The organism is Planktothrix serta PCC 8927 (genome assembly GCF_900010725.2).
In the GTDB taxonomy this organism is placed as follows: Bacteria; Cyanobacteriota; Cyanobacteriia; order Cyanobacteriales; family Microcoleaceae; genus Planktothrix; species Planktothrix serta.
Genome location: NZ_LR734844.1, coordinates 115,344 through 230,686, shown reverse-complemented (window position 1 = coordinate 230,686; position 115,343 = coordinate 115,344). Strand labels below are relative to the sequence as shown.

Sequence of the window (115,343 nt, the reverse complement as noted above, 5' to 3'; positions counted from 1 at the left end):
CAAATGCGACATTGACAATAAAATAATTGAAAATTTTGACTTAATTGCTCTGCAAGCTTTTCCCATGAGGAAGAATCAGATGATGAAAAAAGAACATCTACAATGTTCACAAATTGGGTTAAAAGTTGATATTCACAGCGTTCAATAAATTGTAATTTTCCCTTGACTGTTAACCAGGGAATCGCAGCAGAAATCCGATCCCTTTTTAAAGGTAATAAAGAGATTAAATCAGATTCTATTAAAGTAATGAGATGATCTCGATGGGCTAAACGCAATAAAGAACAACATCGGGCATGAGTATATTGAATTCTAAATCGTTCTGGTGAAATAGCCAAATCCTGAATCGGAGTATTTTTCCAAGGGTAGCAAATTATTTCTTCTAACCAATTCGCCATTCCCTGATCCGTTAACACAAACTGAAGCATTCCCGACGGGAGAAGCTCGAAGGTAAAATCCCCTAAATGAAGACTTCTGAAGTTAGTCAGGATCACTTCAGCAAGTTCAAAGGTCGATTGATGCAACTGGGAAGCCGATTTCAGTGCGATCGCCGATCCGTATATTACCTGTGTCGGATGTTTAATTCGATTTACGAGAATTTCCTGAGAATCAACCGTATCAATCCCTTGGGAATGTAAACTTTGTCTCAGTTGTATCCCTAACCGTTTTGCCAAAGCGGGCGTAACTATTGGACTTCCCCCCAAACTTGTGTAAATCTCAGCTATTGCAGCCAACCCTGTAGAAACGGGTCAAGAATTTTTTGGGCAAAATTCCCGAAAATGGTTCGTCATCCTTCTCAAAATGGATGTGTTTTTTGTTACATTGGTTAAAAGATCTAAAATCCCTGTGTCTCAAGTATAAAATACACCTTTGGGAATAGACCGTCAATTCTGTGAACCCATTCAAAACCCGACTAATTTGGGGGTAGATCAGCCTCTCTTCTGACTTTTACTCTGATTAACAATTTTTTAATTACCAGATCTCATGATGCAGTCATCTTCGATCACAGCCGATTCCAATCGACCGTTTCTAACCTGGCAACGGATTACAGATTGGGCGCAGGAACATTACCGTTGTCGAAGTTTCAGTAAAGATGAGCGAATTCCGGCTCGTCCAGGATTACTGTATTTAGTCCAACGGGGTGCAGTGCGATTAGTGGGCAGTGCTCAACTGGAATACGCCAAGGGTAAACCTAATGCCAAACCCCGGAATCGCAATTTAGATGAAGCCTTTTTAGGTTTTGTCGGTGCTGGTCAACCTTTTGAACTCGTTGCCCAGTCTCCCTTTAGCCTGCAAGCCTATAGTCACGCCGACGATACCACCGTGTTATGGATGTATTGGCATGATTTAGATAATTGGCCCCATTTTCGTCGGGAAGTTCTGGATGCCTTTCGGTATCAACATCAACGAAAATTACTCTGGTTAAGCACCTTGGGTCAACGTCGTACTATTGACCGACTCCTAGGATTCTTGACCCTACTGATTGAAGAATATGGGGAATATTATGCCAGTGGTAATGGGGATGATGGATTTAAAGGTTATCGTTTACCTTGGTCATTAACTCATTCTCAAATTGGTAGTGCCATCGGTTCCACACGAGTCACCGTAACCCGTCTAATGGGAAAACTCCGTCAACAAGGATTAGTTTATACTCAAGACGATAACTTAATTTGTATCCCCATTGAATCCGAAGACCCCAACAAAACCCTTGACTTAGAAGAAGAAGATACAGGCTTTGAGGAGGAATAATCAGTAATCAGTTATCAGTTATCAGTAATCAGTGATCAGTAAAGAATAAATACTAATCTGTTGATTAAGTCGGAGTTTGTGAACTGTTTCCTGTTGATCAGTTATCTCTTACACTGATTACTGATTACTAATTACTGATTACTGATAAAACTTGCCGTAACTGACTTGTTGCTTGGGTTTGAGCATTAGACATTTCCAGCAATTGATTCAGTTCGGCCGTTGTTTGATCCAAATGTTGCCGAACTTGATTCCAGGAATCTTGAATCGGTTGTAACATTTCCTGATACAAACTGATTCGTCCTCCCAGTTCCGCCACCCTTCGTTGCTGTTCGATCCAACTTTGATCTTGAGTTTCTAACTGTTGGCGGGTTTGTTCTTGTTGTTGAACTTGACCATTCACCTCCGTTTGCTTTTGATCCAAGCTAGAGCGCAATTGTTGGAGTTCCGTTTCCAAGGTTTGGAGTTGCTGTTGTTGTTCCCGTTGTTGAGTTTCCAAATTAGCAATCACCGATTTGAAATCAACCGCACCTCCGGCGGTAGCCGGAGATAGACCTTGACGACGGAGTAAGACCGTTTGATATTGGGTTTTATGTTCCTCCCGTTCTTTCAGAGTGCGCCGCTGACCGACCAAGGTTTCATTCAGCATTTGATAGGCATCTTGTTCATCGCTTAATTCCGTCTGTAAACTCTCTCGGTCTGCATCATTTGCTGATTTGAGTTTTTCTTGAAGTTCCCCAATATCTTCGAGCTTGTATCTTAATTCCTCCTCTTGTTCTTTAACAAAACCAGACCACCGATCCCACTCCTGTTGCAATTTGTGGACTTCCGCTTGTAATTGATCTAAGGGCATGGCCTCCAACGCTTGAACATCCACTTTCACGCTCACGGCGACGGGATCATCCTCAGATTGACGAGAGGCTAATTCTTGTAACTGTTCTAATAAAGTTTGACGGTTTTGGATGAGTGTTTGTAAGGTTTGGGCGTAGTCCTGTTTCGTTTGCAGTAATTGTTGTTGGGAGGCCAACTCAGAACGGTTTTGGATCAAAGCATCCTGAGCTTGCTGCCATTGCTGCCATTGTTGTTTAAGGGTCGGGGTGGTATTGTCGAGAGTTTGTTGAAGTTGTTCAGCCTCCGAACGTTGTGCTTGCAACCGTTGCTGATATTGTTCCAGCCAACTCTGAGCACTCGTAACTCGTTCTAAGGACTGATGGAGTTGGGTTTGTAAGGGTGAAATCGAAACCGGATTAGACAGTTGATTGAGCAAGCTCTGAAGACGTTCTGACTGTTCAGAACTCAAAGAGGGAGTGGCCTGTAACTGAGCCTGTTGTTCTTCAAGTTGTTTTCGTTGATCTTGTAACTGTTGGCGAGTGGTTTCAATATCTTGACGAGCTTGGTCAATTTCAGAACGCAGACGGCTACTGTCCTCCCTAGAGCGATCAATTTCTTGACGTTGCTGTTCGAGTCGTTCTAATTCTTCCTCCAGTTGTTCCATCTGTTCTCGTCGGGCTTCCATCTCCATTTCGCGGCGATTTAATTCCTGACTTTGGTAAGTCAACGACTCTTTCCACTGTTCAATTTCTTCTTGTTGGGTTTTAAACTTTTCTTGCAACCGAGAAAAATCTTGGAGAATCCCCACGAGTTGCCGTGCAGCTTCTTGAATACGCTGTACCTGTTTACCCGTATTCAGATCCACTAATACTAAGGTTCCATCCTTAAAGTTGTTCGCATCCTCAGCAAGGATGATCTCATCTCCTGAGACAGCACTCCAATTGTTTTCACCTCGCTGACAAGCCAATAGCTTCAGTTCAGTCCTACCGCCACCGAGACCAAATTTGCTACTCTGCTTTTGTACTTCCGCTAAATAGAGCATCGGCCCTTTATCCTCTTGAGGTGTTCAAGCACTATTTGTTCGCTGTCTTAATCATAAAACCTTCTGGGAGTAGCCGTTAACAGTTAATCCATGAACACTGCACCTTGAGGGTTAAAAAAAGTCTAGCCCACTTTGACATTCCCACCCCTGAAGGAGATGGGATTCTTGAAAAATTGCTCCCTTAAATTCTGTCAACCCTTAATCGCTAAATATCCGGTGCAGAAGTGGCTGTCTCTCCTAGAATATAAGGAAAGCCTTGATTTCATGATCGCAATGGGGGAAAGGTTCGGGGGAATGAGAGGATGTACATCAACTGAAACCGATTTGCAGGAGGCAACTTGCTAAATGCAAGGCTCTTTAAACGAAATTGATATTCGCAGTATTTTGCAACTGATTGAGCTTGGCCAGAGGACTGGAGAACTCATGGTAGAAGCTTACAGTTCATCCCAGGTGACGACTGAAATGGAACGCCATCCCAGCCGTTTAACTGGACAATGTTGGTTAGTGTTCTCTTGGAATGGTCGGATTATCTATGCGGGTCAAAGCGAAGGTAATCTCAGGAGATTACACGATTATTTACGGCGCTATAAAGCTGAAACCATTCTCGCTGAGTTAGAAGTTCCGTTTATCGCTTCGGTCAATGCTCCAGAGTATGGGTATTTATGGGTATTACTAGAAAATCAAGTTATTACCCCAGCCTTAGCTCGCAGTATTGTTCATTGTATGGTTCAGGAAACTCTATTTGATCTGCTGAGTTTACATCAAGGGGCGTTTATTTTTGAAATGGGATCAGGTTTAGCCCCCCAGTTAACTACCTTAGAAATTAGCCCGTTATTAGCTAATATTTTCAAACAAGTTCAGGAATGGAAGAAATTCCATCCCCATATTACCTCGCCGAATCAATGTCCCTTGATTCCTGATCAATCAAAATTACAAAAAGCAGTACAGCCCCAAGTGTTTGAAACCCTCAATCGTTGGGCCGATGGCAAAACCTCGATTCGTCAAATTGCCCGTTATTTACATCGAGATATTGTCGTCGTGACCAAAAAAGTGATTTATCCTTATGTCCAACAGGGATTGGTACAACTATTAGCTCCCTATCCTGAAAATACCTTAAACGTCCCCGAACCCTTCATAGATCGGAATCGCACTCCTCGAATTGTGTGTATTGATGATGATCTGGTGATTCGGCAAACGGTTGAAATCATTTTAAAAGAACAGGGCTATGAAGCCACCGCTATTGGTAATCCTTTAAAAGCATTGAGTTTAGTCTTTCAACTTAAACCCGATTTAATTCTTTGTGATATTGCTATGCCCGAATTAAATGGTTATGAAATCTGCGCTATGTTACGAAATTCTACCGCTTTTCGTCAAACTCCGATTGTGATGTTAACGGGAATTGATGGATTTATTGATCGCCTTAAAGCTCGAATGGTTCGAGCTACAAATTACTTAACTAAACCCTTTGGAGATGGAGAGTTATTAACCTTAGTCGAAACCTATATAGGGCCGGGAAAAACTCTGAATGCTTCTATAGAAAGAGATTTAGAAGATGAATTCATGAGTGAGTTAGAAACCCTTTGACATTCCCCCGAATTCTATAGGGGAAATAACTCAGACAACAACCTCCAGAAAAAAAACAGAGGCTCGATAAATCCTAGCCGTCAAAGATTTGTATAATATAAAGTCGTTAGCGTTGTTAAGAGAACACCAGCAAACTGACTCTATGGGTTTATGAGTCAGGAACTATACTTGAAATCAAACAATATGTTAAAAAAACTGAGTGATCATGACCATACCGATGGGATTGACAACTGAAGACATCACCGAACGAGCAGATGCACAATCATTCCGCCGATCCGCCCTTTTCAGTTTTATCCCTCTCCCTGGGGGAGTTGCGTCCCGTTAACCTAAAAAATCTGCCAGACAGTATGAATAAAGTTATGGTCGTGGAAGATAGCGTCACCCAAAGGGAGATGATTTGTAATCTTCTCAAAGATAGTGGCTTACAAGTTAGTGTCGCTAGTGATGGTGTAGAAGCTTTGGAACAAGTGCAAAAAAACTGCCCCGATTTAATGGTGCTAGATATTGTTATGCCTCGGATGAATGGCTATGAACTCTGTCGTCGCCTTAAATCCGATCCTAAGACCCGAAAGATTGCCATCGTTATGTGTTCTTCTAAAGGGGAAGAATTTGATCGCTACTGGGGGATGAAACAAGGAGCAGATGCTTATATTGCTAAACCCTTTCAGCCCACAGAATTAGTCGGAACTGTTAAACAATTGCTTAGAGGGTAGGTGAAAAACAACTATGGTGGGAAATCCTGATTTTTTAACCGGGCCAGGAACAGACAGTCCAGAATTTCAAGAGTTGGAAACCCCCGAAGGCGAGCCCCATTTGCGGTTTTTCGTGCCTTCAGGGAATGAATTTGCCCTTCCCGCGATTGGAATTCGAGAGGTGCTATTTCAGTCCCCAGACCGCATGACTCCGATTCCCAATGTTTCCCCGCTATTACTCGGAACCTTCAACCTCCGAGGTCGAGTGATTTGGGTAGCTGATTTAGGTCAATTTTTAGGAGATTCAACTCCTCTGAACACAGACCGAACCGAGATCCATGTAATTGCAGTCGAAGACCAAGACATTATATTAGGGTTAGCAGTTGATGCCCTCAATGACATGGCATGGCTTGACCCTGATAAAATGCAAATGCCCACTCAAGTCAATGATAGTATGGCTCCTTTTATTAAAGGAGAGTGGCAACTGGGAAATGCAGGTGAACAATATCTGCGACTCCTAGACCAAGTGGCAATTTTGCGATCGGCTCGCTGGGCAACCTAACCCGCCACAGGCAGGGTTCATCCCATAACCCAGAGGATGTTGATTGTTAATTGATTATAAAACTGTTTAAGCTAAACCTTTTAAAGCGGGAAATAGATATCCCCTAAGAGGGTTCTTTAGCCCAACGGGTGAACTTCTAGTTCCAACTGAAAACGGAAGCACGGGTATTATGATTAAACAATCTAGTATAGACCTCATTACCTCGGTATGATTCCGTTCCTACATTGAAATCTTAACTTTTAAGCCATACAACACTAAACTTTAAAATCAAAAGGGGAATCGCTCATGGCAACAAGCACAGACTTCCTACAAGAATATCAGCAAACGGAGGAAGCATACTGTCAGGGAAATTACGAACAGGCGGCGGCGCTGGTTTACCAACTGGTGGAAGATTATCCAGAAAATCCATCGGCTCGTCTTTTGTGCGGTCATATCTATGGCTACGGCTTACAACAGTATGATGTAGCCCGTGATCAGTATATCGCAGTCTTAAACTTAACTCATGATGCCGAATTACTCGAACAAGCTAACCAAGCCTTAGCAGATACTGATCAATACTTAGTGGACTCTCCTAGGAGTGCTTTCAACGATAATCCCGATTCTCAAGCGGTTTTTAATGCGCTTTTGGATGAAGAAATCGAGGGTACGGATGTTGATTTCACCGAAGATTTGAGTTGGATAGAAGAAGAAACAAATGGTTCCGCAAAGGTCACATCTGGGATGAATTTATTCAAGTCTAATGTAGACTTGGAATCCCCCGATGTTGATCCCACTCACCCTCTCAATGGCAATCTCATGAATGGATTAAGTCATGAGGTAGACCTGGAGGATTTCAACGATTTGCAGGAAAATTTTGATTTCCAAGAATTAGAGAATTCTGAATTAGACTCATCGGTTCCTGACCTGGGCGTTTCGATGGGTGTTTTAGAGTTAGAGAACTTGGACGATGAAGCCGAAAATTTCCATCAAAATGGGAATCAGTCTCCCCTTGATGAAGCTACCGATAATCCCTTTACCTTAGAGAATGACCTGGAGGAAGGAACAGAAATTTTAAACCCCTTAGACGATCACGTTTCTCTCACCCAATTAGATCCGTTTATAATGGAAGAAGATGACGAGCAAGCATCTTCCTCGCCTTTTATTTTCGATGAAGATGAATCAGCCGTCAGTGATATTGAACAGTTAAGCGGAGATTTATTTTCCTCTGATGATGACCTATTAGATATTCTCAATTCCTCAACTCCCAGCACAGAGGATGATAACCCTGATGTTAATTCACTCCCTACCTTTGATGAGTCAGAGATGGATTATCCGCCTCAACCCACTCAGTTTCTCGACCTGGATGACCTGGACAGCGATGGCATGGGTGGCCTCGGTGAGCAACAACAGGAATACCAATCTGACCCTGAAAATAACAGAGATCTCAATGGGGTTAATCATGAGTCCTCTACCGCTCGTCCTGAAAGGGTTACGGCTTCATCTTCCGTTAGTTTTGAAGAAGAACTCGATGATATTTTTGCACCTCTAGAAGATGCGGTTGAGCCATCGGTGGAGTTTGTCAGTCATGAACCTGTATCCCAGAATGGGAAAAAATCTAGCCTGGAAACTCCGCTATTTGAGGAAGATGAGTTTGACCCCGATTTCAATTTAGGTTTTACTTGGACTGCGGAACCCTTCGTTGATGATGCCGATAATGCTGTTCCCTTACCCAATGAACCTCCTAACATGACGGCGAACTTTAAAGGGGTGGATGCTGATTTTTCCGGTACGGTAGAAAGCAACGAAGAGGAAACCCTGTTGACCAATAATGCTCTGCATCATTCCTATTTTTCTAATCCTAGATCTGCTGCTTCAAGCTCAACAGCTAATGGTGCGTTCGGTGCCCCTGATGTGGATGAGAAATATGAGAAAGATGAGGAAGATGAGGAAGATGATGATGGGGTCTTTGATGCTATAGATATTCCCAATAGTTTTGATCTTGAACCCTTGAATGAGGATACCTTTGGGGACTCCTTTGATTTAACTCCTGAGATGAATGACATGAGTAGCCGTTTTCAAAATGGCAAAGCTCCAGCACTCACGGAGAATGATTTCTTAGAAGATTTTGAAGAGTTTGATGACGTTGCCGATTTTAATATGACGGCAAATGGTGATCAAGATCTTTACATGGATTCAGACTTTGGCAACCTAGAGGGTCAATTTGCCAACACTTCTAACAATAGCACCCTCGATAGTGATAGTTCATCCATTCGGGATGATGAGATTTTTAATAGTGCCTACACAGCATCGGCTGTGACAACCTTAAGCCCCGATTTAGGGGATATGATGGATACAACGGTTACAGCAGACCAAGGGCCATTCTCCTTCTTGGAAAATACCTCCCTTAAACGTAAACCTTTATATACAGCCCTAGGAACGGGACTCGTTACCCTAATTTTAGTCGCAACAACTACCAATATTGCCACTCGGACGGCTTCGTTGGAAAATAAACGAGAAGTTGTGGATTATCTGCGAGTCACAGGATGGTTGATGACCACCGTAGCCGGGGCTACCAGTTTTCTAGCGGCTTGGGGATTAGGCCGCATCAGTGCTCAACAAATTACTAAAGCTACAGACAATTTACAAGCTCAATTTGATGCGATTAGTAAAGGCAACTTAGATGCCCGCGCGACGATTTTTGCAGAGGATGAGTTTGGCAGAATGTCCGCTAAATTTAACCATGCTGCTCAATTTATTCAAAATATTACACGAGAAGCTCAACGTAAGGCTAAGGAACAGGAAGATGCTAGAGATGATTTACATCGTCAGGTGATTCGGCTGTTGGATGATGTGGAAGGAGCAGCACGGGGAGATTTAACTGTAACGGCAGAAGTCACGGCTAACGTTTTAGGGGCGGTGGCGGACTCTTTTAACTTAACTATCCAAAACCTGCGGGAAATCGTTGTTCAGGTGAAACAAGCCGCCCGTCAAGTCAGTAAGGGGGCCACCGATAGTGCGACCTTCGCTAAGGATGTGGCTGGAGATGCTTTCCGACAAGCGGAAGAACTGGCTGCTACGTTAAATTCGGTACAGGTGCTCACTGATGCGATTCAACGGGTGGCTGAAAGTGCCCGGGAAGCCGAAGAAGTGGCGCGTTCGGCGGCGGCGGTAGCCACCAAAGGGGGGGAAGCGGTACAAATGACGGTGGCCGGGATTCTGAAAATTCGGGAAACCGTAGCAGAAACTAGCCGAGAAGTCAAGCGTTTAGGAGAATCATCTCAAGAAATTTCTAAGATTGTGGGGCTGATTTCTCAAATTGCTTCCCGAACTAACTTACTCGCCTTAAACGCTAGTATTGAGGCGGCACGGGCTGGAGAGGCGGGTAAAGGATTTGCCATCGTTGCTGATGAAGTCCGACAGTTAGCGGATAAATCGGCGAAATCCTTAAAGGATATCGAACAAATTGTGATGCAAATCCAAAGTCAGACTAACACGGTGATGATGGCAATGTCCCAAGGTCATCAACAGGTGATTGAGGGGACTCGTCTGGCCGAACAAGCGAAGCGTGCTCTTGATGACATTATCCAGGTGACAAACCGGATTGATGTGCTGGTGCGTTCAATTACGGCGGATACTGTTGAACAAAATGAAACCGCCCGCGCCGTCGCCCAGGTGATGCGAGCGGTTGAACATAGCGCTCAAGAAACTTCTCAAGAAGCCCAAGGTGTCTCTAGTGCGTTAACTAAACTGGTCGGTGTGGCGCGAGACCTCCTGACTTCAGTGGAACGCTTCCGCGTTGATGCTTCAGAGAAAAGTTAATCAGTTATTCGTTCAGGGAACAGGGAATTACGAATTACGAATTACGAATTACGAATTACGAATTACGAATTACGAATTACGAATTACGAATTACGAATGGGGAATAGTTTTATTAAAAACTAATAAAGCTAACAGTTAACAGTTAACAGTCAACAGTCAACAGTTAACAGTTAACAGTTAACAGTCAACAGTCAACAGTCAACAGTCAACTGATATGCAAATTGAACAGCAACAACGGATTATGGGCTATTTTATTGAGGAGGCAAAAGACCACCTCAATACGATTGAACAGGGATTACTGAATCTACAAACAACGATTGAAGATCCAGAACTGCTCAATGAAGTATTCCGAGCCGCCCACTCGGTAAAAGGTGGTGCCGCAATGTTGGGACTCAATAGTATTCAACAAACGGCTCATCGCTTGGAAGATAGTTTTAAGGTTCTCAAGGAAAACCGTCTTCCGACTCAATTTGTTGATCAACAATTAGAATCGTTATTTTTACAAGTTTTTGATACTTTACAAGCTTTGATTGATCAATTATCAGGGCCTTATGGGTTAACAGAAGAAGCTGCTAGTGCAATTTTGCAGGATGTTGAGCCTGTTTTTGAAGCGTTAAATTATCATATTAAAAATGTGGTGCAACAACAGGGGGTGAGTAATCGACCGCCTGAAGTCGAGACCCGTCCGCCTGCACCGCTTTCTCGTGGGATGAATTCGGGTGTTGTACCAGGGGCAAATCCATCGAAGTCCCGCGAAGAAACGACGGTTAGCAGTGCTAAGGATTTGGTGTTTGGGAGTGATGTTCCTGAACGGTTGCGAGAAATGTTGCAACAGTTCAAACAACCAGAAACACCACAAACTCGTCAAGCGTTAATTGAAAGTTGTCGGAGTTTGGCGCGGGGGGGAGAATTATTTGATTTACCCAATTGGGTTAAATTTATTGAAACGTTGGAACAAGCGATCGCTAATCCTGATAATACTTATCGGAGTTTGGCTCCCGTGGTTATTAAGTCAATTAAAGAAGCTCAAGAACTCGTTTTAGCGAATCGAGAGGGAGAAATTGTTATCACAGAGTCGATTACCAGTCTTTTATCTAAACCCGTAACACCGCCAAAGGCGCAAAAATCCCAATCTAAGACTCCATCTCCTTCGTCATCCCGGACTTCTAAGGCTTCAAGTCAGCCCAAGGCTTCTGGGACAAAGGGAGCGGGCAAGTCGGGAGGAACTGCTGCTAAATCGAGTCCATCGAAGTCTGGGAATACCAAGAAGAAATCCCCATCGAGTTCTTCGACTCTCACGAACCCTTTGTTAGATGCTAACTGGTCAGATTCGGCGACAAATCCCAGTAATACCCCCAGTCACGATTACAGAAAAAACCCTCAAAATGGCCCGGAAATTACCCAGGAAGAATATAACAGCCTCAAGGATTTATTTGAAGGTTTGGATGAATGGGATCATACTGCTGATGAGGGAACAACGGAGACTCTGACGGGAGCGGAGATGGCGGCAGATGCCCTGGAGGGAGACTTTTTCGATTTGCTGGAGGAAAAACAAACTGGGTTTAATAAGGCGGAAGCTAAAGGTTACAAATCACCAGCAGAGGGGGGCATTAAACCCAGAGAAAAGTCGGCAGCGGCTTCTCCCGTTACCTCTAATGTTGATGAGGATTTAGCGAGTTTCTTCGATAACCTCACCGATGCGGACTCGGCTCTACCCGAAACTCTGACGGTGACACCGCCGATGATCGGAGAAATAAGACAGAATCAGCCTGCACTAGGTTTTGATGATTTCTTTGATCAATTGCTAGAGATTAATCCCGATTTTTCGGGTACGGTAGATGGGGTTTCATCAGGGGGTTTTGGATCTACTTCTCCTGAGCAAATCACGGATTTATTGGAGGATGCGGAAAGTTTGGATGAACTGTTTGACCAGTTTGACCAACAATCCCAATTCGGTTTAGAGACGCACCTTTCGCCGCAGGTGAATGCTGATACCCAGATGGCGGTGTTGGAAGTTACGACTGAGGAAGATTGGTTTGAGGAACTTTTGCAAGGTGAAATGGGTTCTGAGGTGGAGGTATCGGTTTCTTCTACTATAAAGCGATCGCAGGATGAGAGTCCTGAAGGACTCACTACGAGGCAGGATGAGAGTCCTTCAGGACTCACTACGAGGGTATCCCAAAATTTGGAGGCGATGGCTAAAACGAAGCCCAGCCTGGAACTACCGGATGATGATTTTGCGAGTTTAGATGCTTTGCTCGGTGAAGGGTCGGGAAACAGTCAGCCTACCGTACCGGAAAAATCGGCTTCGGTAACGACGACAGAAGAGGAGGATACTTTTTCTAATTTAGATGAGCTTCTTCAATCTCCTGTTGCTGAACCTTCAAAACCTAGTTCTTCTAAGTCACCTAGTCACGGTCGTGGGCAAGTTCCTTTGAATACGGAGTCGCTGTCTTCTGAAGATGATTCAGATTTTACTGCGTTAATCCGATTAATTGAGGATACTCCGCCTCGTTCTCGTTCGGCTTCTGTTCCCAGAGGGACGTTTGCGAAACCGATTGCGGAACCGATTGTTAAGGTGCCGGTGAAACAACTGGATAACCTCAGTAATTTGATGGGGGAACTGGTGGTTAACCGTAATAGTTTGGAACAAGATCAGGAACGGATGCGACAGTTTTTAGACAATTTGCTGCATCAGGTTTCTCTGTTGGGGGATGTGGGTCAACGGATGCAGGATTTTTATGAGCGATCGCTTTTGGAAATTTCCCTGCTGTCTCACCGTCGCAAACCTTTTTGGTCTGGTCAAACGGCTTCGATTCATGATGATGACCCGAATACGGATTTAGACTCAACGGAAATGGATCATTTTACTCCTTTCCATACTTTGTCTCAGGAGATTATTGAGTTAATTGTACGGGTACGGGAGTCGTCGGCGGATATTGAGTTCTTGGTGGAGGAGGCTGATCAGGTGACTCGGGAGTTACGACGGATTACTACGGCGTTGCAGGAGGGGTTAAATCGGGCACGGATGGAGCCTTTTGGGAGTGAGGCGGATGCCCTCAAACGTCCGGTGCGGGATATTTCAATTAAGTGCGGCAAACAAGCGGAGTTGTTTGTTGAGGGTCGAGATACTTTAATTGACAAGATGTTATTGGGCAAATTGCATGATCCGTTGATTCATTTGGTTAATAATGCGATTACTCACGGAATTGAGCCTGCGGATGTGCGGACGGCGGCTGGAAAGTCGGCGGTGGGTAGAATTACGATTCGGGTGTTTCATCAAGGGAATCAAACGATTATTGCGGTTTCGGATGATGGGGGTGGGATTGATGTTAGTCGGGTGAGAGATAAGGCGATTCAGAAGGGGTTGATTACTCCTGAAGAGGCTCAAAATATGAGCAATCTGGAGATTTATGATCTGTTGTTTTTGCCTAATTTTAGCACTAAGGATGTGGCGGATGAGTTCGCGGGTCGAGGGGTGGGGATGGATGTGGTGCGAACGAGTTTAACGGATATTCGGGGGGCGATTACAACGGATTCGACGTTGGGGAAGGGGACGTCGTTTACGATTCGGTTGCCTTTGAATATGAGTATTTCCAGGGCGTTATGCTGTGTGAGCGATCGGGTGCGGATTGCTTTCCCAATGGATGGGGTGGAAGATATGATTGATGTTCCCCGTGAACAGATTCGGGTGATGGAGGATGGTAGTAAGGCGTTGGAATGGCGGGGGACTATTTTACCTTTGCGTCATTTGCGGGAGTTGTTGACTTATCAGCGCCATTTGGGTCGGGGGAATGTGTATGGTGCGAATGCTGAGGAGGATATGATTTCGGTGATTGTCCTGCGGTCTTCGAGTAGTTATTTGGCGGTGCAGGTGGATCAGGTGTTGATTGAACAGGAAATTGTGATCAAACCTCTGGAGGGGCCAGTGCCGAAACCGATTGGGATTGCGGGGGCGACGGTGTTGGGGGATGGTCAAATTGTGGCGATCGCTGATGTGTTGGAACTGATTGATCTGGCGATGGGTCGGATTCGCAAGGATGCGGCGGGCAAGATTTGGCAGATGGGTAGTGCGACGGCTGAGGTGCTCCCGCAGAAGTCTGAGCCGACGGTGTTGATTGTGGATGATTCGATTACGGTGCGATCGCTGCTCTCGCTTACGTTTGAAAAATCGGGTTATCGAGTTGAGGAGGCGCGTGATGGTAAGGAAGCTTGGGAAAAACTGAAATCGGGTTTACCCTGCGATATTGTGTTCTGCGATATTGAGATGCCTCGGATGGATGGGTTGGAGTTGTTATCTCGGATGCAAAAAGATCCGGCGTTAACGAATTTACCGATTGCGATGTTAACGTCTCGGGGTGCGGATCGTCACCGTCAAATGGCGTTTAATTTGGGGGCAAGAGGTTACTTTACTAAGCCTTATTTAGAGGAGCAGTTATTGGAAGCGGCGGGACGAATGTTAAAAGGTGAAGTGGTTGGAAATACTTTGGTTACTGCGACTCAATAACATAGATTGTACGGTGGGCAAAACCCACCGTCGAAAGGTTTTGAAGACGGATAATCTGCAAGTGTGAGGGGAAATTGTGATCAACTGAATTTCACGCTCACCAAAAAATAACCACCAAATCAGTGTGGGACTGCGATCTCAATAGCCCCAAATTCTCGATCTTCCATGCCACAACCGTAACAAATTTTAAGAAAGTTTACATAAAACTGGAAAAGGTTGACAACAGCATAAACTGAACTGTGATTTGATTTGACTGCCAAATCCGGGCTGGTTGGCGAGGGGCGCAGCGAGTTTTTCTATTCAACTTTGCTACTAAGTTGGGGGTAAAGAAGATGGTAGAATACACTTTGCCACTCATTATGCCTTGAAAATATCAAATTCTTGTAAATGCTGTTTATGTCAGTTGGGAGAAGAGCGTTGATGAAACGATTGAGTCGCCTGTTGGCTGTGTTAGTTTTGATAGTCGGTTGTCTAGGATGGACTGGACATCAAAGTGCTGTAGCCACAAACTTGAATGTGATGCAGTATGGGGTTGCTTCTCCGATCTTAGCAACGGAAGCCCCTCGGAAAAATCGTGTTGATGAAAAAATGGCTAAGGTTCGCAATAAATTGGACTTAAATAATAGCGACCTGCGGGATTTTCGTCAATACAAAGGAATGTTTCCGAAGTTAGGGTCAATCATTATTAAGAATGCGCCATACAATTCCGTTGAAGATGTATTGAAAATTTCTGATTTGACAGAAAAACAAAAAGAAATTCTGCAAAAGAATTTAGATAACTTTACCGTAACTACTCCTGAGTCTGTGTTTATCGAAGGCGACCAACGGTTAAATGTTGGGGCTTACGACTAGGCTATTCTGGGGATTTAGTGTCAGAATGTTCGGTGTTCGGTGTTGATTTTTATAAGAAAAACCCAGTCGCCGAGAGGCAACACGCCTTGAACAGTAGATGAGGAATTTAGACGGATTGCTCAGATTTTACGGATGATGTTAACAGGTTTAAAAAAAGTTAACATGATTTGTAAAGTCAGTTTAATCCGTTTAAATTTGTCTGGAGAGTGTCCAGATCTTATGACTTGAAACCAACCCTTCATCCTGGCACTAGCCCATGACCTCTATGGATGTTTCCTTAACTTCTGACCTGCCCTTAACTTTTGATGTCTTGGTTGTGGGTACAGGGGCGGCGGGGTTATATACCGCCCTGTGTTTACCCCAACATTTGAGTGTTGGCCTAGTCAGTAAAGATATTTTACCCCTGTCAGCGAGTGATTGGGCGCAGGGGGGTATTGCCGCCGCCATTTCAACGGATGATTCTCCCGGTCTCCATTTAGAAGATACGTTGAAAGCTGGGGCGGGTTTATGTGAACGCTCTGCGGTTGAGTTTTTAGTTAATCACGCCCCTGAATGTATTCATCGTTTAGTCGAATTAGGCGTGGCTTTTGATCGGCATCAAACCCAGTTAGCCCTGACCTTAGAAGCCGCCCATTCCCGTCATCGCGTCCTGCACGCCGCCGATACCACCGGACGCGCAGTAATTACAACCTTAACTGAGCGAGTCTTAGAACAACCGAATATTAAAATTATTTCTCCAGCCTTTGCCCTAGATTTATGGATGGATGCCTCTGGCCAACGTTGCCAGGGTATGAGTTTAATTCAAAATCAGCAGATTTATTGGGTGAAGGCGTCGGCTGTTGTGTTGGCAACGGGGGGAGGTGGTCAAGTCTTTGCTCATACCACTAACCCCGAAGTTAGTACGGGGGATGGAGTCGCCATCGCTTGGAGAGCCGGGGCCTTACTGCGAGATTTAGAGTTTTTCCAATTTCATCCCACCGCTTTAACCCAACCTGGGGCGCCTCGGTTTTTAATTAGTGAGGCGGTGCGAGGGGAAGGCGCCCACTTAATTGATGCTGAAGGTCGGCGGTTTGTGTTTGATTATCATCAACAGGGGGAATTAGCGCCTAGAGATGTGGTGAGTCGGGCTATTTTTAACCATTTGCAACAGTTACGTCAAATACCGGGCGCGAATGCGGAACAAGTTTGGTTAGATTTACGGTCAATTCCCCCAGACAAAGTTCGGTATCGGTTTCCGAATATTATTCAGGTTTGCCAACAGTGGGGGATTGATATTTTGAATCAACCGATCCCCGTCACCCCAGCAGCCCACTATTGGATGGGGGGTATTGTTACCAATAACCAAGGTCAAACCTCTATTCCTGGTCTCTATGCGGTGGGAGAAACGGCTAGTACGGGGGTACATGGGGCTAACCGTTTAGCGAGTAATTCTTTGTTAGAATGTCTAGTGTTTGGCGCTCAACTGGCATCTCTTGAAAATCTCAATCTCGGTGCACCGGAAGTTAGGGCTGATGATCAGGTTTCTTCCCCAAAAAAGGTGAAGTCATTAATATTACCTAGCGACCATTGGCAGGAACAATATGCTACGATTAAGACAATTCGATCCCACTTGCCCGATGTACTCTGGCAAAGTGCCGGAATCTGTCGCCAGTCTGATCACTTGGAGGAGGGATTAATTCAGGTGAAAGCATGGTCTCAAGAATTTTTAGCTTTACCCCTTAGCCAATTTTTATCGGGTTTACAACCGTATTCCTCTGATGATCAGGAAATTCAGGGGATAGCAGATTATGACTTAAAACAGTGGGGGGAAACTCGTAACTTACTGAATATTGGTGAGTTAATTTTGAAGAGTGCAGCGTTTCGTCGAGAAAGTCGCGGGGGTCATTATCGACAAGATTATCCACAGTCAGACCCAAGCTGGCAAGTACATACTTTAATTCAAGGAAATCAAACCTGGAAATCACCGCCTGTTGTAGGTTAAGTCCGTGAGCCAGAACCTTCTCCTTCGGGAGCATCTCCGGTGGGAGGAGGAGCATACTGGCAGATGATCCATGAGGTATTCAGATGGTTGTGAAATTGAGAAAAATCAACTTGGGTGGTCGCCCCTAACCTTAGCACGATAGCAAAAATTAGGGCAACACTTAAGGGCCAAAGGCTAACCCATGCTAGTGTTTTTAGTGTTAGGCTAGAAACCACAATCGTTTTACCCCCTAATTAAACTTTGGATATTTCAACCAGGGCAGCCAACGATAACAAAACTGCCTTAATGGTTCAAGTATATCAATTATATTCCGTATTTACACTGAGTTATCCGTCAGAGTTGTTTACAACCCACTTCATTCCCACATTTTGACAAAGTTGATGAGCTAAATGGACTTAGGAACTAGCAAACTCATACAAATTTTTTCCGGTGGTTTTAGCCCGATACATGGCTGTATCCGCTAACTTAATTAAAGTTTCGAGATCTTGAGTATCGGTAGGATACATACTAATCCCAATGCTAGTAGTAATCAAGATCCGGTGTCCTTCTAAAATCGTATCTTGAGTAATCGTATCGAGAATTTTTTGGGCGACTCTAGCCGCGTCCGACTTACTGGGAATACCCGGAAGAATGACCGTAAACTCATCTCCTCCTAAGCGGGAGACGGTATCACTTCCCCGTAGACACCCCTTGAGTCGGTCACCCACGGTTTTAAGCAGTAAATCTCCAACTTGATGTCCTAAATTATCGTTGACGTGCTTAAAGTCATTTAAGTCTAAAAACAACAGCGCGACTAAACGATTTTGACTGGTGGCCCATTCTATTGATTGGCCTAAGCGTTCCTGAAATAGGGTACGGTTGGGAAGTCCCGTTAGGGGGTCATGTTCGGCGGAAACCCGCAATTCAGCATTTGAGCGCTTCAGTTCGGCGGCAATTTGTTTCAAATTATCTTCTAATAGTTTACGTTCTGTAATATCTCGAATCACACCGACTAAAAATAAATTTCCCGCCGCATCTTGGTGAAGCGATCGCTTCGTAGCAATATAATGGGTAACACCATGAGCATCGGTTAATTGTTCTTCGTTTTCCTGTTCCCAAGTCGTGTGAAATGCCTGTTCATCCTGTTGGCGAAAAAGCTCCGCTTCATATTTAGGAAAAAGTTCCTCATCACGTTTTTCCATTAATACTTTTAAAGGATAACCGACAAACTTACAATAGGCTTGATTCAAGACAATTTTTTGATGATCTTTATTTTTCACAAAAATCGGGTCAGGAATCGTATTAATGATACTTTGTAAAAATTCCGTAGAACGTTTTAACTGTCCTTGTAAATGAGCAAAATGGGCAATAATTACTCCCGCAGACCCCACTAAAGCCAGATTAGCAGGAATCACAGGAATCCACCACCCTCCTAAAAAAGCCAGGTAAGTAGTTCCGGTTATCCCGATGGTAATTAAAATAATTAAACCCAGAGAACGACGGGGGGATTGTTGTTTCCAACTTAAAGCCGCCCCGACCCAAGACCAGCCGAAAATCCACAGCCATTCTAAAGGTTCTGGCCAGACTTTAATTAAGGTGCGACCATCTAAAACAGCACTGATAATTTGACTGATTAATTGAGCTTGAAGCTCAACACCATAAATAGGGATAGATGCTTTAAAAACCCCATCACTATAGGAAGTAAATTCTAAATCTTTAATGCTAGAGGCGGTAGAACCAATTACAATAATTCGATTTTTCAACTGTTCAGGAGGAATACGGTTTTCCAGAATATCTCGCATCGGAATTGTGGGGAATGTCCCCCCTGGCCCTCGCAGGTTGACTAAAAATTGATAACCCGTATTGCTGGCTCTGATATAAGCCCCATCATTGGGTTTAAACCAATGAAAAACCGTATTTCCCAGCATGAGTTCCTGGGGATTTTCGGGGGAAGGTTTGTCTTTAATGCCTTGTTCTTTAAGATAGATTAAAGCGATTTGTAAAGCAAAACTGGTCTTAATTTTGCCATCTTTCCCATTAATATATAATAAACTACGTCGAACTTTTCCATCTGCATCTCGCGCGGAATTATTAAAACCAATTTGATTGGTTCTGGCTAAAAGTTTAGGAGGATCAACCTTAGAATTTTTCTGGGTTTCTAAAAATTCAATCCCAATTAAATTCGGAATTGTTTTAAACGCTTTTTCTAATTCCGCTTGTCCGGGTTCAATGGGTAAATCTCGATAAACATCTAAACCAATGACTCGCGGTCTCGCTGTACTAATTTTCTCTAAAAGTTGAGCTAGAATTCTATCAGAAGTCGGAAATCCATATTTCTGTAAATCTTGTTCATCAATCCCAATAATCACAATTCGCTGATCAACAGCTTCGAGGGGACGCCAACGAAAATATTGATCAAACAACGCCCATTCTGAGGGTTGCAATATTCCTAAAAGTCGAACTAAAATTACGGCTCCTGCCACACTAGACGAAGTAACTAATACTCGGCCTTCTTGAGATAACCAACGTTTTAAGGCAGGAACAACTTGACGACGAGAACCTTTAAGTCTCTTAAACATCTAACGCAACCATCCTGCTTCTGTATTGAATCAGTTATCAGTTACCAGTTAGATGACTGATCACTGATGACTGATTAAAATGTAGAGAAGGCACACCAAAGAACTCGATCAATATTTAAAGTTTTGTTGACCCTGATAGTTCGATAATTCAGCTAATTTTTCTAAGGGTTGGATTCCTGGATAGAGTTGACCCTGAATTTCCCAAGTTGGAATTCCTTGAATCCCGGCTTTTTCGCAAAGTTGGCTTTGGGAATTTTTGCCGTCGGGAGCGCACTCAATATAATTAATCATAGCAAATGCTTCTTTACCCAGGAGTTGCTTTTGATCATAACAGTGGGAACACCAATAAGCCCCATATTCCTTGGCTCCGGTTTGGGTAAGGTGACGAGCTAAGGCGATTTCTGCTGGCCCGGATGTGGTGGTAATGGCTAACCCCACTTTGCCATTACTGTCCGTGACCGCAGAAGGGTTACTGGCGACATTAACGCTATTGTATAAACCGAGGGCAACAATTCCCGTAATCATCGCCACCCCCAGACCCGATAACCAAAGTTGACCGACATCTTCCCAAGTCTGCCCGATTAACGTTAGAACAAATAGACCCACACAGAACAGGGCAGAAGCAATACAGTAGGGACAAAACGCTTGAATTTGAAAAAACAGCAGATACATTAAGTAACTACTAAAACACACCATTGCGGTAGTCACAAGGAATAGCAGAAACCCCGTCTGAGTTTCAACGGCTTGGCGACGGGATTTTTGAGTAACCGGGTTCAGGGTCAAAGGCGCAACAGCCAGAAGCGCAACCGTTAGATAGGCCAAAAATCCAAACACAGTTAGGGGTAAACCCAAGATGCTGGCATAAGGACTATTGAGAACCTCATTACAGCCGGAAGTGGGACAAACTGCCGTCCCACCCATCAGTTTAATTACCGTCAAATAGATATTTTCAATCACACCCATCATTGCGATCGCAATGATAATAGGGCGTGACCAGCGATGAATCCAAGGGGTAGAACGTCCGCGCATAAATCAGTTATCAGTTATCAGTTATCAGTTATCAGTGTAAGAGTTAAGTGTAGAGACGTGCCATGGCGCGTCTGTACGAGTTAATCAAGAGATTAATAATTATCTTGACTAATAACTAATTATTCTTTACTAATGACTAATAACTGATTACTGATTACTGATTAACGAGGCTGGAGGCGTTTTTTCTTCCTTGACCCAAGGATGAGATTGGGCTTGGACTTCTAAACTGCGCCGGGTCGTTTCCACGAACTGACTAACGCGACTGGGATCAATCGGTTGATGAATCCGTCCATGGCGTTTCAAGGAACTGGACACAATCACCCCATCAGCCGCTTGCATCAGGGTTCCCACATTTTCCCAACTCGCCCCACTGCCAATAAACACCGGAGTTCCCATCGCAGCAGCACGAGCCAGTTCTAAATCTTCTAAACTGGGGGGACTCCCAGTAGACCAACCGGACAGAATCACCGCATCGGCCAAGGCCCGTTCAATGGTTTCTTGGACGGCCGTTGTCAAGTTTGGAGATCCCAAAGGGCGACCATGTTTAACTAAGACATCAGCTAAGATTTTGACATCACTGCCTAATTCTCGGCGATAGCGCAAGAGTTTATGGGCGTGACCTTCGATGATGCCTTGGTCAGTGGCCATGACTCCGTTTAATACATTGACGCGGATAAACTGAGCACCTGTACAAGACGCAATGGCTAAGGAGCTTTCAGCATCGTTCCGCAGCACATTAATCCCCAAGGGCAGCGTGACTAAGTTCATAATTCGCTGCACAATCAGAGTCATGGCACTGATCACGGCGGGATCAACTTGGTCTTTGGCAAAGGGGGCATCAAAAAAATTCTCAACGATAATGCCGTTAACCCCGCCGGATGCCAGGGCTGTTGCCTCCTGTTCAGCCCGGTCAATAACTGTTCTCAGGTTTCCCCCCCAACGAGGAGAAGTCGGTAGAGGCAACAGGTGTACGACACCGATAATAGGATTTGGAGTTTTAAAGATTTGATCTAAGTCCACAGATTTACATAAGCTCCCCAAAATTTTGCAGCTTTACCTCTATGCAGAGTACAAGCAGAGGATGGTGAGTCTCAAAATGAATAAAAGACAGTACATTTTAGAATTCTATCGTTAAAGTGTGGAGGTAGAGAGGTGAAAATTGCTCTAGTTTTGTTAAGTCTCCTGTTTGGTGTGTTAATAATCGTGGAAATCGGGTTACGGATTCGTTTTGGGTTCGGTTCTCCCGTGCTTTACTTGGGGGATGGGGAAATCGGTTATTTATTGGCCCCGAATCAAAAAACCCGTCGTTATGGCAACCGGATTGAAATTAATCAGTATTCGATGCGAAGTGCGGCGATTACTCCCCTTCCTTCCCCTAAAACCAGGCGAGTCCTGCTTTTGGGAGATTCCTTGGTAAATGGGGGATGGTGGACAGACCAATCTCAAACCCTTTCGGCCTTAATCACCCAACAACTTCAGCCTGCTTTGGGAACGGGGGAAAATCTGGAAATCCTGAATCTGGCGGCGAATTCCTGGGGGCCACCGAATCAACTGGCCTATTTACAACGGTTTGGAACTTTTGGGTCAGAAGTGATTGTTTTGTTGATCAATACCGATGATTTATTTACCCATCCCCCGAATTCTGGGGTTGTAGGACGCGATCGCAACTATCCCGACACAAAACCTCCTTTAGCGTTAGTGGAGGTATTTAATCGCTATTTAAAAGGGTCTGAACCCATTCCAGAAGCAAAACAACCTCAACCTTCTGACCCGGTGGGATATAATTTAGAGAAAATTCAACAGATTCAAGCGATCGCTACTCAAAATCAGGCCGATTTTATATTAGCAATGACTCCTTTATTACGAGAAGTGAGTGAACCCGGATCACGGGATTATGAAATTAAAGCTCGTCAACGATTAACGGAATTAACCCAAGCTAAAAATTGGATTTATATTGACTTTTTACCGTTATTTAAACAGACTTCACAACCCGAAACTTTGTATCGAGATCATATTCATTTAAGTCCCTCTGGTAATCAACTCGTCAGTGAAATAATCAGTTATCAGTTAACAGTTAACAGTTATCAGTGAAAGAATCAGTTATTAACTCTTAACTATTAACTCTTAATTCTTAACTCTTAACTGATGACTGATAACTGATGACTGATAACTGATTCGGTTTCTGCCAAATCCCAAGCTTTACCATCTAATGCCATTTGTTCGATTAAACTGGCTAATCGTAATGCTTTTAAGGCTTGTTCGCCACCAACAGAGGGTTGATTTCCACCCCGAACACAACTGACAAAATGTTCTAATTCCGCGTGTAGGGGTTCAATATTACTCGTATGAACTTTTTCAATTAATCCATCTTGACGATAGAGAACTTGACCATAATCCGTAATATAATTAGCCGTTGTTTGTCGATGAATTAAAATTTCATTATTCAGAAAATCGGCTTCTGTTAAAGAATTTTTGCAATGGGCAACAATAGAACGCAATTTGCGATGGGTAACTTTACTACTAATTAAAGTAGCAACAATCCCATTCGCAAAACCCAGAGTAGCCGTCACATAATCTAAATAACCAGAGTCAGAAGCTCGGCTACCACTGGCTGTTAATTTCACAACCGGAGCCTCCACTAAATCCAGCATTAAATCAATATCATGAATCATCAAATCCAAGACCACCGAAACATCATTAGCTCGGTTAGAATAGGGACTCATGCGACGGGCTTCTAAAGCTAAAACTTCTTCGGTTTTTAAAACTTTACTGAACTCTTGAAAAGCCGGATTAAACCGTTCAATATGACCGACTTGTAAAATTCTTTGATAATCTGCTGCCGCATTCACTAACAATTCAGCTTCGTTAATACTCGCAGCAATCGGTTTTTCAATTAAAACATGAACCCCGGACTGTAAACAAGCCATGCCAACGGTATAGTGTAACCGAGTGGGAACCGCAATACAGACCGCATCCACCAAAGGTAAAAGATCTCGATAATCTTCAAAAAATCGGACACGATACTTACTAGCGGTATCGAGTCCCCGTTCAACATTGACGTCGGCAACTCCAACGAGTTCCACATCTTTGAGCATACTCAAGACGCGGGTATGATGCTGCCCCATGTTACCAACCCCAATTACACCAACTTGGATGGGGTCAAGGTGATTTCTCACAGTCATAGCAGTTGAATATCCGACGGACATCCTATTTTGCACTCCTCCATTCTCCTCCACCACAGAAATTAAGCCGATGGGCTATTCTCTGGATGTAAATCCATCCAGATACTATCACAGCCTCCTGTTTTGTAAAGAAGTTTTAATTAGGCGTTGGTAGTTGGGGGTTGACGGTTGACGGTTGACCGTTAACCGAAGGTAGAATTGTTCCAACCCCACATCGAACCTTTGGCGTCAGCGAATTCAATATAAATTCTATTGGCGGGAATGCCGAGAGTTTGATTGATTTTTTGACAAAACTCTTGACTCATGGCTTTCGTTTGGTTGGGTTGCATTGTGCCAACACTTTTAATTTCGATATAGCAAACTGGGTCAGTAGTTCCCGCAAATGTCATCGGAATCTCAGCCTCAAATGCTGTCATTACATAGGATTCTGGTTTATCTAAATGTTGGGCTACCGCAGAAGATAGACTTTTTAATAAAGTCTCAATCTCAGATTTTTCTGGTTTGGAAATAGAAGTTTTAACTTGAATTAAAGGCATAATAACTAAGAGTTGACTGTTGACTGTTGACGGTTGGCAGTTGATGAGGGAGGACGCTCCCCCTACTCTCTCTTATCCTCCGTAATTCCAGCCTGTACTGGCGAGGTTGAGAATTTCGGCTTCTTTGTGGACGCCTGTGGCGATGACTTCTCCAACGAATACAGTATGGTCGCCGTGTTCAACCGCACCGACGACTTGACATTCAACGTAACCCAAGGCTTCGGAAATAATCGGACAACCCGTTTCTCCCAGGTAAAATTCCACATCCTCGAATTTGTTTCCGACTCGATGTTGGGGTTTAAAGAATTTCTGGGCGATGTCTTTTTGACCTTCGGCGAGAAAGCTGAGGGAAAAAACACCACTGGCTTTAATCATGGCGTGGGATTTAGAATCATTTTTAACACAGTTGACGACTAAGGGCGGTTCAAAGGAACCTTGTGTCACCCAACTGGCGGTAAAACCATTAACATCATCCCCCTCTTTCACCCCACAAATATAGAGAGCGTGGGGAATTTTACGCAGAATTGTTTTTTTAGCGGATTCGTCTAACATAATATTAATGGGGTAGGTCGTCGTTTTACAGGAATTAGTTTAGCAAAAAATCAGGATTTAACACGGCATTACCCCTAAAAGATAATCCCATTGATTCACAGAATGATTTCTGGTGATATCAAAGATTAGCCCATCGGACTCGGCGAAAACCTCTTGAACTTGTGGAAATTCTCCGGTTTTATTAAACGTTAAAATTTCATAGAGTTTTTGATTTTTATAAATTGTTTCTCCTAATTTAACATAAAATTTAATCATGCCTCCGGTGATTGAATAATAGTATTGCAGTTGTTTTTTGGGAGTCAGACTTATAATCCCAGAAAATTCGATTCCAATCTTTGCCATTATAAGGATTATATCGACCGCAAGAAAATTGATGCGATCGCTGATTTACACTCAAGGGATTACAAACTGGAACTAACCAAATTTCTCCGGTTAATTGATCTGGATCTGAATTTGTTAAAAATTTAATTAAATCATGAATAACAGCATTTCCACTAATTTCAGCCCCGTGTAATTTAGATTGTAAATAAGCTTTTTTGCCCGGTTTTGAACCTTTGAATTGATAGACTTGGAGAAATAAGCGATCGCCAGAAGCTAGTTTAACCAAGGGAATTGTTAAAATCTTAGGATTCATAAAATTATTAAAAATAATGATAATTTTGAAATTTTTATGTTAATATAAGGTTCAAGGTTTTGCCTTAAAAACGGGTAACGAAACCGTAAAAATACTATTGATAACAAAACCACCCTGACGATTGACCCTAGGAGATTTTATCTCAATCAGGCAGTTTTTATCAGACTTTCTCCAACTTCTCTGTAAATCAAGCTAGAATTTAGGCACAATAAGATTAGCTTTATCATTTAGATTCTTGTGTCCTACTCTACCCAAAACGATCCCCAACTGGATCTCAACAGCCTATTTCCGTTTCCCCTGGACGATTTTCAGTACAATGCCATTCAGGCGTTGAATGGAGGGAAATCCGTTGTCGTCTGTGCACCAACGGGGTCAGGAAAAACGTTAGTGGGGGAATATGCCATCCATCGGGCGTTACAGGGCGGGCGTCGGGTCTTCTACACTACACCCTTAAAAGCCTTATCTAATCAGAAATTTAGGGACTTTCGAGAGCAGTTTGGGTGGGAAAAAGTGGGGTTACTAACGGGGGATATTTCCGTAAACCGTGACGCCCCGGTGGTGGTGATGACAACAGAGATTTTCCGCAATATGCTCTATGGTACGCCGATTGGAGAGGTAGGAACCTCCCTGGAAGCGGTGGAGGCGGTGGTTTTGGATGAGTGTCATTATATGAATGATCGCCAACGGGGGACAGTTTGGGAAGAATCAATTATTTATTGTCCCCGTGAAATTCAATTAGTGGCGTTATCCGCAACGGTGGCCAATAGTGAACAGTTAACCCACTGGATTTCCCAAGTTCATGGCCCAACAGAGTTAATTTATTCTGACTTTCGGCCCGTGCCATTACAATATCATTTTTGCAATGTTAAAGGCTTTTTTCCCCTATTAGATGATGCCCTCAAAAGAATTAATCCTCGCCTCAAAGAGAAAAAAGGCATCCCCCAACGGGGAAGACGAAATGATGTTCCGAATTTAGCCGCCGTTTTATCCCACTTACAAGAACGGGATATGTTACCTGCTATTTATTTTATCTTTAGTCGCAAAGGATGCGATCGCTCTGTCGCCGAAGTCCGTCATTTATCCTTAGTCAATGAAGCGGAAACAGCCCTATTAAAAAAACGAATTGATGCGTTTTTAGCTTCCAGTCCTGAAGGCGTTCGCGCGGAACAAGTTGAAGTTTTATATCGAGGAATTGCTGCTCATCATGCCGGATTATTACCGACTTGGAAAGGGTTAGTCGAAGAATTATTTCAACAAGGGTTAATTAAAGTAGTATTTGCCACAGAAACCCTCGCTGCTGGGATTAATATGCCCGCTCGAACTACGGTAATTTCAAGTTTATCGAAACGCACCGATGATGGTCATCGCTTATTAAAACCCTCTGAATTTTTGCAAATGTCAGGACGGGCGGGACGGCGTGGGATGGATATTGAAGGCTATGTTGTCACCGTACAAACTCCCTTTGAAGGGTCAAAGGAAGCCGCCTATTTAGCAACTTCTAAACCCGACCCGTTAGTAAGTCAATTCACACCCAGTTATGGCATGGTTTTGAATTTATTACAACGCCATTCTTTAGAGCAAGCCAAAGAATTAATTGAACGCAGTTTCGGACAATATCTATCGACAATTAACTTAATTCCTGCCCAACGGGAAATTGAAATCATGCAAGCAGAATTGGCGTTAATTGAAGCCCAATTTGGCTTTCGTGGCGAACAAAATATGGCAATGTTAGAGGAAACCTTAGCCAGTTTTGAAAAAATTTATGAACGGTTGCGAGAAGAACGTCGTTTATTAAAACTGTTACAAAATCAAGCCGAAGATAGTCGCATCCGACGGATGGCGGTGTCGATGGAGTTGATCGAATTAGGCACTATTGTCGGCTTACGCGGAAAACACGTCCCGACAGCCCGAAGTTTCGATGCTGAGCCCATTCCCTCGGTGTTAGTGGCAAAAACCCCCAGTTCGGGACAAGTCCCCTATTTCCTGTGTTTAGGGCGGGATAATCGTTGGTATGTGGTGAGTTCGGCGGATATTGTGATTTTGCAAACGGAATCTAAACGGTTAAATGTCGATTATTTGGATATTCCTAATATTCCGTTTAAATTAGGCCAATGTCGCAAAGGGGATCAGTTGACCGTGGCGATGGCTCAACAAATTCCTGATTTAAGTTTATCAGAATCGTCGCCCGAAATTATTGCCCAACAGCAGCAAGTGGAACGGTTAAAACTAGAATTAGATGCCCATCCGATTCATGATTGGGGTAAACCGAATAAACTATTAAAACGATGGCAACGGTGGGCAGAATTAGATGAAATTATTCAAGAACGTCGCACGGAATTAGAGGATGATTTAGCCCATCATTGGCAAGAATTTTTGGCTTTAATTTCAATTTTGCAATACTTTGAAGCTTTAGATGAATTGAAACCAACGGATTTAGGACAAGCAACGGCGGCCTTACGCGGTGACAATGAATTGTGGTTAGGGTTGGTGTTAAAGTCAGGGATTTTTGATGATCTTGACCCCCATCATTTAGCAGCAGCTTGTGCGGCGTTGGTGACGGAGGTTTCTCGTCCCGATAGTTGGACACGCTATGAGTTATCGGAAAATGTGGAAAATGCTCTGGGACGGTTGCGGGGGGTTCGTCAGGAGTTGTTTAAACAGCAACGACGCTATCGCGTGGCGTTACCCATTTGGTTAGAACGGGATTTAACGGGTTTAATTGAACAATGGGCCCTAGAAACGGATTGGGTAGAGTTAGTTTCTAATACCAGTTTAGATGAGGGGGATATTGTGCGAATGTTCCGGCGGACGTTGGATTTTCTATCACAAATTCCCCATGTTCCCCATTTAAGTGAATCCCTCAAACAAAATGCCATCCGCGCCCGTCATTTAATTGATCGATTCCCGATTAATGAAGCGGTAGATTAAGGAGGAATTAAAAACCCGGTTTCAGAGAAGTTGCCGGGTGTACAACAAAAAATATGGAAATGTTTTTGAGTTGGAAATATTACCTCATCTCTAATCTGTTAAATAGGAGAAGTTTTATTAATTTCTAGAATTTGTTAAAATAGCCCTATCCTATGGGTTACAGTCGGCAACGTAACCCATAGGATACCCAACTGAATCATCAATTAAATCAAAGCGTTATAGAGCAGCAACAACCATTCCAATTTTACGGTATTGTTCAGCCGCATTTTGACAAGCTGTAGCACAGCTTTGGCAATGGGAATTATTGTGTTTTTGGCATTCTTTAGCGCAAGCTTCACAAACTTCTAAACAAGTCTGACACAGAGGTGCAATAAAGCGAGAACCGCGACTCATAAACCCTGCAATTGTCCAACATAATTGAGAACAATCTCGACATAAACGAGCGCACTCTGCCATATTTCCGATACATTCATCGGCGCAGTGTTCACACTCAACTGCACATTGTAGGACAATTTCCAGCCCAGATTTATTATTGTGATGAGCCATTTTTTTCTCCAACAAAAATAAGTTTTACTAAAACTACAGTTATCAAAGACAGAAAATTATCTCCTCTTTCTTAAGGAATAGATTATTAAAAATAGGAATTTATTTATACAGCATGGAAGACTAGGTAAATCAGGTTCTCTACCTAAATACAGATACAACATCTTGATTTAATTCCATACAATATCCTCAACCCAGACTGAGGATAATTTGAGTGAGTCAGAAGCACAATGATTTGGGAGAACAGGCTTTAAACAAACTGGCAGAAATGACTCTAGCCAGTCAATTAGATGAAGTTGAAGAACTGGATGTTAATGTTAATACTGATCCGATTAAGTTAGTTGAGGGTCAAGTTGATTCTGCCACAATTTCAGGAACTGGAATCGTGATGAAAAGTGACTTGAGAATGGAGAAAATGGAACTCACAACTGCGGAGATTTCTATTAATCCCCTGAGTGTTGCTTTCGGACAAATTGAACTGAATCATCCCACTCAAGCAACGGCTGAAGTTGTGTTAACAGAAGCGGATATTAATCGCGCTTTTAATTCTGATTATATTCTCAAAAAGCTGCGGGGTTTGGAAATTTCAATTGAGGGAAATCAGGAAATAGTTGATACTCAAGCTGTTGAATTTAAACTTCCTGGTAATGGTCGATTCTTTCTCCAAGCTTATCTAATTTCGCAACCCAAGGGAGAATCCTCAAAAATTGCATTTACAGCCTTACCGGATATTAGTTCAGATCGCAAAACGATTCAACTCAAGGATATTCAATATTCTCAAGGAGAGAATGTTTCTCCTGAATTAACTCAGGCTTTAATTGATGAATCTAGCGAACTCTTAAATTTAGATAATTTCAACTTAAAAGGGGTAAATCTTTGCATTCAACGCTTAAATTTAGAGGATCAAAAAATCACATTGTTAGCAGAAGCTGATGTTGAGTCCTTTCCATCAGCGAGTTAGTTAAGGTTGAATTTTAGGATCAATCTCAGAAATTTACCTACATTTGCAATTGGAGATCAACTCATGACACGCATTACTCATTTAGAACCTTTAATTGAAGGCAACGAACGGGAATATTATGATAGTGGAATTCCCAGTAGTGTTGCGATTTTAGGACATCCTCTACATCCTTTTATTGTCACCTTTCCCATTGCATTTTTAACAACAGCTTTATTGACAGATATTCTATTTTTATTCACCAATTCCTCATTTTGGGCAACCGCATCATTTTGGTTAATTACAGGTGGAATTCTAACGGGAATTTTAGCAGGATTAACAGGAATGTTAGATTTTTTTAAAATTCATCGAGTCCGAGAACATAAAGCGGGATGGATTCACATGGTCGGTAATATTGCCGTTTTAGTGTTATCAGGAATTAGTTTATTTTTACGGTGGGATAATATTATTGATAGTATTGCTCCTTGGGGAATTATTCTTTCTGTAGTTGTAGCGGGACTGTTAGCAATAACAGGGTGGTATGGTGGCGAATTAGTATATCGCCATAAAATTGCTGTGATTGGGGATGGAAACCCTCACCAACCTTAAAAACATTTAGACCAGGGTGTGTTATCAAAAGTTTTAAAAACTCCTAATGCACCCTAAATTTATTCTCATAAACACTTCAACAAAAGACAATCATTATGGACAGTTACGATGTTATTATCATTGGAGCAGGTCACAACGGTTTAACCTGTGCCTCTTATCTTTTAAAAGCGGGATACAGTGTTTTATTACTGGAAAAACGTTCTGTTCCTGGGGGGGCTGCGACCACAGAAGAAGCCATTCCCGAAGAAGCTCCAGGGTTTAAATTTAATCTGTGTGCGATTGATCATGAATTTATTCATTTAGGGCCAGTTGTTGAGGAATTAGAACTGCATAAATATGGCTTAGAATATTTATTTTGTGATCCGATTGTATTTTGTCCTCATCCTGATGGCAAATACTTTTTAGCCCATAAATCCATTGAAGAAACCTGTGCTGAAATTGGACGCTATAACGCCAGAGATGCAGCTAAATATCGAGATTTTGTCGGATTTTGGCAACAGTTTATTAATGCAGCTATCCCAATTTTTAGTGCTCCTCCTCAATCTGTTATTGATATTGCTGGAAACTACAATATTAGTCAACTTAAAGATTTGTTTTCTGTTCTGGGTTCTCCCGAAAAAGCTCTCGATTTTGCTCGAACCATGTTAAGCAGTGCTGAGGACTTATTAAATGAATGGTTTGATGAGGAATTTCTCAAAGCACCTTTAGCTCGGTTAGCATCAGAATTAGGAACTCCTCCTTCGCAAAAAAATCTCGCCGTCGGTGCGATGATGATGACCATGCGACATCATCCAGGAATGGCAAGACCCAAAGGCGGAACAGGAGCATTAGTTCAAGCATTATTAAATTTAATTCAAGCTCATGGAGGGGTAATTTTAACCGACCAACACGTTGAAAAAGTATTAGTTGATGATGGAAAAGCTATTGGGGTTAGAGTTGCCAATGGTAAAGAATATCGAGCCAATAAAGGGGTAATTTCTAATATTGATGCTAAACGATTGTTTTTGCATTTAATGGATGCTGCGGATGTCGATGATGCTGATTCTGAATTGCGAGAACGGTTAGAACGTCGGATTGTTAATAATAATGAAACGATTCTCAAAATTGATTGTGCATTATCCGAACCTTTGCGTTTTGAACATCATAATCATCGAGATGAATATTTAATCGGTTCTGTATTAATTGCTGACTCAGTTAAACAGGTAGAAATTGCTCACCATGATACCACTTTAGGCAAAATTCCTGATGCTGATCCATCCATGTATGTTGTGGTTCCAACTATGCTTGATCCCACAATGGCTCCTGAAGGAAAACATACCCTTTGGATTGAATTTTTTGCCCCTTATCAAATAGCTGGAGCCGAAGGAACAGGGTTAAAAGGAACAGGTTGGACAGATGAATTAAAACATAAAGTCGCGGATCGAATATTAGATAAATTAGCGGAATATTCCCCCAATTTAAAACAATCAATTATTGCGCGTCGGGTTGAAAGTCCGGCAGAATTAGGGGAAAGACTGGGTGCTTTAAATGGGAATTACTATCATATTGATATGACTTTAGAGCAAATGATGTTTTTCCGTCCGTTACCCGAATTAGCTAACTATCGCACCCCCATTAAAGGGTTATTTTTAACCGGAGCCGGAACTCACCCAGGCGGTTCAATTTCGGGCTTACCCGGTCGCAATTGTGCCAGGGTATTTTTATACACTCAACAACCTGTTTCTCAAACCTTAACAGAGGCTTATAAGTCTTTGCAATCCATTACCAATTCGGTATTAAAAAACCCCTAACTTTTTTCCCAATTATATAGCAGGGAACAGGGAACAGGGAACAGGGAACAGGGAATACCGGAGGAAAAGAGTTAACCGTCTAGGTTTCAGTATCAGTCTATGTCCTAACTGCCTTGGCGGTTGCTATACTTAAAATAAAGCCCCAATAGAACGCCCCATATTTTCTAGTTTCATGGCTTCTATTGCGGCTGTTGGTTCATAACCACAGTGAACCATACAATCTGTACATTTGGGATTACCGCTTGATTTTCCGTATTGTTCCCAGTCGGTTTTTTCTAATAATTCTTGATAACTGGAATAATACCCTTCATTTAACAAATAACAGGGTTTTTGCCATCCTAAAACACTGTAACTGGGACTTCCCCAAGGGGTACAATCATAATCTTCTTTTCCCATTAGAAAATCGAGGAATAAAGGATTATGATTAAAATTCCATTTCTTTTTCCCAGATTGATAGGGAGATAAAATTTCTCGGAATAAGGCTTTGGTTTGTTCCCGTTTTAAGAAATGTTCTTGATCCGGTGCCCATTCATAACTATAACCTGGAGAAATCATCATTCCATCTAACTCTAAACTTTCCAGAAAATCAAAAAAATTCTGCATTTCTTGAGAACTGGCTCCAGAAAATACGGTTGTATTGGTCGTGACTCTAAATCCTTTAGATTTGGCAACTTTAATGGCTTGAACTGCAATTTCAAACACGCCTTCTCGGTCTACACATTGATCATGATGTGCTTTTAACCCATCTAAATGTACACTAAAGGTTAAATAGGGAGAAGGTTTAAATTTGTCTAAAGTCTTTTCCAGTAAAATTCCATTTGTACACAAATAAACAAATTTTTTGCGGGCGACTAACCCTTGAACAATTTGATCAATTTGGGGATGTAATAACGGTTCACCCCCAGGAATAGAAACCACAGGTGCGCCGCATTCTTCCACCGCTTTAAAACAGTCTTCTGGGGTTAAATTTTGCTTGAGAATTTCTTTAGGATGTTGAATTTTTCCACAGCCAGAACAAGCTAAATTACAGCGAAATAACGGTTCTAACATTAACACGAGGGGAAATTTTTTTCGCCCCATTAACCGTTGCATAAACAGATATTTGCCAACAGCGATCGCTTGTTCAATTTGAATGGCCATTTTTCTCCTTTCACCAGAAACTTATTCTAATATTTAACAGTCAACAGTTAACATAAACCAATTAACGGCATCTTTCAAGGCGGTTTTAATATCAGATTGAGGTAAACCCAATTCTCGAACCGCTTTTGAGGCATTATAATACATCGGTTGTCTTGACATTTTCACGCCATCTAAGGGGATAGAAGGGGATTTACCGAGTTTTGCTAAAATCATTTCATCGACCCAGGAAACGCTTAAAGGAAGCCAAATCGGGATTATTTTTTGAGGGGCAGATAAACCTGTAATTTCTGATAATAACTCTAAAAATTCTTTTAAGGTTAAATTTTGATGACCTAAAATATAGCGTTCTCCAGTTTTCCCTTTTTCTAAGGCGAGTAAATGACCTTGGGCCACATCTCGAACATCAATAAAATTTAATCCGGTATTCACATAAGCAGGCATTTTTCGGCGAAGAAACCGCAATATTAATTCCCCTGTCGGCGTAGGTTTAATATCCCACGAGCCAACAGGGGTACTGGGATTGACAATCACTATATCCTGACCTAATTGTACTGCATAATGCGCTTCTTGTTCTGCCCAATATTTAGATTTTTTATAATATCCGACTAAATTCTCAACCGGACTTTGATAAGTTTCATTCACAGCAACGCCCGGTTTTACCCCAATAGCTGCGACGGAACTGGTATAAATAGTTCGTTCAATTCCCGCTTTTCTAGCAGCAGCTAAAATATTACGAGTTCCGATAATATTATAGCGCTCTAATAAAGGTTTATCCCTTTGCCAAAGAGAATAATGGGCTGCACAATGAAATAAAACCTGACAGCCCTTTAAAGATTGATATAAATTAGAATCCGTTAAACAACCTTCAACAATTTCAACCTCTAAGTTTTTTAAATTATCTAAATTACTCTCAGGACGAACTAACACCCGAACGTCATAGTTATTTTTCAATAACAGTCGCACTAAATTCGCTCCAATAAACCCCGTCCCACCCGTTACAAAAACTTTCATCATCTCTTAGTGTCTTAGTGTCTTTGTGTTTATTAACTCTATTTCTTAAATCGGTGTTTAATTTTCAACCCTTGATCTTCTAACAATGTATTTAAAACAGGAACGACAATTAAACTTAATAACGTAGAAGTCATTAACCCCCCAATAATAGCAACAGCCATCGGTTGTCTTAATTCTGCCCCTGCTCCTAATCCTAACGCAATTGGTAACATTCCTAAAATCGTTGAGGAAGTGGTCATAATAATCGGTCTTAAGCGGACTGCGCCCGTTTCAATAATAGCTTGATTTCGACTCATGCCTTTTTGACGGAGTTGGTTAACATAATCCATCAGTAATAACACATTTTTATCTAATAATCCTAACAGGAAGATTAAGCCAATTAAAGAGATAATTCCAAAAGCACTTTGAGTGACTAATAATGCTAACATTGCCCCAACTAAACATAGCGGAAGTGTTAACCCAACTACCGCAGGTTCAACCCAACGACCAAATAATAAGAATAGTAACCCTAACATACAAACTACAGAAAAAATGAGAGTAACAAGAAAGCTATTTAAAACTTGACCAATTCTAGCAGAATCTCCGGTTAATTTTAACGTTATCCCATTAGGAATTAAAGGTTGAGCAATGTTAAAAACTTGATGGGTCGCATCTCCTAATAATTGACCTTGACTTAAGTTAGCGGTAACATAAGCAGCCCGTTGACCATTAAAGCGTTCAATTTGGTTAATCTCATTAGATATATTTTCTTCTCCTGTCGCCCGAACATCTACAAAACCAGGTAATTTTGCGACTTTTTCTTGAATAGCTTTCGCAGTATTTTTTAAAAGATTAACATCATCTCCAACTAACACAATTTGTAAAGGTTTCTCATCTCCTGTTTCTACAAATTGAATATCTTCGACACTGACAGTTACGTTATTAATGGGGGGTAAATTAGAACGAATTTGGTCTTGAGTTTCTAAGGTCGTAAATTGACGATTATTTTTTAATTTAACATAAATTCTGCCTTTATTCGGTTGTCCTTTAATTCCGGCAATGGTAAAGGCTTCTTCCACATCGGGAGTATTTAAAACAACGCTTTCTATTTTGTCTCCTGTCGTCCGAGTTTTTCTCAAAAATAATTGAATCGGATTTCGAGCTAAATCCGTTAACCAATCAAACGCTCCCTGTTGTTGAAACATATTTGTTTCGACCGTTGGGGTGTCTGTAGGAGTTTCTTGGGTTTGAAAATTTTTTTGAACCTTAATATTAGAAATTTGAGGTAAAGGATAGGAATAATTAATCACAAATTCTCCTCGGTCTAACCGAGGTAAAAAGCCTTGAGGAACAAACGGAATTAAGGCTAAACCTGCAATAAAACTCAAAATAGCGATTAAAATAACCCGTTTACGATGGGTCAGTGACCATTGTAATAATCGACGATAAGTTTCGATAATGGGGTTTGGTTTAGGAGGATAATTTTCGGGTTTATTTTTGGCAGGTTTTAACCAATAAACTGCTAAAACTGGAGACAAAGTTCTAGCGACTAATAATGATATAACCACAGCCGAAGAAATCGTTAAAGCAAAGGGTTTAAAAAACTGTCCTAACGCATCTCCCATAAAGGCAACGGGGAGAAAAACCGCTACAATTGTTAAGGTGGAAGCTGNGATCCCCCTAAATCCCCCTTAAAAAGGGGGACTTGGATCTCCTGTTCCCCCCTTGTTAAGGGGGGTTAGGGGGGATCATTGACTTGAGATCAGATAAGCGTGAATTCGGGTTTGAGCGCCTACTTCTAGCGTTAAGTTGACACTAATGCTTGGCACGTCTCTACAATAGTTCACTGTATCCGTCCCTTATGCTAAAGCCGGAACTTTGACGCTGAGATGGGGATAAAGGGGAAAGCGATCGCATAAATTGGCCACTCGTTGACGGCAAGCGTCCTTAATGGCTTCATCGTCGGGGTTCAACAGTCGGTCAGCAATAATATTGCCAATTTCAATAAATTCTGTTTCTCCCATTCCCCGTGTTGTCATCGCGGGTGAACCCAATCTTAACCCACTGGTGACAAAGGGAGATTCAGGGTCAAAAGGAACGGTATTTTTATTGGCAGTAATATTAACATCACTGACCAGCGCATCCGCCCGTTTTCCCGTCATGCTAACAGAACGTAAATCCACTAACATCAGATGGTTATCTGTGCCATTGGAAACAATTTTTAAGCCTCGGTTTTGTAATTGTGTTGCTAAGGCTTTCGCATTGGCAATCACTTGACCGGAATAGGTGGTAAATTCGGGCTTGAGTGCTTCCCCAAAGGCGACGGCTTTCCCAGCAATCACGTGTTCTAGGGGGCCACCTTGGGAACCGGGAAAAACGGCTTTATCCAATTTTTTGCCCAGTTCGGCATCCCGTGTTAAGATTAACCCCCCTCTTGGCCCTCTTAAGGTTTTGTGGGTGGTTGTTGTCACCACATCACAATAGGGGATGGGGTTAGGATGATGACCCGTTGCCACTAACCCGGCAATATGAGCAATATCGGCCATTAAATAAGCCCCGACTTCATCGGCGATGGCCCGGAATTTCTCAAAATTAATGATCCGAGGATAGGCAGAATACCCACAAATCAGCATTTGGGGTTGATGTTGTTTGGCTAATTCTAAAATTAAGTCATAATCAAGTTCTTCAGTTTCTGGACTGACCCCATAATGACAAGCTTTAAACCATTTACCCGAAACGTTCACCGGAGAACCATGGGTTAAATGCCCTCCATGAGATAAGTCCATCCCCATGATCGTGTCACCGGGTTTGAGCATCGCTAAGAAGACGGCAAAGTTGGCTTGAGCGCCGGAATGGGGTTGAACATTGGCACTGGCAGCCCCAAACAGTTGTTTAGCCCGTTCAATGGCTAACTGTTCGACACCATCAATAAATTCACAACCCCCGTAATAGCGTTTTTTGGGAAGTCCTTCTGCATATTTGTTGGTGAGAACTGACCCTTGGGCAGCCATGACGGCGGCGGAGGTAAAGTTTTCACTCGCAATTAATTCTAGGTGATCCCGTTGCCGACAGAGTTCATGCTGAATCAGGTCAGCAATGACGGGATCTGTTTCAGATAAGATTTCTAAGCTAGTCCGACTCACAATAAAATTCCTCTTAATGACACAAAAACAAAATGCTATTGCACTTATAGCAGGGAACAGGGAACAGGGAACAGGGAACAGGGAACAGGGAACACCGGAGGAAAAGAGTTAATCGTCTAGGTTTCTGTATCAGTCTATGTCCTAACTACCTTGGCGGTTGCTATAATTATGGGTTTCAATAGCCTATTTTACCCAGAATCTTCAATAATAACTTTCTTTGCTGAACCCTTCTACTCTTTGACTCCCCAACCGCAACACTCTAAAATTTCTGCCCGTTTTGTTAAATTGTAAGTCATTTTGATGAATAGCCTGGAACTCTTGACTTACAATAGATACAGAGAAAGGGCATCTGTCGGAGGAACCATTATGCTAGTCATCTTGATGGATAATCACTTACTTGCTTCTCAACAGGTTTGTCAAGGGTGTTTGCTGGCTGATCAAAGCGGTCAACCTCGTTGGAGAGGCGGTCAGCTTTGCTGCGGTCATTTGGTGCGCCCCTCCATCGATAATCAACCCAGTCAGTATGAGTGTCAGATGGGTTTTCGGATCGCCAATGTTCAATGATATATCAGAGAATAGGGAACAGGGAACAGGGAACAGGGAACAGGGAACAGGGAACAGGGAACAGGGAACAGGGAATGTTGAGTGTTAACCAAAAACTGACAATCGATAACTGACAACCGATAACCGACAACCGACAACCAACACCGAATATCTGGGACTACGCTATCCTGAGTTTAAGACACACTCAGGAGAACTGGTTATGACTTGGCGCGGGACGACGACAGTACGCGATCGCATTTTTGCCGCTTTACCCTATTTACTGCCTTTAATGGATGGGTTGCCTTTTGGACGCTATTTATTTCAACAGTTTCCAATTTTACAACTTATTACATTGCCTGTTATTCCCTTGATGACGCTTTATCAAGTGATTCCTTTTGCTGGATTTATTCTGTTTTTAGCGTTATATATGTTAGTGGTTCGTAATGAAAATATTCCTCATTTCATTCGATTTAATACAATGCAGGCAATTTTGATTGACATTGTTTTGATTTTATGTACGTTAATCTTCCAAGTATTAGGTAATGGTCTTCTGCAAGGATTTGTGGTTGAAACCCTCTATAACATGATCTTCCTGGGTCTTTTAGTTGCATTTTTCTATTCTGTAATTCAGTGCTTCTTAGGAAAATATGCAGAAATTCCCACCCTTTCTGATGCTGTTTATATGCAAGTCCGATAAAGCCTCGTAGGGGCAGGGTCTCCCTGCCCAAATCTATCTATTTCACTCAACCCTTTTTTTTCGCTACCCCAATACCTGATATAATCAAAGATCCTTGCTTCTCATCCAGAAGCCTTGTTGTCCAAAAGGAGTATAACAGCATGAAACCTTTTATTTACGAAACGATGTATATTCTGCGCCCTGACCTCAACGATGAGCAAGTTGGGCAGTTTATTACCAAATATGAAACCATCCTGCGAGATCAAGGCGGACAGAATATTCAAGTTCAAAATCGGGGTAAACGTCGTCTCGCTTATGATATTGACAAGCATCGGGAAGGGGTTTACGTTCAGATGAATTATGAAGGCCCTGGTAGTCAGATTGCTATATTAGAAAGAGCGATGCGAATTAGTGATGAAGTCATTCGTTATCTGACGATTAAGGAAGACGTAGCCCCAGTCGTCGCTGAAACCCCCGAACCTGAACCTCAAGAAGCCTAAGTAGAGAAGATCAAAAGATCCCCCCTAGCCCTGCTTAAAAAAAGGGGGGGGACAGGAGATTAAACTCCCCCTTTTTAAGGGGGATTTAGGGGTATCTGGGCTGTAATCACGGGTTTTCGGCTTAAGTTGACACTGATGCCTACACCCTACCCCCTCTTCACGACTATTGCGAATTTGGGGAAGGAAGAGTATTTTAAGAACAAATATACAGAATAAATTTATAGGAGCCGTTAGTTACCGTGAGCCAAGCCAAAAGTCAATCGCCACAGGAATTAAACGCTGAAGTTGCTCGTTTAAACGAAGAGCTACAAATGCGAGATCAGTTGATTCAACAGTTATCTCAAGAACTGTTTCGTTTGGTGAAAGGGGATACTAATTTGTTACCGACCCCTGAAGTTTCCGAACGTCACCAAGTCCAAATGGTGGCTTTACGAGAACAACTGCAAGAAATGGAACAGCAAGTTAAGTTTTATCAAGAACAAATTGCCGAACGGGATACGGAAGTTTATCAACAGAGACAGTCGGTTCAAGAGTTAACAGATCGCTCTCGGATGTTGGAACAGGTCGTCCAAGAGTTACCCGGCGTGTACCGTCAGAAGTTCTCAGAACGTCTGAATGAAGTCATGGAAAAAGTTGAATTACTTCAACGTGAAAATAAACAACTTCATGCGGAGTTACAGAGTGTTAGCTATCGTTTAGCTCAAAAAAGTCGCCGTCCGAGTGGTTTGGATCTACCCAGTTTTCAAAATCGAGGTGGGGGATCTGTGGAAATTCCTACTTTTGGCAATGCTTGATTGCTAAAGGCTTTAAAGATTATTCCCTATTAAAATTTAAGGGGTTATTCCTAATCAAGAATAGCCCCTTAAGTGTTTTTTAGTTAGATCAATTAAAAGCATCAAAGCTGCACCCTTATTCACCTAATCTTAAATCAACTATTAACTTCCGTTCTGATTTATTAAGATTGACGTTTGCTCAGTCGGCTACCGAGTACAGTTAAACCAACCAACGCTAAACCAGCAAGACTACCCGGTTCAGGAACAGAAACTCCACCGTTGAGAGCAACACCATCATTACCACATTCTAGGAAAATACTAGCCATATAGTCATAGTTACCATCGGCGAGTCCTAAATCGGATTTATTCAGGCTAAAACCCAGAGTTTGTGATCCTTGAGCACTGAAGAATCCAAAGTTAAGTCCTTGATTTTGTAAGGCTGTAGCAGACAAACTTTGAATACCACCTAATTTATTCGCACCGGAGTCAATCACATTCAGAATTGCTGTTTTTTCACCAAAATAACTGTAAACAGATGCTTTTGTAGCAAGGTCAGTGCCTTGGGTGTTGACTTTATCGAATCCAGCACCGTAATACTGTTTTAAGGTACTGTAGCCATGATTTACATTTGTAACGCTGGCACCTTTTACGTTACTATATAGCCCGGTTGTGGCAACTTGAGAGTCATTTGTTCCCGCAAAACGAACTCCAAATAAGCTCTTGTCATTACTAGCGGTTGTGAAGTTTTTGTTAGTAAAGTTTAGAAATAAATCTCCCCAACCAATATTTTTATCGGCTGCTCCATTGTTAGCTACACCCGTCAGAGGAGTTCCACCTGTTAAGGCAACAAAGATGCTATCGCTGGTTTCTTTAATGGCAATTCCTCTAATATTAAAAGATTCACCGCCAGATCCATCGGCAAAGGAATCAATTCCGTAGTTCCATCCATTGTGGAGTTGTCCAGCCATCGCCGGAAGACCGCTCACAGAGACGAAACAAAGACTGGCTACTGTCGTTCCGATTAATTTTTTCAGTGTTGAAGTTTTCATAAGTTGACTCCTGGGTGGTTCGGGTTTAAGCTTTTTTTCTTTTCTATAAATACACTATAGTGGATTGTTGTTAAAGCTTTGATGTTTAAAACACCAAAATTTGTAAAGTCTTTGTAAAAGGAATAAAACCCTAATAGGATCAACTATTTTCCTTTTAGTAGCCTGGACAAACAATCTAAAATCAAGAGAAAATACTGATGATTTTTCTTGAAATATAAACTCTAAACAACAGGGATAAATTTTCTCAGTGTTATTACGGATTCAAATTATACAAAAAATAGGGAGAATAGAAATTTTAATCCAATTGTCTAGGGTTAATCCCTTGATTAGTAGATGAGTTGGTTCTAAGATAGCAATTAGATTATTATGGAGATCTGATTGATGAATTTGCTTGAACTGTTTATCTATCCGATTAAATCCTGTGGCAAAATAGCCCTGAATCAAGCGGAAGTGACCCTTAAGGGGTTAGCGTGGGATCGGGAATTTATGTGGGTTGATGAATCCGGTCAATTTGTCACCCAGAGAACTTATCCCCAATTAACTAAAATTCAAGTACAGCGATTAGGAGATCGAATTGAATTATCCGTTGAAGATAGTACAATTGAACCCTTTAAACTCCAACCAACCGTAACAGGAACTTCTAAAACTGTACAGGTTTGGAGAGATCAAACCGTTGCGATTGATCAAGGGGATGAGGTTGCTAATTGGCTGCAAAATGCTTTAAAATCCGATGCTCAACCTGATTTTCGGTTAATGCGACAATCACCTGATTTTATTCGACCTGTTGACCCAAATTATGCTGTTAATACAGATAATCAGGTGAGTTTTGCGGATGGTTATCCCTGTTTATTAACGAATACCGCTTCCTTAGCAGAATTGAACCGAAAACTTCAAGAAACCTATCCGCTATCATCACAACAGATTCCGATGAATCGATTTCGACCTAATATTGTGATCGATACTGATCAAGCTTTTATTGAAGATCAATGGAAAACCATTTTAATTGGAGAGGTTTATTTTGATTTGGTCAAACCCTGTAGTCGTTGTATTGTAACAACAACCGATCAAAAAAGTGGGGAACGCAATCAATTAAAAGAACCGTTGAAAACCTTATCCACCTTTCGACAACAGCCGCGCGGAGTCATGTTTGGTTTCAATATGATTCCTCGAAATACAGGGACAATTCAGGTGGGAGATTCTGTTGAGGTTGTAGAAACCCATTGAGGCTTGAAATTAAACTTTTGTTACCAGCGCTCGGCGCGAATTGCGGAGACTAATTTGATAGAAACGGCTAACCCTAGGGAATTTAACGCCTTATCGGACTTGAACTTATAGAAAAATTTGAGTAAAATTTAATACCATAACTGTTGCGTTAGTGGGGTGCTTCCCAAATGACCTATAGCCTGAGAATTGCTGATTTACCCAGTGATGAGCGTCCCCGTGAACGACTTATGGCCATTGGTTCCAGAAATTTAGCAACGGCTGAATTGATCGCAATTTTGTTAGGAACAGGTCAGGGAAAAGGAAAATTATCGGCGGTGGGTTTAGGACAATATATATTAAATCAGTTAGGCCAGCATCAACGTGATCCCTTAGCAGTATTGCGGGATATTGGGGTTCACGAATTGACTGAAATTCATGGCATTGGGCCAGCGAAAGCCACCACTATTTTAGCGGCCGTTGAGTTAGGAAAACGGGTGTTTCAGTCTAAACCGCCTGATTTAGCCGTGATAGAGACTCCCCAAGCGGCGGCGGATGCCTTGAGTCATGATTTAATGTGGCAAGCTCAAGAACGGTTTGCAGTGTTGTTGTTAGACGTCAAACATCGTTTATTAGGAACTCAAGTGATTACGATTGGAAGTGCAACAGAAACAATTGCCCATCCCCGTGATATTTTTCGAGAAGTCTTGAAAAGTGGTGCAACACGGGTAATTATTGCCCATAATCATCCATCGGGGACTGTAGAACCCAGTTCAGAAGATATTAATTTAACTCGTCAACTGTTGCAAGGGGCGCAATTTTTATCCCTTCCGATTTTAGATCATATTATTTTAGGGAATGGTAATCATCTAAGTTTAAGAACCACAACTTCTTTATGGGAAGAATATCCGCAAACCGAATAAAGTACCCTTTCCTTTAAGATTTAACGTGTTTAATTAACAGTTGGGCGATCGCTTGTAATTGCTGTTTATTAAACGTTTTTAATAGAACTTTAACCACCTCTTTCGGATCAGCCGGAATCGTAATTTCTGGAGTTGCCGATTTAGCTGCTGCTTTGGCTCCAGCCAAAGTTGATAACGTTGCACTAGGGGCAATAGTATTAGCTTTTCCCGTTTGTAAGAGTTCTGCTCCTTGCTTTAATTCATTAATAATGGGATTAGCTAAAACTTTAAAAGAATTTTTAGGATTAGCGATCGCACCATGAGCCGTTTTAACTAATACTTGCCAAGGCTCAACTCCGACCCCAACTTTCGTTAATCGAGCGCACAAACCCGCCAATTGTTTCCGAGTTTCTGGAGATTCCGCTTGCTTGAATCCCTGTAACATGGGTTTAAGAACCGTCATGACTTGATTCACTGCATTGGCAACCGCAGGCGTTGCTGTTGCAGGTGCAGGAGTTGCTGCGGATGCCTTACCACTCATCAAAGCCTTTAAGTGGTTTTCCAATTTATCATAAACAGGAAGGGAAGCTTGTAGAATTTTCTCCCCGATTTCCTCCGAGAGTCCCCCCGGACTGGCAGCGCGATCAATTAAATTTTTCAGCACTTCAAACCCTTTAGTGTAGAGGGTTTGGGTTGTCGCATCAATTTTAAGCGGGGTATCCTTAACCATCTTAAAACAGTCTTCTAGGCGTTTAGACACCTTATTAATGCTGTTAAGACTGGGCATTTTGTCCATCAACATTGCTGCGGCTCCCTTAATAGAGTGAGCAGCCCGATAGATGGCCATGACCCGCTCCCGGTCGGAATCAGCCATAATTGCTGGTAGCTCTGTTAGCCCCGTTTGCAGGGTCTCAAGACGCTCCTCAGCCTCTTCCATGAAGATAGAAAAGATCTTTTGGTCTTGGTTTGTTGGCACAGCAGCCCTCCTAAACCCTTATTTCCAGAGCGTCTTTATATTAAGTCGTGCCGTCGCGCCCTGAGTTTTTGTTCTTCTGGGTAAGTACGATTTTACCCAGTGGCAACTGACTCCTGGATCTTAATTTAACCCAAGATCATCCGTTTTCCTCCTCGGCTGAGATTTTTTTCCGCTAAAATCCCTGAAATTTAAGGAATTTCTGAGGGGGGAACTTTCTCCAGATGAATTAACGCTTCCATAACAGATTTAACAATCGGTGCTGCAACAATTCCGCCAGCGCGACCTTCGACGGGTTCATCCACTACAGCGACAACCACATAACGGGGATGATCAACACTTAAAATACCGACAAAACTGGTAATTAAAGCATTAGAAGAATAGCCTCCATCGGGAGATGCTTTTTGAGCCGTCCCGGTTTTTCCAGCAATATGATAGCCTTCTATTTCGGCTCTAGTTCCGGTTCCTCCTTCTTTAACAACGCTTTCCATCATCTTTAAAACCGCATCAGCCGTTTCCGTCGAAAACACTTGCTTCGGTTCAGGAAGGGGTAGTTTCCAATAAAGTTGACTTTTGCTGTTATATAACCCTTGAACAACGTGGGGAGTCACCAATTTACCCCCATTGGCTAAAAGGCTGTGAAGCTGGGCCAACTGAATCGGGGTAATCGAAAATCCTTGGCCAAAAGCAGTGGTTGCAGGTTCAATGGAGGCGGAGACAAATTGTTCTTTCGTTTTCAGCGTACTCGCAGCAGCAAAGGGTAAATCAATTCCGAGGGTTGTTCCTAACCCTAAGCGTTTTAAGCCCTCATAAAAAACCTCCGGCTCCATCCGTTGCATAATTCGCACCATGCCAACGTTACTAGAATATTTGACGACATCGGTAATACTCAGGGCGCCTCTGGCGGAACCGTCGGAATTTTGAATCGGCCAACCTCCGACTTGAATATTCCCTTCATCATTCACTACACTATCGGGTTGAATAGCCCCCGCTTCTAACGCTAAAGCAACGTTAATGGGTTTAAAGGTTGAACCGGGTTCATACAGGTCAGTTAACGCCCAATTTTTAAACCGTTCTAGGTCAAATTTATAATATTGATTCGGATTATAAGAGGGTTCATTTGCGAGTGTTAATACCGAACCATCTTTGGCATCCATGACAATCACAGTTCCCCGTTTAGCTTTAAATTCTTCAACGTATTTTTGCAAAGATTTACGCGCAATTCGTTGGAGGGAAGTGTCAATGGTTAACCGTAATTCCAAATCATCAACAGGGATAAATCCGGTAGCAATGTGTTCAGGAACCCAAGCCCCATTTGCTGCTCGTTGAAACGACAAGGAGGGCATCGTTCGCTCTAGTAAACTTTGTTGACTATATTCAATTCCCGCTTGACCTTTGCCTTCAGGATTAACATAACCGACAACATCGGCGGTATTATCCTGTTGAGGATAAAGCCGTTGACGACTTTCTAGTAATTCTAATCCATCTAAACGTAAACTTTGAATTCGATTTGCGACTTCTTCGGGAATTAAATCGGCAACTTTAATTCCGCTCGGAGATGTGCCAAAAAGTTGAAATAGTTCGTTAGCATTTGGTGTAGTTAAGTCCTCTCTTAACAAGACAGGAGCTAACTTTTCAGCGATTTCGCTTGAAGATTGTTTAAAGAGTTTAGGGTGAACATAGAGAGTATAAACTCGCCGATCTAAAGCTAGAATATCTCCTTTGCGATCGGTAATCGGACGTCGAGGAACAAAGGGGAGAATTCGTTGTTGTTGTTGAGATGAAGCTTGTTCTTGAAGAAAGGAAGATTCTTGACCGATTTGTAAGCGAAATAAATTAATCGATAAGCCGACAATTCCTCCTAATAGCACAAACCAAACTAATATTAAACGGTGGCGATGTGCTAGTCGTGGCGCGGCCCGATCAAACTGTCGAGAATCAGAAACCGAACGTTTTTGAGGCGCAACCGATGGATTAATTGGCCTTGCATTCGCTGATTTAGATTTCCGGCGTTGACCCTGAATAGTCGCTTTTTTGCGTCCGGTAGCCGATTTTTTCCCCCCACGTTGACCCGGAGAAGATGGCGACGGTTGAAAACGAGAACCTGAAGAATAGTCTGAAGAAGCCATAGAGTAGGGAAGAAGGGTGTCGGGTGTCGGGTGTCGGGTGCGGGAAATCTGACACCTGCTAATTAATATCCTAAAGGTTTGTCTGCTTCTGGGTTGGGAGAATGGTTTAATTCTAAAAGGGGAGTAGGTGCAACCGATTGTTCGGGACGGGGAGCCGCAGGTTCAACATAAATCATATCACTGGGTTGGGGAACAACCAGGCCTGTTGTCGGCTCGTCGGCTGCGATCGCAATTTGATTTTTTAATACTTCTTGAGTGGCGCGGAGTTGTTGTTCCTGAAGACGCAACTGTTCTAATCTAGGATATTCTTGTGTCCAACTCGACTCCCGATAAACCGTTAAACCGTACACCGTCAAGGTTGAGCCAATAATCAACGAGGTGAAAACCGATGAAACCCTTTGTAAGACCATCATAGAGCTTAACCACAAGGGTTGAGGTTGAGGCTTAGGCAGCACCTTAACCACGCTCTTGCTTGACTGTGGAGAAGGCGAACTTACCAAGGGTGCAGAATTCGTCAAGGAGGCTGTAACCCGTTTTTCCCGTGCTTGCTCCAAGGGAACAACTTTACTTTGGGTAGCAGGAAGATGAAGGGGACGAGAAGGTCTGCGTTGAGGAGAAGGTGTTGATTTAAACGCAACAGTCATAAAATTTACCTACCTTGACTTCAGCTTTCGGTGTGGGGAAATAGAAAGGCAATGCTTGACGATCGGTGGGGTTCAGAAGGAATTATATCCAACAGAACAATCCCACCTTAAATTCTCAAACTGACTTAGTAACTATCTAATCACGAAAAAACCCCAAAATATTGTTAAATTGCAGTTTTGCCTCTTAGCGAATCATTTTTACTTTCTTATGCTCCTATTGCAGTTTAGTACGTCCCATTACTGTCGGAAAGCCCGTTTAGCGTTAGGCTATAAAGGGATTTCCTATCAAGTGGAAAATCTCACCCCTGGACTTCATACTTTTAAGCTCAAACCCTTAACAGGACTGACAACGGTTCCGGTTTTATTACCGCAATTAGAAGGTCAACCCGAAGCGATCGCAGATTCCACTCAAATTTTTAAGTATTTAGAACACCATTATCCTGATCCCCGATTATTTCTTGTTGATCCCCATCAACAAACCCAAGCTGAATTATTAGAAGATTGGTTAGATGAAAGTATTGGAACGGCGACTCGATTTGTTTATTATCGTGCGATTCGTTTAACCTAAAGTAAGTTAAAAGGCTTACGGGACGGTTAGCCCAGTTGTTAAGACTGGTGATAACTGATTACATTTGTGGGTGAGGCGCTGTGCGTCAAGTCCTACCCCTCAAGTGCAGAGGTGAAAGCATAACCCCTAGTTTGCTTGGGTAGCAACCAACAGACTAAAGCGGGGTTAAAAGGTAGAACTACTGGTAGCCAAATCTGGTAACTATCGAGCAAAGAAGTCCATGCGTAGCGTAAGCAAAGATGTGTTTGAACCATCGTTAACAGAAATGGTGTAACGGCTAAATCAAGATAAAAACTTGATAAACACCAAGCCAAAAGGCAAGGATTAGGGCATAAGCGGTTGATAATCCGACTTATAAGCACCGCCCAATAAACCCGGTGGATAGCATCACGCTAAAGACTTCAATCAAAGTGTAATCGGAACGAAGTAACCCCTATATATCTCTGGTAAAAGGTCGATAACCAGTAAGTAGCTAACGAATGATAGTTAGGGGAGGGATGGTATCAAAAGCGAATGCCCTTGGTAATGCAAGGGATATGCTGACAGATACTCGGTAATTCCAAAGAAATAGAACAAGTAGCAATGAATAAATCTAAAACGCTGAACAATCAGACGGTGGAGTGGAAAGACCTTAATTGGCGCAAGCTAGAGAAGGTAACTTTTAAGTTGCAAAAGCGCATATTTCAAGCGAGTTCTCGAGGCGATGTTAAAGCAGTTCGCAAACTTCAAAAGACCCTGATTAGGTCTTGGTCAGCAAAATGTATCGCGGTACGTCGGGTAACACAAGACAATCAAGGTAAAAATACCGCAGGTGTGGACGGAATTAAATCTCTGACCCCAAAGCAACGTATGAGCCTTGTAGGACGACTAAAGTTAACGGGTAAGGTGGTTAAACCTACTCGTAGAGTTAATATTCCCAAACCCGGAACAACAGAAACCCGTCCATTCTTGATACCCACAATCAACGACCGTGCATTGCAAGCGTTAGTCAAACTAGCGTTAGAGCCAGAATGGGAGGCCAAATTCGAGCCAAACAGTTATGGTTTCAGACCAGGACGTTCCTGTCATGATGCAATAGAGGCAATTTTCAACAGTATCAAGCAAAAAGCCAAATATGTGCTAGATGCTGATATTGCCAAATGCTTTGAACGCATAGACCATAAAGCGTTAATCTCCAAAATACACACATACCCCACCTTAAGCCGTCAAATTCAAGTGTGGCTAAGAGCAGGGTATTGCGTCGGAAAAGAACTTTTTCCTACCCATGATGGTACTCCACAAGGCGGGGTAATTTCACCCTTACTTGCAAATATTGCTTTACATGGAATGGAAGAAAGAGTTAAGCAATACGCAGAAACTCTAAAAGGGCATAAACAAAACAATCGTGAATCCCTTAGCCTAATCCGTTACGCCGATGACTTTGTGATAATCCATGAGGATTTAAACGTTGTCAAAAAGTGTCAAGAGATAATTGCCGATTGGTTAAGTGATATGGGATTGGAATTAAAACCAAGTAAAACAAAATTAACCCATACCCTCAATGAAATTGATGGAAACGTTGGGTTTGAGTTCTTAGGATTCCATATACAACAACACAAAGTAGGCAACTACCGATGTGCTAACAACTCAAAAGGAACACCGCTAGGTTTTAATACAATAATCACACCCTCAAAAACCAAAATCAAAACTCATCTCGTCAAGATAACCGAAGTAATAGACACCCATAAGACCGCCCTACAAGCCACTTTAATTAGTAAGCTGAATCCAATTATCAAAGGTTGGTCAAACTATTACTCAACAGTTGTTAGTAAGAAAACTTTTTCTAAAGTTGACCATCTAACTTATGACAAGTTAAGAGCTTGGGCAAGAACGAGGGGAAAAGGGGACATCAATAAAGACAAATACTGGAGAACAGTAGGTGACAGAAATTGGTGTTTCAGTACAGAAGATGGATTAGAACTACTCACCCATAGCAGTACGCCAATCGTAAGGCATACAAAGGTTAAAGGTAAAGCTAGTCCGTTTGATGGTAACTGGACTTATTGGAGTAAACGTCGAGGTGAATATCCTGAAACTCCTAACAGGGTTTCCAAATTAATCAAGAAACAAAAGGGTATTTGTCCTCACTGTGGTCTGTATTTTACAAGTACAGACATTGTGGAAGTTGATCATATTAAACCAACATCACTAGGTGGTAAAGACACTTATGATAACCTGCAACTTTTACACAAACATTGCCACGACGCAAAAACGGCTAAGGATGGTTCTCTAATCAAGAATCATGACAATAACCCGTTTTGAATCGTATCCATAACAAGGATGGAATTATCAAGGAGCCGTGTGAGGTGAAAGTCTCATGCACGGTTCTGAAGGAGAGGTTAGGGGGGTAACTCCCTAATCGACTCTAACAGTTTCGTTCTGGGGAAGGGAAACAAATTGATCCGTCCCTATCGAGTCAATTGGTAATTCAAGTTGTGCGTTGGCAATATCAGATTAATTCTGCTGCGGTTGAACTGGCTAAAACCCGCTTAAAAACAGCTTTTGAAGTGTTGCAGATCTGGAAACAACAGCCCTATTTAGTAGGCGATTGTATTAGTATTGCCGATATTGCCGCTGCGGCCCTTCTCAGTCCTCTGGTTCTGATTCCTGACTACCGCCATAGCTACCCCTGGCTATTCAACCGGATTGCTGAAATTCACCATCTCTGCGGTGAACCCTTGCCACCAGGATTAGAAAAATAAGCACTCCTTAGCAGGGGAATGGGGCGTCGGGTGTCGGGGAAGGAGTGCGGGAAACCTGAAACCTGCTACTACCTGAAACCTGAAACCTGAAACCTGAAACCCGAAATCCGTTGATAAATAGAGGGTCAAAATCGAGTAACATTATCCCAAATCTCAACCCCTGTAAGAGTGGGGTTTACCAAAAAATGCAGAGGTCAGAGTTTGCCAAAAGTGTTAAAAAATGTAAATTAATAGTAGCATTCGCATCTGTATTAAATCTGTTTGTAATCTTAGAGCAGTAGGAACCCATGACGACCATCGCAACTGATCAGATTGATAAAATTGTTTGGAACCATCACCAAGACCCTTTTGAAGTGTTGGGTTCCCATCAAATTGAACAAGACGGTAAAACTGTATGGGTAGTAAGGGCGTACTTACCCAATGCGGAGGCGGCATGGGTTCTGTTACCCGAACAACGACAGGAATACCCGATGCAGTCCGTTCATCATCCCCATTTCTTTGAGTGCATCATTGATATTCCCGAACTCGCTAACTATCAACTGCGACTCAAAGAAGGAGAACATGAGCGAGTTGTTTATGATCCTTATGCTTTCAGTTCTCCCCAATTTACCGAGCTTGATATTCACCTATTTGCAGAAGGCAACCATCACCGGATTTATGAAAAACTAGGCGCCCACTTGATGACCGTCAATGGTGTTTCTGGGGTGTATTTTGCGGTTTGGGCTCCCAGTGCGCGCAACGTTTCGATCATTGGTGATTTCAACTATTGGGATGGACGCAAACACCAAATGCGGAAGTTAGGGAATGGGGTTTGGGAACTGTTTGTCCCTGGAATAGGAGCCGGCGAACACTACAAATATGAAATTAAAAACTGGGAAGGACATATCTACGAAAAAACCGATCCCTACGGATTTTATCAAGAAGTTCGTCCCAAAACCGCCTCAATTGTTGCTAATTTAGATAGCTATCAATGGCGCGATCAAGATTGGTTAGAACAACGACGCCACAACGATCCCCTAAAATCTCCGATATCGGTTTATGAATGCCATTTAGGGTCTTGGAACCGTGCTCCGTTTGATCAACCCCATGTCTTACCCGATGGCACCGTTGAACCTGCTGTACAAGCCACTGAGCTTGATCCAGGGGGTCGTTTTTTAACCTACCGAGAACTGGCTGACCAGTTAATTCCCTACGTCAAGGAATTAGGGTTTACTCATATTGAATTATTACCCATTGCTGAACACCCCTTTGATGGGTCTTGGGGATATCAAGTCACGGGATATTATGCCCCAACGTCCCGGTTTGGCAGTCCTGAAGATTTCATGTATTTTGTCGATCAATGCCATTTAAACGGCATTGGGGTACTCGTGGACTGGGTACCCGGACATTTCCCGAAAGACGGACATGGTTTACCCTTCTTCGACGGAACCCATCTTTATGAACACGCTGACCCCCGCAAAGGCGAACATAAAGAATGGGGAACCTTAGTCTTTAACTATGGTCGCAACGAAGTTCGGAACTTCCTAGTGGGTAATGCTCTATTCTGGTATGACAAATATCATATCGATGGAATTCGGGTGGATGCGGTCGCTTCCATGCTCTACCTCAACTATTTACGTCCCGATGGCGAATGGGTGGCGAACCAATATGGCGGTTGTGAACATATTGAAGCGGCGGACTTCCTGCGCCAAACTAACCATGTTTTATTTAGTTACTATCCAGGGACTTTATCCATTGCGGAAGAATCTACCTCCTGGCCGATGGTGTCTTGGCCGACTTATGTGGGTGGGTTAGGTTTTAACCTGAAATGGAACATGGGATGGATGCACGATATGTTGGATTATTTCAGCATGGACCCTTGGTTCCGTCAATTCCATCAAAATAACATTACCTTTAGTATTTGGTATCACCACAGCGAAAACTTTATGTTGGCGCTTTCCCATGATGAAGTGGTGCATTGTAAGAGCAATATTACTAACAAAATGCCGGGAGATGATTGGCAAAAATTTGCCAATGTCCGGTGTTTGTTTACCTATATGTTTACTCACCCCGGCAAGAAAACCCTATTTATGGGGATGGAGTTTGGTCAGCGTCAAGAGTGGAATGCTTGGGGAACTTTGGAATGGGAATTGATGCAATATCCGGGGCATCAAGGAATTAAACGGTTAATGCAATCCTTGAATCAACTGTATCGCAATGAACCTTCATTGTATGAACAGGATTTTGCTGAAGCCGGGTTTCAATGGATTGATTGTACTGATAATCGTCATAGTGTGGTGTCGTTTATTCGTCGCGCCAAAGATCCTGAAGAATTTGTAGTTGTGGTTTCTAATTTTACCCCTCAACCTCATAGTCATTATCGCGTGGGTGTTCCTGAACCGGGATTTTATACCGAATTATTTAATAGTGATTCGGGTGAATTTGGCGGCAGTAATATGGGGAATTTAGGCGGTAAATGGACGGATGAATGGTGGTTCCATAATTATGCCCATTCTTTGGATTTATGTTTACCTCCATTAGGGGTTCTAGTTCTCAAATTAGATCGTCCTAAAACAGAAGCAGCAATGCAAGCAATTGACGCCGACACACCTCCAATAGAAGCGTAAATCAGTTATCAGTGTAGAGACGCGCCATGGCGCGTCTCTACACTGATTTTTAGAAGGGCATTAATTGTTTAATTGCCTTATTCGCAATATCCCCATACCGCAGTTGACCACAGAAAATTTTACTCATGATTTTCGTCGCTGCGGGCATTTTCACCCCAGCCTTATAAGCCACTTTTGGAAACCGATAGAACGCACCCGCTAGACGTCCGGCCCAAACCATATCTGCACCCCATTCTGTCTTCATCGTTTGGGTATAGCCTTCTAAGGCATTACCGACACCGCCTAACGCTTGATCAATGGCTTCGGCCGCTTTAACTCCACTCAAAATCGACGGACGAATCCCTTCGGCCGATAATGGATCAACTAAACTGGCTGCTTCCCCAGCAATAACAGCATTTTGGGTATGTAGAATTTTATCTCCATCCCACAGACACAGGGGATGGTCATAAATCGTAGAACTCCCTAAACCTGCTTTAGTCGCATAATCGAGTAAATCCTTCTTCAGATCTTTAGGTTCTCCGCCGATGAAAGTCGCAATACTCAGAGAATAACCATCAGCCTTCGGGAACCCCCAAATACTGCCATTTTTCACCATCCCAAACTCAAAACTGGGTAACAACGCTTGATCCGTTGCCACGTCCATGAATTGACTTTGACGCAGTTTAGACTGTTTCAAGCCTAACCATTTTGCCATTGGGCCTTTAGCCCCATCTGCCCCAATTAAATATCGAGCCGTTAGGGGTTCAGTGGTGGTATTCACTTGCCAATGATCGCTTTTAAATTGAATCCCTGTGACTTCCGTATTATCCTGTAGTGCTGCCCCTTGACCTTTAGCTTGATCGACTAAAAACTGATCGAACACCTCTCGCCGCACCATCCACATCTGAGTAGGAATTTCCGACTCGACGGCATCATCCAATTGCCAGGTATAGCGAATGCGCTCAACCGTTGTGGAAATTGCCGGACTAAAATCAAAATCAAACCATTGAGCGATCGCCGGAGAAACGCCTCCCCCACAAGGTTTTAAGCGAGGAAAAGCGCTTCTTTCCACAATTAAAACTGAACGTCCGCGTTTTGCCAAATGATAGGCTGCTGCTCCTCCGGCAGGGCCGGCACCAACAATAATACAGTCAAACATCGTTGTCATAAGTATTTTAGGGAATATGTTGCCAGTTGACTGTTAACCGTCAACAGTCAACTGTCAACCGCCAACAGTCAACAATAGTTAAACAGTGGTGATGTCCTTTTCTTTAACAGCTAAGGCTTCGTCGATTTTAGCAATGTACTTGTCTGTGAGTTTCTGAACGGAATCTTGTAAATCAGCCGCTTCGTCTTTTGAGAGTTCACTGCTTTTTTCCTGTTTCCGAACAGAGTCAATGGCATCCCGACGAATATTTCTGACGGCGACTTTCCCTTCTTCAGCTAATTTAGCCACTTGTTTGACTAATTCTTTCCGTCGTTCAGTGGTTAAGGAGGGGATATTCAAACGAATAATAGAACCATCGTTATTCGGTGTTAACCCAATATCAGAGAGTAAAATCGCTTTTTCGATGGTATTGAGCATATTGCGATCAAAGGGCTGAATCGCAATTGTAGTAGCATCGGGGGTACTAACATTCGCCACAGATTTTAACGACATGGGACTGCCGTAATATTCGACGGTAATTCGATCCAATAAACTGGTATTGGCTCGGCCAGTCCGAATCGTATTAAAAGAGCGCTGAGTCGCTTCCAGCGCCTTCATCATGTGATCTTCAACGTCAGCTAACTTCACACAAACCTCCTACTAAAGTTCCAACAGGGTCACCACTCACCGCACGGCTAATATTTCCCCGGACAGTGAGGTCAAATACAATAATAGGGATATTATTTTCTTTGCACAGCGCAATCGCCGTACTGTCCATTACCCGTAAATCATGGGTGAGAACGTAGCCGTAGGTCAATGTTTTGTAACGTTTGGCTTCTGGGTTTTTTTTCGGATCGCTATCGTAAATGCCATCAACCTTAGTGGCTTTAAAAATCACTTCGGCATCAATTTCCGCCGCCCGTAATGCTGCGGTTGTATCCGTTGTGAAAAAAGGATTCCCGGAACCCGCCCCAAAAATAACCACCCGGTTTAGTTCTAGGTGGCGAATGGCTTTGCGTCTGATATAGGGTTCGGCAATTTCCTGCATGGCGATGGCCGTTTGTACCCGGGTCGGAACTCCAATTTGTTCTAGGGCATCTTGCAAGGTAATCGAATTCATTACTGTTGCAATCATCCCGACATAATCGGCCGTTGCTCGATCCATTCCCCCAGCGGCGGCTTTCACCCCTCTAAAAATGTTACCGCCACCGACCACAATGGCGACTTGTACGCCCATATTGACAACTTCGGCGACTTCTTGGGCAATGTCTTGAACAACGGCTGGATCAATACCATAGCCCAAATCTCCCATTAAGGCTTCGCCACTCAATTTTAGTAAAATGCGTTTGTACGCTGTTCCCATTTATACTCCCATAGCTTCTGTATTAATCAACATCGCCAATTTTCGTTAACGAAGTGGGTTTATCGTTACTATTAGCCTAGACATTGGGGCTATCATATCAGGATATTTATAGTTCAAGTATCGGTTAACTATTGTTGGGAGTGGCAATACTCAACTGTCAACAGCCAACCTTCAACCGCCAACCTTCAACCGCCGACACCTTCAATGTCTCCATTTAATCGAACAACCCATAGAGTCTGTCCGTTCTGGAGTAATGGGTTGATTGTTGAGAAGTTGGGCGATCGCATTTTTTAAATAGGGGACAGTGACATTTTCTGGAGAAGTCGGATTATTATCAATTAAGCCTCGATAACGCACAATTCCTTCCTGATCTAATAAAAATGCTTCTGGGGTATTATTAGCCCCAAAACAGTGCGCGACTTCTTGGGTAATATCTCGAATATAAGGAAAATTTAACCCCTGTTCTTGGGCAAAACTTTTCATATTCTCAAAACTATCATTCGGGTATTGGATGGAATCATTGGCATTAATTCCTACAAAGATTAACCCTTGTTCTTGATAGTCTTGTTGTAACTGTTTGAGACGGTTTAAATACAAACGAACATAAGGACAGTGGTTACACATAAAAACCACCACAACGGCTTGATATTTTTCTAAATAACGAGCCAAATGATGAACTTCATCATCAATTCCTGGTAATTCAAAATCTGGAGCGTAGCTATTAATTAAAGTACCCTGCATAGTTAGTCTTCCTACCTTCTCAAAACAGTGCAATTGTATTTAGATGTAATCTATTGATATAGCTGCACGCCTTTTAATCCAATTTAGCGTATGTTATTGGTAGAACTGATGCAGAAACCGAGTTTCTGAGCAATAAATCTGGATTCTATCCCTGAAAAACAGCCAGAAGCGCGGTTTCTGGGGTTTGATGCTTAAGTTCTGAACGGTCTATGATTAACCCTTAATCCACCCCTTAGAAACAGCTTGATACCCGATTAATTTATAGGTTAATTTAGCAACAGTAAACTCAGAAACAACAGAATCAACCACTGGTGCTAATTCCATGATATCACATCCAATAACATCTTTAGACTCAAATAAATGTCTTAAAAATGTTAGGGTAGAATACCAATTTAATCCTCCTGGTTCCGGGGTTCCTACCCCAGGAATTAAACTCGGATCAATGCCATCGACATCAATGGTTAAAAACACTTTTTCCGTCGGAATACTGGCGATCGCTTGTTCAATCCAATCTTGATTAAACGCCATTTCTCTCGCTCGAAAAATCGTTAAATTTTTCTGTTTAATTAAATCGGCTTCCTCTTGACAAATCGCTCGAATTCCGACTTGAACAGTGGGTAATCCCAGATTAACAATTCGCCGCATCACACAAGCATGATTATGAATTGTACCTTCATATTCATGTCTTAAATCGCCATGAGCATCAATTTGAACCACCGTAAAGGGTTCTTGATAAACTTGACAATATCCTTGTACGACTCCGGCGGTAATACTATGTTCTCCACCAATAGAAATCACGAATTTTTGATCTTCAATTAAACCCTTGAGAGTTTTTTGAGTCACACTCAACATTTCTTCCGCCGCAACTGTTTTTCCATTCCGAGTATCAGCAATCGGAGTATGGGTGAAGATTCCGGCATCAAAACAGACTTCTCGATCTAATTCCTCATCATAACATTCTAACTGATGAGACGCCTCTAACAGCGCCGAGGGGCCGTTTTCACATCCTTTACGATAGCTGGTGGTCGCTTCATAGGGAATCGGTAAAATCACGACTTTAGCCGTTTCGTAGTCAGGGACAATTTCAGAACCTAAAAAATCTACAGCAGTAGTCGCAGAGAGAGTTGAGATCATCTTTAATTCTATCCGAGGCAATATCAGTAGGCTAGTGCATCTAAGCAGAAGAGTTTACACTCAGCAGCCATTTTTGATCCATAATCGATTAACTGTTGACCGATCAGGGGTCAATTATTTTTGAGCTTTCTGCACTAAGGGATTAATACCTCTTAATTTTGACACAGGAGGGGGACAATTGTTAACCGTGCCATTACGGCAATTTTTATTTTGGGTTAAAATTTTACATTCATATTTACAATAACCGTATTCAAAGCCCACGTCTTTTAAGCGTGGGATGTAGAATACCCGCCTTTAGGCGGAGTAAAAGTTAATGAGAGTTCTGATTGGCAATATATTTCTTGATAGTTTTACTCTTAACACAACCAGCCGTCCCGCAATAATAACTCCTAGTCCATAAAGAAGGTAATTTAAGTAAATGAGGAAATTCTTTTCTTAATATTCTTGATGATGCCCCTTTAATCCTAAACATGATTTTCTGTCATTGTCGATACACACGATTCATCAACCTTATGTTATCATGGTTAACATGACTAAGATAACTCGGATAATTAAATTAAAATTCGTGGATCTCAACCGTTGTAAAGCTCAGATGTTTGAGCAAATGACGGAAGAAAACACACAAATTGCTAACAAGCTGTTGTCATTGCCGATTAAAGAACGGCGTAAAATGACAACATCTAAAATCATGTCCGAGTTGAAATCTGCCCTAGTTAATCAAGTAATCCGACATACCACATCCCCAACGGGTCGCAAAACTAAACAATATAAAGTTCTTCCTGTGGAAGTTAATAACCAAAACTGGAAGTTAACCCAAAAAGGTGAAACTTATTCAATTAGCTTCCCGACTCTCAAAGGTGAAAAAAGAATCCCCATTGAAGTTGCATTTGCTCATTGGCAACCCATTTTAGATGGATTATTAGAGGGAACAATTCAAGGAGGTTCTTTTAAGCTAATTAAACACAAAAATAAGTGGTATGTCTATCTGTCAATCACTGAGGATGTTCCAGAAGTTAAGACAGAAAAACGGTTGGGATGCGACAGAGGGCAAAATAATTTAGCGGTGGTTGCACCAAAAGAAGGTTTCGGCAAATTCTTTAATGGTCAAGGTGTTAAGCATCGAAGACGTTATTTTCAACAACGAAGAAAACAACTTCAAGAGGCTAAAAAGTTTCGAGCATTAAAGAAATGGAACAAGAAAGAGCAACGATGGAGCGAGGCAGTTAATCATACCATTAGTCGTCGAATTGTTCGTTTTGCCCAATACCACAATGCTGATGTTGTAATTGAGGATTTAGAAGGATGTCGCGGTACGATGAAACAGAGCCAGAAATTTCGTTCTGATTCAGGTCAATCTCGACATAGTTGGTCTTATTATTCCTTAGAACAAAAACTTGGTTATAAATTAGTTCTTAAGGGATTGAAGCTCATCAAAAGACCTGCACCTTATACTTCTAAATCTTGTTCAACTTGTGGTGTTATTGGTAAAAGAAATCGACAGGATTTTAATTGCCCTAATGGTCACTACCATAATTCCGATCTTAATGCTGCGAAAAACCTAGCTCAATGGGATGGGTTTTCATGTGATTTGAACCTAAAGAGAGATGCTTCTGTAATGGATTCATCCGGTTTAAATCATGGGGTGCTTGGCACACCCCCGAACTCGATGAATACTGTCAAACAAGAGTATATTCAACTAACCCTCTTTTTGACTGGGCTAGATACGAGAATCCCACCCCTTTAGCGTAGCGCAGGGGTGGGAGTGTCAATAATTGTTGCTTCTACCTTTAAACTTATGTTGATTACTTCATCTATACCGCAAACTTGGATTTGGAAAGGATACCCGATTTGTTATGTGCGGGAGGGCAATAATGGCCCTGCGGTGGTTTTGGTTCACGGGTTTGGAGCATCTTGGGGTCATTGGCGGAAGAATATCCCCGAATTAGCGAAACACTGTCGCGTCTTTGCTTTAGATTTAATCGGGTTTGGAGGGTCAGTGAAACCGAAACCAAGTCCAGAAATTGCTTATACCTTTGAAAGTTGGGGAGAACAAATCGCTGATTTTTGTCGAGAAGTTGTTCAAGAACCTGCGTTTTTAGTCGGAAATTCTATTGGTTGTATTGCGGTAATGCAGTCGGCTATTGATCATCCTGATACAGTTCAAGAAGTGGCTCTATTAAACTGTTCTTTAAGATTATTACACGATCGCAAACGTTCGGAAATGCCTTGGTATCGAAATTATGGATCTAGTTTTGTTCAAGAGTTATTAAAATATTCCTGGTTTAATCAATTCTTTTTTAAACTTTTGGCTACTCCAAAAACCGTTAAAAAAGTATTATTACAAGCCTATAAACGAGAGGAAGCGGTGACGGATGAATTAGTAGAAATATTATTAAAACCTGCCCAAGATCAAGGAGCAGTGGATGTTTTTGCTGCCTTTACTCGTTACTCTCAGGGGCCGTTACCGGAGGATTTATTACCAAAATTATCTTGTCCTGCTCTAATATTATGGGGAACGGATGATCCTTGGGAACCGATAGAACTCGGAGAAGAATTTAAACACTATTCAACGGTTAAACAGTTTATTCGATTAGAAGGAGTGGGTCATTGTCCCCAAGATGAAGCTCCAGAATTAGTCAATCCTATTTTATTAGATTGGATTTTAGGAGGGTAAATGTCACACTTTAAACCCGTTTTTGAGCAAAACTGAAATAAAATAAAAGCCGAGATTTTAATCCGTAAATAATCGCTATTCAGATGTAGAACAATTCAGGGAGTTGTTAAGATTTTAACGAATTCCCAGATTTATAAGCGATCGCACTGCCAATATTAATCATAGTAATTGAGCATGAGGCTGAGAGATGAACAGAATTCTACCCCAAATTTTGTATTGTTTTCGCCATCGGGCGATCCGAACAATTATAGTAATATTATGTTTGGGGGGAATAGTGCGATCGCTGCCCTATCTCGCTCCCATTCAAGCAGAAGATATTCAACAAAAAGATGTAGCGTTTGAATTTAGCGATCGCAATCATTTACCATTAGGAACCATTCTGAGTTCTAATCAAGATCATACTGCAATTGTGCCTTTAAGTCAAATTTCACCCCATTTTATTCAAGGGATTATTGCCGCCGAAGATAAACGCTATTATCAACATGGAGCGGTTGATTCTGTTGCCTTAGTTCGTTCTATTTTAGAAGCTTTTCAAGCCAAACAAATTGTGAGCGGTGCGTCTACAATTACCATGCAATTAGCACGATTATTAGAACCTGCACCCCGAACATTACCGAATAAATTTGGTGAAATTTGGTTATCATGGCGACTCACGGCGGGAATGAATAAACAGCAAATCTTAGAAGCTTATATTAACCGTTTACCGATGGGAGGAAATTTGTATGGTGTTGAAGCCGCTGCAAAAATCTATTTTAACACCTCAGCATCGGAATTAAATTTAGCCCAAGCCAGTATATTAGTAGCCCTTCCCAATGACCCTACAGACTTAAATCCATACCATAATTTATCTGCCTTAAAAAAACGTCAAAATTATGTCTTAAAGCGCATGATTGAAGATGGATATATTACTACTATTCAAGCGGAACGTGCCTATCAAGAAACGTTAACATTCCAACCCCAACAACAAGGAATTATTGCCGCACCCCATTTTCTATTTTGGCTAACTGAAAAGTTAACTCGTTCATCCCCTTCTTCTGAACCTTTGACACAGCGCGGATTAGCTAATTACATCAAAACCACCATTGATCGCCCCTTACAGCAATTTATTGAAGCACAAATTCAGCAAATTTTGATTAATTTAAAAGACAATAATGTTGATCATGCTGCTGCTATTGTGCTTGATAATCACACCGGAGAAGTATTAGCTTATGTCGGTTCTCCCAATTATTTTAATAGCGATCAATTAGGGCGAAATGATGGCGTTCAAGCTCTGCGACAACCTGGATCAACGTTGAAACCGTTTTTATATGAATTAGCCTTAGCAGAAGCAGTGATTCAACCCAATACAATTTTAGCAGATGTTCCTACTTATTATGCCATTCCTGGGGCAAAACTTTACAGTCCAACGGACTACAGCGAAACCTTTTTAGGCCCCGTGCGGGTGCGAGTTGCGTTGGCAAATTCTTTAAATGTTCCGGCGGTAAAAGTATTAGAAAAGGTGACAGTTCCCGTATTTTTAGAACGATTAAAAAAATTAGGCTTTCAACATTTAACCCATACTCCTGATTATTATGGTTTAGGATTAACATTAGGAAGTGGAGAAGTGAGTTTATGGGAGTTAGCCCAGGCTTATTTAATTATGGCAAATCAGGGTAAAGTTATTAATCCTAATGTGATCTTAAGTGAAGCACAGCTTATTAAGCTTAATTCACCATCTATTGATACGGCTGTATCCTGGCAATTAATCACCAATATGTTAAGTGATGCTCATGCGAGAGCTTATTCTTTTGGGATTGATTCTGTGTTAAATTTACCCTTCCCCGTTGCAGTAAAAACGGGAACTTCTTCTAATTATCGAGATACTTGGACAGTGGGGTTTACAACTGATTATACCGTTGCAACTTGGGTGGGAAATTTTGACGGTCAAGGAATGCAAAATGTGTCTGGGGTAATGGGTGCAGCACCTTTATGGAATCGAATTATATTGCATTTACATGAAACAAAAGAACCGGGTAATTTTCCCAAACCTTTAGGGTTTGTTCAGTTACCGATTTGTGCAACAACAGGGTTACGTCCGACTCCCGATTGTTCTGGAGGAATTGTATTAGAATATTTTGATCTAAAAAACGTTTCTGCATATTATCAAAAATCACCTCAAATCAAATTAAATTCTGAATATAATGAATGGTTATCTCGACAATCTCATCCTCAGTTAACACAAAATCAGTTAACAATTATTTCTCCTCAAGCTGATGATTATTTTGTGATTCATTCGGGAGATGATTCTAAATTGGAATTTAAAATTACTAACCCTTCTCAACAGTCTGTGGAATGGTGGTTAAATGGGAAAAAAATCAATGTTCAGTCTGCTAATTCTCTGTTTTGGCAATTGCAACCGGGACAATGGACATTAACAGTTAAACAAGGAACTCAACAGGATACCGTTCAATTTCAAGTGCAACAAGCAGAGAAAAAACCCTATCGTCGCGGGTTTTCAGTGGTTAATACTAATAAATAGGTTTAGCTAATTATTAGCTCTAATAAAAAGGGGGATTTACCGATTGTAGTTTAGAATAAAAATTTTGGATCTTTACAAAACTTTTATAATTTTCGATCAACTCTTTTCAAATCCTTTACCTAATTATTGATTGAGATTTGTAAAGTAGAAATTAGCAAACCGAAAATAACACGGTTCAATTGTACCCTAACAAGTCGAGATGTCTATGCGTAACCTAATCTCTCATCTGCTTAATCCTCTCCGTCAAGGGTTAGATAATCTGGATATTCATAATCCTGATTTAGCCCTATTTTTATATCGGGTAATTCCAGCGAAATGTCCCTTTGCACGGGATATTAAACTATTTGGATATACAATTTTGCATATTCCTCCCCTATGCAAACTCAATCCTTTTTATGAACAATTGATGGGTTTGCGGTTTCGAGCAATGTGTTATTTAGTCGATGAATGTGGGATGACGATTTAACCATCACAATTGATTATTTTTGAAGCGCAGGTCGCACTAAAATGACAGTACAGTGACAATTTTTAGCGATCGCTTCTGGGATATTTCCCTGAATCACTTGTCTTAACATTCCTTCTCGACTAGCTCCTAATAGAATCACATCACATTGATCTTTATTGGCTAAATCAATAACGGCTTCTGATACGGAATTAGAACAAACACTGTTAAAAATAACCTCCGTGTTTAAACGATCACTTAAATGTTCTGAAGCCCGCTTAAAATCTTTGATTTCCTGTTCAGAAATCCCCGTTTTCACCACCCGACAAAGACGAACTTGAGGAGATAAACTTAACTGAACTAATGCTGGTAAAAGCTGCACAGAAACGGAATGTTCTAAAGTATCTCTCACGGGAACTAACCAACGCTGCCAGCCCAAAACAGGGCAAGCCGCAATATCTGAATTGCCATCAGTTTGAGGATCATCAGAAATTTGATGTTTCGCCCATTTAACTAACATAATTTGGCAGGGAATTTGACGAATAACTGTATCCATAACGTTGCCAAAAATCCTGTCTGGGGCTGACTTCTCCCCATGCCAACCCATTAATAATAAATCAATATGTTCCTTTTGAGTAGTTTCTAAAATCGCTTGAGCAACATCATGGGAAACTCGAATTTGAGTATGAACAGAAATCTGTAAATGCTGTCCTAAGCGTTCAGCTTGTTGTAATAAACGCCGACTTTTTGTTAACCGAACTGGAGTTTCTGAAGGGGATTGACTATAGGGAATTGTAATCACGGTTAAACATTCTAATTCATAATTGCGTTCTTGGGCGATCGCTATAGCAATTTTTAATAAGGTTGGGGCAGTTTGAGGGTTATATAATGAGACTAATAAACGACCATTTCCTGTTTGTGGCCCCCTGGTTTGATAAGCAATATAAGAAGGTTCATGATGTCGTCCCACTTGGGTTGTTTCCCCACTAATTTGACCTAATTCGGCGCGAATAATATCACTGCGAGTAATAATTCCGATTAAATGATGATGTTCAATAACAGGTAAACGACTGAGTTTATAATGACCCAATAAATACAAAACCTGAGTTAAATTATCATCAGGCCCAACGGTAATCGGTTGAGTTGTCATTAACTGATCAATCGGGGTCTGATCGGATAATTGACGGCTACTAATTTGGGTTAAATCCGTTTGGGTAATAATTCCCACTAATTTGCCATTTTCAACCACAGGAAATCCGCGATGATGGGAGGTTGCAAAGGCTTCAATCACTTGTTCTAAGGTTAAATGACCCGACAGGGTTTCGACATTGCGTTGCATTACATCAGAGGCTCGTAATTTCTCTAATACTCCATCCATAGGTTTGTCGGGTTTAAGTTCAATTCCACTTAATTTTAATAACTGATCATAGAGAGATTCAGGATCAAGTTTTTCGGCAATTAAATAAGCTACAATGCAAGAAATCATTAACGGTAAAACTAACCCGAAATCCGTTGTAATTTCAAACACAATTACAACCGCCGTCATCGGTGTTCGCGCCACGGCACAAAAAAATGCCCCCATTCCTGCAAAGGCAAAAACTGTGGGTTGGTCAATGCCTAACATGAATTCTGATTCCCAACTTCCCACTAAATGTCCTAACGCCGAACCTAATACTAAAGAGGGAGCAAATAATCCTCCTGGTGCGCCGGAACTGGCTGCAATTGCTGTTAATATAAAATGAGCCGTAAACGCTAAAGCACTGGTTTGCCAGGGCAATTCTCCACTTAAAATTAATTCTCGAATTCCGGTATTATTTCTAAAGGAAAGAGGCAATAAAGATACCACTAAACCTGATAATAAACCTGCAACCGCCATGCGTTGAGGTAATCCCCAATGTAACACTCGACGATTAAATTTTGAACCCGCAATAATACTGCGGCTAAAGAGGGTTCCTAAAACTCCCGCTAGAATTCCTAATACAATAAATAACGGAATTTCTCTGGCATAAACTAATCGATCCTGTACCGTTTCTAATATAATTGTTTTTGTTAGGCTATCACTAAATTCTTGACCTCCTAATAAACGGGAAACCACCGCCCCAATAAAAGAGGCAATAATCGCAGGGCCAAGGGTAATTCCTGACACATCATGTAGCAGTTCTTCGACTACAAATAACACCCCCGCGATGCAGGGCTGTTTCATTCTACAAAATTGGGGAGACAAATTGAGTCCCCAATTTTCTAAATTAAAACCCAAAAACTGAGTAATTCTAGCTGAATTATCAGGAATGTTAGTCAAGGAATAATCTTTCTGATTTTTGAGTAGTAAAAACTCCTCTATGGCTTTTCCATAGAGAGTTTCCATCTATTTTATTTGGATTTTTACTAGAATTTACTCGATTATTTTTAGGATTTTAGGGGAAACAGTTCCCCAAGACTGAAAATCTTGTACCAGTGAGCAGTTAACCATCGTTGTCCTTCTGTTATTGATACAAAACCCCAACTTCTGAAAAGATTGATCACCAGAGTTTTGAGAGTTGAGAAGTTAGTAGCCGCTTGAAAGTTACGAATTCGGCTTTTATCTTCTTGAAAAATTACATCTTTTACCCAATGGCATTGATTCTCAATCCCCCAATGTCCTTTAATGATTTGAGCCAACGTTTGAGCCTCGTTAACGACACTACTGATATAATATACTTTTTCTTTGTAGGGCTTTTTTCCTCTATTGCCACTTCTTTCTATCTGAATCACAAGTTTCAGATGATTCCACCCTTTGTAGAAGTCGCTATTGACTTGATAAATCGAAACTTTTCGAGTAATTTTTCTGCCATGGCTGTGTTCATGTGTCACATCTACACTCAAAGGATTTTCACTTTTTATTACAGCTTCAACTTGCTCATATAACTTTTTTTGATTTTTCTTTAAAGCCATTATATAATCATTTCCACTCTCAATGACTAGAGCAGCAGTCTTCTGATTACAGTGCAACGCATCAAAGGTTATTACTTTTCCTTTTAACTGGCAATCCCTTACTATCTCTTGCGCTTGGCTGATTTCTGATCCTTTTTTGTTCTCCAACTTTTTCAGGTTTAATACACATCCTGTTCTTTGACTAAATAGTGAAACAATCATCACAAAATTTTGGGAGTTATCTCCAAAATCTTTCAAAGTGCTTCTGAGGCTTTTTCCATCTACTGCTAACCAATCTAGTTCTTCTTGATGCGGATAATTCAAAGCCGCCCATTGATTAAATATCTCGATTAAATTTGACCATTCTACCCCTTGTATTACTCTTCTTATTGTTGAGTATGATGGCAGTTTTTCTAGCTTGATTTTTAAAACTTGGCTGAGTTCTTTTCGATTAATTTTAGCAAAATTTTCCAGTTCTCTGTACCCTAAATTTCTCGACATTAGCCCCAAGATGACTATTAATAATACTAGCCATATGGGATGCCTTGTCCCCTGGGCTTTCCGGTAATCCTTGACTTTTTTCAGTTTTTCTATTAGAGTTGTTAGCATCTTTATTTTTGTAAAAAATAAGCGACCGCTCTTGATTTTATCAGGTAGCGATCGCTCTTTCTTTACTCTTTTCCCCCCGACTTTGAAACAGCCCTGCCCCGCGATGGGGGCATTAAATCCGGCGGCTAACCCGGCGGCGGCACCACAAGCTATTAATTGACGGCGATAATTAGGAGAAGTGGGAACCCAACGACTAATCCAAGCAGCTAAGGCGGCGCCGATTTGTACGGTCGGCCCCTGACGTCCTAAAGTTAATCCCGAACCCATCGTAAACATCGTACCGATGAGTTTAGCAAATGCGACTCGAAAGTCAAGGGAAATCGGTTCTCCAGCCAATGCGGCTTTAACTTGTGGAATTCCACTTCCGGCGGTTTCTGGCGCTAATCTTTCTACTAAAAAACCTGTCAATAAACCACCCATTAATCCCACACCTGGAAGAAAAATCCAAGCGGGAACCGCAGCATTTAAGGATTCGGAAATTCGCCAAGACCCTAACCATCCTGCACCTTCTTTTAATAGAAATGCAGCCAAACCCGACACTAAGCCAATTAAACAGGCTTCAATAATGGCATAACGTTTAGGGGTCGTGGGTGATAAAATTTTGGAGGATAGAACGGAAATTTCTCTGGGGATAGAGATGCGCCACATAAAGACAATAGAAATTTTGGCTATTGTTTAGAATAGCAGCTTGTCAGGGAGATTTAGAGCATGATTTTTAATTAGGGATTTTTCAGATATGACTTATTATCCAAACAATCAACGATAGAGATTGCTAATTCGTGCATAACTTCTATTGCAGCATCTTCATATTTTTGATATTCTTGCAAGTCTTTGATCACCATCTGTTTCCCATGAGCAATTTCATTCCGCCTTTTTACCAAAGTTTTCAACTCTATTTCATATTTTTCAACTAATTGGTAATTTAAACAAACCTGAATAGAGTTTTTCTTTAATAAATTTGGATAAAGATTTGATTCTGTATCAAGTTTTGTTGAAAAATCTAAATTTTCTTCTAACATTTTTTGAAACCCCGTTTGCCCGAATTCCCAAAAGCTATCTATACTTAAGTCCCATTTAAAGCTATTAAGATATTTTTGTAACGATAGTTTAGCGATTTCTTCTCTACAATCTTTTCTCTTAATTCCTAATTTCTGTAATTCTTCTAAATAAAGATCCCAAGCAAATTTGCAAAATCCCTCATAGTGAGCATAGAGCATCGCCAATAATGCACGCAGAAGAACTCGATATCGATCCGAGTCTTTGGAGGCTAAACGAGCTTGCTGCTTTAAAATCCCTAGCTCTGTCTCTCTCCAGTTTAAATCTTCTTCTAATCTTTTTAACCAGTTACTCATTGCTTAATTTTAAAAGTGCATTTTCAATAACTTTAATTCTGCCTTCTAACTTTTCCCGTTTGTTGGCTCCCGAACCTGTATTTTGTCTAAATTCTTCAGTTTGAACCGTTTGGATAATCTTATTTTTAATGTGATCAATTGGAAGATTACGGATTTGATCCAGCGCATTCAATGTTCCAACAGTAATAGCTTCATAATATGCAGGAGCTAGACCCCCTATAGGTTTTTCTCCTCTATACTTTACAAATGTTCCTTCACCTAATGTGTTACTTAAAAAAGCAAATAGCTGATTAAATTGATCTTGTTCTACCTGATAATTAAAATCAATTTCTTTTAACAATACTTTTTCCATATAATTAGTCAGCCAATCTTGTACACTTCCTTTAAATAGATTTTGAGCATTTTTAGCAGCAAAAAATCTTAAAACTAATTCTTCATCTCCTTTTTTGTCTTTTTCTACTTGGGCTAAAGGTTCTATGCAATTGATAAAGGCTGGATAAGAAGCACATTTCTGAATAAACTCACAGAAACGAATTCCTTCTTCTCCAACCATTCTGGCTGAACAGTTGCGAATTTCTTGAGAATCTAAGTTTTCCCCTCCTGTATTTAAACGTTTAAACATCGCATACCTTAAAGTAGATTGGCTGGGACGTTTAATAATAACTGTTCTGATGGATGAGCGTTTAATGGTTAACTTGAGTCTTAAGGGCAAGTCTTCAAATGTTTGACCGTTTAATTCCTGAATTAAATCACATCCCTGAAGGACTAGAGGTTCTAAACCTAATACCGAAGAATTTATAAATTGAATGACAGAAACCAATCGTTGTAAACCATCAATTAATTCTAAGACACTCTTCTCTCTTTCCATAACAAAAATTTGAGGAATCGGGAGTTTGAGAAGAATTGATTCTATCAATCGTGATTTTTTGTCATCTGACCAACGAAAAAGACGTTGATATTCCGGCTGAATAACAAGCTCTTGAGGCGATGCTGAGTAAAGATTAACCAACTCACCAAAACTGAGATCTAAACTATCAGTTTGAACTTCTCCAATTCTTTTATCTATTATTTCTTCGAGAGAAGGCATTTTTATTTCTCCTTTGGCTGTTTCATATCAGTTGTAAATTATTACAACCTATTTGGGATTGCTATAGATGTTTTTCGAGTGTTGTTAACCTTTGGAGGTTATTATAGCAAGAAATTAAGCCGATCACATGATTAAAAACATCAGTATTCCCTACAATTTCATTGTTAAACTAATCCGTTTTAACTTCTCGTTAATTTCCATTACCCGTACTTTCACCACTTGACCCACTTTAACAAATTTATTTGGGTCATCAACAAATTGATCCGCGATTTGGGAAATATGAACTAACCCATCTTGATGAACTCCAATATCAACAAATGCACCAAAAGCAACTACATTCGTCACACTTCCTTCTAATTCCATTCCTATTTTTAAATCTGATATTTCTTTAATTCCTTCTTTAAACGTGGCATATTTGAACTCCGCACGGGGATCTCGTCCAGGTTTTTCAAGTTCATTAATAATGTCTTTTAAGGTCGGAATTCCAATGGTGTCAGTAACATATTTATCCAGTTTAACAGATTTAATTTTATCCTTAAATTGGCTAATATTATTTAAGGAAACCCCTAAATCCTTCGCCATAACTTCCACCACCTTATAACTTTCCGGGTGCACGGCGGTATTATCTAAAGGGTTAACCGCTCCTCGAATTCTTAAAAATCCTGCCGCCTGTTGAAAGGCTTTAGGGCCTAATTTTGCTACTTTTAACAATTCTTTTCGGGTTTTAAAAGCTCCATTTTCATTGCGATAATTAACAATATTCTGAGCCACTGCTGGCGTAATTCCTGATACAAAGGTTAATAATTCTTTGGAGGCGGTATTTAATTCCACTCCCACATAGTTAACGCAACTTTCGACGGTATCATCGAGTTTTTTCTTCAATAATTTTTGATCGACATCATGTTGATATTGTCCAACTCCTATAGATTTCGGGTCAATTTTAACCAATTCTGCTAAGGGATCTTGTAACCGTCGTCCGATACTAATCGCACCCCGCACCGTTAAGTCTAAATCGGGGAATTCTTGTCGCGCCACGTCACTCGCCGAATAAATCGATGCACCGGATTCATTTACCATAACTTTTATCGGTTTCCGGTCTAATTTAGCAATAATTTCTGTTATAAATTCATCGGTTTCTCGTCCGGCGGTTCCGTTTCCAATAGCAATTAATTCTATTTTATATTTATCGATTAATTGTTTAATCTTTTTCGCAGCATCTTGACGTTGACCTTCTGCTTGATAGGGAAAAATAGTATGATATTCACAGAATTTTCCCGTTTCGGATAAAACTGAAACTTTGCATCCGGTTCTAAACCCTGGGTCAATGGCTAATGTGGGTTTCATTCCCGCAGGTGAGGCGAGTAATAATTCTCTTAAATTGGCTTCAAAGGTTTTAATTGATTCTAAATCGGCGTAGGCTTTGCGATCGCTTCTAACTTCACTCATTAACGAAGTTTTCATTAACCGATTAAAGGCATCTTTTAACATCGGTTGATAAAATTTTCTAATAACTGAATTTTTGGTTTTAATTTCCTGAGATTCTAAATAAGAAAGAACAAAATCCTGATCAAATTCAATTTCAACTTTTAAGATTCCTTCTGTTTCTCCGCGAAATAACGCTAACAAATTATGGGGTTTAATATCCTGTACATTTTCTCGATATTGGCGGTACATTTCAAATTTAGTTGTTCCTTCGGGGTAATCCTCTTTTACTAAGGATGAAAATACCCCATTATTCATTAAATATTCTCTCAAATAGGCTCGTAAATTTGCTTTTTCTGACACGATTTCTGCTAAAATATCAGAAGCTCCATTTAAAGCATCTTCAACGGTTTTAACGCCTTTTTCTTCAGAAATATATTTCTCGGCTTCCAGTTCTAACGCAACGGTTGGAGAATTGGGTTGATTAAAATTAGCAATAAATTCAGCTAAAGGTTCTAATCCTTTTTCTTTAGCAACGGTGGCGCGAGTTCTTCGTTTGGGTTTATAGGGTAAATATAAATCTTCTAATTCCGTTTTTTGTAAACAAGTTTCAATTTTATCTCGCAGTTCATCAGTTAGTTTATCTTGGGAGGCGATCGCTTCTAAAATACTTTTTTTCCGGTCTTCTAATTCCGTTAAATAGGTATAACGTTCTGAGAGATCCCGCAGTTGAATTTCATCCAAAGAACCTGTGAGTTCTTTCCGATACCGCGCCACAAAAGGAATCGTTGCACCCTCAGAAAACAATTGTAGCGCGTTTTCCACTTGAAAGGGTCTAAGAGACAGTTCTTGTGCGAGGATTTTGGGAATATTGAGCATGGGATTCAAAATCAACAGTGGCTTTATCCAGCTTTAATTATACCATATTCCTTTTTTTTAAAGTTAATATAGCAATCCTATTTGAGTTGTTGGGATAATTGTTTAAAGTCTTTTCTAACTTTAGATTTCTTTAACCACCAAAACTGAACAATTTGCCTCTGAAACCACCTGAGAACTTACTGACCCTTGTAAAATTCGCTTCACTCCCGTTAGTCCCCGATTGCCAATAATAATTAAATCCGCCTGATAAATATTAGCTAAACGAATAATTTCCTCCGCCGGATCACCTGCTACAATCTCAATTTCAGTTTCACAATCCAATTGATCCTGGTAAACTCGCAATTGCTTTTCCAGATGACGGTAAGAAAATTCATCAGTACCCGGATGAGGTCGATCCGCCACCAGATCAAAATCCGATTCCACTGTCGGAACAACATGAGAGAAAATCACGTTTGTTGTCGGTTGCAATTGCAGTTGACCCAGTGCCTCAATCACAAACTTCGCAGTCGGTGAATCATCCACAGCAACTAAAATCGTATTCAGCACAGCAACGTCTCCTCTAAACAATTGGAAAATCAGGAACTTGAAATCTACAGAACTCAAACTCCCATTCTAAAGGCAAGACGTTACACTTAACACTCACCCCTTCTCAGTCATGGGTTTCCGATCCAAAATTCCTGATCAAAAAGACAGCCAACCTAACCGGGGTGAAAGGTTAGTGTTCTAGGGTTCGGTTCTGAGTCGTACCGAGTCCCCATGAGACGGTAGACCTTCGGCTATTGTCAACACCTGAATGGCACTAGCGACTTTCTGCAAAGCAGTCGGAGAATATTGAATTAAACTGGAGTGTTTCATAAACGTTTCTACCCCTAACGCCGACGCATAACGGGCCGCTCCCGATGTCGGTAAGGTATGATTAGGGCCAGCTAAATAATCTCCAACGGCTTCCGGCGTCGAACACCCTAAAAAGATCGCTCCCGCATGGCGAATTTTCTCTAATAAATCCCAAGGTTCAACCACCTCTAGCTCCAAGTGTTCGGGAGCAAACTCATTAGACAACTGGGCTGCCGCGTCCAAGGATTCCACGACTACCACTAAACCATAATGGGCGATCGCTTTTTCCGTCAACGTCCGTCGGGGATGGTTAACTAACTGTCGTTCCACCTCCGCCACCACTTGCCGCGCTAAGGCAGAATCCGTTGTTAATAATATCGCTGCCGCTAAGGTATCATGTTCGGCTTGGGCCAATAAATCCGCCGCTACATGAACCGGGTTCGCGGCTCCATCAGCAATCACCAACACTTCCGATGGCCCCGCTAGGGAATCAATTCCCACCGTTCCATAAACTAATTTTTTCGCCAAGGTGACATATATATTACCAGGGCCAGTAATTACATCCACTTTCGGCAGGGTTTCTGTGCCATAGGCCAAAGCTGCGATCGCTTGCGCCCCACCGACTCGATAAATCTCCTGAACCCCGGCTTCCTGAGCCGCGACTAAAACCGCCGGGTTAATTTTACCTCCTGGCCCTGGGGGAGTCACCATCACAATTCGGGGAACCTTTGCCACCTGAGCCGGAACCGCATTCATCAAAACCGTACTGGGGTACGAAGCTTTACCCCCCGGTACATATAACCCGGCTCGGTCAACGGGAGTAAATCGTTTACCCAGAACGACATCATCATCCCCAAACTGAACCCAGGACTTAGGAATTCGTTGGCGGTGAAAGGCTTCAATTTGTTTGTGGGCCAACTGGATCGCATTTAACAATTCCTTAGACACTTGCTGGTAAGCTGCGTCCAACTCCGAACCACTCACCCGCAACTCGTCTAATGTCAAGGTCTGTTGATCAAATTCTTCCGTATAGTGCAGGAGTGCCTTATCCCCTTGACGCCGTACCGTTTGCAGCACTTCCCGCACGGTGGCCTCTTTATGGATCATCGTGTCATCATGGGTACGATCAGAGATCCGTCGCAGTTCAGCTTGTGCTTCAACCCACTGAGTAATAATTCGCAGCATGGTGATTCGGAGTGCCAACCTTAAGAAACTAGGGCCGAGATACGGAACACACAACAAGGATTCAGCTTCTAAGGGCTGGGCCAAACTGACCACAGTTCAGAATTTATCCCCCTTGTTTCCTTGCCAACACAAGGCTAACCCGTATTCTTGTATATAATAGTGTAACGTGGATTCTCAATTGCCATGCTCTACCGAGCGATGAATCTCAAATAAAATGCCAATGTCCAGAATTTTTGTTATACTCCCTGTGAGTGAATAGGGAGTTTAGTTGATTTTGACAAAATAAATGCTATATTATTAGGTCTGTAACTTAGTATCTCCAATCGGAATACCTGCGTCTTCTTCAACCAGAACCTATGGCCAATATTAAATCTGCTGTCAAACGAGTCGAAATCGCAGAGCGCAATCGGTTGCGTAACAAATCTTATAAGTCAGCCGTTAAAACCTTAATGAAAAAATGTCTGACTCTAGTTGACAAATACGGGACTGACCCTACAACCGATAACCTCACCGCCGTAAATCAACAAATGTCGGTCGCTTTTAGTAAAATCGACAAAGCTGTCAAAAAGGGCGTTCTGCACGCCAACAATGGCGCTCGCAAAAAATCTCGCTTGGCAAGAGCTTTAAAGCGCCATCAAAACGTTGCAGCCTAACTGATCAGTAATCAGTGATCACTGATTGATTTGACTGGACAGACTATGCAACTGATCGATACCCACGTCCATATTAACTTCAAAGAATTGGCATCCGATTTAGAAGCAATTCGGCAGAGATGGCAAGACGCAGGAGTTGTGCATTTGGTACATTCCTGTGTTCACCCTGGAGAATTCCCGGAAATACAGGATATTGCCAATCAAGTCCCCGAACTCAGCTTTGCTGTTGGGTTGCATCCCTTGGATGCCAAGCTCTGGAATTCCACCTCGGCGGAAACCATTACCCAACTCGCCCAATCCGATGATAGAGTCGTTGCAATTGGGGAAATGGGACTCGATTTCTACAAAGCCGATAACCGAGAGCAACAAATCCAGGCGTTCACCGAGCAGCTAGAGATTGCCTATCGCCTGAACAAACCTGTGATTATTCACTGTCGGGATGCAGCAGCAACAATGATTCCTCTATTACAGCAATTTTGGCAACAACGCGGGAGAGTTTCTGGAGTGATGCACTGTTGGGGAGGAACTCCCGAAGAACAACAGCAGTTTCTAGCGTTAGGGTTATATATTAGCTTTAGTGGAACAGTGACGTTTAAAAAGGCGATTGGGATTCAAGAATGCGCTCGTCAAGTTCCCTTTGATCGGATTTTAATTGAAACAGACTGTCCCTTTCTAGCCCCCGTTCCCAAACGCGGAAAACGCAACGAACCCGCCTTTGTGCGCCATGTTGCAGAAACCGTTGCTCAACTTCGGGAGATTCCCCTAGAAACCCTGTGTCAACAAACCACTAATAACGCCTGTAAACTGTTTGGTTTGTTAACAGTTGAAAGTTGAGGGTTGACTGTTAACAGCTAACAATATTTAGATAAAAAATTTTCTCTGCTTCGAGTGTCTAACCTTAATTATTATGAGGAGAAAATGACCTTAAACTCTTCCCAGCCGCCACAATTAATTCTAGTAAACTTATTAGAAGACAGGAGACAAAATCCAGAAGAAAAATAGAGGCTTTGATTAACAATCAACCATCAACCGTCACCTGTAGAGATTCTTTATATCCCTAGAACTAATGGCAAATTTAACCCACAACGAGCCCACTTTTTTGCTTCCTGACTTAATTGAAATTCAACGGTCAAGCTTTCGTTGGTTTTTAGAAGCGGGGCTGATTGAAGAATTAGAAAGTTTTTCCCCAATTACCGACTATACAGGTAAACTGGAACTGCATTTTTTAGCCAAAGATTATAAACTCAAACGCCCTAAATATGATGTCGATGAAGCCAAACGGCGGGATAGTACCTACGCCGTGCAGATGTACGTTCCGACTCGTTTAATTAATAAAGAAACTGGAGAAATTAAAGAACAAGAAGTCTTTATCGGCGACTTACCCTTGATGACAGAACGGGGAACCTTTATCATCAACGGGGCTGAACGGGTAATTGTTAACCAAATTGTTAGAAGTCCGGGGGTTTATTATAAATCGGAAATTGATAAAAACGGACGCCGGACTTATAGCGCGTCTTTAATTCCCAACCGAGGGGCTTGGTTAAAATTTGAAACCGATAAAAATGACTTAGTGTGGGTGAGAATTGATAAAACCCGCAAATTGTCTGCCCAAGTTTTATTAAAAGCCTTGGGACTGACCAATAACGAAATTTTTGATGCCCTGCGCCATCCCGAATACTTTGAAAAAACCATTGAACGGGAAGGAGAATTCACCGAAGACGACGCCTTAATGGAACTGTACCGCAAACTCCGTCCAGGGGAACCGCCAACGGTAGCCGGAGGCGAACAGTTACTCAATAACCGCTTCTTCGATGCCAAACGCTATGACTTGGGCCGGGTGGGACGCTATAAACTCAATAAAAAACTACGGCTAACTATTCCCGATACCACACGGGTTCTAACTTCCGTTGATATTCTGGCGGCTATCGATTATTTAATTAACCTGGAATACGATATCGGCGAAACCGATGATATTGACCACTTAGGAAATCGTCGGGTACGTTCGGTGGGTGAACTGCTGCAAAACCAAGTTCGGGTAGGCTTAAACCGCCTAGAACGAATTATCCGAGAACGGATGACCGTTAGCGATGCCGATGCTTTAACTCCCGCGTCTTTGGTGAACCCCAAACCCCTAGTTGCCGCCATTAAAGAATTCTTCGGTAGTTCTCAATTATCGCAGTTTATGGATCAGACTAATCCCTTAGCGGAACTGACCCACAAACGCCGTTTATCTGCCCTCGGCCCTGGAGGATTAACCCGTGAACGGGCCGGGTTTGCGGTGCGAGATATTCACCCTAGTCACTACGGCCGGATTTGTCCGATTGAAACCCCAGAAGGGCCAAACGCCGGATTAATTGGCTCTTTGGCAACGTTGGCACGGGTCAACCCCTACGGATTTATTGCCACTCCCTATAATAAAGTTGAGAATGGCAAAGTCCGCTTGGATTTACCTGCGGTGTACATGACGGCTGATGAGGAAGACGACCTGCGGGTCGCGCCGGGAGATATCAGCACCGATGCCGAAGGAACGATTTTAGGGGAAATTGTTCCAGTGCGCTATCGCCAGGAATTCACCACCACAACCCCCATGCAGGTAGACTATGCGGCGGTGTCTCCGGTACAAATTGTATCTGTGGCGACCTCTTTAATTCCCTTCCTCGAACACGATGACGCTAACCGAGCTTTGATGGGGTCTAATATGCAACGGCAAGCCGTGCCTTTGTTACGCCCTGAACGGCCCTTAGTGGGAACCGGATTAGAAGCGCAGGCTGCCCGTGATAGTGGGATGGTGATTGTGTCTCGTATGGATGGGGAGGTCAGTTATATTGACGGCTCTCGGATTATTGTCAAAACCCTGGGGGTAGATGCCGAGCCGAATTCCAGCGAAGAAAGTTTCCTGATTCGCGAATACGACGACCTCGACCTCAAAACCAAACAGCCCTCGGTATGGAAGCAAAAATACGCTGGCTATATCGAGTACGAACTGCAAAAATATCAACGTTCTAACCAAGATACTTGTTTAAACCAGCGTCCCTTGGTTTATGAAGGAGATCAGGTGGTAGCGGGTCAGGTGTTAGCCGATGGTTCCTCAACTGAAGGAGCAGAACTGGCTTTAGGTCATAATATTCTGGTGACTTATATGCCTTGGGAGGGCTACAACTACGAAGACGCGATTTTAATTAGTGAACGTCTCGTCCAACAGGATATTTACACCTCCATCCACGTTGAAAAATACGAAATTGAAGCCCGACAAACCAAACTCGGCCCTGAAGAAATTACCCGTGAAATTCCCAACGTTGGGGAAGACTCCCTGCGTCAACTCGATGGAAATGGGATTATTCGCGTCGGGGCTTGGGTAGAGTCCGGGGATATTTTAGTTGGTAAAGTCACCCCCAAAGGGGAATCTGACCAACCTCCTGAAGAAAAATTACTGCGGGCAATTTTCGGAGAAAAAGCACGGGATGTGCGGGATAACTCCCTGCGAGTTCCCAACGGCGAAAAAGGTCGGGTTGTGGATGTGCGGGTGTTTACCCGTGAACAGGGGGATGAGTTACCTCCCGGTGCCAATATGGTCGTGCGGGTGTATGTCGCCCAAAAACGCAAAATCCAAGTTGGGGATAAAATGGCGGGACGACACGGAAATAAAGGGATTGTATCTCGGATTCTTCCGGTCGAAGATATGCCCTATTTACCCGATGGTCGCCCGGTGGATATTGTGTTAAATCCCTTGGGAGTTCCGAGTCGGATGAACGTCGGCCAAATCTTTGAATGTTTATTAGGGTGGGCGGGTCAAAACCTGAAAAAACGGTTCAAAGTCGTTCCCTTTGATGAAATGCACGGGGCCGAAATGTCACGCGAAACCGTTCATGCGAAATTACGCGAAGCCCGTGATAAGGTCAAGAAAAATTGGTTATTTGATGAAAATTACCCCGGAAAAACCTTAGTTTATGATGGTCGGACGGGAGAAGCCTTTGACCAGCCCGTGACGGTGGGGATTGCCTATATGCTGAAACTGGTTCACTTAGTCGATGATAAAATTCACGCCCGGTCTACTGGCCCTTACTCGTTGGTGACGCAACAACCCTTGGGAGGGAAAGCGCAACAAGGGGGTCAACGGTTTGGAGAAATGGAGGTGTGGGCTTTGGAAGCCTTTGGGGCTGCTTATACTTTGCAGGAGTTGTTAACGGTTAAATCCGACGATATGCAAGGACGCAACGAAGCTCTCAACGCTATTGTTAAGGGCAAAACCATTCCTCGTCCAGGGACACCGGAATCCTTCAAAGTGTTGATGCGGGAGTTGCAATCTTTGTGTTTGGATATTGCGGTACATAAAGTGGAAACCACCGACGAAGGAGGAAGTCGAGATGTGGAAGTAGACTTAATGGCTGATATTCCGGCAACCCGCATGACCTATACCACTAATAACTTTGCCCCCGCTAAACCGACTTATGATTTAAGTAGTTCGGTGGAAGAAGAAGACGAATAATTAATAGTTGGAGAGGGAACAGGCAACAGCCAACAGGCAACAGGCAACAGCCAAGATTTACAGTTGGAGTTGCCTTGAAGGTGGGTTCAATCCCCCATTACACGTCTTCCCTGTTCCCAGTTAAGCTGTTCCCTATTCTTTATTCACTGTTCCCTGTTCCCTGTTCCCTGTTCCCTTCTTATTACTGAAAAATGGCTAAACTTGAACAACGGTTTGATTACGTTAAAATTGGAATAGCGTCTCCAGAACGAATTCGTCAGTGGGGAGAGAGAACGCTGCCGAATGGTCAAGTGGTGGGAGAAGTCACCAAACCCGAAACCATCAATTATCGGACATTGAAACCGGAGATGGATGGGTTATTTTGTGAACGAATTTTTGGCCCTGCTAAGGATTGGGAATGTCATTGTGGAAAATATAAACGGGTCAGACATCGTGGAATTGTCTGTGAACGTTGTGGCGTAGAAGTCACCGAATCCCGTGTCCGTCGTCATCGCATGGGTTATATCAAATTAGCGGCTCCTGTCACCCATGTTTGGTATCTCAAAGGGATTCCGAGTTATATGGCTATTCTATTAGATATGCCATTACGGGATGTGGAGCAAGTGGTTTATTTTAACGCTTATGTGGTGTTAAATCCAGGGAACCATGATAGCTTGTCCTATAAACAGTTATTAACAGAAGATACTTGGTTAGAAATTGAAGACCAAATTTATAGTGAAGAATCCACTTTAACGGGGATTGAAGTGGGAATTGGTGCTGAGGCTATCTCCCGTTTATTAGAGGATATTCCCTTAGAAGAAGAAGCGGAAAGATTGCGGGAAGAAATCGCCGTAGCCAAGGGACAAAAACGCGCCAAACTCATTAAACGGTTACGGGTGATTGATAACTTTGTGGCAACGGGTTCTAAACCAGAATGGATGGTTTTGAATGTGATTCCTGTGATTCCTCCTGATTTACGGCCGATGGTGCAGTTGGATGGGGGACGGTTTGCGACCTCGGATTTAAACGATTTATATCGTCGGGTGATTAACCGGAATAATCGATTAGCACGATTACAAGAAATCTTGGCTCCTGAAATTATTATCCGTAACGAAAAACGGATGTTACAGGAAGCGGTTGATGCTTTAATTGATAATGGTCGCCGAGGTCGAACTGTGGTCGGGGCGAATAATCGGCCGTTAAAATCCTTGTCGGATATTATTGAAGGAAAGCAGGGACGATTCCGCCAAAACTTATTAGGAAAACGGGTCGATTATTCCGGGCGTTCTGTGATTGTGGTGGGGCCAAAATTAAAAATGCACCAGTGCGGTTTACCGCGTGAAATGGCGATTGAATTGTTCCAACCCTTTGTGATTAATCGCTTAATTCGTCAAGGATTGGTGAATAATATTAAGGCGGCGAAAAAGTTAATTCAACGCAATGATGTCAGTGTTTGGGATGTTTTAGAAGAAGTGATTTCAGGACATCCGGTGATGTTAAACCGTGCCCCAACGTTGCACCGTTTAGGGATTCAAGCTTTTGAACCGATTTTAGTTGATGGTCGAGCCATTCAGTTGCATCCGTTAGTCTGTCCGGCGTTTAACGCTGACTTTGACGGTGACCAAATGGCGGTTCACGTTCCTCTCTCGATTGAATCCCAAGCGGAAGCTCGATTGTTAATGTTAGCTTGTAATAATATTCTGTCTCCAGCCACAGGAAGACCGATTGTTACTCCGAGTCAGGATATGGTTTTGGGGTGTTATTATCTAACAGCAGAAAACCCTAAGTTAGAAGATCAAAGCCACCGCTATTTTCCTGATTTAGAAGATGTAATCCTAGCCTATAAACAAGGTGCTTTGGGTTTACATTCTTATGTTATGGTGCGATTTGATGGGGAGATTATCTCTGATGAAGCGGAACAGATAGGTGTTGAACAGCAAGATTCTATCAGTGGAGTCATCACTAAAACTTATGTCGGCAAAAAGACAGGTAAGCTGTTGCGTCGAGTTCGAGAAGATACCGATGGCAATATTATCACTCAGTATGTTCGCACCACTCCCGGCCGGGTGATTTTCAATAAAACCGTTCAAGATACTTTAATAGAGTAATTGTTCCCTGTTCCCTGTTCCCTGTTCCCTGTTCCCTTCTTATACTGATAATGCGGATACTTGAATCATGACTAACAAAAAAATCTTTCGGAATCAAGTTATTGATAAAGGACAATTAAAAAAAATCATGTCCTGGGCTTTTATGAATCATGGTACAGCCAGAACTGCCCAAATTGCCGATGAGTTAAAGGAATTGGGATTTCGCTATGCCACAAAAGCTGGGGTTTCTATTAGTGTTGATGATTTACAGATTCCCCCTTCCAAAAAAGATTTATTGGAAGAAGCAGAAGAAGAAATTCGGAACACTGAACGCCGTTATATGAAAGGGGAAATTACCGAAGTTGAACGCTTCCAAAAGGTAATTGATACTTGGAATGGGACTTCCGAAACTTTGAAAGATCGGGTGGTGGAAAACTTCAAAGCCAGCAACCCGTTAAACTCTGTTTATATGATGGCTTTCTCCGGCGCACGGGGGAATATTTCCCAAGTCCGTCAGTTAGTGGGAATGCGGGGGTTGATGGCTGACCCCCAGGGGGAAATTATTGATTTACCGATTAAAACGAACTTCCGTGAAGGTTTAACTGTTACTGAGTATATTATTTCCTCCTACGGGGCGCGCAAGGGTCTGGTAGATACTGCCTTACGGACGGCTGACTCTGGGTATTTAACTCGCCGTTTGGTGGACGTTTCCCAGGATGTGATTCTGCGGGAAATTGACTGTGGGACAACACGGGGAATTCGGATTCGCAGTATGACTGATGGCGACCGGGTGTTAATTCCTCTCAAAGATCGGTTAATGGGTCGGGTGTTAGGGGAAGATGTTCGTCATCCCGAAACTGGAGAAATTGTTGAATATCAAGGGGAACAGGCGGTTAAAAATCACTCTGTTAGTGAGGAGTTATCCGTTGCTATTCAACAAGCTGGGGTTCAGGAGGTGTTTTTGCGATCGCCCTTGACCTGCGAAGCCAACCGTTCTGTCTGTCAAACTTGCTATGGCTGGAGTTTAGCCCACGGTCATAATGTGGATTTGGGGGAAGCTATCGGAATTATTGCTGCTCAAAGTATCGGTGAACCCGGAACTCAGTTAACGATGCGGACATTCCACACTGGGGGGGTATTTACCGCCGAGGCTGCCGAGGTGATTCGCTCCCAGGGGGAAGGGGTGGTTAAATTCCCGAAAACGTTACGCGCCCGTCCTTTCCGTACCCGTCACGGGGATGATGCTTTTATTGTGGAAAGCAATGGCCATATTCTTGTGGACAATGGGGAGAAGAAGCCGGAAAAACATGGCCTTTCCCAAGGGACAACTATTGTTGTGCAGGATGGACAACAGGTAAAACCAAACCAAATCTTGGCTGAGGTTGCTGCGGGGGGTCGGACAGCCCGGAAGACGACGGAAAAAGCGACGAAAGATGTGGCGACGGATTTGGCTGGAGAGGTCAAGTTTGCTGATGTGGTGCCGGAAGAAAAAACCGACCGTCAAGGAAATATGACCCGCATCGCCCAACGGGGGGGATTAATTTGGGTCTTGGGAGGAGAGGTTTATAATTTACCTCCTGGGGCGGAGCCGGCGGTGAAAAATGGGGATGCGGTCACACCCGGAAGCGTTCTGGCTCAAACGAAGTTAGTCTCTGAACATGGGGGGTTAGTCCGAATTCGGGAACAGTTTGCTGACGGTGAGTTACCGCGTGAAATTGAGATTATTACGGCTTCGGTGCTGTTGGATGAAGCTTTGGTGCGGTTAGTCCAGATGCAGGGACGGGAACAATACATTATTGAAACCAATAGTAGTCACCGCTTCTTGCTGAAAGTTAGTCCTGGTTCCAAGGTGGAAAACCATGATGTGATTGCGGAACTGATGGATGATAGCTACCGGACAAAAACCGGGGGGATTATCAAATACGCTGGGGTGGAAGTGGCTAAACGGGGTAAGGGGAAACAGGGTTATGAAGTCACCCAGGGGGGGACTCTGTTGTGGATTCCTGAAGAATGCCATGAGGTGAATAAGGATATTTCCTTACTGTTAACTGAGGATGGACAGTATGTAGAAGCGGGAATGGAAGTGGTGAAGGATATCTTTTGTCAAACGAATGGGGTGATAGAAGTAACTCAGAAGAATGATATTCTGCGGGAAATTGTGATCAAACCGGGAGAATTGCATTTAGTCGATGACCCGGAAATGGTGATGGCGATTGATGGTCAGATTGTCAATCCCGGTCAAGAGGTGATTCCAGGGATTATTTCTCCCGACTTGCATTATGTGGAGTATGTGGAGACTCCTGAAGGCCCTGCGTTGTTGTTGCGTCCGGTTGTGGAGTTTAGTGTTCCTGAGAACCCGACTGTACCTTCTCAGGAGTCTTTAAATGAGTCTATTGCCCTGCGAGCGGTACAACGCTTAACCTACAAAGATGGGGAGCGGGTGCGGTCTGTGGAAGGGGTGGAACTGCTGCGAACTCAGTTGGTGATTAGTATTGGGACGGAAGCCCCGCAGTTAGCGGCTGATATTGAGTTACTTCCTGATGATAGTAGCGCCGATGTCATGCGGTTACAGTTGGTGATTTTAGAGTCTTTGGTGATTCGTCGGGATGTGATTGCTGATGCGACTCAGGGGAGTACGCGGACGCGGTTACTGGTTCATGACGGACTGGAAATTGAGAAGGGGGCTGTTGTTACACGGACAGAGATTCTGTGTAAGGAATATGGGATTATTCAGGGGATTCGGTCGGGGTCGGAAATTCTGCGCCGTTGTTTGGTGGTGCGGGATGTTGACCAAACGACGATTGATTTTCCAGAGGGTGTGACACCGGAGGTCAAACTGGGTCAACTGTTGGTTGAAGGAGCCGAAATTGCGACCGGGGTAATTTTACCGGAGTCGGGTCAAGTGATTGCGTTGGGGGACAAAATCGTGGGTGAGGGGACGACTCCGGTGACGGGAAATCAGATTACGATGCGTCGCGGTCGTCCTTACCGGGTGTCTCCGGGTGCGATTCTGCACGTTAAGGATGGGGATTTGGTACAACGGGGGGATAACCTAGTGTTACTGGTGTTTGAACGAGCCAAAACCGGAGATATTATTCAAGGGTTGCCTCGGATTGAGGAGTTATTAGAAGCCCGCAAACCCAAGGAAGCTTGTATTTTAGCCCGACGACCGGGGAACGCCCAGGTGACAATGGATGAGGAAGTTGCTGAACTGCGGGTGGTGGAAGCGGATGGGACGGTGATGGATTATCCCCTGACTTCTGGTCAAACGCCTTTGGTGTCCGATACCCAAAAGGTTGAAGCCGGACAACCTTTGACCGATGGCCCTAGTAATCCCCATGAGATTCTGGAGGTGTTCTATGACTATTATCTGGAACGGGGGGAAGGGATGTATGATGCGGCTCTGGGTAGTTTCCGCCAGTGTCAGGCTTTTTTGGTGAATGAGGTGCAGTCGGTGTATCAGTCCCAGGGGATTGATATTTCTGATAAGCATATTGAGGTGATTGTGCGTCAGATGACCTCGAAGGTTCGGATTGATGATGGGGGCGATACGACGATGTTACCTGGTGAACTGGTGGAATTGCGCCAGGTGGAACAGGTGAATGATGCTATGTCGATTACTGGAAGTGCGCCGGCGAAATATACTCCTGTGTTATTGGGGATTACCAAAGCGTCGTTAAATACTGATAGCTTTATTTCGGCGGCGAGTTTCCAAGAAACTACACGGGTATTGACGGAAGCGGCGATTGAGGGCAAGTCCGACTGGTTACGCGGTCTGAAGGAGAATGTGATTATCGGTCGTTTGATTCCGGCGGGGACGGGGTTTAATGCTTATGAGGACGACCGTAATGCCGATTATGGTTTTGACAACGCGACGTTATATTTGGATGAGGAGGATCAAGATGAACTGCGAGATGTGGTGCTGGATGATAAAACCGCCCGTGTCTATAGTAGTTTTGAACGGGAATTACCCCCTGAACCCAAATCAGTAACGCCTAGTTTTGGCAAAACCACTAAGGCTTTATTTGAAGATAGTGAAGATGACCCGTTGTTGTCTGCGATTCTCGATGATGAGTTAATCGATGATGAATACGAAGACGACGATGAGGACGAAGATGAGGAAGATTAAGAGTTAATCAGTGTAGAGACGTTGCATACAACGTCTCTACAGGGGGGTTAGGAGGGATCATCTGTAGCATCTACAATGGGATTTTATATAACTCTAGGACGCAATATTGTACCCCAACATCAAAAATCCGAGTCCCCCCTCCTTCAGCGATGGTTTGTCGTAATGCGTCTGTATCGGTGACTTTTACCCCAGCTAGATAGTTAATCCCCATATCCGCTAACTCTGGTAGCCAGGGAGTCGTAGGCCCCATTAATACTAACTGTGCCTGTTGTGATAACTCCACCAACCGGGGGAAGGTTTTGTTAGCAATGGAGGTGGCGGTGAGAAAAACCCAGTCTGCTTCTGGGAGCAGGTATTCGCAGGCTGTATCGGGTAAATCCTGGGAAATGGGCTGACGTTCCAACACAGTAATATCGGCTTCTTGTTCGTACTGAGAAAGTCCGGGGTAGCGCCCAATAATCACAACTCGTTTTCCCCGAATTAGCGGGAGAAAATGCTCAAATACGGCTAAATTGGCTGAACCTTGAGAGGAAAGGGGTTGAGCCTGTTGGAGTAAGGGTGACGTGCTATTAATCACGGAATTGATCACAGCCATACCGATAGTAGCCTGGTAGCTATCCCAGGAACGCACCCAGGGGGCTAAATCAGCGATGGCTTGACCCACCAAAGTCCCTGACCAGGATAGAGTGCGGTTCGGTTGACCGGGACTCATACACAGCCCCATACCCTCGCTTCGGCAGAATGTCCAGGTCAGTCCTAAGATAATTTCCTGCACTGTTGCGTTACTGTGGCTTGATTTCTCTAGTAGGAGATCGTAAATTTTGCGGGGATGAATTTTCATTGAAATCAGTTTTTAGTTCCGCTTTTTGTTGGGTTATACCTATAACAGGCTACAGGATAACGTTTAAATGCGGAACAGCTTATTATCTAATTATCCACCAATATTAGTGATTCTTCTAAATAGGCGATCGCAATAGGGTGCTTTTTTACGAACAATAGAGACATCAATTTTTTCTAAGATTTTAGGCCCATGCTTAATCTTGTGATATCTCCCTTTTTGTGTTATTTGCGTTGCTCTGTTTAACGCAGATTCTATATCGGCTGTAGAAATTTCTTCAACATTATCATTACGAGGAATTGCCTTTCTATTAAATTTTTGCCCGTAATGTTTGGCTAAGGTATCAATGTCAGCAATTAGCCAACTTTCCATGACTTGAACCATTAAATGAATGTCATTTTCATCAATTCCAGACAAATCCCATCCATCACGGTTGATGAGATGTTGTCTAGCAATTAATCCCATGACACGATCCTTTTCCTCTGGATCTGCATTGGGATCAATTGTTAAAGTATTGACCGGGCCCTCTGAATCAACTAACAAAAGATTAATAGCATCAGGATAATTTGTTAAATCATGCGTGAAGTTTCTATGAGCGGCATTTCTTCTCCCGCATACAACACAGGTGATCTTGATCTGTTGCTGTTGTCCAGTTAGGCGTTTTAAAAATTTACTCATTCCCTCTCGAAAGGCGGCTTTACTTTCCTTTCCATCACCCCCACCTTCTACATAAATCCGAATTTCTACCATCGATTTCCTCCAAATTCTCCCATACGCCATAAATCCCCTAAGCTATAATTATAATCTTTTAGCCATTTTTTCAACTTTTTAGGTTCTAATCGTCTCATTCGGCTTCCTCTTTCATCTCGTTCACAGACGAGAATAGATTCGGGAATTTCACTTAAAGCGGATATCAAAGCATCGGAGTGAGTGGTAACAATTAATTGAGTTTTTTGAGAAGCTTCAATTAATAATTGAGCAATGGTCGGTAAAATATCAGGATGCAATCCTAATTCGGGTTCTTCAATACAGATAAGCGGAGGAGGAGTTGGATGTAAAAGAATCATTAATAAGCAAAGATAACGCAATGTTCCATCAGAGAGACGAGTCGCTGGAATTGGTCGATTAAGTCCTCTTTCATGTAAAAAAATCTGACCTGTTACCCCCTCAATGTTTATAGTAATATTCGTTACAGGTTCATAAAACTTTTGTAAATTTGGAACAATTTCTATGTTTCCCTTATGCTGTAAATTATTAAGAATTAATCCTAAATTACTACAATCTTCGAGTAAAAAATCTCTAGGTAAATCAAACTTTTGGGGCATTCTAGGAGGAGTATAACGCCCTAAATTCCACTCTCGATAAAGTCGGATTTGAGAAAATTGATTACTTAAATAACTTAATTCTGGGTATAAATCTGGATCTTTTCGTTGTGATAAAACCGATTGATCAGGTTTTAAGTCTTCTCGTCTCAATTGACGGCGAGTGGGTTCATTTTCTGTTATTGTTCTTGCATTGAGTACGGGATGACCCTGTTGATAGCGATAGAAAAAGAAAACATCCTGTGCATCATCATTATTTTTTTGTTCATTTTCGATAGCTTCATCAATCAATTCTAAGCGTTGGGCAACCGTTGTAAAATCAATACGATAGCGTAAAGGCATCGGTATCTGACCCCGACCTTCTGGATAATTAATGATAGCTTCAATTCTGGCAATGGGAGTTTCTTTAGTTCCTTTCCATAGCCATTCATCGACTCCGCCACCCTCACGAATCGGCTTAGTTAAATCGGTTGGAATCCCTTGCAATAAGCCTAATACTTCAATTAAATTTGATTTTCCTACACCATTTGTGCCAATGATGACATTTAGTGGCTGTAAATCAATTGTTTCTCCTGATGAACCATAGGAGAGAAGGTTTTGGATTTTTAGCGAATTAATAAATTTATAGCCTTCCATAAAGCAAGTTTTGAATACCCCTTAAAGTTTATTTCATATCCTGTAAAAAACATAAATTACATTTTAATATAACGCAAAACCTTTGTTTTGTCAAATGCTGATCTCACTGATTCCAATTTTGCCAGAGATCAAATGCTTATACCATGAGATTTTGGTTTTTTAGAACTCAGTAACTATTTTACTTATTTCTAAAGAAAAATAGTTGACTGTTAATGGTTGACTGATCAAGCTGAGATTAGAAACTATTACATCCAAAAGTAGAAGATTGAGGTACAATTATAAAATATTTGTCAATTGTATATTAACAAACAGATGAATGACTTAGATCCTACAGTAGAAGAACTGAACAATTTGCTAGAACATCATCATCCTGAACATTCTAGCCATCCCCATATTCATAGTGAAGAATCTTTGCGAAAGATAGTTAATCGTCTATCACGACTAGAGGGACATATTCGAGGGGTGAAAACTATGGTACAAGAAAATCGTCCTTGTCCTGATGTGTTAGTTCAAATTGCTGCAATTCGAGGTGCTTTAGATCGGGTAGCTCGAATTATTTTAGATGAACATTTGAGCGAATGTGTGGCTAGAGCCGCGAAAGAAGGCAATATTGATGTTGAAATTGAAGCTTTAAAAGCAGCATTAGATCGATTTTTACCCTAAAATATTGCCGGAAATTTAACGATGAAAAATAAAATCATTTTTGGCTCAATTTGGCTAGGTTTTATCCTGTATGCGTTTATTTTTGCACCGCCTGATCAACCCGATACTTTTACATTAATTCAAAATCTCTCAACCGGAAACTGGACAGGGATTAATCCTTTAATTATTGCCCTCTTTAATATTATGGGGATTTGGCCGTTTATTTATAGTTGTGTTCTGTTTATGGATGGACGGGGACAAAAAATCCCGGCTTGGCCCTTTGCAACATTATCCTTTGGAGTGGGTGCATTTGCCATATTACCTTACTTAGCATTACGCCAACCTAACCCTCAATTTTTAGGAAAAAAATCAGTCTTGATTAAAGTGTTTGATTCTCGAATTACGGGACTTTTGTTAACCTTGGGAGCGATCGCTTTAGTTCGTTATGGTTTAACCCAAGGAAACTGGGGAGACTTTATTCAACAATGGCAAACTAACCGTTTTATTCATGTCATGAGTCTTGACTTTTGTTTATTAAGTCTTCTATTTCCAGCTTTATTAGGAGATGATATGACACGGCGCGGGATGAAAAATCCGGCTATCTTTTGGGGGGTTAGCTTGGTTCCTTTATTCGGCCCTCTATTTTATTTAATCACAAGAATTCCGTTGAACAAGACCCAACCGTTAACAACATCTGAATCACCCTCCATCTCGGTTCAAAATTAGCTATTGGTGAGGCTATGGGAAATTAGGGTTAGACAATTTTGACACTCCCCAGCCTGAAGGCGTGGGGATTCTGGGTTCAACGAAACCACTTAATCAAAGTACCTTGCAGTGCTTTAATCAGAGGTGGGATTCACGCCCTTGCGTAAATTTGGGTATGCCCTACCCTATTCGCATTGCTGCGAGTTCTTTTTTAACTTGAAACAAATTAAATTTGCTTCAAAAAAACTGGTTGCCTAGCTCCCACGAATCTTTTACCCACTGCTGGGGGAAACTAGAACTGTGCAGTAGAACCGCATAGATTCAATTGTCAAGGTAAGCGCGTTTTGCCGTTAGGCATACTAGGTTTTTATACAGGTTGTTTACCCTTTCCTGTTATCGTAAATGGTAGCACAATCGGATTTGAACTGACAGCCTAATATAAAGCCTAACTAGGTATTAGGGGTTTTAAACCCATTTTTCTGATAAGAATTATTGTCGTAAGTCCAAAATTTCCAGAAAACCCGCTATGCTATATATCCAAAGAAGTATTGCCAACTCAGTTATTTCTTGTTAATGATTATCTATCCCTAGCCAAACTATGCAACAGCATTCTCCCTTCTGGAAGTCCTATTTTACTCTGATCTTGGGTAGTATTTTGATGGCAGGTTGTGGGAGTGAACCTCAAGCCGCAGCACCCCCACCCGTTGTAGTAAGTTTGGCAACTGTAGGAGCGAGTAACGTAAAAGACAGTAGCGTCTATAATGCTAGAGTTGAGGGGGTTCAGAATGCGGTGATTCAACCCCGTGTTAATGGTTTGGTCAAACAAGTTTATGTGCGGTTGGGCGATCGCGTTTCTCAAAATAGCCCCCTAATTCAAATTGACGGACGACAGCAACAGGCTAATTATGAAAGTCAATTAGCCAGTGTTGAGTCCAGAATTGCCCAGTTGAATAGTGCTAGAGCTAATCTGGATGCTCAACGAGCCGAATTGCGACGCATCCAAGCCCAACTCACTTACCAATCTCAAGAAGCCGATTTAGAAGACGCTCAACAAACCCTAGCCGCAGAAAAGAACGAAAAAGAGCGATTACAGTATGAATTAGAATATACTTCCGTTGCCGATGAGTTGCAAACTGCCCAAGAAAACGTGCAGGTCGGGATCAAAGAACGGGAGCGCAGACGGGCGATTATGGACGAACGCAAAAAAGCTTATGATCGCTATCAACAACTGTATGAACAAGGAGTAATTTCCTCAGAAATCTACGATCAAAAATTACGAGATTATCAAGCCTCTCAAGCGGACTTTGCTGCTCAAGAACGGGAAATCATGTCCCTACAGGCGAGAGTCAGAAGTGCTCAACAAAACCTAGAGCGTCAAATCTCCACCCTAAACACCCAAATTGAGACTCAACAAAGACGAGTTGATTCCTCCGTTGCTAAAGTTGAAAGTGCTAAACAAAGTTATAATCGTCAAGTTTCAACCCTCAACGCTCAAATTGCCACTCAAGAACAAGTCATCATTGCTCAAGAATCAGAACTAAAACGACTACAGCGAGATATTGACCAAGCTCGCTCAAGCGCAACGGCTCAACAGGTACAGTTAGAATATTACGAGATCAAATCCCCCATTACTGGAATAGTGGGAGATGTGCTCGTGAAACCGGGGGATTTTGTCGATAGCCAAACCCAAATTACCAGTATTCGTCAAAATGATTTATTAGAAGTTCAGATTAATATTCCCGTTGAGCGTTTATCCCAAGTCAGAGCCGGAACCCTTGTTGAACTGCTGAGTCAAGAGACCGGAGAATTAATCGGAAGATCTCAGGTGTCTTATATTGCTCCGAGTGCGGGTTCAGGAACTCAAACAATTTTAGTTAAAGCAATTTACGATAATCGGGATAATGCACTGCGAACGGATCAAATTGTCCGAGCTAAGGTAATCTGGGAACAACAATCTGGAATTACCATTCCGGTGACAGCCATTAGTCGGATTGGAGATCAAAGTTTTGTCTTTGTCGCTCAAGAACAAACTCAAGAGGGAAAAACTCAATTAGTAGCAAAACAAAAACCCGTACAATTAGGCAGTATTCAAGGTCAAAGTTTTGAAGTCCTATCGGGCTTAAAAGCAGGAGAAAAGGTTGTTACCGATGGTGTGGTTAAATTACGAGATGGTTCGCCCATTACCAATCAAAAACCGCAACCGACTCCAGCTTCTTCCCCAACACCGGAAACACCAAAACCCCAATAATGATCACGGATTAAGACGGATTTACTGGATTTCACAGATTTGTAGGGGCGAGGCGCGCCTCGCCCCTACTCCGCCCGTACCCGTCAACCGTCAACAGCCAACGCCCTCCCCTATTCAGAGCAGATCCCCATGATCCTGTTTGTTCAAACCTTTATTAAACGACCTGTCCTAACGACGGTCTGTAGTATCCTGATTATTTTGGTGGGTGCTATCTCCATTCCCCTGCTGCCGATTACTCAACTTCCTAACCTGGCGAATACCCAAATTAGCATTGTTGGGGTCAATATTGGTGCGGATGCGGAAACAACAGAAACCACCGTAACCACTATCATCGAGCGAGAAATTAACGGGGTGGAGGGGATGAAATATCTCTCCTCCAGTACGGGAAATAACGGCATCAGTAATATTTCCGTGTTTTTTCCCAATGATGTTGACCGGAATATTGCCCAAGTTAACGTTCAAAACCGAGTCGCTCAAGCTGAGTCTAATTTACCCGATGTTGTCAGGCAAGTTGGGCTTTCAGTGCAGGCTTCATCCCCTAGTATTCTATTGGTGATCGGTTTTTATTCCGATAAAGACGAAAGCGGAAAGCCGATATATGACACCACATTTATTAGTAATTATATTGATCTTTTTATTGTTGACCAACTGAGTCGGGTTCCTGGGGTAGGTCAGGTAACAATCTTTGGGGAGCGCAAATATGCCATGCGGCTCTGGCTTGATCCGTCTCGGATGGCCGCGAGGGGATTAACGGCCCAGGATGTGGCCGCAGCCTTAACAACACAAAACGTCCAGGTGGGGGCCGGAAAAATCGGTCAACAACCCACACCCGCCGATCAACTCTTTGAAATTCCCCTACAGGCCGCTAGTCGCCTCCGCACCGTCGAAGAATTTGAACAAATGGTACTCAGAACCACCGACAGTGGAGAGTTAATCACCATTAAGGACGTGGGCCGAGCCGAGTTAGGGGCAGAAAATTATGATTTGGAATCTACCTTTAATGGTGAACCCTCCGTCGGTTTGGGGATTTATCAGCTTCCGGGTAGTAATGCCCTAGAAACCGCCGCCCAACTCAAAGCCACAATTAAGGAACTGAGTAAAAATTTCCCACCGGGCATGAACAACAAGATTGCCTATGACACCACCCTATTTATTAATGTGTCTCTGAGGGAAGTGGCAATTACCCTGATTATGGCTATTGCCTTAGTGGTGTTGGTGATTTTTGTATTTTTGCAGGATTGGCGAGCAACCTTAATTCCCGCCGTGGCGATTCCAGTGGCTCTGATTGGGGCGATGGCTGGGTTGAAAGCCCTGGGCCTGGAACTGAACACTTTAACCCTATTTGCTTGTACCCTGGCTGCGGGTTTAGTGGTGGACGATGCCATCGTGGTTGTCGAAGCGGTGATGATCAAGATTGAACAGGGGATGAAACCGATGCAAGCGGCCCTCGATGCCATGTCAGAACTGACCGGGGCGATCATTGCCACCTCGATCGTTTTGCTGGCGGTGTTTGTTCCGGTTTTGTTTTTCCCAGGAACAACGGGAGTAATTTATAAACAATTTGCGGTAACAATTATTTTTGCGGTGGTGTTTTCTACCTTTAATGCCCTTTCCTTTTCTCCCAGTATGGCGGGGCTATTGTTACGTCGCCAAAAGAAAACCGGGGGGCCTTTGGGGTGGTTTTTTGAGCAATTTAACCGAGGTTTTGGTTGGGTACAGGAAAAATACGCTGGAGTTGTTACCTTTCTCACCAAGATTAATACTTTGGTGATGATTATATTTGTGGCCGGGTTAGCAACAACGGTATTTGTTTATCAACAAGTACCATCGGGGTTCGTCCCAGAAGAAGATCAGGGCTATTTAATCGTGATCTTTCGGACTCCTGATGGGGTGTCCCTCAACTATACCTCTAAGGCTTCTGAACAAATTGTAGATCGGACTTTAGCAATTCCTGAAGTTGAAAGTGTGTTTGCGGTTCCTGGATTTGGTTTTGAGGGCCAGAATCCCAGTCAGGGGATTGCTTTTGTGTTACTCAAACCTTGGGATCAGCGACCGGAGGCGAATCAATCGGTTTTTGGGGTTTTAAGACGCTTAAATGGGTCGTTACAATCGATTCCTGAAGTTCAAGCCTTTGCGGTGAATGCTCCCCCGGTTCAGGGTTTGAGTACCACTGGGGGCTTTGAATTTCAGTTATTAGATACAACGGGAAATTTACCGATTCAATCCTTAGTAGAAAATGGCAATCGTTTAATTGGAGCGGCTAATTCTAATCCCACTTTTGCCGGGGTATTTAGTCAGTTTTCTGCGAGTAAGGCTCAGAAAAGGGTTGAGGTATTGCGCGATCGCGCTAATGCTTTGAATGTGGATGTCAGCCAAATTTTTAGTACCTTACAAACCTATTTGGGCTCATCCTATATCAATGACTTTGTGTTAGGTCAACGTCAATATCGGGTTGTCGCCCAGGCGGAAAAAGAATTTCGCGCCCGACCGGAGGATATTACTCAGTTATATGTGCGTTCCCGGGATGGACAGATGATTTCCCTGAGTAATTTGGTGAAACTCACGGATTTTGTCGGGCCAGAAACTATCAACCATTTTAATATCTTCCGTTCCATGTTGATTCAAGGAAACCCCGCTCCTGGAGCCAGTACGGGTCAAGCGATCGCTGTTATGGAAAAATTAGCATCTGAGGTCTTAGACCCCGGTTTTGATTATGCTTGGCAGGGTAGCGCCTTGGAAGAAAAGTCTTCCGGGGGGGCGGCGATTTTAATTTTCGGATTAGCCTTTATCATGGCCTTTCTGGTGCTATCAGCCCAGTACGAAAGTTATATTGATCCGATGATTATTATGTTATCGGTGCCTCTGGCGGTCTTGGGAGCCATGGCTGCGGTTTGGTTCCGGTCGAATGTTCTCTTGCAAGGGACGGTCTGGCCCCTAATTACTAATGATGTTTATGTGCAGGTGGCCTTGGTGATGTTGATTGGTTTGGCGTCTAAAAACTCGATTCTGATTGTGGAGTTTGCCAACCAACTCCGGGACAAGGGTTTAAGTATTACCCAAGCCGCTATTCAAGCGGGGGAACAACGGTTCCGACCGATTCAAATGACGGCTATTTCTAGTTTGATCGGGTTCTGGCCCTTAGTGGTGGCTGCGGGAGCGGGTTCTAGCAGTCGTTGGTCATTGGGTACGGCAATTTTTGGGGGTTTATTAGCAGGAACCCTCTTAAGTTTGTTAATTACCCCGAACCTTTACATTACGGTTAAAACCCTAGAAGAACGTTTTCTGAAAGGCAAAAAATCCGATTCATCCAATAATAATAAATCGGATAAAAATCAACCCCCCTCTCCACCGGAAGATCTGCATTCTCCGGGTAAAAATTCGGAGACTTTAGCCCCCTCGGATAATGGTTCTATCCAACCCGATAGCCGTGTCAGTAAACCCTAAATTGTCATAGTGCTAGGGAACAGGGAACAGGGAACAGGGAACAGGGAACAGTAAGCAGTGAAAGCGTTTCAGAACTCAAAAGTGTCCTAACTGTAATGCGTAGCGCTATACCGATCAATCAGGGAAAATGTCAAACAATGGGCTATCTAGGTCATATAGCAATCCTAAATAGGTTGTAGCATTTTATCGTAGGGGTTGGGTCTCCCAACCCAAGCGCAAAGAGGGTTGGAAGACCCAACCCCTACCGGTTTTTATCACAAATCATTTAGGATTGCTATAGTTGCAGATCAGTTTTAAATGCTTAACAGCTTAGTAGTTAACTTTCAATCAAATCCCTATAAAATATGTCAAACCCATCGCAACAACCCAAACAGTCTAAACCTCAATCTCAACCTTTGAGTTTGGATGCTTTATCAGAACGAGTTGAACGCTTAGAACAGAAGTTAGATAAAGCGTTATTATTATTAACGGATATATACCGATACCAAAAATTACGGGATTTTTTAGAAGCAGGAAATTGGAAAGAAGCAGATCAAGAAACCACAAGAATTATGTTAGAAATTATGAATAAAAATAGCCTAGACGATATTATTCCTGATGAGATTATGATTTTTCCCTGTAGTGCATTAAGTTTGCTAGATCAACTATGGATGAGTTACAGTAAAGATCGTTTTGGCTTTAGTGTTCAACAACAAATTTATACCCGGTTGGGAGGAAATGATGATATTTCTGATATTGATATGAAAGTTTTACAGGCTATGGAGGCTGAATTTGGATGGAGTGTTAATCATGAGTTATTAGATTATGATGATCTTGATTTTAGTTTAGAAGCTCCTGTGGGCTGTCATCCTTCTGGGTGGTGGCGATCGCCCTATGGCGGAAAAATGGCGGTTTATTTTATTGCTCGTTTAATTCGTTGCGGTGTTGATTGATCTGGAAAACCTATGAGTCTTAATCGATTTAATCATTGGTTGAATCAAAGACAAATTCAACTGTTAGAATCCGCTTATCAAAGTGCTAAAGCAATTAAAGCCCTGGAAGATAAATATTTTCAGGGTAATTCGATTGGTTATTGTCCTGAATCTAAAAAAACGGTGGTTGATTATGTTCAAAGTTTGCGCGATCGCCACTTATTAAAAATTCGTCTAAATTTAACTCAATTTCAATTCAATAGTTTTTTGTGGAATCCTCAATTTTCACCTTCTGAGCAGACGGATGATCCGGCTTTAATCACCGATAAATTTCTAACATCAGAGCATGAAATTGTAGAGAAACTCAATTTTATTGATTCTGTTGTTAAAAAATATCGTCAAGATTCTGAGGATACCTTAATTGAGATTTTGGCAAATCCTCCCGCCGTAAATTCCCCGACGGTTATGGGATTAACCTCAGAGGAATTAAAACAAGAAAAAAATGAATCAGCGAGCGCTCGGACTACCGATCCAGCAGCGATCGCAGCTACATCTAATCTTGGCTTTCAACCCCCAGGAAAAAGTTGGTTTAGTTGGGGATTTTTGGGGTTTCAGAAAGCCAACCCGAACTATGAACAACAGGTTGTTCAAGAATTGCGAGTTAGACGCATTCAAGATAAAATAGCGGTGCGTTGGTTGATGATTTTATTCTTGATTCCTTTATTGGTTCAAGTCGCTGTCAAAAACATAGTTTTTAATCCTTTAATCGGAAGTTATAGTAATAAAAACCCGACTAAAATTGAACTCAGTTCAGCAATTCAACAGGAGTTTTTAAGAGAATATTCTGCTTTTAAAGAAGGTTTAGAAATTAGACAATTACTGGGAGTAATTCCGTCTCTTTCAGAAGTTGAAAGAGAGGAAAAATTATCAGAAAAAGCGGTTGAAATTTGGCAAGAATCACGAAATCGCGCCTTAAATGGATGGAAAAATATTTTATCCGATGGTGTTGCTTTATTAACCTTTGGGGGATTAGTTTATTTTAATCGGACTAAAATAACAATTGTCAGAGGTTTTTCTAATCGAACCTTTTTAAATTTGAGTGATCCTTTAAAAGTATTTTTGTTTATTTTAATTACGGATATGTTTGTGGGCTTTCACTCCGCCGAAGGCTGGGAAGTTTTATTAGAAGGAGTTGTAGCTCATTTTGGACTCCCAGAAAGTCCCGTAGCAATTAATGCGTTTATTGCTACTATTCCTGTTATTATTGATTCCTGTATCAAATTCTGGATTTTTAGCTACCTCACCCGTTACTCTCCGGCTGCTTCCGCAATTTATGAACGGATGAATACTTAATCGGTAAATAGATGATAAAATTATGATCGAATCTATTATAAAAACATAGTTACACCCTTTCTGTTCAACGCTGTCAATAATTTAACTTCTATTTCTGATCTCCTATCTCCTGTTTCCTAATTCTCAACTTCAACGTCTAGGTTTGCTACATTAGCCTTTACCCATCACCCTGTTGGTATGACTGCTATAAATTTCTGTTTCGGAGATAAACTCATATTTTTAATATATCATTTCAATATATCAAAGTTTAATATCTAGTCTAAAAGCATCAAAGGGTTAGAGATTAAGTCCCTAAAATTGCATAAGTTTAATCAACTTTTTTAAACTTTTGTAAAAAAGATTAAAAATAGCTTTGAAAGATCAAAAAATAGAGCTACTTTTAAAGTATAAGGATTATGATTACAACAAATTATTTGTGATTAGGTCAATCCTGGGGAAATAATTATGAATATGCGACTTGTGATTTTTTCTGGAATGATCATGATGGTAGTCGGTACAATTGCTGGACTAGGGGCTTCTAAATATAGCGAGAAACAATATCAATGCTGTAATATTGGCCCCTCCTTAGATTTGGGTTATAGTCAGTCGAGAGCACCCCGGACTTATGCTTTAGCAGGTGCGGTGATGGGCTTTATTATCGGTTCTAGCCTAGAATTAGTCCGACAATCCACACCTCAAGAAGCCGAAAAATAATCATAGGTCGCACAGTTAAACTGAGGGTTAACGGTTAACCGTCAACCCTCAACCGTCAACCGTCAACTAATTAATGCCTATTCATCGCTAATCGTATGAATTTTTAAGAAATTTGTCCCCCGTGCCTTTTTCGTGGGAACGCCTCCAACAATTAAGATTTTATCTCCGATTTTAGCTAATCCCCGTTCTAATAATTTCGTTTGGGCGAGATCAATTAATCCTTCAAAAGAATTCACTTGATGTTCTAATAAAACAGGTTGAACACCCCAAACTAAGTTTAAACGATGATAAACACTGCGATCTGGAGTTAATGCAACAACGGGAACCTTCGGTCGTTCTGCTGCGGCTAAAATTGCCGTATATCCGGTACTTGTATAAGCAACAATACAGTGCAAATTCAAGATTTTATCAATCGTATTTAAGGCTTCACTTAAGGCATGAGTTTCATCGGACATCACCGGAGGATAGTTTTTAAATTCGATTTCCGGTTCAACATCACTAGCAATTTTAGATAACATTTGTACCGACCTTACCGGAAATTTCCCAACGGCAGATTCTCCCGATAACATTACCGCATCCGTACCATCAATAATTGCATTGGCAACATCACTCGCTTCGGCACGAGTTGGACGTGCATTGTGAATCATACTATCTAACATTTGGGTTGCCGTAATCACAGGAATGCCTCTTTGATTGCACATCCGAATAATTTGTTTTTGCAATAATGGCACTCTTTCTGGGCTCATTTCTACCCCCAAATCCCCCCGTGCTACCATTAAACCATCGCATTCATTAATAATAGATTGTAAATTAGCGATCGCTTGAGGTTTTTCAATTTTGGCAATGACTGGAATCTCCGGTGCCCCCTTTTCAGCTAATAACGCTTTTAAGGCTTGAACATCCTCCGCACGACGGACAAAACTCAAAGAAATCCAATCTACCCCTTGAGAAACACCAAACTCTAAATCTTGTTTATCCTTCTCGGTTAAGGAGGGAAGACGCAAAATTAAACTGGGTAAATTTACCCCTTTTCGACTTTTCAACATTCCGCCTTCAATGATGCGACATTTGACAGCATTTCCCTGAATTTCTTCTATTTTTAATTCTAACAATCCATCATCCAGTAAAACCTGTGCGTCTGGTTCCGCTTCTTCGGCTAAATAGGGATAATCAATGGGAACGGTATTCGGTTGATTATGAAAATCATCAACAGGAACTAAGGTTAAATATTCACCTTCAACTAATTCTATTTCTTCCCAGGGTAACTGACCAATTCTAATTTTTGGCCCCTGTAAATCTTGTAACAAGGTAATCGGGGTATCAAGTTCTTGGGAAACTAGCCGTAATAATTTTACCATTTCTGCATGATCTGCATAACTACCATGAGAAAAATTTAATCGAGCAACATTCATTCCCGCATTCACCATTTGACGAATAGTTTCTGGCGATTTACTAGCGGGGCCAATAGTCGCAACAATTTTTGTTCTGTGGTGCAAAAGGCTCATGATTTTATTCCCTAAATGAACAATTAACAATGATGACTCAGGAAAATTAAATTGAATTTTAATTAACCTGAAAATAAAATTAGCTAGGGGTTCTACAAATCCAAGGTTTCAATAATTTCATACAAAACTTTACAGGAGTTTTGTAACTGTTTTTCTTCCGTTTCAGTCAACGAAAGATTAATGATTTTAGTCGCGCCTTTGCGGTTGACTAATACAGGTAAACTCACACAGATTTTAGGAAGACCATATAATCCTTGCACGGAACGACTCACCGTTAAAATTCGATTTTGATCTCGTAAAATGGCGGTGACAATATCCGTATTCAGCAATTTCTCCGATTAATTTTTTGAAGATTTCTACATTTCGTCCGACTAAATCTAAACGGGTTTCACCGGCTCTTTGACAGGCTCCGGCTTTTATAATCACTAAATTAGCATCCCCTCCAGCATCAGCAACGGTTCCCACTGTCACTTGAGTCGGTTCAATAAACGAGAGTCTGGGACTCAAGGGACTATGATCATCGGGATGAGTTGTAAATAGCTGATCAAACATAAAACCTCCAATGATTAATCGGCTCATAATCGAGGATTGATCCCATCAAATTTAGCTCCTGCCTTCAAAAAATGTATCAATTATAACCTCTGAATAGATTAAACCAGTTTTGGTTTTATAGATTTTAACATGATCTTTTTTTATTCGATAGAGGCAACCGGAAACAGCACAGAGAATCAGTTTAGATCTCAAATTAAGATATTAAAGCCATTGAGGATAATATCGCTATTCTTAAGAATGATTTAACTTTTAAAGTTTTGAATTACATGATCAAAATAGCGATTTATTAGGGATAACAATAAACTATGGAAGATATTTAAAAGTTTAATTTCCAATCCAGGGGTGATGGCAAATTGATTGTTTTTAATTCCTTGAAGAATATCCTGAGCAACGGCTTCAGGTTCCCAAGGTTTAACCATTCCATTAATAGCTTTAGTTTCTGGAGGCTTTGTTTTATTTTCAGCGACGAGTTGAGGCGTATTGGTATCGGGAGGATAAACAATTGAAACTTGAATTCCCAAGGGTTTTAATTCTCCTCGCAAGGATTCTGCTAATCCTCTTAAAGCGAATTTAGTCGGACTATAGGCTGTATAACCATAAATTCCAATTAATCCGGCTGCTGATGAAATCAGAATAATTTTACCCTGGTTTTGTTCTACCATTTTGGGTAAAACTTCTCGAATACAATAGAGAGAACCCCAATAATTAACAGCCATTGTGCGTTCAAAAACTTCTATGGGGAGTTCTCGAAAATAACCCGGATAAGCCATTCCCGCCGATAGAATTAAAATATCCACACTTCCCAAAAGTTCAATTGCTCGTTTGATCGCATTTTCGGCTTCTTCCCGCACAGAAACATCCGCAGAAAGTGTAAAAAATTTCTGGTTTTGATGCAATTTTACTAATTCAATTTCAGCTTGTGCTTGATCAAGTGTTGTTTGATTTCGAGCAATAATGGTTAAATTTGCACCCAGACTCACTAATAATTGAGCCGTTGCTTTACCAATACCACTTGATCCCCCCGTAATAATAATATTTTTTTGATTAAAATTCATAGCGAAAGCAAAGGAAGTACGCGCACTCTTAACGGATTATAACAAAAACCATAACAATAAGATAGGGTTATAAAAAACGGAACCCTATTGTGATCGGTTAAAGTTAGATATAATCAGGTATAATTTAACGAGAAATCTAGCAATAAACTCCTAATTATGGCAACAGGTATACCCAATAAAAATCAGGATAAAGGATTAAAAAATAGTGGCTCAATTCCCTTTTCCTTAGAATATGCGGGAAAGGTTAGTATTGAAGATATTTTAGAGAGTCCCCCAGCAAAATTAACTCGCGTTATAAAAGTAAAAAACGCACTTGAAAATCAGTTGATTTATGGAGAGAATTTAAGAGTTTTAAGGAATTTATTAGAGAACTCTGATATAGCAGGAAAAATTGGATTAATTTATATTGATCCACCTTATGCAACTGGACTAGGATTTGAGTCAAGACAACAAGCTTATGCTTATCACGATTTCAGAGAAGGTGCAGATTATTTAGAATTTATTCGTCAACGATTAATTTTACTTAAAGAACTTTTAGCTGATCAGGGATCAATCTATGTTCATCTCGATCAAAATATGGCTTTTCCAGTTAAAATTTTAATGGATGAAATTTTTGGAGTTAAGAATTTTCGCAATTGGATTACTCGAAAAAAATGTAATCCTAAAAATTATACTCGGAATCAATATGGAAATATCTCAGATTATATCCTTTTTTATACAAAAACTGATAATTATATTTGGAACCAACCTTTTGAATCTTGGACAGAGGATAAAATAATTAAAGAATATCAATATATTGAAGAAAAAACAGGAAGACGTTATAAAAAAGTTCCAATTCATGCACCTGGAGAAAGAAAAGGAGCAACAGGTCAACCCTGGCGTGGGATGCTTCCCCCACCAGGTAAACATTGGCAATATACTCCAGAAACCTTAGAAGAAATGGATAAAAAAGGTGAAATTTACTGGTCGTCTACTGGAAATCCTAGACGCAAAGTTTACCTAGATCAAAGTAAAGGAATTGCAGTTCAAGATATTTGGCTTGAATTCAAAGATGCTCATAACCAAAATATTAAAATTACAGGCTATCCAACAGAAAAAAACCTTGAACTTTTGAAACGAATTATTCAGGCTTCTTCTAATCCTGGAGATCTGGTATTAGATGCTTTTGTTGGTAGTGGAACGACTGTTGCAGTTGCAGAGGAATTAAAACGGCAATGGATTGGAATTGATAACTCTCTTTTAGCCATAGAAACCACTATTCAGCGTTTAGTTAAAGGAACTCAAGCAATGGGGGATTTTGTTAATGGAAATGGCAGTTTACCTAAAAAAGAGCCTTTAATCAATACAAATAGAATTCTCAAAAGTGGTTTAGAAGTATATATTGAAAGCGAATCAGATTTGGAGCAAGTTACAGACAATCAAATTGAAAACTGGAACTATTTACTTAACTTTCAAGCCAATCTCTGGTAAACCTTTCATCTAACATTTTTAGAGTGCAGACCATTACTCGTCCTTTTCCATCAGTTTCTAAAGAGGCATAATCATTCCACATTGACCCCAGAGTTAATCCAGGGCCATCATTTAAAAAGAATACTTTCAGAGGTAATTGATAGGTGTCCGCATACTTAAGAATATGAGTTACTTTCTCTCTATTTCCTGCGATCCGATCATCTTCCTGCGCTCCTCCTCGATCTGAATCATAACGAGCAAAACCAATGACTAAAGGAGTTCCATCTAAACGAGAAATTAAGATATCTGTTGGTGTTTTTTCCTGCCAATTTTCCAAAACTTTATCAAGCATTATATCTCGTCCTGCTCGAATCGGCCCTTAAATTAAATATGCTGATCCAAAGTGGGTTTCAAACCAGAGAAAAAAGGCTTCTGTTAATTCATATCCTTTCTGACCTCGATTTTTATATTCAATTAGAATTGCGATTAAAGCTTCATCAGGAGTAGAACGAGTTGCTAATTTGTGTTTGACATCTTCTATATTTCTAAACCTGTTTCCATAGTCTTCAATAATTTTCGCAATCTTTTTCTTAACTTTCAACATTTCAACAGAAGTATCTGGGGATACATACTTACGAAAAATTCTTAATAATTGGGTTCTGGAAGGATTAGGTATTTCTGTAATCCTCAACAGTAATTCAGCCGAACTGTTCGCAATATTGACTAAATTTGTAAACTGCTCTATAACACTTCCATAAATTATTGCTGCTTCATCCAAATAATCAGGATAGAATTCTGAATCTATGAAAGTGATATACTGAGAATTTATAGTTTGATATTCAGCAAACGAAACCAAAGGACATTTCTCCTGAACAATAGTTGCATAGTATTAACTTATGGCATTTCTAAGTTTTACCTAGAAACCCAGTTAACGACGAAATAAATGGGAATGTTCAGGGTTATATAACCCTGATCTTAAAGTTGAATTAGGGGGAGTTTTTGCTAAAGCCGGACTAATCACATAAAGAGTGGTTCTAATTAAATTTTCTTCCTGGGTAACTTGTGCCATTTTTTCTAAAGGAACCACCCGAATTTTCTCATCCGGCCATCCTAAACGATAACAAATTGCAATCGGCATTTCTGCGGGATAATATTTGATTAACTTTTGCTGAGTTTCCTCAACATAACGGGCACTTAAATATAAACATAAACTCGCTTTATGAGCCGCTAAACTCTCCAATTCTTCATCCGCCGGAACCGCAGTGGCTTTTCCACTGACACGGGTTAAAATAATCGTTTGTACTAATTCTGGAACCGTTAATTCCACTTTTAATTTAGCCGCCGCATCCTGAAAAGCACTAATTCCTGGGACAATTTCAAACTCAATTTCTGCTGCATCTAACTGTTGCATTTGTTCATAAATCGCCCCATACAAACTGGGGTCGCCCGAATGTAACCGGACAACAGACTTTCCTTGACGGACTCGTTCAATCATTAAGGGTAGAATTTCTTCTAAGGTTTTATTCGCTGTTCTAATTAATTCTGCATCCGCCCGAACCCCGGTTAAAATTTGTTCAGGAACCAGAGAATCAGCAAATAAAATGACATCCGCCGATGCTAATAATCTTTGAGCTTTTACGGTTAATAATTCAGGATCACCAGGGCCAGCCCCAACAATATAAACCGCAGATTTAAGCAATTTTGTCTCCTGTTGCATGATGTTTTAATTCTCCAAAATTTGTGATTGATTTTCCGTTTTTCCGGATCTGAACTGACCCACTGAGAAGACAAGAATGGTAGATGCACCCTGGTTGCAGCCCTGGCTATCGAGTCTAGGGCTTTTTCTATTTCTATTGAGAGTTAGAAGGCTGAGATTTCGGCACAACATCGGGTAAAGTTCGCTTCAATCCATATAACCAAATTAAACCCAATAACCCCAATACAATCCCACTTAAACTGACAAATTGAGCAATTCTTAACGGCCCCAACATTAAACTATCGGTGCGTAATCCTTCAATCCAAATTCGACCCGAACTATAGGCAAATAAATAGACCAGAAAGATTGTCCCTGATTTCAGGGGAGGTTTACCTTTTAATCCTCTAAAGAATAAGGTAATTAACAAACCGAATACCATTAAATTCCACAGGGATTCATACAAAAAAGTGGGGTGAAAATACTCGTAGGATTGAAATCCCAGAGGACGGTTTTGGGGGGGGATATAGAGCTTCCAAGGTACATCGGTTGGTCGTCCGAAAGCTTCCGAATTAAAAAAGTTACCCCAGCGTCCAATGGCTTGACCTAAAATTAAAGAAGGCGCGACAATATCCGCTAACTGCCAAAAGGGAATCTGCTTAATTTTGGCAAATAATAAAGTAGCAATTAAACCCCCTAAAATTGCACCATGAATGGCAATTCCTCCCTTCCAAATTGCCATAATACTAGCGGGATTATTAACGTAACTTTCCCACTCAAATGCCACATAATACAATCTAGCCGCAGGAATTGCCGCAATCACTAACCAAATTGCTAAATCCCCGATCAGTTCAGGATCAATTTGGCGACGGCTGGCTAGATATTGAGACAAGGAAACTCCAATCAAGACCGCAGAGGCAATTAACAAGCCATACCACCGAATTGATAACGGCCCGATTTCAAAAATAATGGGGCCGGGAGAAGTAAATTGAAATGCTAGAAATAAATGATTTGTATCCATAATAGCTGATTCTAAGCCAAGTTATTGTATCATCTTTCGGGGATTAGAGGTCAGGTTTAATTTTTTGCGGAAAAAGAAGGTTGATTAAAATATTAAATAAAATAAATTTTAAGTTATTTTAATCGGGAAAATAGGTACAATAGAATGAATTGCGCTTTCTGTCAACTTTTAACCCTTTTGATGAGGTCGGATTGCTGATGATTGTTTCAGCACCTGGTTTTCCGATCAACCCGCCACCGTCAATTGTCTTAATTGTGAATTTCCCCCTATGTCGTCCTCAAATTTACCTCCCAATTCATCGAATTTAGAATCAGGATTAGCGGCTTTAAAAGCTAAGGATTATCAACAGGCGATCGCTATTTTAGAACCGATTGCCCAATCAAATCATCCTGCTAAATTTAGAGCGCAAATGGGATTAGTAATCGCCTATGAACGGACGGAAAATGCTAAGTTAGCAATTACATTCTGTCGAAATCTAACCCAATGTCATCAAGAAAAAATTAAAAATTGGGCAACAGATTACTTAAAAAGTTTATTAAAACGAAATCCTCCTAAACTCAATAATTCTGAGCCCCTTGAGCCAGAAATTCCTCATACTTCCGAAGAAAATCAGCCTTCAGAATTACCGCCTTTTACAGAAACAGGTTTTATTCCCCTAAATCCCTCTTTACAACCGGCAAAAGCTAAATCCACTCTGGCGAAGACTCCTCAATCTTCTCCGCAATCAAAACCTCAAAAATCCCCCAATTCTTCGGGAGTTCAACAGACTCCTTTAAACCTCAAAAAAACCGAACAAACTCCCACAGTAACCCCAGAAAATATTGATCCTAAGCCCATAGCAGAAACTCCTGTTCTCCCCTTAAACTCAGAACCGGAAATTATGCAACCGCCTCCCCCTCCTGCTGTTCAAGAATGGCAATGGCGACAAGCTGGACGGGCAACAAATTGGAAACCGCTTAAACCATTACAATCGAGTCCTTTTAAACTAGAACAACTCTTAATAGCGGTGGGATTAATTTGGTTTATTCCGATTGTTTTGGCATTTATTAATCATACTTTAAATCAAATTTGGATTTGGCAACCGATTTTAAATCCTTGGCAACAATTATCTCGTCAACCTTGGCAAATTATTATTATTATTTTGTTTATATTTGCTGTGGGTTGGATTTGGCAAACTTCCCGATTTTTTGCCGAACTTGCATTAACTATTTTAGCGATATTCTGGTTAACTCCTCATTTGTTAGATGAGTTAATGGAAATTACTAATAATATTTTGAATTGGCTACCCCTTTTAAAACCTATTCCTTTATTTTATCAAGATCCAACTCAAGCAGTTTATATCACAATATTTATTTTATTTGTATTATCTCCTTGGCTATGGGATGGACTGCTTAAACTCAGCTATGGTTTAAAACCTTTACCTCTAACAACCTTATTTAACTATAGCCAAGAAACCAATAAAGTCTTAAGAAATTACGCTCAGAAGAAAAAATTTAAAGTCCCTGAAATTAAATTATTACCTATTGATGATCCGGTAATTTTTTCCTACGGAAGTTTACGAAGATTTGCTAGAATTGTTGTTAGTCAAGGACTATTAGACCAATTAACAGAAGATGAAATTGCTGCTATTTTTGCGCGAGAAATAGCCTCGATTGGGGAATGGGATTTTGCGGTGATGTCTGGGGTAACAATTGTCAGTCAAATTCCCTATTTAATTTATGGGTATTTAGCTGAATTCACAGAAAAATTCTCCGATTTTAATCTTCCCTTTCCGACGATCATTCGAGAAATTTTAGATCAAATCTTAAAGGCGATCGCTATTTTTACTTGTCCGTTGTGTTATGGATTGTACAAACTCTTACGGTTTCCCTCGTTGTATTTCTCCCGTCGTCGAGTTTATTATAGCGATCGCATCGCTTGTAACCTCACCGGAAATCCGAATGCTTTAAGTCGCGCCTTATTAAAAATTACCATAAATTTATCCCAAACGATTCAAAAACAAGGAAAAACCAGTTTTATCCTTGAAGCCTTTGATCGCTTAACTCCCCTCAGTTATCAACAGGCGTTAACATTAGGAAGCTTAACTTCTTACCTATCCCCAGAAACTTTATTACAATGGGATTTAACGAATTCTTATACTCTTTGGTTGACTTTAAATCAATCCCATCCCTTAATCGGAGAACGGTTGAAAATTCTCTGTTTTTATGCTAATTATTGGAAATTAGAACCGGAATTTGATCTATCCCATCTCAACCCACCCAAACCGCAAAAATTTGATCCGAACAATTCCCCCTTATTATTACAAGGTGCACCGTTTTTTGGAATTCCTGGAGGAATGGCAATTGGGGGATTAATTTGGTTAATGGGGGGACTCTGTTCGATATTAGGATTGTGGCAATTAGGATGGTTATGGGGAGACTATTGGATTATGGCGGGTGCGATTCCGATTGGTTGTAGTTTGGGAATTTTTATTCGGATTAACCCCTTTTTCCCCGAAATCAAACCCTCTAATATTTTAAAGAATTCTAACTTATCCAATTTGGTAACTAACCCCAATACTATTCCCCTCGATAGTCAACCGATTTGTTTAACGGGTCAACTGTTAGGTCGTAAAGGTTTGAGCAATACCTTTGCTCAAGATTTAATCCTACAAACCGCAACCGGAATTGTGAAACTGCATTATCTCCCCCAATGGACTCCCCTGACGAATTTCTGGCCAAGAATGCTTCAACCCCAGGAGTTGATCACTGAAAATATTAAGGTAACGGGATGGTGGCGACGAGGTGCGACGCCTTGGATTGATGTGGAAACCTTAGAAACCTCTGATTCTAGGATCACCTTGCCAGGTGGACATCCTCTTTGGTCTACTATTTTAGCGATCGGTTTTACCCTCTGGGGTGCTTACCTCGTTTCTCAAGGAGGATGGTAAACTGATTTATTAGATTTATTTATAAGTTGATACGAATTTTAAGAGATTAAGTCTGATTGCTTTTTGTACCGATCAATGTTAAATTCACTAACTAAAGATTCAAAAGAACTTCATCCTCCCCTGGATAGAGTCAGTTTCATCACCCAATCTGGAAAGTTTACAAATTTTGCAAAATTAAATGCAAAAATCTTGGCAAAACGCTAGAACTGTGTTCGAGGCTGTGCTATCTTAGAGATTGGCTCATAACGATCCGGTACTGGAATACCCATAGCAAAGGTTCTAGGTTCCATTCAATAGCCTGACTCATACGAGGCGAAACAGCAACTTAAAGAAATGACAAATTTTTTATTAAATGCTGTACTCAACTATTGGCACTCCAAAGGCAGGAAGTTAACAACCAGTGAGTTGACTTTATATCGTCTTAGCTATAGGAAGTTCAATCTATTTTTGAACACAGGAATAACAAGACTCTATAGCATCAAGTTTTGACCGATGAGAAAAAGTTTACAAAACAACCGAGCAAACCAACATTCTCTGCATGATGAATTCAATATGGAGGGAATGACCGGACTTCATCTCAATTTGAAGATGAAATCGGCTGTTGAGTTCAATTTAAGAAACCAAAGTGCTAATTGCCTTGGGGTTAATCCTCTATTTGTGTTTTTAAATCACACAAGTTGGGGATGATTTTGCCTACTCATTTTTCGTTTTATTTGGAGGTACTACTCATGTCTGTTCGTCTTTATATTGGTAATCTTCCCAAAGAATTAGAGCGCAAAGAATTACAAGATGTCTTTGCTGAGGAAGGAGATACCGTTTCTGCTAAAGTGATTACCGATCGCAAAACGGGCAAATGTCGCGGTTTTGGATTTGTAACGGTGCAAAACGATGAACTGGCGGATCAAATTGTTGAGAAATATAACGGGGTGATGTTTAGAGAAAATGCCTTAAAAATTGAAAAAGCATTACCTCGTAAAAAAGGAAAAGGTGAAGGCGCAGGCGGTAGCGAAAATGAAGGGGAAGAACAACCCCAACAACAACAACAGCAACAACCTGTTCAACAACCCGTTAAATCGTCGGGTAATATGCCTAAAAGTGGTGGCGGTAAAAACCGGAATAAAAAATCCAAACATTCCTCAGGTGGTTATAATGCTACCCCCAAAACAGGCGGTGATGAAGGCTTCCAACCCGATCCCCGTTGGGCAAATGAGTTAGAAAAACTAAAACAAATGTTAGCCGCCCAAGCTGCCAATCCTTAATTTTATAGTTTGAATTGATCCCGATATCAACCCACCTCAATCGTTATTTAGGTGGGTTTTCAATATCTCCTATTAAATTATAATTTGAGTAAAAGTTCCTGAATTTTGAAACAACGAAATCACTTGGGCGGTGGATATCCCCAAGTAAATCAAAGCAGTAATCCAATGGATCAAACCAATTAATGTGGATAAACACCATATACCCTTTTAATTGCTCAACCTCTATAACACTTTTGCCCTTAATAAGGCTACAGGTAATGCCATCATTTTTCGCCATTTGGGAACGTAAGCCCGTTTGCTAAAAACATCATATTCATTGCGTTCAATTTCATCTAAAATTTGCCGATAAAGCACTAACGCCGTCCAAACCGGCCAGCGAATCTCCTCACTTAAAACACTAATTCCCTTTTCCGCTTCTGCATAGAACTTTCGCGCCCTCTGAATTTCAAAGCGCATTAATTCCTGCCAACGCTCATCCACAACCCCCTTAAATAAATCTTCTTCTGTATAATTAAATAACGCTAAATCATCTAAAGGTAAATAAATCCGTCCTCGTCGCGCGTCTTCGCCCACATCCCGGAGAATATTCGTGAGTTGATTGGCAATTCCTAATGCGATCGCTTCTTGATTCGGAATCATAATTTCTGGGTTAGGATTCCAAGGAGTAATTACCGGAGGTTCGACACCCATCACCGCCGTTGACATTAACCCCACCGTTCCCGCCACCCGATAACAATAGAGTTCCAACTCCTCAAACGTCTGATATCGGTTGCGGTATAAATCCATGCGTTGACCCGCAATCATATCTCTAAACGGTTGAATATCCAGAGGGAAACGATGTAGGGTATCTACCAAAGCCACATCCACTTCGTCCCTAGGATGTCCAGCAAATAAAGCTTCCAGGTGTTCTTCCCAACGATCTAAGGTTTCCTCCGTTGTCGTCGCAGCCATTGGCCCATCGACCAACTCATCAGTCCGACGACACCAAACATAGATCGCCCAGATCGCCCGACGCTTGGCTTCTGGCATCAATTGAGTCCCTAAATAAAATGTCTTGGCATACTCCGCAGTAACCTGACGGCAGAGTTCATAGGAGTCTTCCAGAGATGCCAGAGTTCTCATGCAATGAGATTTAGAAAGTTGTAGCATTCGTTGTTCTGGTGACCGACGATGGATGGGCTAGGAAGGAATCGGAGTTGGGGAAGCAACGCCCGCCGATGGCGCAGACAAAGCCAAAAAACGATCCGAAGTCAAATCTTCTTGAATCGCCTGTGCTGTCAGCTTACCAGAAAGTACAGCCCCTTCCATACTGGCAAGATAACGCTGCATAGTGTAATCTCCAGTCAGATAGAAATTGGGGATCGGTGTTTTCTGGGAGGGACGATGGGCTTGTCGCCCAGGAGTCGCTTTATACACCGAAAGCGGCGTTTTCACGACGTGGGATTTCAGCAATTTAGCTTTGTGGGGGATTTCCTCTGGAAAGAGTTTTTCCAACTCCACCATCGTCGCGGCCACGATTTCCTCATCCGATTTACTAATCCAATCCTTTGCCGGAGCCAATACCAATTCCAACATAGAACGGTCAGGATTGGAATACTCTTTACAGGTATTACTCATATCCGCATAGACGCTGAGTAAGGGAGAACGGGAAAACAGCAAATGGTCAACATTTGTTAACTTGCGATCAAACCACAAATGCACGTTAATCACCGGAACCCCTTCTAAGCCCTCTAACTGTTTAAAATAGTCCAGGTCTTGCCAAGGTTGGGGTAACATCACCTTCAGGGGGTCAACGGGCATGGCAGAAACGTAGAGATCGGCCGTTAATACCTCATCAGGGATATCCTTTAACCCGCGAATTAAAAACCCTTTGACGGTTCCATCTTCGTTGAGTAAAAATTCTTTAATGGGGGCATTCAGACGTACTTCTCCCCCCCGTTCTGTAATGTAATCTACGAGGGGTTGACATAGACGTTCCGTGGGAGAACCATCTAAAAATGCCATTTTAGAGCCGTTTTTTTCTTGGAGAAAACGGTTTAAAGCCGTTAAAATTACCGTTGAGGATATTTCATCGGGGTTGATAAAATTCAAGGCTTTTGACATCGCAATAAACACTTCTTTCTCAACTCTCGGCGGAACGTTTTGGAGTTTCAGCCATTCCGAGAAAGAATATTGATCCATCTTTTCGACGTATTTTTGACCCTGGAGCATGGCAGGAATTAACCCTAAACCAAACCGAATTTTTTCCGGCCAGGTCAACATATCATTATTCCGAAGAATAGCAACAACGCCGTTAAAAGGGGCAGGAAGATCAGGAAAATCAAACCGAGAATAGGTTCCGGGTTTCTCCGGTTGGTTGAAGATCATCGAATGTTCTTTCCATTGCAGCCGATCTTCGATGTCCAGTTCTTGGAATAACTGCAACATATTGGGATAAGCCCCGAAGAAAATATGCAGCCCGGTTTCATACCAGTCGCCGTCTTCATCTTTCCAGGCTGCGACTTTCCCCCCCAAAACGTCCCGTCGTTCTAAGACGATAGGAGTGTGTCCAAGATCGGTGAGATACTTGGCACAAGCCAGTCCCGCTAAACCTGCTCCAGCGATCGCAACTCGCATCAATAACCCTTGGTAAATGTTTTCTTAATGTTTTTTCTGATTATACGTTACATCTTGTTACATTCAAACCTAACAAGATCAAAAATTCTGATGCGGGTTGGCTGTTGGGGTGGACGGTTGAACGTCGGGACGGCTTTACCGCAGGGGCGGGTTCTAATCAATCTAACCTATACTATACTTATGATGATTAGCCTTCAAGATAAGTTGTAGCTATGTACCAAAAGTTATAATTTCTATCTCTGTATGAATATGATATCAAGTAACTTAAAATCTTTTTCGGTGTACGGACTTTTCGGAACAAATGACGTACATATTCCTTTTGATAAAAATATTAAGATTTTGATTGGTGAAAATGGACTTGGCAAAACCCAAGTCTTAAATATGTTTTATTATACGCTTTGTAAAAAATTTGAAAAACTAATTGATTATTGCTTTGATAAGCTAGAGTTAGAGTTTATTGATGGCAAGACTATTTCAATCAGTAAAAGAGAAATTGAACAGACATTTTTCAAACATCCTGTGGCAGTAGACTTAATCAATAAAATTGGAATTCATAAATTTATTGACCTCAAACAAGAATTTGCTAATAAAAGCATTTCTAGTTATCAATTTAGAAATAACCCTATGGTAAGACAAATTGTAGAAGATCTCCCATTTTCAACGGGAATGATTTTAGACATTTTACGAAGATTATCTGATGAAACTGAAGACAATTTTTCTGCCAATTTACAAGAGTGCAAAAAAACAATCACAGAAAGCCTGAATCAAAGTGAAATTATGTATTTTCCTACTTATAGACGAGTTGAAGAAGATTTAAAAAATCTGGGTTATGATGAAGAACAGTTTCACAAAGAAGATAATAGATTAATTCATTTTGGAATGACAGATGTACGGAAACGGTTTGATGAAATTGAAAATACAATTGATAAGCTTTTAAAAGAAGGTTTTTCTAAAATCTCAGGAGAAATTTTAAGTCAATTAGTTAAGGGATTTACAGATACAGATACAAGCATTTTGAGCCGCATTGATCAAAAGGATATTGAAATTATTTTAGCAAGAGTAGGTGAGCAACTTTCAGAGGCAGATAAAAATGAAATCAGAAATATTGTGGTAAATCAAGAAATAAAAAATGACTCGCTATTATATTTTTTACAAAAGTTGATTGAAATCTATGAAAAACAGAAACCGTTAGATAACTTTATTAAAGTATATAGAGATATCTGTAATAAGTACCTAATTGACAAAAAAATATTTTATGATGAAAGTGCGATTAGAATTTTTGTCAAGTCAGACTTATCGGGTGAAGAAATACAATTAAGTAAACTCTCATCAGGTGAAAAGCAAATCATATCGATTCTTTCTAAAATTTACTTAGCTGAGGATAAACAAAGGTTTATCGTACTTTTTGATGAACCAGAATTATCATTAAGTATAATTTGGCAAAGGCAATTACTTCCTGATATACTCAACTCAAATAAGTGTGATTTTCTATTGGCTGTAACTCATTCACCTTTCATTTTTGATAATGAGTTAGATCGGTATGCTGTTGGCTTGAATGAATATGTTAAACCTGCAAAAACTATTACTACCGAATGTCATACATAGATAAACTTAGAAAAAGTCGTGATAAAGCCCAAGTTGCTTATCAAGAATTTGCCCTTCATACCAAACAAGGTAAAGATGGTTTATTTTGTTTTTTTGAAGGCAAAGACAATGCTTATTATGTTCCAAGAATCAAGCAGTTTGTAGAAAATTATCACCCAATTAGATGTGGTGGTAGAGAAAGAGTATTGCAGGTTTACAACCTGATTAAAAATCATAGGGAATATGATCAGTATAAAAAAGCCTTTTTCATAGATAAGGATTTTAATAGTGCTTTACCAAATCATAATCCGCCAATTTTTGAAACGCCGTGTTATTCTATTGAAAACCTATATGTTTCAGTAGATGTATTTAAGGAAATTCTGAAAAATGAATTTTCCTTATCAGAAGTGAGTGATGATGCTTATAAAGTTTGCTTAAGGCTTTTCATTGAAAGACAACAAGAGTTTCATTTGGCAGTTAAGCTGTTAAATGCTTGGTATGCTTGTTTGATAGCAATAAGAAATACAACAGGCATACAAACAGGTGTAGATTTAGACGATAAGTTACCCAAAGGCTTTATAGAGCTTACGTTAGATTCAGTTTCATCAAAGTATAATTTGGAAAAAATCCAACAGACTTTCCCAATGGCTACAGAGGTTACACAGGAATTGCTAGATCAAAAACTTGTTGATTTCTCAAACTGTGAACAACATAAAGTATTTAGAGGTAAGTATGAAATGGAATTTTTACTCATCCTTATTCAATTGATTTTACAGGATTCAAAGGCATCCCAAAAATATTTAAAACAGAAAATAAAGTTCACTTTTGGCGAAAAAATAAGTAACGAGCAAGCAATAAATACATTTTCAGGATATGCAGAGACACCTGAAAGTCTGATTGAATACTTGAAAGAAGTTACCCGAACAAGAGAATAACTTAGAATAAAAGATGCTCATAATACATATTCAAAATTAGGTCGAGAATTAACTTTAAGTCTCAGTGAGGAATTTAAGAAAAATTTTAAAGCTATTGCTGATATTAAGGTTCCAGTTTATCTTGATTTACAGGCTCAAATTGAGCAACTTAAAAAAGAAGTCTATGAGTTTACCTTGACGGTTAAAGTGGAGTTTTAGTTAATATAATGTTAGATGGTGCGTGCGCGGGGCTTACGCACCCTACTTTTGTTTTATTCTTAATAGTCCTTGGGTGGGACTGAATAAAAATGCTAATATAAATAACCCAAATGTTACTAATACAATGGCTGGGCCTGAAGGTAGATTATAAAAATAGCTGAGGTACATTCCGCTAATACTAGAAATTACTCCGATTATTACGCCTAATATCATCACTAGATGCAGACGTTCTACTAATAAATAGGCTGTGGCTGCGGGAGTAATTAATAGGGATAATACTAAGATGACTCCGACGGCTTTTAAACTGGCAACAATGGTTAAGGCAATTAATCCCATTAATCCTAAATTAAGAAGATTGACGGGTAAACCTGTGGCTTCAGCACCCAAGGGATCGAAGGTATAAAATAGCAGTTCTTTATAGATTAACATAACAACTGCTAGAATAATAATAGTAATAATAAAGGTATCTCTAACATCCCCTGCTGTTACGCCTAGAATATTGCCAAATAGAAAATGATTTAAGTCAATTTTATTATCTTTTTGAACTAACGTAATTAAGGTTATTCCTAATGCAAAAAAGGCAGAAAATACAATTCCCATCGCCGCATCTTCTTTGATTCGGGAATAGGTTCTAATAATATTCATGCAAATTGTACTCACAATTCCCGCAATAAACGC

The 115,343-nt window shown here is 41.5% G+C and carries 88 protein-coding genes and 5 pseudogenes (2 of these 93 cut by a window edge); 44 read left to right on the top strand and 49 right to left on the bottom strand.

Annotation, left to right across the window (positions count from 1 at the left end):
* Positions 1-671, bottom strand: partial view of a DALR anticodon-binding domain-containing protein gene (locus PL8927_RS06095; RefSeq protein ID WP_156093107.1) — the 5' portion only. 127 nt of this gene lie to the left of the window's left edge; the window shows 671 of its 798 coding nt (coding positions 1-671); it begins with the start codon at positions 669-671; its stop codon lies off the left edge, out of view.
* Between the two features lie 313 nt (positions 672-984).
* Here PL8927_RS06095 and PL8927_RS06090 point away from each other — a divergent pair, with 313 nt between their 5' ends.
* Complete coding sequence (locus PL8927_RS06090) at positions 985-1,746, top strand: Crp/Fnr family transcriptional regulator (protein ID WP_083618625.1); 762 nt, start codon at positions 985-987, stop codon at positions 1,744-1,746.
* A 127-nt stretch (positions 1,747-1,873) separates the two neighbouring features.
* On the opposite strand, the gene hmpF is transcribed toward PL8927_RS06090, so the two are convergent.
* A complete protein-coding gene (hmpF, locus tag PL8927_RS06085; RefSeq protein WP_083618623.1) occupies positions 1,874-3,616 on the bottom strand; it encodes a pilus motility taxis protein HmpF in 1,743 nt (580 codons plus the stop codon).
* 345 nt (positions 3,617-3,961) lie between these two features.
* Here hmpF and PL8927_RS06080 point away from each other — a divergent pair, with 345 nt between their 5' ends.
* The 7 genes from PL8927_RS06080 to nadB all read left to right on the top strand — a co-directional run bounded on the left by PL8927_RS06080 (position 3,962) and on the right by nadB (position 17,592).
* Positions 3,962-5,200, top strand: coding sequence for a response regulator (locus PL8927_RS06080; RefSeq protein WP_083618619.1), 1,239 nt, complete (start codon positions 3,962-3,964; stop codon positions 5,198-5,200).
* 347 nt (positions 5,201-5,547) lie between these two features.
* Entirely contained in the window at positions 5,548-5,913 is a 366-nt protein-coding gene (locus tag PL8927_RS06075; protein ID WP_083618833.1) for a response regulator transcription factor, read from the top strand.
* A gap of 13 nt (positions 5,914-5,926) precedes the next feature.
* Entirely contained in the window at positions 5,927-6,454 is a 528-nt protein-coding gene (locus tag PL8927_RS06070) for a chemotaxis protein CheW (RefSeq protein ID WP_083618617.1), read from the top strand.
* Between the two features lie 285 nt (positions 6,455-6,739).
* Positions 6,740-10,252 carry a methyl-accepting chemotaxis protein gene (locus PL8927_RS06065; RefSeq protein ID WP_231505929.1) on the top strand — a complete coding sequence of 1,171 codons (3,513 nt, stop codon included), beginning with the start codon at positions 6,740-6,742 and terminating at the stop codon, positions 10,250-10,252.
* Positions 10,253-10,466: 214 nt separating this feature from the next.
* Complete coding sequence (locus PL8927_RS06060; RefSeq protein WP_083618614.1) at positions 10,467-14,759, top strand: hybrid sensor histidine kinase/response regulator; 4,293 nt, start codon at positions 10,467-10,469, stop codon at positions 14,757-14,759.
* 420 nt (positions 14,760-15,179) lie between these two features.
* Positions 15,180-15,611 carry a photosystem II complex extrinsic protein PsbU gene (gene psbU / locus PL8927_RS06055; RefSeq protein ID WP_083618611.1) on the top strand — a complete coding sequence of 144 codons (432 nt, stop codon included), beginning with the start codon at positions 15,180-15,182 and terminating at the stop codon, positions 15,609-15,611.
* A 256-nt stretch (positions 15,612-15,867) separates the two neighbouring features.
* Entirely contained in the window at positions 15,868-17,592 is a 1,725-nt protein-coding gene (gene nadB, locus PL8927_RS06050) for an L-aspartate oxidase (protein WP_197047328.1), read from the top strand.
* Here the strand turns inward: nadB and PL8927_RS06045 are convergent.
* The 4 genes from PL8927_RS06045 to btpA all read right to left on the bottom strand — a co-directional run bounded on the left by PL8927_RS06045 (position 17,589) and on the right by btpA (position 22,199).
* A complete protein-coding gene (locus tag PL8927_RS06045; protein WP_083618607.1) occupies positions 17,589-17,807 on the bottom strand; it encodes a hypothetical protein in 219 nt (72 codons plus the stop codon). The two genes, nadB and PL8927_RS06045, sit on opposite strands and share 4 nt — an antisense overlap.
* Before the next feature lie 180 nt (positions 17,808-17,987).
* A complete protein-coding gene (locus PL8927_RS06040; protein ID WP_083618605.1) occupies positions 17,988-20,150 on the bottom strand; it encodes a CHASE2 domain-containing protein in 2,163 nt (720 codons plus the stop codon).
* 108 nt (positions 20,151-20,258) lie between these two features.
* The gene (locus PL8927_RS06035) at positions 20,259-21,179 is read right to left on the bottom strand and encodes a vitamin K epoxide reductase family protein (protein WP_083618603.1); all 921 of its coding nucleotides are present in this window, start codon (positions 21,177-21,179) and stop codon (positions 20,259-20,261) included.
* Positions 21,180-21,326: 147 nt separating this feature from the next.
* Positions 21,327-22,199, bottom strand: a complete 873-nt coding sequence (btpA, locus tag PL8927_RS06030) for a photosystem I biogenesis protein BtpA (protein WP_083618601.1) — start codon at positions 22,197-22,199, stop codon at positions 21,327-21,329.
* 132 nt (positions 22,200-22,331) lie between these two features.
* On the opposite strand from btpA, the gene PL8927_RS06025 reads away from it, so the two are divergent.
* Positions 22,332-23,270: an SGNH/GDSL hydrolase family protein gene (locus PL8927_RS06025; protein ID WP_083618599.1), complete on the top strand. Its 939-nt coding sequence runs from the start codon at positions 22,332-22,334 to the stop codon at positions 23,268-23,270.
* A 47-nt stretch (positions 23,271-23,317) separates the two neighbouring features.
* On the opposite strand, the gene PL8927_RS06020 is transcribed toward PL8927_RS06025, so the two are convergent.
* The 5 genes and pseudogenes from PL8927_RS06020 to PL8927_RS06005 form a co-directional block, all read right to left on the bottom strand.
* Positions 23,318-24,385, bottom strand: coding sequence for a Gfo/Idh/MocA family protein (locus PL8927_RS06020; RefSeq protein WP_083618597.1), 1,068 nt, complete (start codon positions 24,383-24,385; stop codon positions 23,318-23,320).
* Positions 24,386-24,543: 158 nt separating this feature from the next.
* Positions 24,544-24,897 (bottom strand): phenylpyruvate tautomerase MIF-related protein, encoded by a 354-nt coding sequence (locus tag PL8927_RS06015; protein ID WP_083618595.1) that lies wholly within the window; start codon positions 24,895-24,897, stop codon positions 24,544-24,546.
* Between the two features lie 72 nt (positions 24,898-24,969).
* The gene (locus tag PL8927_RS06010; RefSeq protein WP_083618593.1) at positions 24,970-25,449 is read right to left on the bottom strand and encodes a flavin reductase family protein; all 480 of its coding nucleotides are present in this window, start codon (positions 25,447-25,449) and stop codon (positions 24,970-24,972) included.
* A gap of 57 nt (positions 25,450-25,506) precedes the next feature.
* Positions 25,507-25,704 carry a hypothetical protein gene (locus PL8927_RS28965; RefSeq protein ID WP_331281800.1) on the bottom strand — a complete coding sequence of 66 codons (198 nt, stop codon included), beginning with the start codon at positions 25,702-25,704 and terminating at the stop codon, positions 25,507-25,509.
* A gap of 49 nt (positions 25,705-25,753) precedes the next feature.
* Positions 25,754-26,083 (bottom strand): annotated as a pseudogene (locus PL8927_RS06005) (succinylglutamate desuccinylase); the annotation flags it as partial.
* Positions 26,084-26,320: 237 nt separating this feature from the next.
* Here PL8927_RS06005 and PL8927_RS06000 point away from each other — a divergent pair.
* On the top strand, positions 26,321-29,011 hold the full coding sequence (locus PL8927_RS06000; protein ID WP_083618591.1) for a DEAD/DEAH box helicase: 2,691 nt from the start codon (positions 26,321-26,323) through the stop codon (positions 29,009-29,011).
* A 216-nt stretch (positions 29,012-29,227) separates the two neighbouring features.
* Here PL8927_RS06000 and PL8927_RS05995 read toward each other — a convergent pair whose 3' ends face one another.
* A complete protein-coding gene (locus tag PL8927_RS05995; protein ID WP_083618589.1) occupies positions 29,228-29,557 on the bottom strand; it encodes a four-helix bundle copper-binding protein in 330 nt (109 codons plus the stop codon).
* A gap of 211 nt (positions 29,558-29,768) precedes the next feature.
* Here PL8927_RS05995 and PL8927_RS05990 point away from each other — a divergent pair, with 211 nt between their 5' ends.
* From PL8927_RS05990 to crtO, 3 genes are all read left to right on the top strand, one after another.
* Positions 29,769-30,515, top strand: coding sequence for an LmeA family phospholipid-binding protein (locus PL8927_RS05990; RefSeq protein WP_083618587.1), 747 nt, complete (start codon positions 29,769-29,771; stop codon positions 30,513-30,515).
* Positions 30,516-30,578: 63 nt separating this feature from the next.
* Positions 30,579-31,100 (top strand): DUF2231 domain-containing protein, encoded by a 522-nt coding sequence (locus PL8927_RS05985; protein WP_083618585.1) that lies wholly within the window; start codon positions 30,579-30,581, stop codon positions 31,098-31,100.
* Between the two features lie 95 nt (positions 31,101-31,195).
* Positions 31,196-32,890 (top strand): beta-carotene ketolase CrtO, encoded by a 1,695-nt coding sequence (gene crtO, locus PL8927_RS05980; protein WP_083618583.1) that lies wholly within the window; start codon positions 31,196-31,198, stop codon positions 32,888-32,890.
* A gap of 129 nt (positions 32,891-33,019) precedes the next feature.
* On the opposite strand, the gene hpnH is transcribed toward crtO, so the two are convergent.
* The 4 genes from hpnH to glyA form a co-directional block, all read right to left on the bottom strand.
* Positions 33,020-34,030 carry an adenosyl-hopene transferase HpnH gene (hpnH, locus tag PL8927_RS05975; RefSeq protein ID WP_083618581.1) on the bottom strand — a complete coding sequence of 337 codons (1,011 nt, stop codon included), beginning with the start codon at positions 34,028-34,030 and terminating at the stop codon, positions 33,020-33,022.
* Between the two features lie 33 nt (positions 34,031-34,063).
* The gene (gene hpnA, locus PL8927_RS05970) at positions 34,064-35,041 is read right to left on the bottom strand and encodes a hopanoid-associated sugar epimerase (RefSeq protein WP_083618579.1); all 978 of its coding nucleotides are present in this window, start codon (positions 35,039-35,041) and stop codon (positions 34,064-34,066) included.
* Between the two features lie 38 nt (positions 35,042-35,079).
* A complete protein-coding gene (locus tag PL8927_RS05965; RefSeq protein ID WP_269322007.1) occupies positions 35,080-36,696 on the bottom strand; it encodes an efflux RND transporter permease subunit in 1,617 nt (538 codons plus the stop codon).
* A gap of 183 nt (positions 36,697-36,879) precedes the next feature.
* Positions 36,880-38,163 carry a serine hydroxymethyltransferase gene (glyA, locus tag PL8927_RS05960; protein WP_083618575.1) on the bottom strand — a complete coding sequence of 428 codons (1,284 nt, stop codon included), beginning with the start codon at positions 38,161-38,163 and terminating at the stop codon, positions 36,880-36,882.
* A gap of 366 nt (positions 38,164-38,529) precedes the next feature.
* Between glyA and PL8927_RS05955 the strand changes: the two genes are divergently transcribed.
* From PL8927_RS05955 to PL8927_RS05940, 4 genes are all read left to right on the top strand, one after another.
* Positions 38,530-38,727: a hypothetical protein gene (locus PL8927_RS05955; RefSeq protein WP_083618573.1), complete on the top strand. Its 198-nt coding sequence runs from the start codon at positions 38,530-38,532 to the stop codon at positions 38,725-38,727.
* Positions 38,728-38,926: 199 nt separating this feature from the next.
* Entirely contained in the window at positions 38,927-39,403 is a 477-nt protein-coding gene (locus PL8927_RS05950; RefSeq protein WP_083618571.1) for a Tic20 family protein, read from the top strand.
* Positions 39,404-39,543: 140 nt separating this feature from the next.
* The gene (rpsF, locus tag PL8927_RS05945) at positions 39,544-39,882 is read left to right on the top strand and encodes a 30S ribosomal protein S6 (RefSeq protein ID WP_083618569.1); all 339 of its coding nucleotides are present in this window, start codon (positions 39,544-39,546) and stop codon (positions 39,880-39,882) included.
* A gap of 239 nt (positions 39,883-40,121) precedes the next feature.
* Entirely contained in the window at positions 40,122-40,676 is a 555-nt protein-coding gene (locus tag PL8927_RS05940; RefSeq protein ID WP_083618567.1) for an Npun_F5560 family protein, read from the top strand.
* Between the two features lie 161 nt (positions 40,677-40,837).
* Here the strand turns inward: PL8927_RS05940 and PL8927_RS05935 are convergent, their stop codons facing one another.
* Positions 40,838-41,704, bottom strand: coding sequence for an XDD3 family exosortase-dependent surface protein (locus PL8927_RS05935; RefSeq protein WP_083618565.1), 867 nt, complete (start codon positions 41,702-41,704; stop codon positions 40,838-40,840).
* A 381-nt stretch (positions 41,705-42,085) separates the two neighbouring features.
* Between PL8927_RS05935 and PL8927_RS05930 the strand changes: the two genes are divergently transcribed.
* Complete coding sequence (locus PL8927_RS05930; protein WP_083618563.1) at positions 42,086-42,928, top strand: MOSC domain-containing protein; 843 nt, start codon at positions 42,086-42,088, stop codon at positions 42,926-42,928.
* A gap of 167 nt (positions 42,929-43,095) precedes the next feature.
* Entirely contained in the window at positions 43,096-43,827 is a 732-nt protein-coding gene (gene radC, locus PL8927_RS05925; RefSeq protein ID WP_083618561.1) for a RadC family protein, read from the top strand.
* Positions 43,828-43,840: 13 nt separating this feature from the next.
* On the opposite strand, the gene PL8927_RS05920 is transcribed toward radC, so the two are convergent.
* The 3 genes from PL8927_RS05920 to PL8927_RS05910 all read right to left on the bottom strand — a co-directional run bounded on the left by PL8927_RS05920 (position 43,841) and on the right by PL8927_RS05910 (position 47,552).
* Positions 43,841-44,782, bottom strand: coding sequence for an Hpt domain-containing protein (locus tag PL8927_RS05920; RefSeq protein ID WP_083618559.1), 942 nt, complete (start codon positions 44,780-44,782; stop codon positions 43,841-43,843).
* A 188-nt stretch (positions 44,783-44,970) separates the two neighbouring features.
* Positions 44,971-46,908, bottom strand: a complete 1,938-nt coding sequence (locus PL8927_RS05915) for a peptidoglycan D,D-transpeptidase FtsI family protein (RefSeq protein WP_083618557.1) — start codon at positions 46,906-46,908, stop codon at positions 44,971-44,973.
* Between the two features lie 62 nt (positions 46,909-46,970).
* The gene (locus PL8927_RS05910; protein WP_083618555.1) at positions 46,971-47,552 is read right to left on the bottom strand and encodes a hypothetical protein; all 582 of its coding nucleotides are present in this window, start codon (positions 47,550-47,552) and stop codon (positions 46,971-46,973) included.
* 208 nt (positions 47,553-47,760) lie between these two features.
* On the opposite strand from PL8927_RS05910, the gene PL8927_RS05905 reads away from it, so the two are divergent.
* Positions 47,761-48,120 (top strand): glutathione S-transferase family protein, encoded by a 360-nt coding sequence (locus PL8927_RS05905; protein WP_231505927.1) that lies wholly within the window; start codon positions 47,761-47,763, stop codon positions 48,118-48,120.
* Positions 48,121-48,397: 277 nt separating this feature from the next.
* On the opposite strand, the pseudogene PL8927_RS29090 reads toward PL8927_RS05905, so the two are convergent.
* Positions 48,398-48,451 (bottom strand): annotated as a pseudogene (locus tag PL8927_RS29090) (cytochrome c oxidase subunit 2A); the annotation flags it as partial.
* A gap of 251 nt (positions 48,452-48,702) precedes the next feature.
* On the opposite strand from PL8927_RS29090, the pseudogene ltrA reads away from it, so the two are divergent.
* The 3 genes and pseudogenes from ltrA to glgB all read left to right on the top strand — a co-directional run bounded on the left by ltrA (position 48,703) and on the right by glgB (position 53,467).
* Positions 48,703-50,510, top strand: a pseudogene (ltrA, locus tag PL8927_RS05895) (group II intron reverse transcriptase/maturase).
* 69 nt (positions 50,511-50,579) lie between these two features.
* Complete coding sequence (locus PL8927_RS05890) at positions 50,580-50,861, top strand: glutathione binding-like protein (protein ID WP_231505926.1); 282 nt, start codon at positions 50,580-50,582, stop codon at positions 50,859-50,861.
* A gap of 287 nt (positions 50,862-51,148) precedes the next feature.
* The gene (gene glgB, locus PL8927_RS05885) at positions 51,149-53,467 is read left to right on the top strand and encodes a 1,4-alpha-glucan branching enzyme (protein WP_083618551.1); all 2,319 of its coding nucleotides are present in this window, start codon (positions 51,149-51,151) and stop codon (positions 53,465-53,467) included.
* A gap of 49 nt (positions 53,468-53,516) precedes the next feature.
* Here glgB and PL8927_RS05880 read toward each other — a convergent pair whose 3' ends face one another.
* The 6 genes and pseudogenes from PL8927_RS05880 to PL8927_RS28395 form a co-directional block, all read right to left on the bottom strand.
* A complete protein-coding gene (locus PL8927_RS05880) occupies positions 53,517-54,605 on the bottom strand; it encodes a geranylgeranyl reductase family protein (protein WP_083618829.1) in 1,089 nt (362 codons plus the stop codon).
* 87 nt (positions 54,606-54,692) lie between these two features.
* Positions 54,693-55,241 (bottom strand): ribosome recycling factor, encoded by a 549-nt coding sequence (gene frr, locus PL8927_RS05875; RefSeq protein ID WP_083618549.1) that lies wholly within the window; start codon positions 55,239-55,241, stop codon positions 54,693-54,695.
* Entirely contained in the window at positions 55,228-55,956 is a 729-nt protein-coding gene (pyrH, locus tag PL8927_RS05870) for a UMP kinase (RefSeq protein ID WP_083618547.1), read from the bottom strand. Before pyrH ends, frr begins: the two co-directional genes overlap by 14 nt.
* A 201-nt stretch (positions 55,957-56,157) precedes the next feature.
* The gene (locus PL8927_RS05865; protein WP_083618545.1) at positions 56,158-56,697 is read right to left on the bottom strand and encodes a thioredoxin family protein; all 540 of its coding nucleotides are present in this window, start codon (positions 56,695-56,697) and stop codon (positions 56,158-56,160) included.
* Positions 56,698-56,910: 213 nt separating this feature from the next.
* Positions 56,911-57,831 carry an agmatinase gene (speB, locus tag PL8927_RS05860; RefSeq protein ID WP_083618543.1) on the bottom strand — a complete coding sequence of 307 codons (921 nt, stop codon included), beginning with the start codon at positions 57,829-57,831 and terminating at the stop codon, positions 56,911-56,913.
* Between the two features lie 310 nt (positions 57,832-58,141).
* Positions 58,142-58,303: pseudogene (locus tag PL8927_RS28395) on the bottom strand (IS200/IS605 family transposase); the annotation flags it as partial.
* A 57-nt stretch (positions 58,304-58,360) separates the two neighbouring features.
* On the opposite strand from PL8927_RS28395, the gene PL8927_RS05850 reads away from it, so the two are divergent.
* From PL8927_RS05850 to PL8927_RS05835, 4 genes are all read left to right on the top strand, one after another.
* Positions 58,361-59,575 (top strand): RNA-guided endonuclease InsQ/TnpB family protein, encoded by a 1,215-nt coding sequence (locus PL8927_RS05850; RefSeq protein WP_083618827.1) that lies wholly within the window; start codon positions 58,361-58,363, stop codon positions 59,573-59,575.
* Positions 59,576-59,626: 51 nt separating this feature from the next.
* Positions 59,627-60,505 (top strand): alpha/beta fold hydrolase, encoded by an 879-nt coding sequence (locus PL8927_RS05845; RefSeq protein WP_083618541.1) that lies wholly within the window; start codon positions 59,627-59,629, stop codon positions 60,503-60,505.
* 187 nt (positions 60,506-60,692) lie between these two features.
* Positions 60,693-63,023 (top strand): penicillin-binding protein 1C, encoded by a 2,331-nt coding sequence (gene pbpC, locus PL8927_RS05840; protein WP_083618539.1) that lies wholly within the window; start codon positions 60,693-60,695, stop codon positions 63,021-63,023.
* A 205-nt stretch (positions 63,024-63,228) separates the two neighbouring features.
* Positions 63,229-63,489: a Mo-dependent nitrogenase C-terminal domain-containing protein gene (locus tag PL8927_RS05835; RefSeq protein ID WP_331281798.1), complete on the top strand. Its 261-nt coding sequence runs from the start codon at positions 63,229-63,231 to the stop codon at positions 63,487-63,489.
* 13 nt (positions 63,490-63,502) lie between these two features.
* Here PL8927_RS05835 and PL8927_RS05830 read toward each other — a convergent pair whose 3' ends face one another.
* The 8 genes and pseudogenes from PL8927_RS05830 to hisD all read right to left on the bottom strand — a co-directional run bounded on the left by PL8927_RS05830 (position 63,503) and on the right by hisD (position 73,743).
* A complete protein-coding gene (locus PL8927_RS05830) occupies positions 63,503-65,830 on the bottom strand; it encodes a chloride channel protein (RefSeq protein WP_083618535.1) in 2,328 nt (775 codons plus the stop codon).
* Positions 65,831-65,871: 41 nt separating this feature from the next.
* Positions 65,872-66,984: an ISAs1 family transposase gene (locus PL8927_RS05825; protein WP_083618825.1), complete on the bottom strand. Its 1,113-nt coding sequence runs from the start codon at positions 66,982-66,984 to the stop codon at positions 65,872-65,874.
* A 96-nt stretch (positions 66,985-67,080) separates the two neighbouring features.
* Positions 67,081-67,632, bottom strand: a pseudogene (locus PL8927_RS05820) (chloride channel protein); the annotation flags it as partial.
* Positions 67,633-67,703: 71 nt separating this feature from the next.
* Positions 67,704-68,336 (bottom strand): MAE_28990/MAE_18760 family HEPN-like nuclease, encoded by a 633-nt coding sequence (locus PL8927_RS05815; protein WP_083618533.1) that lies wholly within the window; start codon positions 68,334-68,336, stop codon positions 67,704-67,706.
* Positions 68,329-69,423: a DUF262 domain-containing protein gene (locus tag PL8927_RS05810; RefSeq protein ID WP_083618531.1), complete on the bottom strand. Its 1,095-nt coding sequence runs from the start codon at positions 69,421-69,423 to the stop codon at positions 68,329-68,331. Before PL8927_RS05810 ends, PL8927_RS05815 begins: the two co-directional genes overlap by 8 nt.
* A 150-nt stretch (positions 69,424-69,573) precedes the next feature.
* Positions 69,574-71,724, bottom strand: a complete 2,151-nt coding sequence (locus PL8927_RS05805; protein ID WP_083618529.1) for a Tex family protein — start codon at positions 71,722-71,724, stop codon at positions 69,574-69,576.
* 120 nt (positions 71,725-71,844) lie between these two features.
* The gene (locus PL8927_RS05800) at positions 71,845-72,270 is read right to left on the bottom strand and encodes a universal stress protein (RefSeq protein ID WP_083618527.1); all 426 of its coding nucleotides are present in this window, start codon (positions 72,268-72,270) and stop codon (positions 71,845-71,847) included.
* 177 nt (positions 72,271-72,447) lie between these two features.
* Positions 72,448-73,743, bottom strand: coding sequence for a histidinol dehydrogenase (gene hisD, locus PL8927_RS05795; protein WP_083618824.1), 1,296 nt, complete (start codon positions 73,741-73,743; stop codon positions 72,448-72,450).
* A gap of 356 nt (positions 73,744-74,099) precedes the next feature.
* Here hisD and rpsT point away from each other — a divergent pair, with 356 nt between their 5' ends.
* The 5 genes from rpsT to PL8927_RS05770 all read left to right on the top strand — a co-directional run bounded on the left by rpsT (position 74,100) and on the right by PL8927_RS05770 (position 85,077).
* Positions 74,100-74,396 (top strand): 30S ribosomal protein S20, encoded by a 297-nt coding sequence (gene rpsT, locus PL8927_RS05790; RefSeq protein ID WP_083618525.1) that lies wholly within the window; start codon positions 74,100-74,102, stop codon positions 74,394-74,396.
* A gap of 45 nt (positions 74,397-74,441) precedes the next feature.
* On the top strand, positions 74,442-75,230 hold the full coding sequence (locus tag PL8927_RS05785; RefSeq protein WP_083618523.1) for a TatD family hydrolase: 789 nt from the start codon (positions 74,442-74,444) through the stop codon (positions 75,228-75,230).
* Between the two features lie 232 nt (positions 75,231-75,462).
* Positions 75,463-78,882: a DNA-directed RNA polymerase subunit beta gene (rpoB, locus tag PL8927_RS05780; protein ID WP_083618521.1), complete on the top strand. Its 3,420-nt coding sequence runs from the start codon at positions 75,463-75,465 to the stop codon at positions 78,880-78,882.
* Between the two features lie 191 nt (positions 78,883-79,073).
* The gene (locus tag PL8927_RS05775; protein WP_083618519.1) at positions 79,074-80,969 is read left to right on the top strand and encodes a DNA-directed RNA polymerase subunit gamma; all 1,896 of its coding nucleotides are present in this window, start codon (positions 79,074-79,076) and stop codon (positions 80,967-80,969) included.
* A gap of 64 nt (positions 80,970-81,033) precedes the next feature.
* Entirely contained in the window at positions 81,034-85,077 is a 4,044-nt protein-coding gene (locus tag PL8927_RS05770; RefSeq protein ID WP_156093105.1) for a DNA-directed RNA polymerase subunit beta', read from the top strand.
* A 70-nt stretch (positions 85,078-85,147) separates the two neighbouring features.
* Here the strand turns inward: PL8927_RS05770 and PL8927_RS05765 are convergent, their stop codons facing one another.
* From PL8927_RS05765 to PL8927_RS05755, 3 genes are all read right to left on the bottom strand, one after another.
* Positions 85,148-85,918: a DUF364 domain-containing protein gene (locus tag PL8927_RS05765; RefSeq protein ID WP_083618515.1), complete on the bottom strand. Its 771-nt coding sequence runs from the start codon at positions 85,916-85,918 to the stop codon at positions 85,148-85,150.
* Between the two features lie 90 nt (positions 85,919-86,008).
* Positions 86,009-86,665: a DUF4276 family protein gene (locus tag PL8927_RS05760; protein WP_083618513.1), complete on the bottom strand. Its 657-nt coding sequence runs from the start codon at positions 86,663-86,665 to the stop codon at positions 86,009-86,011.
* Positions 86,659-87,873, bottom strand: coding sequence for an AAA family ATPase (locus PL8927_RS05755; protein WP_083618512.1), 1,215 nt, complete (start codon positions 87,871-87,873; stop codon positions 86,659-86,661). Before PL8927_RS05755 ends, PL8927_RS05760 begins: the two co-directional genes overlap by 7 nt.
* Before the next feature lie 312 nt (positions 87,874-88,185).
* Between PL8927_RS05755 and PL8927_RS05750 the strand changes: the two genes are divergently transcribed.
* The 7 genes from PL8927_RS05750 to PL8927_RS05720 all read left to right on the top strand — a co-directional run bounded on the left by PL8927_RS05750 (position 88,186) and on the right by PL8927_RS05720 (position 97,869).
* Entirely contained in the window at positions 88,186-88,536 is a 351-nt protein-coding gene (locus PL8927_RS05750) for a metal-sensing transcriptional repressor (protein ID WP_083618510.1), read from the top strand.
* A 21-nt stretch (positions 88,537-88,557) separates the two neighbouring features.
* Positions 88,558-89,241, top strand: coding sequence for a DUF2834 domain-containing protein (locus PL8927_RS05745; RefSeq protein ID WP_083618508.1), 684 nt, complete (start codon positions 88,558-88,560; stop codon positions 89,239-89,241).
* 577 nt (positions 89,242-89,818) lie between these two features.
* A complete protein-coding gene (locus tag PL8927_RS05740) occupies positions 89,819-91,468 on the top strand; it encodes an efflux RND transporter periplasmic adaptor subunit (protein WP_083618506.1) in 1,650 nt (549 codons plus the stop codon).
* A gap of 129 nt (positions 91,469-91,597) precedes the next feature.
* Positions 91,598-94,912 carry an efflux RND transporter permease subunit gene (locus PL8927_RS05735; protein ID WP_083618504.1) on the top strand — a complete coding sequence of 1,105 codons (3,315 nt, stop codon included), beginning with the start codon at positions 91,598-91,600 and terminating at the stop codon, positions 94,910-94,912.
* Positions 94,913-95,256: 344 nt separating this feature from the next.
* Positions 95,257-95,844, top strand: coding sequence for a GUN4 domain-containing protein (locus tag PL8927_RS05730; protein ID WP_083618502.1), 588 nt, complete (start codon positions 95,257-95,259; stop codon positions 95,842-95,844).
* Between the two features lie 12 nt (positions 95,845-95,856).
* Complete coding sequence (locus PL8927_RS05725; protein WP_083618500.1) at positions 95,857-97,176, top strand: hypothetical protein; 1,320 nt, start codon at positions 95,857-95,859, stop codon at positions 97,174-97,176.
* A 444-nt stretch (positions 97,177-97,620) separates the two neighbouring features.
* The gene (locus PL8927_RS05720) at positions 97,621-97,869 is read left to right on the top strand and encodes a hypothetical protein (protein ID WP_083618499.1); all 249 of its coding nucleotides are present in this window, start codon (positions 97,621-97,623) and stop codon (positions 97,867-97,869) included.
* A gap of 77 nt (positions 97,870-97,946) precedes the next feature.
* Here the strand turns inward: PL8927_RS05720 and pyk are convergent, their stop codons facing one another.
* The 4 genes from pyk to PL8927_RS05705 form a co-directional block, all read right to left on the bottom strand.
* Complete coding sequence (gene pyk / locus PL8927_RS05715) at positions 97,947-99,374, bottom strand: pyruvate kinase (protein ID WP_083618823.1); 1,428 nt, start codon at positions 99,372-99,374, stop codon at positions 97,947-97,949.
* 92 nt (positions 99,375-99,466) lie between these two features.
* A complete protein-coding gene (locus tag PL8927_RS27940) occupies positions 99,467-99,646 on the bottom strand; it encodes a hypothetical protein (protein WP_231505925.1) in 180 nt (59 codons plus the stop codon).
* Complete coding sequence (locus PL8927_RS27935; protein WP_197047326.1) at positions 99,609-99,953, bottom strand: lactate/malate family dehydrogenase; 345 nt, start codon at positions 99,951-99,953, stop codon at positions 99,609-99,611. The genes PL8927_RS27940 and PL8927_RS27935 overlap by 38 nt, the downstream gene beginning before the upstream one ends.
* A 215-nt stretch (positions 99,954-100,168) precedes the next feature.
* On the bottom strand, positions 100,169-100,981 hold the full coding sequence (locus PL8927_RS05705; RefSeq protein WP_083618497.1) for an SDR family oxidoreductase: 813 nt from the start codon (positions 100,979-100,981) through the stop codon (positions 100,169-100,171).
* A 156-nt stretch (positions 100,982-101,137) separates the two neighbouring features.
* On the opposite strand from PL8927_RS05705, the gene PL8927_RS05700 reads away from it, so the two are divergent.
* The gene (locus tag PL8927_RS05700; protein ID WP_083618495.1) at positions 101,138-102,451 is read left to right on the top strand and encodes a site-specific DNA-methyltransferase; all 1,314 of its coding nucleotides are present in this window, start codon (positions 101,138-101,140) and stop codon (positions 102,449-102,451) included.
* Here PL8927_RS05700 and PL8927_RS28390 read toward each other — a convergent pair.
* The 4 genes from PL8927_RS28390 to lgt all read right to left on the bottom strand — a co-directional run bounded on the left by PL8927_RS28390 (position 102,426) and on the right by lgt (position 105,144).
* Positions 102,426-102,782 (bottom strand): hypothetical protein, encoded by a 357-nt coding sequence (locus tag PL8927_RS28390; RefSeq protein WP_231505924.1) that lies wholly within the window; start codon positions 102,780-102,782, stop codon positions 102,426-102,428. The genes PL8927_RS05700 and PL8927_RS28390 overlap by 26 nt on opposite strands.
* A 27-nt stretch (positions 102,783-102,809) precedes the next feature.
* A complete protein-coding gene (locus tag PL8927_RS28385) occupies positions 102,810-103,286 on the bottom strand; it encodes a hypothetical protein (RefSeq protein WP_231505923.1) in 477 nt (158 codons plus the stop codon).
* A gap of 72 nt (positions 103,287-103,358) precedes the next feature.
* Positions 103,359-104,147: a precorrin-4 C(11)-methyltransferase gene (cobM, locus tag PL8927_RS05690; RefSeq protein WP_083618492.1), complete on the bottom strand. Its 789-nt coding sequence runs from the start codon at positions 104,145-104,147 to the stop codon at positions 103,359-103,361.
* Between the two features lie 133 nt (positions 104,148-104,280).
* Positions 104,281-105,144, bottom strand: a complete 864-nt coding sequence (gene lgt / locus PL8927_RS05685; RefSeq protein WP_083618490.1) for a prolipoprotein diacylglyceryl transferase — start codon at positions 105,142-105,144, stop codon at positions 104,281-104,283.
* 268 nt (positions 105,145-105,412) lie between these two features.
* Here lgt and PL8927_RS05680 point away from each other — a divergent pair, with 268 nt between their 5' ends.
* Together PL8927_RS05680 and PL8927_RS05675 are read left to right on the top strand one after the other, a co-directional pair.
* Positions 105,413-108,073 (top strand): zinc metalloprotease HtpX, encoded by a 2,661-nt coding sequence (locus PL8927_RS05680; RefSeq protein WP_083618488.1) that lies wholly within the window; start codon positions 105,413-105,415, stop codon positions 108,071-108,073.
* A gap of 728 nt (positions 108,074-108,801) precedes the next feature.
* A complete protein-coding gene (locus PL8927_RS05675; RefSeq protein ID WP_083618484.1) occupies positions 108,802-109,332 on the top strand; it encodes an RNA recognition motif domain-containing protein in 531 nt (176 codons plus the stop codon).
* Positions 109,333-109,554: 222 nt separating this feature from the next.
* Here PL8927_RS05675 and crtB read toward each other — a convergent pair whose 3' ends face one another.
* Both crtB and pds read right to left on the bottom strand, forming a co-directional pair.
* The gene (crtB, locus tag PL8927_RS05670; RefSeq protein WP_083618482.1) at positions 109,555-110,481 is read right to left on the bottom strand and encodes a 15-cis-phytoene synthase CrtB; all 927 of its coding nucleotides are present in this window, start codon (positions 110,479-110,481) and stop codon (positions 109,555-109,557) included.
* A 30-nt stretch (positions 110,482-110,511) separates the two neighbouring features.
* Complete coding sequence (gene pds, locus PL8927_RS05665; RefSeq protein ID WP_083618480.1) at positions 110,512-111,948, bottom strand: 15-cis-phytoene desaturase; 1,437 nt, start codon at positions 111,946-111,948, stop codon at positions 110,512-110,514.
* A gap of 243 nt (positions 111,949-112,191) precedes the next feature.
* On the opposite strand from pds, the gene PL8927_RS05660 reads away from it, so the two are divergent.
* Together PL8927_RS05660 and PL8927_RS05655 are read left to right on the top strand one after the other, a co-directional pair.
* The gene (locus PL8927_RS05660) at positions 112,192-113,553 is read left to right on the top strand and encodes an AAA family ATPase (protein WP_231505922.1); all 1,362 of its coding nucleotides are present in this window, start codon (positions 112,192-112,194) and stop codon (positions 113,551-113,553) included.
* Positions 113,541-114,467 (top strand): DUF4435 domain-containing protein, encoded by a 927-nt coding sequence (locus tag PL8927_RS05655; protein WP_083618477.1) that lies wholly within the window; start codon positions 113,541-113,543, stop codon positions 114,465-114,467. The genes PL8927_RS05660 and PL8927_RS05655 overlap by 13 nt, the downstream gene beginning before the upstream one ends.
* A gap of 240 nt (positions 114,468-114,707) precedes the next feature.
* Here the strand turns inward: PL8927_RS05655 and PL8927_RS05650 are convergent, their stop codons facing one another.
* Positions 114,708-115,343 carry the 3' portion of a metal ABC transporter permease gene (locus tag PL8927_RS05650; protein ID WP_083618475.1) on the bottom strand. The gene runs 204 nt beyond the window's last position, so only the last 636 of its 840 coding nucleotides appear in the window; its start codon lies off the right edge, out of view; the stop codon is at positions 114,708-114,710.

Excerpts from the sequence above, each read along its gene's own strand:
- PL8927_RS05985 (WP_083618585.1), top strand. The coding sequence starts at position 30,579 with ATGACACGCATTACTCATTTAGAACCTTTAATTGAAGGCAACGAACGG.
- PL8927_RS05700 (WP_083618495.1), top strand. The coding sequence starts at position 101,138 with ATGGCAACAGGTATACCCAATAAAAATCAGGATAAAGGATTAAAAAAT.
- PL8927_RS05910 (WP_083618555.1), bottom strand. The coding sequence starts at position 47,552 with ATGACTGTTGCGTTTAAATCAACACCTTCTCCTCAACGCAGACCTTCT.
- PL8927_RS05915 (WP_083618557.1), bottom strand. The coding sequence starts at position 46,908 with ATGGCTTCTTCAGACTATTCTTCAGGTTCTCGTTTTCAACCGTCGCCA.
- PL8927_RS05705 (WP_083618497.1), bottom strand. The coding sequence starts at position 100,981 with ATGAATTTTAATCAAAAAAATATTATTATTACGGGGGGATCAAGTGGT.
- glgB (WP_083618551.1), top strand. The coding sequence starts at position 51,149 with ATGACGACCATCGCAACTGATCAGATTGATAAAATTGTTTGGAACCAT.
- PL8927_RS05765 (WP_083618515.1), bottom strand. The coding sequence starts at position 85,918 with ATGAAAATTCATCCCCGCAAAATTTACGATCTCCTACTAGAGAAATCA.
- crtB (WP_083618482.1), bottom strand. The coding sequence starts at position 110,481 with ATGCTACAACTTTCTAAATCTCATTGCATGAGAACTCTGGCATCTCTG.
- PL8927_RS05760 (WP_083618513.1), bottom strand. The coding sequence starts at position 86,665 with ATGGTAGAAATTCGGATTTATGTAGAAGGTGGGGGTGATGGAAAGGAA.
- cobM (WP_083618492.1), bottom strand. The coding sequence starts at position 104,147 with ATGCAACAGGAGACAAAATTGCTTAAATCTGCGGTTTATATTGTTGGG.
- crtO (WP_083618583.1), top strand. The coding sequence starts at position 31,196 with ATGGACAGTTACGATGTTATTATCATTGGAGCAGGTCACAACGGTTTA.
- PL8927_RS05815 (WP_083618533.1), bottom strand. The coding sequence starts at position 68,336 with ATGAGTAACTGGTTAAAAAGATTAGAAGAAGATTTAAACTGGAGAGAG.
- PL8927_RS05725 (WP_083618500.1), top strand. The coding sequence starts at position 95,857 with ATGAGTCTTAATCGATTTAATCATTGGTTGAATCAAAGACAAATTCAA.
- rpsF (WP_083618569.1), top strand. The coding sequence starts at position 39,544 with ATGAAACCTTTTATTTACGAAACGATGTATATTCTGCGCCCTGACCTC.
- PL8927_RS06090 (WP_083618625.1), top strand. The coding sequence starts at position 985 with ATGCAGTCATCTTCGATCACAGCCGATTCCAATCGACCGTTTCTAACC.
- PL8927_RS05995 (WP_083618589.1), bottom strand. The coding sequence starts at position 29,557 with ATGGCTCATCACAATAATAAATCTGGGCTGGAAATTGTCCTACAATGT.
- PL8927_RS05935 (WP_083618565.1), bottom strand. The coding sequence starts at position 41,704 with ATGAAAACTTCAACACTGAAAAAATTAATCGGAACGACAGTAGCCAGT.
- PL8927_RS05775 (WP_083618519.1), top strand. The coding sequence starts at position 79,074 with ATGGCTAAACTTGAACAACGGTTTGATTACGTTAAAATTGGAATAGCG.
- speB (WP_083618543.1), bottom strand. The coding sequence starts at position 57,831 with ATGATCTCAACTCTCTCTGCGACTACTGCTGTAGATTTTTTAGGTTCT.
- PL8927_RS05835 (WP_331281798.1), top strand. The coding sequence starts at position 63,229 with ATGCGTAACCTAATCTCTCATCTGCTTAATCCTCTCCGTCAAGGGTTA.
- rpoB (WP_083618521.1), top strand. The coding sequence starts at position 75,463 with ATGGCAAATTTAACCCACAACGAGCCCACTTTTTTGCTTCCTGACTTA.
- PL8927_RS05755 (WP_083618512.1), bottom strand. The coding sequence starts at position 87,873 with ATGGAAGGCTATAAATTTATTAATTCGCTAAAAATCCAAAACCTTCTC.
- PL8927_RS05785 (WP_083618523.1), top strand. The coding sequence starts at position 74,442 with ATGCAACTGATCGATACCCACGTCCATATTAACTTCAAAGAATTGGCA.
- PL8927_RS05750 (WP_083618510.1), top strand. The coding sequence starts at position 88,186 with ATGAATGACTTAGATCCTACAGTAGAAGAACTGAACAATTTGCTAGAA.
- PL8927_RS28390 (WP_231505924.1), bottom strand. The coding sequence starts at position 102,782 with ATGCTTGATAAAGTTTTGGAAAATTGGCAGGAAAAAACACCAACAGAT.
- PL8927_RS05720 (WP_083618499.1), top strand. The coding sequence starts at position 97,621 with ATGAATATGCGACTTGTGATTTTTTCTGGAATGATCATGATGGTAGTC.
- PL8927_RS05905 (WP_231505927.1), top strand. The coding sequence starts at position 47,761 with ATGCTCCTATTGCAGTTTAGTACGTCCCATTACTGTCGGAAAGCCCGT.
- pyrH (WP_083618547.1), bottom strand. The coding sequence starts at position 55,956 with ATGGGAACAGCGTACAAACGCATTTTACTAAAATTGAGTGGCGAAGCC.
- hpnA (WP_083618579.1), bottom strand. The coding sequence starts at position 35,041 with ATGAAAGTTTTTGTAACGGGTGGGACGGGGTTTATTGGAGCGAATTTA.
- PL8927_RS06010 (WP_083618593.1), bottom strand. The coding sequence starts at position 25,449 with ATGTTAGACGAATCCGCTAAAAAAACAATTCTGCGTAAAATTCCCCAC.
- lgt (WP_083618490.1), bottom strand. The coding sequence starts at position 105,144 with ATGGATACAAATCATTTATTTCTAGCATTTCAATTTACTTCTCCCGGC.
- PL8927_RS05735 (WP_083618504.1), top strand. The coding sequence starts at position 91,598 with ATGATCCTGTTTGTTCAAACCTTTATTAAACGACCTGTCCTAACGACG.
- PL8927_RS06080 (WP_083618619.1), top strand. The coding sequence starts at position 3,962 with ATGCAAGGCTCTTTAAACGAAATTGATATTCGCAGTATTTTGCAACTG.
- PL8927_RS06065 (WP_231505929.1), top strand. The coding sequence starts at position 6,740 with ATGGCAACAAGCACAGACTTCCTACAAGAATATCAGCAAACGGAGGAA.
- PL8927_RS05730 (WP_083618502.1), top strand. The coding sequence starts at position 95,257 with ATGTCAAACCCATCGCAACAACCCAAACAGTCTAAACCTCAATCTCAA.
- pbpC (WP_083618539.1), top strand. The coding sequence starts at position 60,693 with ATGAACAGAATTCTACCCCAAATTTTGTATTGTTTTCGCCATCGGGCG.
- PL8927_RS05880 (WP_083618829.1), bottom strand. The coding sequence starts at position 54,605 with ATGTTTGACTGTATTATTGTTGGTGCCGGCCCTGCCGGAGGAGCAGCA.
- pyk (WP_083618823.1), bottom strand. The coding sequence starts at position 99,374 with ATGAGCCTTTTGCACCACAGAACAAAAATTGTTGCGACTATTGGCCCC.
- pds (WP_083618480.1), bottom strand. The coding sequence starts at position 111,948 with ATGCGAGTTGCGATCGCTGGAGCAGGTTTAGCGGGACTGGCTTGTGCC.
- PL8927_RS05955 (WP_083618573.1), top strand. The coding sequence starts at position 38,530 with ATGCTAGTCATCTTGATGGATAATCACTTACTTGCTTCTCAACAGGTT.
- PL8927_RS05825 (WP_083618825.1), bottom strand. The coding sequence starts at position 66,984 with ATGCTAACAACTCTAATAGAAAAACTGAAAAAAGTCAAGGATTACCGG.
- PL8927_RS05740 (WP_083618506.1), top strand. The coding sequence starts at position 89,819 with ATGCAACAGCATTCTCCCTTCTGGAAGTCCTATTTTACTCTGATCTTG.
- PL8927_RS06040 (WP_083618605.1), bottom strand. The coding sequence starts at position 20,150 with ATGTTTAAGAGACTTAAAGGTTCTCGTCGTCAAGTTGTTCCTGCCTTA.
- PL8927_RS28965 (WP_331281800.1), bottom strand. The coding sequence starts at position 25,704 with ATGATTAAATTTTATGTTAAATTAGGAGAAACAATTTATAAAAATCAA.
- PL8927_RS06020 (WP_083618597.1), bottom strand. The coding sequence starts at position 24,385 with ATGTCCGTCGGATATTCAACTGCTATGACTGTGAGAAATCACCTTGAC.
- PL8927_RS05805 (WP_083618529.1), bottom strand. The coding sequence starts at position 71,724 with ATGCTCAATATTCCCAAAATCCTCGCACAAGAACTGTCTCTTAGACCC.
- hpnH (WP_083618581.1), bottom strand. The coding sequence starts at position 34,030 with ATGGCCATTCAAATTGAACAAGCGATCGCTGTTGGCAAATATCTGTTT.
- PL8927_RS06060 (WP_083618614.1), top strand. The coding sequence starts at position 10,467 with ATGCAAATTGAACAGCAACAACGGATTATGGGCTATTTTATTGAGGAG.
- PL8927_RS06015 (WP_083618595.1), bottom strand. The coding sequence starts at position 24,897 with ATGCCTTTAATTCAAGTTAAAACTTCTATTTCCAAACCAGAAAAATCT.
- PL8927_RS05745 (WP_083618508.1), top strand. The coding sequence starts at position 88,558 with ATGAAAAATAAAATCATTTTTGGCTCAATTTGGCTAGGTTTTATCCTG.
- PL8927_RS05810 (WP_083618531.1), bottom strand. The coding sequence starts at position 69,423 with ATGCCTTCTCTCGAAGAAATAATAGATAAAAGAATTGGAGAAGTTCAA.
- hmpF (WP_083618623.1), bottom strand. The coding sequence starts at position 3,616 with ATGCTCTATTTAGCGGAAGTACAAAAGCAGAGTAGCAAATTTGGTCTC.
- PL8927_RS05950 (WP_083618571.1), top strand. The coding sequence starts at position 38,927 with ATGACTTGGCGCGGGACGACGACAGTACGCGATCGCATTTTTGCCGCT.
- PL8927_RS05680 (WP_083618488.1), top strand. The coding sequence starts at position 105,413 with ATGTCGTCCTCAAATTTACCTCCCAATTCATCGAATTTAGAATCAGGA.
- PL8927_RS06070 (WP_083618617.1), top strand. The coding sequence starts at position 5,927 with ATGGTGGGAAATCCTGATTTTTTAACCGGGCCAGGAACAGACAGTCCA.
- PL8927_RS05675 (WP_083618484.1), top strand. The coding sequence starts at position 108,802 with ATGTCTGTTCGTCTTTATATTGGTAATCTTCCCAAAGAATTAGAGCGC.
- radC (WP_083618561.1), top strand. The coding sequence starts at position 43,096 with ATGACCTATAGCCTGAGAATTGCTGATTTACCCAGTGATGAGCGTCCC.
- PL8927_RS06075 (WP_083618833.1), top strand. The coding sequence starts at position 5,548 with ATGAATAAAGTTATGGTCGTGGAAGATAGCGTCACCCAAAGGGAGATG.
- nadB (WP_197047328.1), top strand. The coding sequence starts at position 15,868 with ATGACCTCTATGGATGTTTCCTTAACTTCTGACCTGCCCTTAACTTTT.
- PL8927_RS05660 (WP_231505922.1), top strand. The coding sequence starts at position 112,192 with ATGAATATGATATCAAGTAACTTAAAATCTTTTTCGGTGTACGGACTT.
- PL8927_RS05655 (WP_083618477.1), top strand. The coding sequence starts at position 113,541 with ATGTCATACATAGATAAACTTAGAAAAAGTCGTGATAAAGCCCAAGTT.
- psbU (WP_083618611.1), top strand. The coding sequence starts at position 15,180 with ATGAAACGATTGAGTCGCCTGTTGGCTGTGTTAGTTTTGATAGTCGGT.
- rpsT (WP_083618525.1), top strand. The coding sequence starts at position 74,100 with ATGGCCAATATTAAATCTGCTGTCAAACGAGTCGAAATCGCAGAGCGC.
- PL8927_RS27935 (WP_197047326.1), bottom strand. The coding sequence starts at position 99,953 with ATGAGCCGATTAATCATTGGAGGTTTTATGTTTGATCAGCTATTTACA.
- PL8927_RS06035 (WP_083618603.1), bottom strand. The coding sequence starts at position 21,179 with ATGCGCGGACGTTCTACCCCTTGGATTCATCGCTGGTCACGCCCTATT.
- PL8927_RS05930 (WP_083618563.1), top strand. The coding sequence starts at position 42,086 with ATGAATTTGCTTGAACTGTTTATCTATCCGATTAAATCCTGTGGCAAA.
- PL8927_RS05830 (WP_083618535.1), bottom strand. The coding sequence starts at position 65,830 with ATGGAAACTCTCTATGGAAAAGCCATAGAGGAGTTTTTACTACTCAAA.
- PL8927_RS05850 (WP_083618827.1), top strand. The coding sequence starts at position 58,361 with ATGACTAAGATAACTCGGATAATTAAATTAAAATTCGTGGATCTCAAC.
- hisD (WP_083618824.1), bottom strand. The coding sequence starts at position 73,743 with ATGCTGCGAATTATTACTCAGTGGGTTGAAGCACAAGCTGAACTGCGA.
- PL8927_RS05845 (WP_083618541.1), top strand. The coding sequence starts at position 59,627 with ATGTTGATTACTTCATCTATACCGCAAACTTGGATTTGGAAAGGATAC.
- PL8927_RS05865 (WP_083618545.1), bottom strand. The coding sequence starts at position 56,697 with ATGCAGGGTACTTTAATTAATAGCTACGCTCCAGATTTTGAATTACCA.